Source organism: Vibrio sp. 10N.261.55.C5 (assembly GCF_041470505.1).
Taxonomy (GTDB): Bacteria; Pseudomonadota; Gammaproteobacteria; order Enterobacterales; family Vibrionaceae; genus Vibrio; species Vibrio crassostreae_C.
Genome location: NZ_JBFRMS010000012.1, coordinates 186,700 through 302,042, shown reverse-complemented (window position 1 = coordinate 302,042; position 115,343 = coordinate 186,700). Strand labels below are relative to the sequence as shown.

Sequence of the window (115,343 nt, the reverse complement as noted above, 5' to 3'; positions counted from 1 at the left end):
CCAGTTAACTTTAACTCTCCTGGCCAAGTTGTTATCGCGGGTAACAAAGCGGCAGTAGAGCGTGCTGGTGCACTTTGTAAAGAAGCGGGCGCTAAGCGTGCACTTCCGCTACCTGTTTCTGTGCCGTCTCACTGTGCACTGATGAAGCCAGCAGCAGACAAGCTAGCGGTGGCTCTAGAAGCTCTAGAGTTCAACACGCCAGCATTGCCTGTTATCAATAACGTTGATGTTATCGCTGAAACAGATCCTGCAAAAATTAAAGACGCACTTGTTCGTCAGCTGTACAGCCCAGTTCGTTGGACTGAAGGCGTACAAGCGATGAATGAGCAAGGCGTTGAGAAGCTACTTGAATTAGGCCCTGGTAAAGTTCTTACTGGTCTAACAAAACGAATCGTAAAAACTATGACAGCTGCTGCAGTTAATGATACTGCATCACTAGAAGCTGCTAAGTAAATAACCACTTAATAGAGAAGTTATGATGAATTTAGAAGGCAAAGTTGCACTAGTTACAGGCGCAAGCCGTGGCATCGGTCGTGCAATCGCTGAACTTTTAGTTGAGCGTGGTGCTAAAGTTATCGGTACTGCGACATCTGAAGGCGGCGCAGCTGCAATCAGCGAGTACCTTGGTGAGAACGGTAAAGGTCTTGCTCTTAATGTAACGGATACTGACTCAATTGCTGCTACACTGAAAACCATCAACGATGAATTCGGTGCGATTGACATTCTAGTTAACAACGCAGGTATCACTCGTGATAACCTACTGATGCGTATGAAAGACGACGAATGGAATGACATCATCGATACTAACCTAACTCCTATCTTCCGCATGTCTAAAGCTGTATTGCGTGGCATGATGAAGAAGCGTCAAGGTCGTATAGTAAACGTTGGTTCTGTAGTAGGTACAATGGGTAACGCTGGTCAAGCTAACTACGCAGCTGCAAAAGCAGGCGTAATTGGTTTTACTAAATCAATGGCTCGTGAAGTTGCGTCTCGTGGCGTTACAGTGAACACTGTAGCTCCTGGTTTCATCGAAACTGACATGACTAAAGCGCTAAATGATGACCAACGTGCAGCAACTTTGGCGAATGTACCAGCAGGTCGACTAGGTGACCCTCGCGAAATCGCTGAAGCTGTGGTATTTTTGGCGTCGCCTGCGGCAGCTTATATCACAGGTGAAACACTTCACGTCAATGGCGGTATGTACATGGTGTAAATTATGTGCAACATTTGTGCATGATTTAAGTCAAGATCATACGTAATTTCGGTTAAAATCGTGAAAATTGTGGTTTGACCAGAAAAGTTGACCTTGCAACTTTCAATAGATTGAATAAACTACGGAAAACATCGCATAAAGCGAACTCTGTAAAGGAAAAGAAAAAATGAGCAACCTCGAAGAACGCGTAAAGAAAATCATTGTTGAACAGCTAGGTGTAGACGAAGCTGAAGTTAAAAACGAAGCTTCTTTCGTTGATGACCTAGGTGCAGATTCTCTAGACACAGTAGAGCTAGTAATGGCTCTAGAAGAAGAATTTGACACTGAAATCCCAGATGAAGAAGCTGAGAAAATTACTACTGTTCAAGCAGCTATCGATTACGTAACTAGCGCTCAGTAATAATCTCTCCCAGGCGGTCACCTCGACCGCCTGTGTTTTATCTAACTCATCTATCCTCATCTTAAATCACCTCAATCCCCGGAGTGTAAAATCGTGTCCAAGCGTCGTGTAGTTGTCACTGGCATGGGTATGTTGTCACCGGTAGGCAACACTGTAGAATCTTCTTGGAAAGCCCTGCTAGCTGGTCAAAGTGGTATCGTTAATATCGATCATTTTGATGCAACCAATTTCTCAACTCGTTTTGCAGGTCTAGTTAAAGACTTTAACTGCGAAGAGTATATGACTAAAAAAGATGCTCGTAAGATGGACTTGTTCATCCAGTACGGCGTCGCAGCAGGTATTCAAGCTTTAGATGATTCAGCCCTAACTATTACTGAAGAAAACGCTCCACGTGTGGGTGTTGCTATCGGTTCTGGTATTGGTGGTCTTGGTTTGATCGAAGCCGGTCACCAAGCTCTAACTGAAAAAGGCCCTCGTAAGATCAGCCCGTTCTTCGTACCGTCGACGATCGTGAATATGATTGCTGGTCACATGTCTATCATGCGTGGCCTACGCGGTCCAAACATCGCGATTTCTACTGCATGTACGACTGGCCTACATAACATTGGTCACGCGGCTCGTATGATTGCATACGGCGATGCAGACGCAATGCTAGCGGGTGGTGCTGAAAAAGCATCAACTCCACTAGGTATGGGCGGTTTTGGTGCGGCTAAAGCACTTTCTACTCGTAATGATGAGCCTCAAAAAGCTTCTCGTCCATGGGACAAAGGCCGTGATGGCTTCGTTCTTGGCGACGGTGCAGGCATGATGGTTCTTGAAGAGTACGAACATGCGAAAGCTCGTGGCGCTAAGATTTACTGTGAGCTAGTTGGCTTCGGTATGTCGGGTGACGCTTACCACATGACATCTCCAAGTGAAGATGGCTCAGGTGGCGCACTAGCAATGGAAGCGGCTATGCGTGATGCTGGCATTACTGGTGAACAAATCGGTTATGTAAACGCACACGGTACTTCGACTCCTGCTGGTGACGTAGCGGAAGTTAAGGGCATCAAGCGTGCTCTTGGCGAAGCAGGCAGCAAGCAAGTATTGGTTTCTTCTACGAAATCAATGACAGGCCACCTTCTAGGTGCTGCTGGTTCTGCTGAAGCTATCATCACGGCTATGTCTCTGGTTGACCAAATTGTTCCACCAACAATCAACCTAGATGATCCTGAAGAAGGCTTAGATATTGACTTAGTACCTCACACTGCGCGTGAAGTTAGCAACATGGAATATGCTGCATGTAACTCATTCGGTTTCGGTGGTACAAACGGCTGTTTGATCTTCAAAAAGATTTAATCATCTTATTAAAGACGTAAACACTCGTAGATAGTCACAATTAGACTTGTTTTTAAACGGCTTGATGCTTTAGCATTGAGCCGTTTCTTTTTATGGGGAAAAACATGTTTTGGGTTGATGGAGAAAGCCAGCAAACTATCGATATTTTGGATCGCTCGTTTCAGTACGGAGACGGCTGTTTTACGACAATGCTCGTGAGTGATGGTGAGATACAACATCTTCACGAGCATCAGCACCGTGTCGACGAGTGCCTTAAAGCGCTACGCATTTCTGCTCTTGATTGGGATGTTGTTAGTCTTTGGCTCGATACTGCGCTTCAACACATCCAACATAACGCTCTTCATGGCACAAAGAGCCTTGATGGTTCAAAGAAGCTCCATAACGCCAACAAGCCTCATAATCAAAAAGCAGTGATCAAGCTGCACGTTAGTCGTGGAGCGGGTGGGCGTGGCTACAGTACCAAGAATATCGCCAAGCCGACAATCACCATCAGTACCTTTGATTACCCAAGCCATTATTCAGCGTGGCAAGACTCCGGTGTTGAACTCGGTATCTGCCATCAAGCGCTAGGTTTGAGCCCACTACTGGCTGGCCATAAGCACAATAATCGCCTTGAGCAGATTTTGATGAAAGATGAAATGGATCAAGCTAATGAAGTGGATGGCGTGGTTCTTGATATATCGGGCAATGTGATTGAAACCACCATGGCCAATCTGTTCTGGCGCAAAGGTCAGTCGATATACACACCTCAACTCACTCAAAGTGGTGTCGCGGGGGTTATGCGTAAGCAAGTGTTAACCGCGCTGAATCAGGCTGAACTTTCCGTTACAATTAGTGACTACTGCTTATCTCAACTCATGCAAGCTGATGAGGTTTTCATGACAAACTCCATTTTAGGGGTTGCCCCAGTTACCCGTATTAGTGATACCCAATTTAACATTGGAACCATTACTCGTAGCCTTCAAGGACAACTAAACTCGTGATCAAAAAGTTATTTATTTTTATTATCTTGTGCTTAATTGCAGCCGGTGCTGCTGGTTTTTATGTTTACAACCAAGCGCAAGATAACCTGAAACAAGTTATTCAATTAGAAAAACCACAAGTCGTGACTGTTGCTTCAGGTAGCAGCTTTAACCGCGTTCTAGCCCAGTTGATTAACGAGGGGCTGTTTGAGGCATCTCCTTACGAGAAATTAATCCGTAAGTTGCATCCTGAGCTGGTTGACGTAAAAGCGGGTACATTTTTGCTAGAGCCGGGTTTGACTCTAGAGCAGGCACTACAAGTACTTGTTGAGGGCAAAGAACACCAATTCACGATTACCTTCGTTGAAGGTAGTCGCTTTGATGAATGGCTTGTGCAGCTAAAAGACAACGAATTCATTCAACAGACGTTGGATGGTGTTTCTGAAAAAGAGATCGCTGAAAAGCTGGGCATCGAAAATGAGAAGCTAGAAGGTCTTTTCTTAGCGGAAACCTATCACTACACCTACGGCACAACCGATTTAGATTTGTTGAAACGCGCCCATCGTGACCTAATGAACGTTGTGAACGATGAATGGGAAAACAGAGCGGATAAACTGCCTCTTAAGTCACCTTATGAAGCTCTGATTCTTGCGTCTATCATTGAGAAAGAAACCGCCGTTGCTTCAGAGCGCGAGCGTGTGTCTTCTGTATTCGTTAACCGTTTGAACAAGCGTATGCGTTTGCAAACTGACCCAACGGTTATCTATGGCATGGGTGACAGCTACAAAGGCAATATCCGTAAGAAAGATCTGCGCACACCAACGCCGTACAACACATACACAATGAGCGGTTTGCCACCTACGCCGATCGCTATGGCGGGTCGAGCGTCAATTAATGCAGCTCTGAACCCAGAGAACAGCAACTACCTGTATTTCGTTGCGAGCGGAACAGGCGGTCACGTATTTTCAAAGAGTTTGGCTGAGCACAACCGTGCAGTACGAGCTTACTTAAAGCAATTAAGAAAAAACAAATAAAGAAAGAATTATGAATCAGTCGAAATTTATCGTGGTTGAAGGCCTTGAAGGCGCAGGTAAAAGCACTGCAATCAATGCCATCGTAGAAACATTGAAAGCATCTGGTGTAGAAGAACTCGTCAACACTCGTGAACCGGGCGGTACCGTGTTGGCAGAAAAGATGCGTTCACTGGTTAAAGAAGAACACGAAGGCGAAAAGCTTCAAGACATGACTGAGTTACTGCTGATGTACGCTGCACGCGTTCAATTAGTAGAAAACGTGATTAAGCCTGCACTAGACAGTGGTAAGTGGGTATTGGGTGATCGCCATGATATGTCTTCTCAGGCTTATCAAGGGGGCGGTCGTCAAATCGCACGCACTACGATGGAATCATTGAAAGCAACCACGCTAGGCGATTTTAAGCCAGATCTAACCCTATACTTGGACTTAGACCCTAGAGTAGGGCTTGAGCGCGCACGTGGTCGTGGTGAGCTAGATAGAATCGAAAAGATGGATATCTCATTCTTCGACCGTACACGTGAGCGTTACCTTGAAATTGCTGCACAAGACGACACGGTTCTTGTGATTAACGCGCAACAAGAGATCGATCAAGTGGCTGCTGATATTAAGCAAGCGCTTGGTGCTTGGCTCGACAAACAGTAGGTAGTCATGGCTGAAGTGTATTCTTGGCTCACACCGGTATGGAGTGAGTGGAAAAAAAGTCTCGATGCGGAGCGTTTTCCTAACTCTGTGATTGTTAATGCACCGGAAGGGCTCGGCGTTGATGCTTTGATTAGCCAACTTACCGACGCATTGATGTGCACGAACTATGAAAGCGAGTCGTGCGGGTTTTGCCACAGCTGTGAGTTAATGAAGTCGGGCAGTCATCCTGATTTTCATGTGATCTCACCCGAGAAAGAAGGTAAGTCGATCACGGTTGATCAAGTGCGTGCCAGTAACCGCTGGGCTCAAGAGTCTTCTCAGTTAGGTGGTTTGCGCGTTATTTTGCTTAACCCTGCTGAAGCAATGAACGAATCGGCTTCCAACGCACTATTGAAAACTCTGGAAGAGCCATCAAGCAAGTGCATCTTCATTCTGTCTACTCGTAACAGTAATCGCTTAATGCCGACTATTATTAGCCGTTGTCAGCAATTCAATGTGGTTAGTCCGCAGTTAGAGACAGCATCAGCGTGGTTAGATGGTGAAGTGGGCAAAGCGGTACCGCAGTATATTTTAGCACTCAATGACAACGCGCCTTTAAAAGCAAAAGCGATGTTTGAGCAAGGTGGCGTTGAAGCTTCAACAAAAGCGCTCGATGGCTTTGTGAATGTGATAAAAGGCACTCAACCTGACATGCTAAAGTTCTCTACAGAGCTTAGCAAAGACCCTTTGATTCAACTTGGCTGGCTTTGGCATCTATTGTCAGATGTACAGAAGCTGCATTTTGGTTTGGCGAATCAGGCTTTCACTCCGAGTGCGAAAGCACTGTGTGAGGCGATGTCTTATCAAAGTGCTTATGCAGCATCGAATAAACTGCTGACATTGATTGAGCAGTTAAAGCAACACCCTGGGCTCAATACGGAGCTACTCATAATGAATTGGCTGATAGCCACTTGCGAGGAAACATGTTCGTAGATTCCCACTGTCATTTAGACAAACTGGATTACCAAGATTTACACACCAGCGTAGAAGATGTGGTTAACAAGGCGAAGGCTGCTAATGTAGACCAATTGCTTTCTGTCGGTGTGACACTCGATTCGTTTGAAAATATGCTCGAGATGATCTCGCCGTTTGATAACGTTAAAGCCTCTTGTGGCGTTCACCCTCTCGATGTTGAAAGTGATTTCAGCCTAGAGACAATGCGTGAATACGCGAGCAACCCTAAGGTTGTGGCGATTGGAGAGACAGGTTTAGATTATCACTACCAACCAGAGACGGCGGAGCTGCAACAGCTACGATTTAAGCAGCATGTTGAGTTAGCCGTTGAGCTGAATAAACCTTTGATCATTCACACTCGTAACGCACGTGAAGACACATTAGCTATTTTACGTGATGGCGGAGCTGAGAAGTGTGGCGGTGTGATTCACTGCTTTACCGAAGATCAAGCATTCGCAGAAGCAGCAATGGAACTAGGTTTCTATATCTCAATTTCAGGCATTGTGACCTTTAAGCAGGCTACAGAACTTAAAGAAGTTGTTAAAAACCTACCGCTAAACAGGTTGCTGATCGAGACGGATTCTCCATACTTGGCGCCCATTCCATATCGTGGAAAGCAGAATCAGCCTGCATATGTCGTCGAAGTGGCGGCCTACATTGCGCAATTAAAAGGTGTGTCGATGAAAGAGGTTGCCGAACAAACGACCAAAAATTACCAAAAACTTTTTTTGCGATAAAAATCTAAGTAAACAAATAAAAGGGAGCAAAAGCTCCCTTTTTGTGTTTTTGAACACCAAAAATACGTTTTTTTTTAATGTTTACGAATTATGTTGAACTTGAGAGCGCTAATTATAACATTTGTAATTTTGTTACTAAAAATAACATTCGCTCCTATTTTATTTACCCAGTAAAATAATAGGGCTCTTGAAAAATACTTATATATTTCAATGCATTAAACACTTGTAAAGCATTGCATTTCTAGATTTGACATGTGATCCAAGACGTGTTTTGGAACTAAATTTCGTAAGTGACTAGAAAGTTAGTTCCCCATCAATATATATTTAGCGGCAGAAAATATAATGCAATACATGGTTACATTTTCGCAGGGTGCTAACATATAGGCTACGGGGGTGTGCCGTTAGAACCCAATATAATTATTTTATCTTTATCAGGAGCATAAACATGTTTAAGAACCTTTTTGCTAGCCTGCAGAAAGTTGGTAAGTCTCTGATGCTTCCAGTATCAGTTTTACCAGTTGCGGGTATTTTGCTAGGTGTCGGTGCAGCAGATCTTCCTTTCATTCCAGAAATCGTTTCAAACTTAATGGAACAAGCTGGTGGTTCAGTATTCGGTCAAATGGCACTACTGTTCGCAGTAGGTGTTGCACTTGGCTTTACTAACAACGATGGTGTAGCGGGTCTAGCTGCTATCGTTGGTTACGGCATCATGACTGCTACACTTGGCGTAATGGCTGGTGTAATGGGCGTTGATAAAATCGATACTGGTGTACTAGGTGGTATCCTAGTCGGTGGTGTTGCTGCTTGGGCATTCAACCGTTTCTTCCGTATTCAACTACCAGAGTACCTTGGCTTCTTCGCTGGTAAGCGTGCTGTGCCAATCATCACAGGTTTCTCTGCGATTGGTCTAGCAATCCTACTATCTGTAGTATGGCCACCAGTTGGCGGCGCTATCTCTGCGTTCTCTGATTGGGCTGCTCACCAAAACCCACAAGTGGCGTTTGGTATCTACGGTATCGTTGAGCGTTCTCTAATTCCATTTGGTCTTCACCACGTTTGGAACGTACCTTTCTTCTTTGAAGCTGGTACTTGTGTAAACGCTGCTGGCGAAACTCAAAACGGTGTTCTTACTTGTTACTTAGTTGCTGATGACGCATCTCGTGCAGCGGGCAATGGCTTCGGTCAGCTAGCTGGTGGTTACATGTTCAAGATGTTCGGTCTACCTGCTGCTGCAATCGCGATTGCACACTCAGCTAAGCCTGAAAACCGCGCTAAAGTAATGGGCATCATGGCTTCTGCTGCGTTGACTTCATTCCTAACGGGTATCACTGAACCAATCGAATTCTCTTTCCTATTCGTTGCTCCAGTACTGTACGCAATCCACGCTCTACTAGCTGGTTCTGCATACGTTCTTGCGAACACTCTAGGTTTTGTACACGGTACATCTTTCTCACACGGTCTAATCGACTTCCTAGTTCTATCTGGCAACGCGTCTAAGATGGGCCTAATGGTTGTATGTGGTATTGCTTACGCTGCAATTTACTACATCGTATTCCGCACTGTGATTAAAGCTCTAGACCTTAAAACTCCAGGCCGTGAAGACGAGACTGAAGAAGAGTCAGTTGCGACTGGTTCTGAACTTGCTGGTGAGCTAGTTGCTGCATTCGGTGGTAAAGCGAACATCACTGGTCTTGACGCTTGTATTACTCGTCTACGTGTTGCAGTAGCTGATACAGCTCTTGTTGACCAAGACAAGCTGAAGAAACTAGGCGCTGCAGGTGTTGTAGTAGTAGCGGGTGGCGTACAAGCTATCTTCGGTACTAAGTCTGACAACCTTAAGACAGACATGGATGAGTGGATCCGTAACAACGGTTAATTCTCTGATTTAATAAATTGAAAGGAGGCCGAAAGGCCTCCTTTTTTGTTTTCTGCTCTATGAAAGATCTATTGTGCTTAATCTCCATTAACTCAGATACTTATCATTCAACTCGATCAGTTGATGGTTGCTCTTAAATTTTTCGTGTCTTTTATCTTTTACCCAGCGATGACACCTTTTGCTGAGATTCCAGTAGACTTCCGTTTTTTAAATACAGTCTGAGAATATTATGAAACATCGTTACTTGATCGGCCTTATGTGCTGCAGCGGAGCCTCGTTTGCTCACGCTTCTGAAGCTCCAGCTTTGGAAGTTGGACTTGCCATTGACCAAGACCTGAGTGTCGTTGTGGAATTTGATCAGAAATACCGTGCTACGATTGGCAATGACGGCGCTGCCTTTGATTACATTTTGAAGCGTGGTCAGTTCGAGACTGAAGCTCCGTTGAGCTGGTACGTCGGTGCTGGTGCTTGGGCTGAATGGAATGACGACTTTGGCTTACGCTTGCCGTTAGGCGTGAAAGTGAATTTCTACGAAGGTTGGAATGCTTACGCTCAAGTTCACCCTGAACTCGATATGTATAAAGGTGTTGAGTTGCAAGTGGGCGGCGCTTTAGGTGTTACCTATAAGTTCTAACCTGAACTAAAACCGTTTTAATAATGAAAAAACCAGCATTTAGCTGGTTTTTTAGTTTGGGCCGATCTTATATTTTTGCTTCATTGAGCCGCTTAGAAAGTAAAACTCAGTCCGACATTGGCTTGGAATTGGTTCATCCAGTCGGTATCAAAGCGAATGATGCACTCTTGCCCGTTATTTGGGATATTACAAACACCGGAGGTATCGTTGTCGACAACCGTGCCTAACCAACGTACTTGTGTGTTCAACGCTAGTCGGTCACTAAATTTGTACTCTAAGCCACCAAAGATAGAAGTTGAGAATCCATACTTATCTTTTGCCCAGTCTACATCGACGTAAGAAGCCCCCAGGCCTAGCCCTAGATAACCCGACAACACAGGCGAAGCAGGGTAGTAGATGCTGCTTTGAAGGTGCAGGTATTGGATGGAGGAGCTTAGGTTAAGCGTTTCTAATTCCGAGCTCTGATTGGAGTAGAAGAAGCCGATGCGTCCTTTTTCAAGTGGCGTTTCAATGGCAAAGGTGTAATTTTCAGAGCCTTTCATGTCATAGGTTTTACCGTCCTGGTCTTCGACACTGCCACCGCCGGTATAACCTACCATAGGTGTAATGATGATCTCCGGCGAAGCATACGCGCTTGAAACGGAGAGAAGCGTAATCAGTGCCATCATATTTGCTTTGTTATTCATGAGTATATCCTTATCCATACACTTACTAATTGTGATGGTTACATCAATATTGTGCGACTAATTTCGACGATTCTTGAAGATACTTCACACACCTGATAGTACTTAAATAGAGACTCGACAAATTAATAATAAACCAGAGGTGTCTATGGACCATAATCTGAAAAATGCCCTACAAATTACCGTGTTTATCTACATGATCATTCTTTCATTTGGCTTTATTGCGATTGGTAGTTAATACCATCTATTGCGAGGCTGAGTTTTGATACTCAGGGAATAATGAATAGTGGGATTATAACCAATATTGATACAGCAATAGACTTGGATTATTACGCTAAGTTTATTGCTGGAAAAACAGCACTGGTCGCTCAAGGTGGCGGACAGAGAAGTATTTTTACTTCTGGAGTGCTGGATGCCTTTCTTCTCTCAAATTTTGACCCCTTCGACGAATTTTTTGGTACCTCAGCAGGTGCTCTCAACTTATGTGCTTATCTGTGCCGTGATAAAGGCCTTGGACGTTCTTTTGTTCTCGACCTCACAACCTCACCAGAGTTCTTCAATCTCTTTTCCTATATACGACATAGAAAGAACCTAGGATTAGAATGGGCGCTAGAACAAATTATGGCTTACCCATATAAGCTCGATCTGGATTTAGGGCGACAAACGCTAGGCGATCGCCACTTCTATGCGGCTGTAACGGATTCCAAAGACTTACGAGACCACTACTTCCCATTATTGGGCGAAGATTGGTACAAGGTGATGATTGCGACCTGTGCTATTCCTCGCTTGTACAATGACGAAGTCTTTATTGGTGACAGTGCTTATGTGGACGGTGGTGTATCGGCGTGTATCCCAGTTCAGGAAGCCTGGCGAAGACAAGCTCGTTCTATTGTGGTGATTCGTACTGAGCCAGTGGTGGAGGAAGGCAATAACCATTTGGTTGAAGCTCCAGTCAAGGGATCTTCAGTCAAAGCGCCTAAACCAATCTCTGCCGAAGAACTGGAATGGTTCCGCGAATCTTTTGACAGTGTTCAAGGCCATTGGCAACAGAAAGTGGAACAGTGGAAAACCGACTGGACCTCTTTCTTCCAACAACAAATTATGCGCTCAAAAGAGCAGAAGCGTGACCGTGGGCATTTAGACCTGCTGAACGGTGGTCGCTGGCTATTTGGTGCAGATGATATTTATCGCTTAAGTCATTTAATCGGAGATAAGTTTGATTCAGGGTTGGCTGACATGCTGATGGTGCATTATCAGACCTACTCATTGACTCAGGATTTTTTGAATTCGCCACCAGACGACGCGTTTGTGGTTCAGATAGCACCTAGTCAAACGCTTAAATCGAGCTCATTAATGAGTCATAAAGATGATTTACTGCATGATTACGAATTGGGTTTAGAAGCCGGTTACCGATTTGTGGAGACCTATACCTCAACGGAAAACGCTCGCAACTCGCATATGCCACAGTTAGCCACCATTGCTGCGGGTAACTAATTCCCGAAGTTGATGAGCTAGCATGCTGTGAGCTCGTTATGCTGTTTAAGCAGATTGTAGTGAGTCGTGTTCTGAAATGAAAAAGGGTTATTGAACTTGGTTCGATAACCCTTTTAAGTTTTTGAGATTAGGCGAATCGTTTCGCCTTAAGGTCAAATATTAGGTGACAGGCAAGATTCTCATACAGTTGGTTGACCCTGCTACATCCATAATGTCGCCTTGAGTGACGATCACTAGGTCACCAAACTTAAGGTGTCCTTTCTCTTTCAAGCAAGTGAGTGTAGATAGTGCAATGTCAAAGCTGTCTTCGGCTTCTGTCTCGAAGTAGATTGGTGTCACACCTCGGTATAAGGTACAGCGATTAAGCGTTCCTTCGTTACGAGACAGCGCGTAGATCGGCATGTCGGCACTCAGGCGAGACATCATCAGTGCGGTGCGGCCTGACTCGGTGAGAGTGACAACGCCTTTAATGCCTTCCATATGGTTTGCAGAGTAGATGGTCGCCATCGAAACGGTTTCTTCGGCAGTAACAAAGGTGCGGTCAATACGGTAATTGGATTGGTTATTAATGCCTGCCATTTTTTCCGCACCAATACAGACTTCAGCCATCGATTTTACGGTCTCGACTGGGTAGTCACCAGCTGCAGTTTCACCAGACAGCATCACAGCATCGGTGCCATCGAGTACGGCGTTGGCAACATCCATAACTTCGGCACGGGTTGGCATTGGCGCAGAAATCATTGATTCCATCATCTGAGTTGCGGTGATGACAGTTCGGTTAAGCGCTCTGGCACGGCGTATAAGCTGTTTTTGTACTCCGACTAACTCAGGGTCGCCAATTTCCACTCCGAGGTCACCACGAGCCACCATGACCACATCTGAGGCCATTATGATGTCATCCATGTTCTCAACTGTAGCTACTGTCTCTGCTCGCTCCACTTTTGCGACGAGGTGAGCTTCTAAGCCGGCTTCTCGTGCAAGCTGACGAGCATAATGCATGTCTTCACCATTACGAGGGAAAGACACCGCGAGGTAATCCACTTTGATTTGTGCGGCGGTGACGATGTCGCGCTTGTCTTTTTCTGTTAGCGCTTCTGCGGAAAGGCCACCCCCTTTTTTGTTGATGCCTTTGTTATTTGAGAGTGGGCCGCCAATGATGACTTCGGTATGAACGCGACAGCCTTCCACTTTGGTTACTTTGAGTTGAACACGACCATCGTCAAGCAACAGTATATCGCCGGCGGATACGTCGTTAGGCAGTTCTTTGTAATCAAGGCCAACGGCTTTTTGATTGCCTTCACCTAAACCTAGGCTGCTGTCGAGAGTAAATAGGTCACCTACGGCAAGTTGAATTTTGCCATCTTTGAATGTCGACACACGAATCTTGGGACCTTGTAAGTCTCCGAGAATGGCGATTTGAGTACCGTGTCTTTTTGCTATTGCTCTGACTTTTTCTGCGCGTTGTATATGGTCGTCGCTGGTGCCGTGAGAGAAGTTCATACGGACTATATTGGCACCGGCTTTGATGATCTCTTCAAGCACGTTACCTTTATCAGTAGAAGGGCCTAGCGTTGTGACGATTTTCGTTTTTCTTAATTCGGCTGTCATGAATACTCCTAGAGTGAGGCCAAGTAATCTTTTAAAAGACTGAATTAAGTATATGCATTAATTGATAATTTATTGGGAGCTAGGAGGATATTTCTTGATTTGCCTTTAATTATTGAATTCAGGGCTCAAACGCGATGTTTTATTCTGAAAATTAAGTCGCAAATTATCGATGTGGGTGTTAATTTTCCTCGAACTATTTGACTCGATACACAAAGATTTATGTATATACGTGATACTGGTCACGGCGATATACCAAGTGACTTCACAATTACTTCGCAAAGTAAAAAAATTACCTCGTTGATGATTTCTGGAGCGTAAAATGTACATGGCTCAACCGGGCCATATTGATCATATCAAACAGGTCAATGCTGGTCGTGTATATAAACTAATTGACCTTAAAGGTCCTATTTCTCGTATCGATCTGTCCAAGCAAAGTGAGTTGGCTCCGGCGAGTATTACTAAAATTACCCGTGAACTCATTGAAGCTCACCTTATTCACGAAACGACGGTTCAAGAAGCCACGACTCGTGGGCGTCCTGCTGTCGGTCTGCAAACCAATAACGAAGGTTGGCAATTTTTGTCGATGCGTCTTGGTCGCGGATACTTGACGATCGCGCTCCATGAATTGGGCGGCGACGTGCTTATCGATACCAAGATTGATATCCATGAACGTGATCAAGACGATGTGCTTGCGCGTCTTCTCCATGAAATCGATGAGTTCTTCCAAACCTATGCCGAGCAACTCGACAGGGTGACGGGTATCGCTATCACACTGCCAGGTCTGGTGAATTCAGAGCAAGGTATTGTGTTGCAGATGCCGCACTATAACGTTGAAAACTTAGCGTTGGGGCCGGAGATCTACAAAGAAACCGGTTTGCCAGTTTTTATTGCCAATGATACCCGAGCGTGGGCATTAGCAGAAAAGCTGTTTGGTAACTCACAAGACAACGACAACTCTGTTCTTATCTCGATTCACCACGGTTTAGGTGCCGGGATCATTCTTGATGGTCGCGTTCTGCAAGGACGTCACGGTAACATCGGTGAGTTGGGGCATATCCAGATCGATAAAGAAGGCAAGCTTTGCCACTGTGGTAATCGAGGCTGTTTAGAAACGGTGGCGAGTTCTCAGGCAATCCGTGAGCAAGTCAAAGAGCGATTGGTAAATGGTGAAGAATCAACGCTAACGGTGTTTGAAGACGTCACTATTGAACAGATCTGTGCTGCCGCTGCTAATGGGGATCCGCTGGCTGTCGAAGTGATTGAACAGTTAGGCCGTTATCTAGGTTCTGCGATTGCGATTGTGATTAACCTGTTCAACCCAGAGAAAATCTTGGTGGGTGGTGTTATCAATCAGGCGAAGAGCGTGTTATACCCGGCGATTCAAAAGTGTATCGAAGAGCAGAGTCTATCGGTTTACCATAAAGACTTAGAGCTGGTGGAATCTCGTTTTTATAAGCAGGCAACCATGCCAGGTGCCGCGCTCATCAAGCAGGCCTTATACGATGGCCAACTGTTAATGAAAGTTATTGAAGGTTAACCCCTTTTTCTCGTCTTGTAGCCTTACCTTGAACCTTTCCATGTACTTAAGCTTTGTATAACATCATTTGTTGTACTTAGTTTAAGCATTCTGTGCATTGGCGCTTTGCTTTAACCTATTGAAGTAGGCTATTGTAGCCACAGTTATTATTTGTCACTAAGGTGTTGTATGTCTGGCGTTTTAAATTCGGTTGATCAGAGAACCAAACTGGTCGGTGAAAACCGTCTGGAACTCTTGTTATTCAGCTTAAATAGTCGTCAACTATTTGCGATTAACGTATTTAAAGTGAAAGAAGTCCTCAAAGTGCCAGTACTCACTCGCTTACCGGGCTCTCATCATCATATTACGGGTGTTGCGTCTTTACGTGGTGAATCGGTGCCTGTTATCGATTTACGCAGTGCCATTGGCTTTCCGCCATCTCGTGCGGAGTCTCAAGAGAGCAACCTGATTATTACGGAATACAACCGAACCGTACAAGGTTTCTTGGTTGGGCAAGTTCGTAATATCGTGAACACGACATGGACAGAAATCCAGCCGCCGCCAAAGACAACAGGCCGTGCAAACTACCTAACCGCTATTACGCATATTCAAGAAGAAGAGCAGCACAAGATCGTCGAGATCATCGATGTTGAGAAAGTGTTGGCTGAGATCATTGATTACGATGTCTCGATCTCTGAAGGCGTTTTAGATGAACAATTAGCTCAGGAGATGATAGGACGCAATGTGCTTATCGTTGATGACTCTTCAACAGCGCGTAACCAGATCAAAGGCACCTTGTCGCAGTTGGGTTTGAACATTATTGAGTGTTGTGATGGCTTAGAAGCACTGACCTTACTTAAGGGCTGGTGTGATGAAGGCAAAGACATCAATCAAGAAATATTGTTGATGATCACCGATGCTGAAATGCCTGAAATGGACGGCTACAAGCTGACACACGAAGTACGTACTGACCCAAGAATGCATGACCTATTCATCACGCTAAATACTTCATTAAGTGGAAGTTTTAATGAAGCTATGGTTGAGAAAGTAGGGTGTAACCGCTTTATTTCTAAGTTCCAGCCAGACCTCTTGGTTGAAGTGACTCAAGAGCGAATGCGTCAGATTTTATAATTAACGCTGCTGTACGGTTTGTTTTGAGTGACCCTATAGAAAACGCTTGCTAATATTCACGCAGCATATTTTTCTTAACGAAATATGCTCAACTACTAGCGTAATTTTTCACACACAATCTAAGGTAGTTCCTCTTAATGATATGGTTAACGTCTAAAGTCGTCATGACTTTGAGCTTATTACTGTATAGGGAATTTAAGAAAAGACGTACGGAAGCTGACGTTGAGTCATAACTCAACAACTGGAATTGAAGGGAAGCGGATGCTTCCCTTTTTCGTTTTTCTTTCTCTCTTTTCTTTAGCCAATGATCGATTGAGAACAGTTGGTACTTCGCTAATGAAAATCCCGAGATTTGGTTTTCAAACCAACAATTTCATCGGTAATATCGATAAGTTTCCCCGCGATAACATGCACAACTTCTCCTTCTTTTTCTAATATCCCTTGTACTTTTAACGCCTTGGCTGTGAGATAAGCTTGTTGTTGAGCGCGCGCGGTTGCTCCCCATACCACGACATTAATATTGCCAGTGCTATCTTCTAGCGTGACAAAGGTGACACCTGTCGCGGTTCCGGGAGATTGTTTGCCTGTGACTAATCCGACAACGGTGACCATAGATTTGTGTCTTTGTTGTATTAAATCTTTCATGTGTGTGAATCGACCTAATCGTCCTGCTTCTTCGAGCAAAGTGATGGGGTGCTTGTTCAATGAAATTCCGACACTGGTGAAGTCTTCGAGTAGATCTTGCATCTCATTGGGCTTGTGCAGTACATGTTCGTCATGTCCTGCCTCAGCATCGTCATAGACTTGGCTAAACAGAGGTAAATCCGACGCCGAGTCCATGATCGCCCAGCGAGTCTGGAAGCGGTCTCCAGAAACGTTATGTAGCGCATTGGCCGATGCCAGTAGCTCGATATCTTTCTTATTCATCGATAACTGTTTCACCTGACTAGGGTGGCGATAACCGGATGGTGGACGATTGGCGAGCACGCTTTGAATTCCATGCTCGCTGAATCCTTTGATTTGTCGCAGCCCTAAGCGAATCGCTAGACCGTTCTGATGAGGGGCAACCGTGTGGTCGTTTTGAGAAGCGTTCACACATACCGGAAGTATCACCACATTGTGTCGTTGTGCGTCTTGTACCAACTGTGAAGGGCTATAAAACCCCATCGGTTGGCTATTCAACAGAGAAGCGTAGAAGCACTCTGGGTAGTAGCATTTCAACCAAGCGGAGCAATACGCTAACACCGCAAACGAAGCGGAGTGGCTTTCAGGAAAACCGTACTCGCCAAAGCCGCATATCTGTTTAAAGATCTGCTCAGCAAACTCTGTCTCATAGCCGCGCTTTTGCATTCCTTCGATGAGTTTGTTTTTAAACTTAAAGACGTTGCCATTTTTCTTCCAAGCGGCCATTGCCCGTCTGAGTTGATCTGCTTCTCCGCCTGTGAACCCTGCAGCGACCATCGCGAGTTTGATCACTTGCTCTTGGAATATCGGTACACCTAAGGTGCGCGACAGTACTGATTCCACGTCTTTAGATGGATAACTGATTGGCTCAATGCCATCTCGACGCTTGAGAAACGGATGCACCATATCACCCTGAATAGGGCCTGGGCGTACGATAGCGATTTGAATCACCAAGTCGTAATAAGTCTTCGGTTTAAGCCTTGGCAGCATGCTCATTTGTGCGCGTGACTCAATTTGGAATATCCCGACTGTGTCTGCTCGCTGAATCATGCCGTAAACCTGAGGATCGTCCTTAAGGCGAGTGATCTCAGCAATGGTCAGTGATCGCCCGTGAATACGTTTGATCAGGTCGAAACATTTACGAATCGCAGAGAGCATACCCAACGCGAGCACATCAACTTTCAGCAAGCCTAAGGTTTCTAGATCATCCTTATCCCATTGGATAATGGTTCGATCGTGCATCGCTGCATTTTCGACGGGAACCAGCTCATACAAAGGCCCTGAGGATATGACAAAGCCACCGACATGTTGAGATAAGTGACGTGGGAAGCCGATAATCTCATTCACCAAGTGGATAAACTGCTGCCCCTTCAAAGAATCAGGTTGTAGCCCTAATTGAGTGAGCTGAGCCTGCCAACCTAAGCTTTTGTCCCTGCGATTGGTGTTCTTGATGAAGTAGTCGAGCTGAGTTTCTTGTAGCCCTAATGCTTTCCCCACATCTCTCACCGCACTTTTGAAGCGATAAGAGATGACTGTTGCAGCAAGTGCAGCCCTTTCTCTACCGTATTTTTTATAGATGTATTGGATGACTTCTTCACGACGTTCGTGTTCAAAATCGACATCAATATCAGGCGGCTCATCGCGCTCTTTACTGATGAAACGCTCAAACAGCACCGAGATCTGTCTTGGGTCGACAGAGGTGATTTCTAAGCAATAACACACCACGGAATTGGCCGCTGAACCTCGACCTTGGTAAAGAATGCCTTGGCTTTTGGCAAACATCACGATGTCGTGAATGGTGAGAAAAAAGAAAGGGTAGTCAAGCTCGTCAATTAATCCCAATTCTTTATCTATGATTTGTTGGATGTCGTCAGGTACACCTTGTGGGAAGCGAGCTCGTTTTCCTTTTTCGACCAACATGCGCAGATAACTCATGGGCGTCTCCCCTTGAGGAATCAGCTCACTGGGATATTCGTATCGCAAGCTATTTAAATCAAATTCACACAGCTCAGCGATACGGTTGCTCTCTTCTAGCCACTCCGCTTTGAAGATATGAGAGAGCTTATTGATACTCCGTAAACAGCGCTCGGCATTAGCGAGTAAGTGACTGCCCACTTCGGTAATGGGCTTTTGGTACTTTATCGCAGTGAGTGAGTGCTGTAAGGGTAAGCGGTTAGCATTGTGCATTAGCACGCCACCACAAGCTGTTATCGGCAGTTGATGATGTTGTGACAGCTCAACGCAGTAATCTGTGTATTGCTGGTCGGTTTGCTTTAGGTGTCTTTGTAAGCCAATCCACAACCGACCTGAATGATGCTGGGAGAGCCATTGCCCCCAGTGTGCGTCTTCATTTTTCTGTTGAGGAAGCCAAAGAATAAAGCAGTGCTTAGCTGACATGATGTCCCACTCAGAGAGCTGATAATGTCCCTTGCTGCTACGACGTCTCGCGTTGGTAATTATACGGCACAGCTCGGCGTAGGCTTGTCTGTTTGGGCATATCAAGACCACTTGGCACTCTTCATTTAGCCAAAACATGCTCCCGACAATTTGCTTGAGCGACAGTTTATGTTGCTTGATCGCAGAGTGAACCTTAACGATGCCCGCGACTGAGCACTCATCAGTAACCGCGAGTGCTTTGTAACGCAAGAAATCGGCCTGTAAAACAAGCTCCTCTGCGTGTGAGGCTCCCTTAAGGAAGGAGTAATTGCTTTGGCAAAATAGCTCTGAGTATTGCTGAGACATAACGTAATCTCACTTAACCATTGCGAGTGAACATGATTGAAAAGGGACGCTGAAATTGAATAAGTAGAACGGAGGAGCTAACAAAGTTTCTTGCTGACTTACGTTCTTACCGACTAGCTAAATAAGCCGTGCAAAAACCACTGCTTATCTGGCGTTCTAAAGACCCATAACCACCGACCGTTTTCACTGTGAGCAATAAAGTAGTCACGAATGATCTTCTCTCCGTCCCACCAGCCAGACACAATACGTTCAGGGCCTTGAGACAAGGTGACGCTTTCGGTTAAGGCTTCGGGCTCTGGCAGTAAAATACTGGGCCGGAGTCGTTGTTGATCGACGCTAAGAGCTATGGTTTGTTGCTCGCTCTCTGGGGGCGTTTGCCTTTTTGCCACAGATTTACTCAGTGTTGGGAGCGAATACTGATTGGCCTTTTCTGGCCTTGGGTCGTGCTGTATTTTCGGTGTTTTAATACAGGCCTGCCCAAGCTTTGCTTGCAGTAATGAGAGCAAATCTAACGCGGCAAGTGTTCCGGTATTACCATCAAAAAGATCATGGTAGGCCATTTGGGGTTCTCCATGACGAACCAAGCTGAGGGTCAGCCCTTGAACCGGTGCTGTGAGCTTGAGTGACTCTAAGGTGAGATGAGTAAGGTTCGCCCATTTTTCTGCAAGGTAATCACCTTGTGCTGAATAAAAAGAGACCGGGTGATCGTCTTTATCTCTAAGGTGCAGAGTCAGTGTTAGCTCAAACGCGACTCTGTCACGTAGCTTCAAAAAACACTCGAGTTGATTCAGTAATTTCAGCAACGGCTTTTCGATAAATAGGATGTTTTCAATATCAAACAACAGCTCCAAATATTGCTGGAAATTCTCTGGTGGGTGATAGAAATCAATTGGGTGCTTGAACTGGCCGTTTAGGCGACCGACATAATTGACCAAGTCGATATCAAAGCGGCGTGCGACCTCTTGCAAAGGCAGCTTTAATAGATCTTCAACGATGTTGATACCGACACGGTTCAGGCGTTCAACTTGCTTGGTCGGTAGCTCACTGGAATTCAATGCTTGTTGATTGACCCAAGTTTTCATCTGCTCAATATTGTTTGTTGCTTGGTTGATCGCTTGCTTACCCAAAAGGATCGCAGAAAGCGGCGAATAACCCGTAGCGAAGCTGAACTGGATATTGAGCGTTTCTAAGTGGCTTTTGAGCTCATGCCAGTAGTTATCTAGCCCGTCGTAAAGTGACAGCATGTTAGAGGCTTTAATCAACAAACCATTAGGTGGCAATAACGCCATGTCGGAAGTGACCAAATACGCCCATTGAGCGATCTCTTTAAGCTTACTTTTCTCCAGTTCAATACTGTAAGGGTGGACGTGTAAGTTGTGGCACAAAGCTGCTGCAGACCCTAAGCCCATACCAAGCGAAATTCCCGATTGCAGCGCAGCTGGGTTTGCTTGCAGTACATGGTGATCTTTTTCATCCACGATGATAATAGGTTGTTCGCGTGAGTCTTCGCTCGAACCCAATTCATTAGAGTTAAACAAGGTATCCAACTGCAGAGATGGAAAGTGCAGATAAAGCCACAACATACGTTAGCCTTGCTTCGCAATAGGAAAAGCCAGCACAGTGTTACCAGACAAAGCGCGGTCTGAATTGTCTTCATAAACGACTTTCTCTGTGAGTAACGGCCAGTAGTGTGTCATGTCTAGAATAAAGCTGCCATACGACCAGCTGCCTTTTCTCTTAGTCACTTCAACCTTTAATCCCTGCGCGTGAGAAGAGAGTTTCATGCTTAAGGAAACGGGCAGGGATAATTGATTATGGCTGGTGGCTTTAAAGTGAAACTGCAGGCACTTACCGGTTTCACTGGCTGCTTGTAGGCGCTTTGTTTGGTGTATTTCTAGATCGGCTCCCCATAGCAATACAGAGTGACAAGCGCCGCTTTTGAGGCACTGCTCAGCTGCCCACAACGCATCGAGATCGCGTTGAGGCTGGATAACGAGAATGTTTTCTAATTCAATGCCTTGGCTGTTAAAAAACTCAGCACAGATCTTCCCTGGCGGGTTAATGAATATGGCCAGTTTTTGCGAGTTTTGTTGAGATAAATAGGGCGTCAGTAGGCGAAGCTCGCCGATCCCTTGTTGTGATTCAACTTCAATAACGCCGTGCGTCGGGAAGCCGCCATCAAGCTGTTTATCCAGTTGAGGATAGCCTGTTGAAGTGGTGCTTCCTTGCGTTGTTGATTGTAACCCTTTCCAGATTAGCTGGCGGTCTTGTAAGTTTTTTATTAGTTCATGCATAATTAAATACCTGTATATTTATACAGTATATTTAACAATGAAAAAGATGCAAAGAGAAATGATGAAAATTAGCGGCAGTAAGTATTAGATGGTTGATTTAGATACAAAAAAAGTCGCTATGGAAGCGACTTTTTACTGTTGGTTAATGATATCAGTTACTTAGGTTGAGCATCGATACATTGGCCATTAATATCTGTCACGCTTGGGTTCATTAAATGTAGGTACAGTGGGATGATGTCGAGTGGCGTTTTTAGCTTATTCGCATCTTCTCCTGGGTACGCTTTTGCACGCATGCGTGTTTGAGTGCCGCCCGGGTTGATTGCGTTAACACGGATGTTCGTGTCTTCAAGCTCGTCCGCTAAGATTTGCATCATACCTTCGGTAGCAAACTTAGAAATCGCGTAAGTGCCCCAGAATGCGCGGCCAGAGTGACCAACCGTTGAAGAGGTAAATACGATGCGACCCGCTTCTGCTTTTTTAAGTGCAGGTAGCAGAGCTTGAGTCATCAAGAACTCAGATTTCACATTGATCTGCATAACATCATCAAAGGTTTCTTCATCAATCTGCTCAAACGGGCTTAGAGTGCCAAGAACGCCAGCATTATGCAGTAGACCGTCTAAACGACCGAACTGTGATTCAATGGTTTCAGCCATATCAACGTAGTTCTGCTTTGTCGCACCTTTTAAATCCAATGGGATAATCGCAGGTTGTGGGTAACCAGCGCTTTCGATTTCATCGTAAATGAATTCAAGGTTTTTAACATTGCGGCCTAACAGAATGACAGTTGCACCATGTTGAGCGAAGCTTAGTGCTGCTTGGCGACCAATGCCAGCACCGGCACCTGTAACCAAAATTACTTTATCTTTGAGGGCATCTGTAGAGATTGGGTAATCCACTGTGCTTATCCTTCTTTCTTTTATTATGTTCGTCATTCCATTGATGTTTAATCACACAGATAACCGCAGGAATGATGAGAAATTCTTGGTAATCGTGACAAGATGGTTACAATACACTAATTCATACAATAGGGGATATGACATTGGAATTTTTGTTGGACTACGGCTTGTTTTTAGCCAAGATTGCGACCGTTGTAATCGCCATCATTGCAATTTTAGTCATTGCTAAATCTGTGGGTGGAAAATCAAGCGCGATTAAAGGTGAGCTGGAAATCACGAACCTATCTGAACACCATAAACAGACGATTGAACAACTAGAGCACCATCTACACGATGATGCTTTCATCAAAGCCCGTGATAAAGCAGAAAAGAAAGCGGAAAAAGAGAAAGTAAAATCACGCGGTAAAGAAGTGAAGAAAGCAGCGAAAGAGGGTGAGCTTGATAGCAAGCGTGAACCACATCTATTCGTTCTTGATTTTAACGGCAGCATTGATGCGAAAGAAGTGGCTTCATTACGTGAAGAGGTAACGGCGGTTCTGGCTGTGGCTCGTGAAGGTGATGAAGTATTGCTGAAACTTGAGTCTGGCGGTGGCATGGTTCATGGCTATGGTCTGGCGTCTTCTCAACTTGATCGTATCAAAGCGGCTGGCCTGCCTTTGATTATCTCGGTAGACAAAGTAGCAGCAAGCGGTGGTTACATGATGGCATGTATCGCAGACAAAATCGTATCAGCACCTTTTGCTATCGTTGGTTCTATTGGCGTGATTGCTCAACTACCAAACTTCAATAAACTGCTTAAAAAGCACGACATTGAGTTTGAACAGCTAACTGCGGGTGAGTACAAGCGCACACTGACTATGTTTGGTGAGAACAGCGATAAAGCACGTGAGAAGTTCAAAGAAGAGCTAGAAGAGACACACGGCTTATTCAAAGACTTCATTCGTGACCATCGTCCAGCGCTAGACCTTGATAAGGTTGCAACGGGTGAGCACTGGTTTGGTACACAAGCACATGAACTTGGGCTGGTGGATGAGATCCGTACTTCTGATGACTTAGTTGTTGAAGCATGCAAAGACAAGACGGTTCTAGCGATTCACTATGTACAGAAGAAAAAGCTGTCAGACAAGCTAGCTGGCGTGGCAGGTAAATCTGCAGACAGCGTGCTGATGAAGCTGATTGAACGCGGTCAAAAGCCGATTGTTTAAGCTTATTTAGTTCGAGCCTTAAAAAGAAAGCGCATAAGTCATCAGACTTATGCGCTTTTTTATTGCTCCACTTCCGAGCGGGTGACCACTATGTTGTAGGGGGAGCGGAGTTTTATACCAAACACTGACTTACTGTGATTGATATTAAATCTTGGCTCCATAATCATTACGTTTTGGACAAGTAGTCAGAATCTCTCTATGACCCGTATCTTTGAGCTCTTCCAAAATCACATCAAAGCCCCACAAGCGATAGAGATGCTTCATCACTTCGTCGTAGCCTTTATCAAGCGGGATGCGGTCGTGAGGCACATATTGCAGTGTCATTGAGCGGTCACCACGAACATCGACATTAAACACCTGAATGTTTGGTTCAAGGTTACTTAGGTTGTATTGCGCCGCAAGCTTCTCACGAATCAGGCGATAGCCCGGATCATCATGAATAGCACTCACCTCAATGGTATTTTTACGGTCGTCGTCGAGTACAGAGAACAGCTTAAAGTCTCGAATGATTTTTGGAGAAAGGTATTGGCTGATGAAACTTTCATCTTTGAAGTTGTGCATCGCAAAGTGCACCGCTTCTAACCAATCACTTCCGGCTAACTCAGGGAACCACTCTCTATCTTCATCGGTTGGCTCTTCACAGATGCGTCGGATGTCTCTAAACATCGCAAAGCCAAGCGCATAAGGGTTTATCCCGCTGAAATAAGGACTGTTGTAGGCAGGTTGTGCGACGACACTGGTATGGCTGTGTAGGAATTCTAAGATGAACTTATCACTCACCAAGCCTTCGTCGTAAAGGTGGTTAAGAATGGTGTAATGCCAGAAGGTTGCCCAGCCTTCGTTCATCACTTGAGTTTGTTTTTGAGGGTAGAAGTATTGGCTCACTTTGCGAACGATGCGAACACACTCTCGTTGCCAAGGTTCAAGCAGTGGTGCGTTCTTCTCGATAAAGTAGAGAATGTTTTCTTGAGGCTCGCTAGGAAAGCGGATCTTGGTCTCTTCTTCCTTACTTTTATTTTGAGGAACGGTTCGCCATAGCTCATTCACTTGAGATTGCAGATAAGCTTCGCGTTCTTCTTGTCTTGCTGTCTCTTCTGCAATGGAAATCTTCTCAGGGCGTTTGTATCGGTCTACGCCGTAATTCATCAGTGCGTGACAAGAATCAAGGAGCTGCTCGACTTCAGCAACACCATATTTCTCTTCACAACCACTGATGTACTTCTTAGCAAACAACAAGTAATCGATGATGGAACTGGCATCGGTCCATGTTTGGAACAGGTAGTTGCCTTTAAAGAAAGAGTTGTGGCCATAACAAGCGTGAGCCATTACCAGCGCCTGCATTGTGACCGTGTTCTCTTCCATCAGGTAAGCGATACAAGGATCGGAGTTGATTACGATTTCGTATGCCAAGCCCATTTGGCCATGCTTGTAGTTTTGCTCGGTTTGAATGAATTTCTTACCAAAAGACCAGTGGTTGTAATTGATAGGCATACCAATGCTCGAGTAGGCATCCATCATCTGTTCTGAAGTAATCACTTCAATCTGGTTTGGGTAAGTATCTAAACGGTAATGCTGCGCAACACGTTTGATTTCTACGTGGTATTTCTCCAAGAGGTTGAACGTCCAATCTGGACCATCAGGCAGCATCTTGTCGTTTTTCTTTTTTGCAGCTTTGTTTTTCTCTGCAACGTTTGATTTCGCTGTCATGGCAAACTCCCTTACGCTGTCTCTTTCTGGAACAGTTCTCTAAACACAGGAAAAATATCATCCACCGTTTTAATGTTTTTCATGGCGAAGTTGTCAAAGCTACTCTCGAGTTTTTCGTATTCGTGCCAAAGTGTTTGATGAGAGCGGCGTGTTATTTCGATGTAAGAGTAATATTGGCAAGTTGGCAGGAGCGTATTGACCAGTAACTCTTTACAGCGAGGAGAGTCATCAGCCCAGTTATCGCCATCAGAGGCTTGTGCTGCATAGATGTTCCACTCATTAGCAGGGTAGCGGTCTGCGACAATTTCCTTCATCAGTTTCAGTGCGCTTGAAACAATGGTGCCACCCGTTTCTTGTGAGTAGAAAAACTCATGTTCGTCGACCTCTTTAGCCTGAGTATGGTGACGAATAAACACCACATCGACGTTTTCGTAGGTACGATTGAGGAACAAATAAAGCAGTACGTAGAAACGTTTTGCGATGTCTTTAGTCGCTTGGTCCATTGAGCCGGACACATCCATCAAGCAGAACATGACCGCTTGGCTAGATGGAATAGGGCGCTTCTCATAGTTTTTAAAACGTAAGTCGAAGGTGTCAATGAACGGCACGTTTTCAATTTTTTTGCGTAGCTCGGCAATCTCTTCTTTTAAGCGACTCTCTTCAAAGGGTTGTGCCGGTTCCGTCATTTTAACTTGGTCAAGTTGTTCCATCAGTAGGTTAAGCTCGCGCTTTTTACCTGCTGTCATCGCGGTTCTACGAGCTAGAGATTGCTGTAGTGAACGAACGATAGCGATGTTGGATGGAATCCCCGCGCTTTGGTAACCAGAGCGGTGAGTTTTCCATTCGGTGATTTTGTTGACCTGATTTTTCTCTAGATTAGGTAGAGCTAAATCTTCAAAGAGAATATCAAGATACTCATCTTTTGAAATTTGGAAGGTAAATTCATCTTGGCCTTCGCCATCAGGGCTTGCGTCGCCTTGGCCTGAGCCACCACCTTGACCACCACCTTTAGGGCGTTCGATTTTATCGCCAGTGATGAACTGATCATTACCTGGGTGAACGCGCTCTCTTACGCCGCCTTGACCTTGGTGAAAGTTCGGCTCTTTGATGTCTTTATGGGGAATAGTGACGTCTTCACCTGTTTCTGTATTGGTGATTGAGCGTCGGTTAACTGCATCGGCCACAGATTCTTTGATTTGCTCTTTATGGCGTCGTAAGAAACGCTGTCTATTCACAGCACTCTTATTTTTGCCATTGAGCCTCCGATCGATAAATTGTGCCATAAGAACTCCCTCTCAGCTGATGTCGCGATCCTACTTTTTATTCGGGTATAAGAGTTATTGGTTTACTAGAGCTATTCGTTTATTAGGGTATAAAGTTATTGGTTTGTACGAGCTGCTCACTTGAGCAGCTCAGTACGGTTTGGTTATGAGGATTTACGAACTCTTAGGTACCACTCGGATAGCAGTCTCACTTGCTTCTCGGTGTAGCCTTTTTCCATCATACGAGCAACGAAGTCGTCATGTTTTTTCTGATCATCCGTTGAGGTCTTAGCATTGAACGAAATAACAGGAAGTAGCTCTTCTGTGTTAGAGAACATTTTCTTCTCAATCACAGTGCGCAGTTTCTCGTAGCTCGTCCACACTGGGTTTTGACCGTTATTGTTGGCTTTGGCACGAAGCACAAAGTTCACAATCTCATTTCGGAAGTCTTTAGGGTTACTGATACCGGCTGTCTTCTCGATTTTCTCTAGTTCACCATTCAGAGAAGCACGGTCAAATAGTTGGCCTGTTTCTGGGTCGCGGTACTCTTGGTCTTGAATCCAGAAATCTGCGTAGGTGACATAGCGGTCGAAGATATTCTGACCGTACTCAGAGTAAGACTCTAGATAAGCGGTTTGAATTTCTTTACCGATGAACTCTACGTAGCGTGGCACTAGGTATCCTTTCAAGAACTCTAGGTACTTCTCGGCGGTCTCTTGAGGGAACTGCTCCCGTTCGATTTGCTGCTCAATAACGTAGAACAGGTGCACTGGGTTCGCGGCCACTTCGGCTTGGTCGAAGTTAAACACACGAGACAGGATCTTAAAGGCGAAACGCGTTGATAGCCCAGACATGCCTTCGTCAACGCCAGCATAATCTCGGTACTCTTGGTAGCTCTTCGCTTTTGGATCGGTGTCTTTTAGAGTTTCGCCATCGTAAACGCGCATTTTTGAGAACAGAGAAGAGTTTTCAGGCTCTTTTAGTCTCGAAAGAATGCTGAATTGCGATAGCAGATCGAGTGTGCTTGGTGAGCAAGGCGCTTGGGATAGCTCACTGTGCTCAAGCAGTTTCTTGTAGATCTTAACTTCTTCAGACACACGCAGACAGTAAGGGACTTTTACAATGTACACACGGTCGAGGAATGCTTCGTTGTTTTTGTTGTTACGGAAGGTCTGCCACTCAGATTCGTTCGAGTGAGCGAGAATCATACCGTCAAATGGCAGTGCAGAAAGCCCTTCGGTACCGTTGAAGTTACCTTCTTGTGTTGCCGTAAGTAGAGGGTGTAATACTTTGATTGGCGCTTTGAACATCTCCACGAATTCCATCACACCTTGGTTGGCTTTACAAAGCGCACCAGAGTAGCTGTAGGCATCAGGATCATCTTGAGAGAAGTGTTCAAGTTTACGAATATCAACTTTACCAACCAGAGACGAGATATCTTGGTTGTTTTCATCACCTGGCTCCGTTTTCGCGATCGCAACTTGATCGAGAATAGAAGGGCGCAGTTTGATGACTTTGAATTTGGAAATATCACCGCCAAAATCGTGCAGACGTTTCGCTGCCCACGGAGACATAATTGAGCGAAGATAGCGTTTCTCAATGCCATATTCATTCTTCAATAAGTCGCCGTCTTCGTTAACGTCGAATAGACAGAATGGGTGATCGTTTACTGGGCTTCGTTCACCGTCAGCAGACAATACATAGATTGGTAGTTTCTGCATCAGGGCTTTGAGTTTTTCAGCGAGAGAAGATTTACCACCGCCCACAGGGCCAAGTAGGTAAAGGATTTGTTTACGTTCTTCTAAACCTTGCGCAGCATGTTTTAAGTAAGAAACAATCTGTTCAATCGCATCTTCCATACCGTAGAAATCTTTAAATTCGCTGTAGCGTGAGATGACACGGTTCGAGAAAATACGACTCAGTTGAGGGTCTTGAGCAGTGTCAATAACCTCTGGTTCGCCAATGGCTAGTAATAAGCGCTCGGCAGCATTAGCGTAAGCACTTTTATCGTCTTTACACAGCCCTAAGAACTCCTGCAATGTCAGCTCTTCTTCCTTGGCTGCTTCATAACGTGATTGATAGTGGTCAAAGATACTCATAGTCACATTCCCCTTGTTAACCAGTCAAAACTGACGAGCGATTGAAAAATAGGCTCTCCCTACATTTTAAGGTTAGACCCGCTTCCACAATTTTGCTTAACAATTATGTATTTATTTACAATTTTGCGTGTGAAAAACGTGGCGAGCGCAATAGGCAACTTGAGGCGCGTAGAATCAAATTATTTTACATTCGAGGGGATCTGGCCGTTTGTTTTGAGATTTTAGGTCGCTTAACAATACTCACAATGGATTTATGTGCATTAGATGTATAACTGGGCTCTATTGATTTTTGGAATGGAGTACCATATAATGCGCGAAGTTATCAAAAATTGCTCAATAAATAGGTAGATGTAGTGAAGAATAATGGGTTCAAAATAGTGGCTATCTGCATGTTACGCCAAATGTTCGAGTAACTGGTGGCGTTCGTTATACCAACCTTGAAGGTGATATAGAGAATAGCCCAATACTTGAAAGTGGTATCAACATGGCCGCGAACGTTGGTGTTGCTTACGTTTTCTAGTTGCTTTGGTTTTTCTCTTTGTGTGCGAACATTAAAAAAGGGTTACTCACGATGAGTAACCCTTTTTCTTGAAACTTTTTAAAAAGTTATCGCTGATCTATTAACGTATTAAGCGCTAAAGATTTGAGATAGCTCTGTCGCACATAGGTGGTACTGACGAGGACAGTTGCGCCATGTTGTTAGCATGCGACGGTACTTCTCTAGCATTGGCATTTGGCTATTGAAGTGGTGATCGGCTTTGTCGAATTGAGGGTAAAGACCTTCAGAATCAACAAGGAAACGCACGTAGTGTACGATCTGCGCTTCAGAAGCGATATCAAAACCTAAGAACTGCAGGCGACGTTGGTCTACTTCAGCACGCTCTTGTTCTGCAAGCATTTTGTTCGACTCTTGCATTGCATGGTACATCTCCATGATGTCGATAATTTCGCGACATTCTGCTTCAGTCAAACAACCAAACTCTTTGTTAAGCTCACGCATTTGGAGTTCGTAACCACGTTCTACAATCGTTTGTAGACGTTGGTATTTAGCTGAGTTCTCAGGATCCATTTGAGACATTAGGTAGTATTGATTTGATAGAATTAGACGCTGAGCATTGGTCATTTCCATGGGAGGAGCCTCACTAAAAAACTAAATGTTGTATTCTTTTGTTGCAGTAAGAGTAACAGCATTCCTACGAGTGGAAACATGATCTCAACACGGATTTAATATGATTTTTTGAATTGATAAACAAAAGTTGTAAAGAAAAGTGAAAGGATTGTTTTGATACCAATCACAGTAAGTAAGTGCTCATAAATAGCGCAGGAAAAAGGTTTAAGAACAAGGCAGACATTTTCGATAAGTAGTTATTCTACAATCAAAATTTCTAACGCAGTTATTGAGCGTTTTAACCAGCTAGGATGACCAGTTATTTACTACGGTTGGTATAATCATAAAAGAAAACGCCCCAATCGAAATTGAGGCGTTTGAAATCACTATGAACGTAAGTCTAGATTAGTATTTTACGTTTGAATGGTACTGGCTAAGAACCGCAACAATCTCGTCCATTTTCTCTTTGCTTGGCGGGTTTGTACCTTCAAGAGGGTAGTCAAAACCAAGTGCTTCCCACTTATGTGCACCAAGCTTATGGTATGGAAGCAGTTCTACTTTCTCGATGTTATCCATGTCTTTGATGAATTCACCTAGCAGATGAGCATCTTCAGGCGTGTCCGTGTAGCCAGGGACAATCACATAACGAATCCACGTCTTCTTACCGATTTTGTGTAGGTAGCGCGCAAAATCCAGAGTACGTCTGTTTGATACACCAATGAAATCGTGGTGAATCTCATCTCGCATGTGCTTAAGATCCAACATAACTAGATCAGAGGCTTCTAGGACTTCATCAACCACTTCAGTGTGCTTACGAATGTAGCCATTAGTATCAAGACAAGTGTGGATGCCTTCAGCTTGAGCTGCGCGGAAAAAGTCACGAACAAACTCAGGTTGTAGCATCGCTTCACCACCAGAACAGGTGATACCACCGCCCGATGCTTTCATGAAATGACGGTATGATTTTGCTTCGTTGATGATCTCTTCGACCGTTACTTCCTTTCCGTCATGAAGATCCCATGTATCACGGTTATGACAGTACATACAACGCATTAAGCAGCCTTGAAGAAACACAATAAAGCGGATACCAGGGCCATCGACAGTACCACAAGATTCGAATGAGTGAATGCGACCAGTTGTAGACATGAGCTATTCTCGTAGAGGAATTTATACCGTTTATTTTATTACAAAAACGGTACATAAAATAGGGTCAAATGGTAACGAGACCTTTAAAAATAAAGGCAACCACCTGTGAAGATGATTGCCTTTATTAAACTTGAAAAGTAAAGGACGAAAGCCCTTACTGGTGGCTAGAAGAAAGCAAACATTGTGATACCGCCAGTGGTGTACACTGACTCTTTCGCTTCTTCGTAATCCGGTGTTTTTGCGGTTAGCGCTAAAGAGGCACCAACGTATCGGTTATACCAAGCGACACCCAATACAGCAGTTGCTTGAATGTTCTCTAAAGTCACATCGTAGATCGCTGGATCTTCGTTGTTTTTATTAGCGTACTCATCAACACCTGAGCGATCGCCTTCGATAGTCAGGTCGTTGAATCGGTAGCGACCTTCGAGGCCTGCATAGGTAAACCAACCAGCGTTTGATGCGCCGATCATGCCCGGTTTGAATGGGTTTTCTGTGGTGATGTTAGCTGCACCAAAGTTACCGCCTAAGTCTGTACCCCAACGAAACATGAAGCCCGTTGAAATGTCACTTCTAAAGTTACCGACGTTGATTTCAGAAACGTTAGAGATTTCGTAGTCAGTATTCGCAAGAGCTTGATTACGCATTAGGTTGAAATGGCTTAGGTAACCAACGCTTCCCGCCCATTCATCATCGACTTGGTATTCCCAACCCATCGGCTCATCCGACTTAGTGATTGAGTGAACCAGCTTTTGAGCATTTTCAGACAGTGCACGTTCGCCCGTAGTACCAAACGTGATATTAAAACGCTGGGCTTGCTGTGGGTTTAAGCTGATGTAATTGAATTCAGTGTGAAGGTAACCTGCGTATGGGCGATCATTAGGCGATGGCGTTTCTAACTCAATGTCAGAAGGCGTATACATCTTGTGGCCAATGGTGATTTCCCACTTGTCTAGAGAGCTTGCGCCCCGGTAGGAAAGACTCAATGGTTTTACCCAGTTATATGGCGTAATACTTGATGATGTGTAACCCAGAAATAAGCCGTTGGTATAGTCTTGGTCGACACCAAAAATACCATCATTATCTAAAGCAAAAGTTAACGTAGAACGCTCAGAGGCTAAAGATGAGAAAGAGAGAAGAATCAGGGGTAAACAACGCAGGTATTTCATGGAGCAGTTACTCTTAAATTATGAACCGCGATATTACCGTAATTTGACAGAATTTGTGGAAAAAAAGTGAATGGCAGGGTGCTTTTTTGCTCAACCTAACATTTCGCGGGATAGGTGAGTGTAGTGCGATTTATTTCAGATATAAAAAAGCCCCGCACATTGGCGAGGCTAATATTATTTACTGTCTATTGAGCGTGAGCTTATAGAGACTCAGTAAATGTACGTGCGATTACGTCAGCTTGTTGCTCTGCAGTTAGAGAGTTAAAGCGAACAGCGTAACCAGATACACGGATTGTTAGCTGAGGGTATTTCTCAGGGTGCTTAACTGCGTCTTCAAGAGTTTCGCGGTTAAGAACGTTAACGTTAAGGTGTTGACCACCTTCAATGCCAGCTTCGTGGTGGAAGTAACCATCCATTAGGCCTGCAAGGTTAGCACGTTGGCTGTCTTGTTCTTTACCTAGTGCGTTTGGCACGATAGAGAACGTGTAAGAGATACCATCTTGTGCGTCAGCAAACGGTAGTTTACCTACAGACGTTAGTGAAGCTACAGCGCCTTTCTCATCACGACCGTGCATTGGGTTTGCACCAGGAGCGAAAGGAGCGCCAGCACGACGACCGTCTGGAGTGTTACCTGTTTTCTTACCGTATACAACGTTAGACGTGATAGTAAGAACTGACTGTGTAGGGATAGAGTTACGGTAAGTCTTAAGCTTACGGATCTTGTTCATGAACGTAGAAACTAGTTCACAAGCAATATCATCTACACGAGAGTCGTTGTTACCGTATTTAGGGTAATCGCCTTCGATTTCGAAGTCAGTTGCGATACCGTCTTCGTCACGGATTGGCTTCACTTTAGCAAACTTAATTGCAGACAGTGAGTCAGCTGCAACAGATAGACCAGCGATACCACAAGCCATAGTACGACGAACATCACGGTCATGAAGAGCCATTAGAGACGCTTCGTAGCTGTACTTGTCGTGCATGTAGTGAATGCTGTTTAGTGCAGTCACGTATTGCTTAGCTAACCAGTCCATGAATGTGTCTAGGCGACCCATTACGTCATCGTAGTTAAGAACTTCGTCAGTGATCTTGTCTGAAACAGGACCAACTTGCATCTTAAGTTTCTCGTCCACACCGCCGTTGATTGCGTAAAGCATTGTTTTCGCAAGGTTAGCACGAGCACCGAAGAACTGCATTTGCTTACCAACGATCATTGGAGATACACAACAAGCGATAGCGTAATCATCAGACTCTAGGTCAGGACGCATTAGGTCATCATTTTCGTACTGGATAGAAGAAGTATCGATAGATACCTTCGCACAGAAACGCTTGAAGCCGTCAGGTAGTTGCTCAGACCAAAGAACAGTGATGTTTGGCTCTGGAGAAGGACCCATAGTGTATAGAGAGTTTAGGAAACGGAAGTTCGAACGCGTTACTAGCGTACGACCGTCGATACCCATACCACCCATAGACTCTGTTGCCCAGATTGGGTCGCCAGAGAACAGCTCATCGTACTCAGGAGTACGTAGGAAACGAACCATACGCAGTTTCATTACGAAGTGGTCGATCATTTCTTGTGCTTGTTCTTCAGTGATCTTGCCAGCAGCGATATCACGCTCGATGTAGATGTCTAGGAAAGTCGAAGTACGACCTAGAGACATTGCAGCACCGTTTTGAGATTTAACAGCAGCTAGGTAGCCGAAGTAAGTCCACTGGATAGCTTCTTGAGCTGTTTGAGCTGGCTCAGAGATATCGAAACCGTACTTCTCAGCCATTTGCTTGATTTGACCTAGAGCACGATGTTGCTCAGAGATCTCTTCACGCAGTTGCATTGTTTCTGCTAGGTTTTCACCGTTTTCGAATTGCTCTTGAAGAGAAGCAAATTGAGCTTGCTTGTCTTTCATTAGGAAATCAATACCGTAAAGTGCAACACGACGGTAGTCACCAATGATACGACCACGGCCGTAAGCATCAGGAAGACCAGTCAGAACACCAGACTTACGACATTTTAGGATATCAGGAGTGTAGATATCGAAAACGCCAGCATTGTGTGTTTTGCGGTATTCTGAGTAGATTTTTGAAACCATTGGGTCAAGAGTTTCACCGTATGCTTTACAAGAACCTTCAACCATACGTACACCACCGTTAGGGATGATTGCACGTTTTAGTGGCTTCTCAGTTTGTAGACCAACGATAGTCTCAAGATCTTTCTCAATGTAACCTGCATCGTGAGCAGTAATGGTAGAGATAACAGAAGTATCGAAATCTACAGGTGCTTTAGTTGCGTTTTCCTGTTTGATACCTTCCATTACCGAAGACCAAAGCTTGTTAGTTGCTTCAGTACCCTCAGAAACTAGGAAAGACTCGTCGCCTTCATACGGCGTGTAGTTCTTTTGAATGAAATCACGAACGTTTACTTCGCTTTGCCACTCACCTGCAGCAAAATCTTCCCAAGCTTTAGCAAATTGCTCTGCCATGACATACCTACCTTTTTAGTAGAAAAAATACGTACATTAACACTGTTGAGCCAGCGCCCCTCGTAAGGGTAGTACACTCTTATTAATAACAATATATATGAGCATATAAGCATCATATGGTTATATATATTGTCACTACCTTTTATATGTTGTCTTTACTCTATGTATTCAAGACTACGCTAAAAAATTTCTGCAAACCTTAAACTAAATCAATAAATGCCAAAAAAAGTTGAAAAAATTTGAGTGGCAGGGGTTGCCACCCAAACTTTTTTTTAATCCTAATACTACTTTTGTGTAGTAAGGACTATTATAGCCAAGCTTTTAGACCATACTGACCTTCTAGCATACCAACTGCAAGCATTGCCACTAGACAGATAACTAAAACGCCAACAGGGATAACAATCTTATCTACAAATGATAGACGCTTTGCACGCTCTTTATCACCAATTAGACCATTATTATCAAGAAGCATAGTTAGTGCCCATGCTAATACTGGGTTAACAACCGCTGAACCAAAGATACAGATACCAGCCGCTTGAGAATCTTTTGAATCCTTAACCATTTGCATACCTGCTTCAAGTAGAGGTAGAGATACACCTACAAGTAGCGCAACACGCATCACTGGTGGCCATACTGCTACGTCCATCGGGAAACCAAGAATCGCAACAATAATACATAGAGAACCAAGCAAGATTGCGCCGCCAGGAATTGGACGTTTCGCGATTGCTGCTGGGATCATGTAAGTACCCCAAGAAGATGTGATGTTACCACCACCAACTGCAGTACCTACCATTTGACGAACAGAACACATAGTCATTGTGTCATCAACATCCATCAGAACTTTTTCAGAGCGTTTAGGGTAGTTCAGTTCTTGGAAGATACGGTGACCTAGGAAGTCAGGAGACCACATTGCTACAGCAAGGATTGCAAATGGTAGAGATGCGATGAAGTGTTCAACGTTTGGCAAGCCAAGCATCCAACCTTCAGAAGTAGAACCCCACCAGTAAACTGGGTTTAGGTTTGGAATACCCATTTCAGTTTCGAATACGATGTCGAAACCAGCACCTAGAACTAATGCAATAGCAAGGCCTGTGAATGCACAAACAGGGATAGCTAACCAACGCTTGTTCACTTTTGCTAAGAAAGCGTAGATAGCAATAGTAATAGCAAGAACGATTAAACCAACGTAACCCATGCTGCCCGCTTCAACGGTAGAAGATTGAAGACCAACCGCCCACTCTTGAATTGAGTTGATTTGGCTCATGGTACCGGTTAAGCCTAAGAATATGAGCAAGCCACCTGCTGTACCTTCAGAAGTTAGGTTAACAAGTTTAGATCCGCCTTTTAGGAAACTTAGGATGAGACCGAACACACCGATCAGGATGGCCAATGCAAGAGGGTGAGCACCAGCGAGAGCGATGGTACCGATAAGAGGGATCATTGGGCCGTGGTTACCGGCAAGGTTTGCTTTAGGGTTAAAGAAACCAGAAGCAAGGATACAAAACAGTAGTGCAGGAATAAGCATTTCTACACGAGCGACTTCAATTGCGAAGTCTTTACCTAGGTTTACGTGATCCCAAGCTTGAGTTAGGCCATCAGCCCACGACATCATTACTGCAGAGTACATCGCAATGATACCAATAGTACCAGCAAGTGCAGGAACAAGATCTTCAAGTTCAAAGCGGAAGTCACGACCTGGAAGGTTTAAACCGAAGCGGCGAGGCTTCATGATTTGAAGTTCGTGATCTAGATAATCTGAGCGGCTCTCAAATTCAGAAGCAGGACGGTGTAGCTCTTTATAGCTTTTCTCTTCTACTTCAGAGTTCGCATTATTGACAACGTCTGACATAGATTCCTCATATTTTTTGTTAGTAATTCTAAAATTGAATTCTATAAGTTCGCGTAATTGCGTTATTTCTTAGTTATAACTCATTAACATTATGTTGCACGGTTTTACTGTGCTTTATGCAGCTAAGTTAAAAGAAATGTTTGGCATTTTTAATGCCTTATTCTTTGCTGAGGAGTCTAACAAGCTTACCCTTTAGGGTGATTGATCTTGATCACTTTATGAGTATATGTGAAAGAAAGCTACAAAACGCAGCGATTCATTAACTTCCCATTGATGAATCGTGTAATTAGTTTTCACAAATTGACGTTTACCTATCTTCTTCGAGCCTTTGTCGTCATGGCTCGAGTTCAATACTCAATTCTTACTGAGTTATTTCACTATTACTTGCTTCCCAACTGTTCCGAGTGAAATGCTTACAATGTAATAACCTTAAAATAATTGTGCTTTATGGTGAGGGCAGTGTGCTGAATGTGTGCGCTATATTTTGTCGACAGTAATGTTTATAAGTTCACAAAACGTGTTTTTCTTGTGAGACATCCAACTACGAGAATCTCATTTTGATTAACTTTATTTAAACAATGTAAGGGGTGTAATTGCAGCTTATTGATAGAACTCATTCATTAAATTGAGGCGAAAACGCTACCTTTTGCATAATAAGTCAGAGTGAATCGCTATTTATTCCAATTTATCAGGTTAATAATTTGTTGCATGTTGTTTCGTGTGGTGCTAGTTTGTATCGCATGAAAAGGTCGGAGTACCTTGCATTTTCACAAACTTGGGAGAGAAAGCGCATGAAAGATGTACCAGCGCTGGACATAAAGGATCTACACAAAACGTTTGGCCAAAATGAAGTTTTAAAGGGAATTTCACTTTCTGCGCATAAAGGCGATGTTGTATCGATTATCGGATCTTCAGGGTCGGGTAAAAGTACTTTCCTTAGATGTATCAACCTTTTAGAGACACCAACTGCAGGCGAGATTTGGGTTAATGGCGAATTAATTCAAATGAAAAACAACCGCCAAGGCGTATCTGTTCCTGCCAACGAAAAACAAGTACAGCGTATCCGTTCACGCTTAGCGATGGTTTTTCAAGGCTTCAATCTTTGGTCTCACCTGACCGTTCTCGAAAATGTTATCGAAGCACCCGTTCACGTATTAGGTGTACCTAAAGCTCAAGCGATTGAAAATGCAGAACTACTACTTAAAAAAGTAGGCTTGTATGAGCGCAAAGATTACTACCCAGGTCATTTATCCGGTGGACAACAACAACGAGCGGCAATTGCTCGAGCGTTAGCGGTTGATCCGGAAGTGATGCTGTTTGATGAGCCAACATCAGCACTTGACCCTGAGTTAGTAGGCGAAGTACTCGGTGTAATGCGAGATCTAGCAGAAGAAGGAAGAACCATGCTTGTGGTAACACATGAAATGGCTTTTGCTCGTGACGTATCAAACCATGTGATGTTCCTGCACCAAGGTCTAGTGGAAGAACAGGGCGATCCAGCTAAACTGTTTACGGAACCTGAATCTGAACGTTTACAACAATTTATCTCATCGATTTACTAATCAGAATTGAAACGCCGTTGCCAACGGTAAACAGCGACGGTGTGAACAATAAAACACAACAAGTAAGTTAATAAGCAACAACAAACACAATATTAAAACTAGCAAAACATAGAAACCTAAATCACAGGAGTAGGGATATGAAAAAGTGGTTATTAGTCGCGGCACTTGCTGCAACTGCTGCAACGGGCGTAGCTCAAGCAAAAGAATGGAAAACAGTACGCTTTGGTATTGAAGGTGCTTACCCTCCATTTAGCTGGACAGAAGCTGACGGGTCACTGAAAGGCTTCGATGTCGATATGGCTAACGCACTTTGTACTGAAATGCAGGTGCAGTGTAAGATCGTTGCACAAGACTGGGATGGTATCATTCCTTCTCTACTTGCTCGTAAATATGATGCGATCATTGCGGCAATGTCTATCACGGAAGAGCGTAAGAAAAAAATCGACTTCACTGGTAAATACGCACTTATCCCAAACAAGTTCATCGCTAAGAAAGGTGCAGGCCTTAACTTTGATGATCTAAGCGGTCAAAAGATTGCAGTTCAACGTGCAACAACTCACGATAAATACCTAACAGACAACTACGGCGATACAGTAGAGATCGTTCGTTACGGTTCATTCGACGAAGCTTACCTTGATCTAGCAAACGGTCGTGTTGCTGCTGTACTAGGTGATGCATCTGCTCTAGAAGAAGGCGTGCTGAACAAAGCTGGTGGTGAAGACTACGAGTTTGTTGGCCCCTCTCTAACGGATCCTAAGTGGTTCGGTGAAGGTATGGGTATTGCTGTTCGTAAGCAAGACAAAGATCTGACTAAGCAATTAGATGCGGCAATCCTTTCACTACGTGAAAAAGGCATCTACCAAGATATCGCGGCTAAATACTTCAACTACGACGTATACGGTCAGTAATCTTTAGCGTCAATTCTTAAGGGAGAGGTTCTCCTCTCCCTGTCTTACCAACTTTTTCGCAGTTCTGTTGGAATCCATTATGTTTGATTTACAAGGATATGAAGCGTCGATCCTGAAAGGGGCGGTGCTCACAATCGAAGTTGCCTTACTGTCGCTAATTTTAGCTATGGTTCTTGGTATGCTAGGTGCCTTAGCAAAACTCGCGCCTTATCGCTGGGCTCGTGCTATTGCAACCCTCTACACAACCGTCATTCGAGGCATTCCAGATCTCGTACTGATGATGCTGATTTTCTTTGGTGGACAAATCCTTTTAAACAACAGTTTGTATTCCATCAACGAGTGGCTCAACGAGTGGTTTGCATCCAGTGATCCTAACCACGAATGGACCGCTTACTTACCTGATTATATTGATGTCAGCCCATTTGTTGCTGGTGTATTAACCATAGGCTTTATTTTCGGTGCCTATATGGCAGAAACGTTCCGTGGTGCCATCATGGCTGTCGACAGCGGTGAAATGGAAGCGGCAAAAGCTTATGGTATGAGCCCTGTAAAGGCATTTCACCGCATACTGCTACCGCAGATGATTCGTCACGCATTACCGGGTTTTGGGAATAACTGGCTGGTATTACTTAAAACCACTGCGCTGGTTTCGATTATTGGCCTAGAAGACATGGTACGTGTTAGTGCACTGGCGGCGGGTTCAACCAAAATGCCATTCACTTTCTACATGACTGTGGCGATTATCTTCTTATTCTTCACCAGTGTTTCAACGGGCTTACTTAAGCTGGTTGAACGTAAATTCAGTATCCACGCGAGGTAGTTATGGACTTTTCATTGATAATTGAAAGCCTGCCGATTTACCTTGGTGGTTTATGGACAACGACTTGGATGGTTTGCGTTGCTTTGATCATTGGCTTATTCGTCGCCATACCACTAGCTATCGCTCGTAACAGTCCAAATATGCTGATTAATGCTCCGGCTTGGTCATTCATCTATTTCTTCCGTGGTACGCCATTACTGGTTCAGCTGTACCTGATTTACTACGGTATGGACCAATTCTTCCCAGTGAAAGACACATTATGGGAAAACGCATGGTTCTGTGCTTTAGTGGCATTCGTTCTTAACACGTCAGCTTATACTGCTGAGATCATTCGCGGTGCGATTAATGGCTTACCGAAAGGTGAAGTGGAAGCAGCAAAAGCTTACGGCATGAGCACACCTAAGACTTACCGTCGTATCATCTTACCAAGTGCTCTACGTCGTGCATTACCGGCTTACAGTAACGAAGTCATCTTCATGCTTCACGGCTCTGCGGTAGCGGGTATCGTAACCATTATGGACTTAACCGGTGCAGCACGTTTGGTTAACTCACGTTACTACGCTCCATTCGAGTCTTTCCTAACGGCAGGTCTGTTCTACATGGCGTTAACGTTCATCATCATCGCGATTTTCAAATTCGCAGAGAAACGTTTCCTTGCTTACCTAAGACCACTTAGCTAATTACACATCATAATTAACAAAACGGCGCTTCTATAGCGCCGTTTTTTATGAGCAGATTCTGTTGCTGTTGATTACTTAAACGTCGACCAAATTGGCGCGTGATCAGACGGTTTTTCGATACCACGTAGCTCGTAATCGATGCCAGCTTCAGTACACTTATCAGCAAGCTTTTGAGTCGCTAGGACTACATCAATACGCAGGCCGCGGTTGTCTACGAAGCCTTTTGAGCGGTAATCAAACCACGAGTATTGATCATTCACTTCAGGGTGCAGCAAGCGGAAGCTGTCTACAAAGCCCCAATCCATCAATGTTTTCAACCATTCGCGCTCTTCTGGTTGGAAAGAACATTTACCAGTTTTTAACCAACGTTTCGCATTAGGTTCACCAATGCCGATGTCTGCGTCGATAGGGCTGATATTAATGTCGCCCATCACAATCACTTGCTCATCTTTGTTGTGATAATCGTTTAAGTAAGTCATTAAGTCTTTATAGAACTGGCGTTTGTACGGGTATTTTGTTTCATGCTTGATGTTATCCCCTTGAGGGAAGTAGCCATTTAGCACGGTAACCTTTTCACCATTTTCATCTTCAAACGTCGCCATGATCATGCGTTTTTGATGGTCTTCATTATCTGTTGGGAAACCCTTCTGCACAGAGATAGGCTCTTGCTTACACAACATTGCCACACCGTAGTGGGCTTTTTGACCGTGGAAGTAAACCTTATAGCCCATTGCTTCAACATCAGCAATTGGGAAGGCTTCATCGTGCACTTTTATCTCTTGCAGACCAATCACGTCGGGTTGGTGTTTGTCGATAATAGCTTGCAGTTGGTGAAGGCGGGCTCTAAGACCGTTGATGTTGAAGCTAATTACTTTCATTTGTTTTTATACCTCTCGTAAACCTTTGTCACTGCTTGTTTTTAAAGGTTTTTGATTTGGTGGATTTCATGGTTCATCGTATTTAACCATGCTTAATAATTTCTGTCGCCACTTTGTAGAGACAAAATGGCGACATTAAATGATGTGAATACTTACAGTTACGTAGAATCTATTGAGTCTTAAGTAAATCCAAAAAGAACGCGTATTCAAGTGCGTCTTCTTTTAATCGTTTAAATCGGCCAGAAGCGCCACCGTGACCGGCTTCCATATCGGTTTTGAACAGCAATACGTTGTTGTCTGTTTTCATTTCTCGCAGCTTCGCAACCCATTTCATTGGCTCAAAGTACTGCACCTGTGAGTCATGCAGGCCTGTCGTTACCAACATGTTCGGGTAGTTTTGTACCTTAATGTTGTCGTACGGTGAGTACCCCAGCATGTAATCGTAGTAGGCTTTATCGTTCGGGTTACCCCATTCGTCATACTCATTGGTGGTTAGAGGGATCGATTCATCGAGCATGGTTGTCACAATGTCTACAAACGGAACATGTGCACCAATACCACGGTACAGTTCTGGTGCTTGGTTGATGATTGCTCCCATCAATAGACCGCCAGCAGACCCCCCAACGGCGAACACTTTATCTTTCGCGCCGTAGCCTTCTTCAACAAGCTCTTTGGTTACATCAATAAAGTCGTTGAACGTGTTTTGTTTGGTCAGTTTTTTGCCATCTTCATACCAAGGGCGACCAAGCATTTCTGAACCGCGGACATGTGCGATGGCATAAACAAAACCTCTATCCAGTAGGCTTAGGCGAGTTGAGCTGAAGGTAGGTTCAATCGTAGAGCCGTAAGACCCATAGCCGTATTGGTAGATTGGGTTAGTGCCGTCTTTCTTAAATAAGTCTTTACGATAAACCAAAGAGACAGGAACTTGCTTACCATCGCGAGCCGTAATCATGATTCGCTCTGATTGGTAGTTATCCGCTTCGAAATCACCTAATACGGGTGTTTGCTTCATGAGTTCGGATTCACCTGTACTTAGGTCGAAATCATAGTAAGTACCTGGCGTGGTTAAGCTGCTGTAATAGATACGAACTTTTGCGTTATCTAATTCATAGTTACGCGTTAGGTAAGCGGCAAATGCGGTGTCGCTAAATTCAAGTGGGAACTCGTTGCCTGTTGAGAGTTGGCGAACTTTCACTGTAGACAAGCCATCCGCGCGTTGTTCGTAAACAAGATGGTCATCAAACAACTCGAAATCTACAAGCTGAGTATTATCGTCTGCTGGGATGACATCGACCCATTTTGAGCGATCATGCATCTCTTCAGCTGTGACTTTCATTAAACGGAAATTGACCGCTTGGTAGTTGGTGTAGATGTAATACCAATCACCTAGCTTAGCGATGCTGTACTCTATGCCGGTCTCTTTTGGGTAGAAAGCCTCAGCTGTAGCCTTTGGGTTGTTGGCATCGATGACTGAAACACCGCTGGTTTCTGTGCTCGAGTGCCAAATGTAGACCTGTTCACCATCTTTGCTTTTGCTCAAAGAGGTGTAGTAAGCGCTATCGGTCTCTTCGTAGATTAACTCATCGCTTGCTTGATCTGTGCCTAATACGTGGCGGTAAACTTGATAACCCAGCAATGTTTGTGGATCTTTTTTGATGTAGTAGAAGGCTTGGTTGTCGTTTTGCCATGCGATTGCACTCGAAGCGCCTTCAATTTCATCTTTTAGGTATTCACCTGTTGTGAGGTCTTTGATCTTGATGGTGTAAATGCGGCGGCTTAGCGTATCTTCGCCATAGGCCAACAAGTTTTCGTCTGGGCTGATCGTTAAGCCACCAATACTGAAGAATTCATGTTCTTTTGCTAGCTCGTTAACATCTAAGATGACTTGCTTGTCTGTGCCTAAAAAGTTTTTTTCACGCAGGTGAACTGGGTATTCGTTGTCACCTGTGACCTTATTCGAGTAGTAGTAACTGCCTTTGCGAACCGGTACCGAATTGTCGTCTTTTGCGATTCGGCCTTTGATCTCTTGAAATAATTGTTTTTGTGCTGCTTCTGTATGTTTTAACACTGTATCTGCGTACTGATTCTCTTGCTCAAGCTGTTGCAAAATCTCTGGATCTTGGCGTGCATCATCGCGCATCCAGTAGTAATCATCGATTCGGGAGTCACCATGAATCGTCATTGCGTGAGGGACTTTCTTAGCAACGGGTGCTTGGGTTTGCTGAGCGACGAGCTGTGATTGAGAGTAGTGGTTCATGGTTGATATTCCTTGATTGCTGCATCCGGCGACAAGCGCTATTGATACGACTAATGTGGTTAAAGCGATACGCATCTATATATCCCTAGTGTGCACCTTACTCTTTTTGATGCCAGCATCCTTTGTTGGTTGGGTATCTTCCAGTGATATTATTTATAATTGGATTCTGGATATGCACCTTCATCGTAAGTGTCTGTTATTGTTTTCAAAAAATCAAAGTAATGTTAAATGAAATTACTGATACGTGAGAGTGGAAGGAATAAATGTGCAACAAAAAGGGACACACTTTTCAGTACGTCCCTTTCCTTTGTTTGGGCAGGATTCGCGCTTTACGTTAAATAGCCAATGACATTTCATTTGAGTGGTCAGGTTTACGATTAACCCAACGTAAACCAAGCATAGCGATGAATGACATTGCAATCATCAAGCAACCGAGTGGCAGTTGGTCTTGAGCTGGGAAGAACGATGCCAATAGTGTTGCGATGCCAGCACCTAGATTTTGCATACCACCTAAAATCGCACCTCCAGTACCAGCGTGGTACGGGAATGGCGAAAGTGCCCCTGTTGTTGCTGCTGGGAATAATATGCCAGCGCCCAAGAAGTAAATTGTGGCACCGCCAATCAAAGTTAATGCTGTTGTTTGACCAAACAGACCCGGTATCAATACCACTGTTGAGCCTACCAATATCGCAACCAGACCAACATTCAATGCACGGCGCTCAGAGCGACGTTGTGCGATGTAACTAGATAAGCCTGCACCGACTAAGTAACCTGGAATAGGCAAGACAAACAGCAAGCTTACTGTGGTTGCCGGTAAGCCAAGTACGCCACCAAGCAACACACCTGCCGCTGCTTCAAATACGGCTACACCAGCAAAGGTTGCGACTAATACCAATAAGAAACCTTGGAAACGTTTATCAGACAGAACGAACTTGTAGCTGTTGGCAACCGATTCATGCTTGCGTCGTTCTTTCGGCAGTGTTTCCATCATGCTCGTCATCATAGTGATCACAACAGCAATACCAAACAGCGCAAGGAATAAGTAGCTAGAACGCCAGCCGAAAACTTCTGTTAGGTAACCACCCAGTACAGGAGCCATCAATGGTGAGAAAATCACACACATGCTAATCAAGCTGTTTGCACGGTGCAGCTCTGCGCCTTCAAAACAGTCGCGAGTCAATGTACGAGACATCGCACCACCACAACCGATGCCCAAACCTTGGATAAAGCTGCCCGCTAAGAACCATTCATATTCGTGAGCGAACAATGCTACCAAAGTACCGATGATGTAGATGATCAAACCAATCACGATGATCGGTTTACGACCTAGGCGATCTGAAAGTGGGCCGTAAACAAATTGCGACAGACCATAAGGGATCAAGTAACACGCCATCACTGCCTGCAGTGAAGATGCCGAAACTAAGAACTCACCTGCCATATGACCGATAGAAGGCACGTACATCGTTTGAGTCATTTGACCTACGGCAGTCAGAATAGCGATTAAAAAGGTAAGTTTCGCTAATGGAAACGAGGCGGACATTTGCGTATCTCTCCAAAAATTAAGACGTAAAAAGCCTTAGCGCTCCATTAAAGGAGAGCCAAATGAATAAAGTGTTCAGGGAATCTAGGCGTGAGATATTAGAGCTTGATTGCGGGCTTAGCAATCAAAAAGTGTGAAGTTGATCAAGATAAAAATCTATAACTTGGATTATAAAAACTAATCCGAAGTTACTGCATTTTAAAGAGGGAGAGGGTGGAGTGGGCTTCCTTTAAATATCGATGTTCTGGCTATGTCCAAAGCGCTAAAACCTAAGCAACACAGCTAATGATTATATGAGTACATCATTTGAAATCACAGAAAAAAGGAAGAAAACACGCTCTATTAACATTTGTATAAACTTTCGTTTTATATGTAAGCAATTTGTGCTGTAATTATCCGCTAAGCTATTCGTCTAACTCATTTACATTGTGTACAGCAATTCGTTGTCGATGTGATAGTTATGGTTATGGAAGTCTTTTGGCTTAAATAAGGATATTAAATGCGCTCTCTATCGGTACAGTGGAAAATAACCCTCTTAGCAGGTTGTTGTTTAATCATTACGTCACTGTCTCTTATTGGTTTCTCGATCTACAACGCGACGAGCAATCAACAAGTCATCAAATCTCAAAGTTCAGAATCAGTTATCAATAAAACTCAGCAGTTGCTGGCGTCTGTTTCTCAGCTAAACGCTCAAGAAACTCAACGTTATGTAGACGAAGCTATTTACCGCGCAGAGATGCTTGCGGCCAGTGCTCAGTTTCTAAAAAACAATGCAGACGAAAACTTTACACCAAGTGAAGAGCTTCGTACCGCCTTGGATGAAATGGTTCGTCGCTCGGTTTTAAACTTCGACTCTATTCAAGGAGCGTATCTAGTTTTCAAGCCTGACTTGCTCGATAGTGAAGATGCGAATTATGTCGATGCTGATTATGTTGGTTCTAACGAAAAAGGTCGTTTTGCTCCTTACTGGAAGGTGGCAGATAACGGTGAAAATGTTCTAGCGAACGTTCTTTCAGAATCTATCTTGAATGATGACAGCAATAGCGAACGTTTTTACTGTCCTTTGTCTTCAGGGCAAACGTGTATTAGTACGCCGAGAGTCGTGAACAGTGGTGGTGTAGCACTACTTACGTCCTCTATTTCAGTCCCTATTTTGGTTGACGACGTTGCTATTGGTTTTCTTGGTATTGATCTAAGACTTGATGGTTTAACCAGTGTGATTACTCAATCTGACCAGAGCTTGTTTAACGGTGCGGGTAAAGCTTACGTGGTTAGTCTAGATGGTTCGGTCATCGCTTCTGATGATTCAAGCATTGCAGTCGGTTCAACTTTCCAAAGTGGCAATACAAACAGTGATTTAATGACCGACTTTATCTTTGGTGGTGAAGTGACAACGCAATGGAGCGAGAACGGTGAGTGGTTACTTGCCTTTGCACCTGTTGTTGCAGCTAACCAAACTTGGGGGGTGTTGTTTGAGATCCCAAGAGACAGTGTCGTCGCTGACGCAAATAAATTGGATTCCATCATTAGCACTAAGCTAAGTGAAGGCATCAAAACAGAAGTGATCGCCGGTACAGTGTTTATTATCTTTGGCTTAGCCATTATCGCGTTTGCCTCGTTGTCTATTGTGAAGCCGATTCGTCAGGTTGTGGAAAGGTTGAATGACATCGCTTCAGGTGAAGGTGATTTGACGCAGCGCTTGGAAGTGAAGTCTCAAGATGAAATCGGTCAGTTGTCAAAAGGATTTAACCTGTTCCTAGATAAGCTGCAACACACAATCAAAGAAGTCATTCACACCACAGAACAAGTGGCAAATACTACCAGCCAAGCGAAAGCATCAGCATCAAGTACTCGTGAAAGCAGCGAGTCTCAATTTAAAGAAGTGGATCTAGTCGCGACAGCGGCCGAAGAGATGACTCAAACTGCGGGCTTAGTGGTACAAAATGCAGAAGTGGCCGTTGATGCAGCGTGCGAAGCGAATCGTTCTGCTCAACAAGGGCAACAAGTCATCGAACTTTCAGCAGGTGAAATGAGAAAGCTGGTGGAGCGTATGTCGAGTGCTGTTCCTATTGTTGAAGAATTGGCAAAAAATAACGGAAACATCACCGAGATCTTAAGTGTGATTGAAGGGATCTCTGAGCAAACTAACTTACTGGCATTGAACGCGGCGATTGAAGCGGCTCGTGCTGGCGAACAAGGTCGAGGTTTTGCTGTTGTTGCGGATGAGGTAAGAAACCTCGCAAGTCGCACCCAGTCATCGGTTGGTGAGATCAGAGCGGTGATCGACAAGGTTCATGCTGGAACTCAAGATGTCGTTGAAGCAATACAAGAAGGCAATATCCTAGCTAACGATACAGCACTACACGTTCAGAAAGCAGTTGAAGATCTGGGGTCGATCTTTACTTCTATTGAGGCGATCAGTGATATGAACAGTCAGATCGTTCGAGCAGCCGAAGAGCAACAATCGGTTTCCGGTGAAGTAAATCAAAGCGTGGTTAATATTCGCGATTTGAGTGCGAAGATCTTGGAGCAAGCCGCGGCTTCTGAGCAAGTCGGCAATGAAATTGACCAACTGTCTCAACAACAACAGAAGTTGGTCAATCAGTTCAAGGTATAAGCATTAAGCCTTAACCAGTTCTTGAATAGAAAAAGGGACAAATGAAGATTTCATTTGTCCCTTTTTTAATTGTTTATTTAGAGGCTAGGCAATAACCAGCGGTTGACGCTGCTTACTCTTCGATAAACCAGTAGCCTTTGTTGACCAATTCAGTCACGACAGTTATGCCCGAAGGAGATAGGGCAGTAGCCGAGGTAATCATGGTCTCATCGCAAAGTATGTTGAGTAACGAAGAATCCGCTTCATCCACCTTAACCACTTCGCCATTGATGTAAGCAGTGTTGCTTTCATTTTCGTGGTAGAGCGCCTTTAAGCCTGATACTCGGTGAATCTCACCTTCAGACTCTAAGTGTTGAGCGATCTCTTCTTGAGTCCATAGTGGCTCTGGAGCAACGATATCAAGCTGGTGGCGTGATTGGCTTAGCAGACAACCCATGAATTCACTGATGGTTTCAGGTTGCTCTAGTGCAGATTTCAACATGTCTGTGAGATTGCTTAAATCCGATGAACGAATTTTTCCGTAGCCATCTTGCGTTTTGAATTCTGGATCGTGAAGATGAACGTCACCCATATCATGTGCAAGTACAAAATCGGCAAAGTTGCTGATCAGTTCTTGTTCTTTAGGCGAGCGGTAGCCAATAGAGTAGCTCATTGACGGCTCTAACGTGTTCCCTTCATGTGGGAAACCTGGTGGGATATAAAGGATATCGCCCGGCTCTAAAGTTTCATCGATGATTGGGTCAAAACCTTCAATTTGACGAAGTGCAGAAGCTTGGACAGTCTCTTTATATTGGCCAACATCTTTAGCGCCAACCTTCCATTGACGTTTGCCTTGACCTTGAATGATGAAGACATCGTATTGATCAATATGTGGGCCTACGCCGCCTTCAGGTGCTGAGTAGCAGATCATGAGATCGTCGAATAACCAGTTTGGTAACGCTTGGAACGCCTCAGTCAGTTGATTTGCGCCTTGGTGCCAGTGGTTCGCTGCTTGAACGATCAGCTGCCAATGAGTTTCGGTTAACTCGCCAAATTTTTCTTCAGAGAATGGACCGTGTTCTGCAGTCCACTGATTGTCGAGGTTAGAGACAAAGCGAGAATCCACTTCTTCTTCCATCGATAAACCAGCAAGTTCTTCCGGCGAAATTGGGTCGACGAAGTTTTGGAAGCCACCCTTTAAGATGGTTGGTTTTTTATGCCAGTAGTTTTCAAGAAACTCGGGCATAGAAAAGCTAAGTTGGTACATGTGAATCCTGTATATTTTTATGCTAGATGCTAGATGCTAGATGCTAGATGCTAGTTTGGCTTGTAAATCTTGCTGGACAATTTTGATTGCTTCTAACGCGACTTTTGGATCGATTTCGTTGCTTTCGAGCAGATAGATCAGGTCGACAGCTAATTTAACTTCTTCTGGTGCGTTATCCAGTGGTGATGGTGTGTTATCAGTGTTCATTTCGCTTAGGGTTCTCTAAGTTAATCAGTCTCTCAATATTTTTCATTGAGTCTTCACAGCGTTCTAATCGCTCTTTTGCTAACTGCCAAGCCTCTTCCGCTTTTTTCTTACTGTGGCGAGGCGCAGAATCAAACGCTAACTTTCTTACTCGGACTAAATCGATCAATCGCTTTTGCCAGTCTTGGTGCTGAGCGAGTTCGTTGTATAGGTCGTTAAGGGTTTTCCCTGACTTACTTTTTCGGTCCAAGCGTAAATCGTGGTTGGCTAACTCTCTTTGGATTGCTGCAATCTGATTTGTCAGCTTTTCTGTCAGGTAGTTGGCTCTGGATGCGGTCAGTTGATTTGTGGTTTGTTCACGTACAATGGTGCGGTACGTTGCCTGAGTTTCAAGTGCATAGGGAAGCAAAACAGAGGCGCCACATTTAAATAAGGCTCGGTCAAACAAGGCTTGATGATAAGCTCCTCGAGATTTATCAACCTGCGAGCAATGGCCAATCAAGGTATCAATGACACTTTTTAGCTTTGAAAATTGATTCATCTCACTCCCCGTTGGCTATTGCCTATAAGTTCACAAACCAAGCTTCATATGCCAGTTTAATTGCAAGTACGCTTACTACGGTAACAAACACAGGTCGTATAAATGTAGCACCGAAACGAATAGCAGAGTGAGCGCCAACAAATGCACCGGCCATCAAACAAAGGCCCATGGTTAAACCTAGAACCCAATCAATATGACCAAGAATCGCGAAGGTCACCAAAGAGGTAAAGTTACTGGTAAAGTTCATGGCTTTGGATAGACCAGAGGCAAGTAAGATGTTTAAGCGATAAAGCGCCATAGAGCTTACCGTCCAAAACGCGCCAGTTCCTGGGCCAGCAACCCCATCATAAAAGCCAAGAATGAATCCTTGGTACTTTTGTTTTCTCTTAAGCACAGGGCATGGCTTAGGAGACACATTATGGCTCACATCTGGAGTCTTATGAAAAATGGTATAGACCGCTGCGGCAAGAATGACTAACGGCAATACCTTCTCTAACCACTCGGTGCTAATGGCATCAACAGTGAGTGTGCCGATGGTCGCACCTATTAAAGTAGATATGAATGCATTGACCCAACACTCAGGCTTGAACAGCTTTTTACGGTAGTAAGTGAATGCAGCTGTAGATGAAGCGAAAGTCGCTGCAAGCTTGTTAGTACCCAATGCGATGTGTGGCGGTAAACCAAGCGATAGCAAAGCTGGAACGGTTAACATCCCTCCGCCACCTGCGACAGCATCAATAAAGCCTGCTGCAAATGCAACCAGAGCAAGTATGACCAACATGGTTGGCTCAATCATTTCCATAAATAGCTAGTGTTCTCGTCATCGGCTGATAGGGCAGCCACATGAAAAATCTATGGATTAGTCATGTTGGGTTGTGAATGCAAGGGCCTAGCGATGAAGGCCCATAACTACCTCAAGGGCAGGGGATATTAGTATTTTATTGTTCTTTTAAAAGGCGGTAGTGAATCGAGTAGGGACTTTCCGTATCGCTTCGTTACTATGCGTCTATCAAGGATCGTGACTTTACCAGAATCTCTTTCCTTACGCAGTAGTCTACCCACAGATTGAATAAGCTTTTTACTCGCATCTGGAACAGTAATCTGCATAAAAGGGTTACCACCGCGTGATTCAATATATTCTGAATGTGCTTGCTCTACGGGAGAGGTAGGAACACCAAAAGGAATCTTGGTAATAACGAGGTTTTCAAGAAGCTCACCCGGTAGATCAAGACCTTCAGAAAAGCTGCCAGTTCCAAAAAGAACGCTGGTTTTACCTTGGTCTATTAGCTTTTTATGTTTTTTTAGAATTTCAGTTCGTGAAGTATCGCCTTGAACCTGCAATGCCCACGACTTTTTAACGAAATCTGTTGTTAAAGCCTCTGCAACTTTGTTCATTTGCCAGTAAGAAGAGAATAGAACGAGATTGGCTTTTTTGTCTTCTATTACCTTAGGCAAAATTTCAATAAGATATTCGGTAAACTGAGGTGCTTGTGGTTCGTACTTCATTGCCGGAACGATCAGCTCAGCTTGATTCTGGTAATCAAACGGTGATGCCAAAGCCAAAAACTGTACGCCATCTTCTGCTTTTTGGCTGATACCGGCTTGATGACAGAAAAAACTGAAAGAGTTGAGCGCCCTCATGGTCGCAGATACTAATACGGCACCCACACAGCGGCTCCAGATTTGTTGATCCAGTTGCCAACCTACCTCTAGTGGCGAAACATTCACAACGAAATCGCCTTCGCTTTCTTTATTCAGTTCGAGCCAACGAGCCAAAGGAGCGCCTTTTTCTCTCTTCGGTTCAGCCATTAAGCGCCAAACTTGAGCAAGGTTCTCTGTTCTTTGTATATAGAAGCCAATTTCTGCCAGTGCCGGCTCTGCAAGCTTTGCTGAAAGCTCGCCGTCTTTAACTCGTTCCGCAATCAGGTCTGCAATCTTCGCAACTGCTTGGCTCGCCTTTTGTGTGAGTTGCTTGAGGTCTTTTGATTCATTCTCAAGCCACTCAGGTAAGTCGCCATGTTCGAAGCGATACAAGCCGTCTTCAAAGTGGTTAGCGTCAAACTGTTTACTCATTTGAGTCAGGGTAGGGATCAGCTGTTGCACTGAGTCTTGCAGCTCATTTCGAAATCGATGGACACGTTTCTCGTCAGCGAGGCCTGAAAGCTTAGTGATTGATTGATTCAAACGCTCCAACCACGATGCTGCGCCTTTTAAGCTCGCAGCCGCAGAAGAGTGATCTCTGGCTACATGCGGTAAATGGTGAGCTTCATCGAATATATAGATGCTATTTTCTGGTTCAGGCAGTATCACGCCGCCGCCTAAGTCTGCATCAGCCATCACTAAACTGTGATTGGCGATAATCACGTCTGCTTTATCTAGCTCTGAGCGAGCTTTCTGGAAAGGGCAGTCTCTATGCGTAGGCATACTGTTGTTACAGCTGTGCTTATCGCTGACAATCATCTGCCAAATCATGTTGTCGATGGGTTTTGGCCACGAATCACGGTCACCATCCCATTTACCTTGGGTTAGGCTACGATACATGGTTTGAAGTTGGTCGATATCCTTCTTCTTTGGCTTAGATTCGAACATGGCCATTTGTCCGCCATCAACCCCGCAGGCAGCGGCTAGCTTTTCGGAACAACAATAACGCTGTCTGCCCTTCGCTAATATGAAAGAAAACTCTCGATCAGTCAGTCTTCTATATAGAGGGAGATCTTTATTGACGAGCTGTTCTTGTAGCGCAACCGTCGCCGTTGATATGACTATTTTTCGGTTATTGAGCACAGCGACAGGAATAGTTGCCATTAAATAAGCCAGTGATTTCCCGATCCCGGTTCCCGCTTCTGCAACAATCATGCGATTACTTTTGTGGTATTGACCACAAAGTGTCTTCGCTATTTCTGCAACAAGGTAATTTTGAGCACGTCGAGGTACAAAGTTGTCCAACTGATCTTGGAGGTTTTGATAACTGGTGCGAATAGATTTTTGAATTTTAGTAGTTAGCATACTGTGACCTACGTAACGGAGCGAGGATAGTAGCACATATCACTAGTCGGTACATTTACGGTGAAATAGCTTGCTTTTGAATCAAAGGTAGATCTTGTTCACAAAAAAAAACTGAACCATCAGGAACTTAACTATTTTATTTATGTTGCGAAATATAAATATTAAAAAAGACTTGCTTGTAGGTGTTAAATCCTGAGATGTGGCGTTTTTACAAGTTGTTTGTGGTGTTAAATGCTGTTCTGTTCTTTTTTTGGATTATTATATTTCCTGATAAAACTAAGGATAAGCTGCTCGTAAAACAATGAAAAAAAATGTAAGTGGTTGATTTTGATTGCTTTGTGTTTTTTTTAGGTTTGTTTTTAGTTTATTTGACACGCAGGATAATCTTTTGCAATCTAGACCTCGAAATTTAGTGACGGTGATTAACCAACAAAGAGTGGTAATGACCAGTCATAAAAATAAAAGGGAACCGGGCAAGGATCTCCCATTCTTAGAAAAGGCAGTGGATTTATTATGAAAAAAACTCTATTAGCGCTAGCTATCGCAGCTACAGCAACTTCTGTAAACGCAGCAGAAATTTACTCTAACGACGATACTAAAGTTGGCCTAAAAGGCGAGGTAGATATCTACCTACAACAATCTGAAGTAGACGAGACTCTAACTGAAACAGTTAAAAACGAAGCTGACATTTCTACTTGGGCTAAAATTCAACTAGACGCTGAGCAGAAGCTTAACGACCAGTTCACAGCATTCGCATCTTTCGAAATCGAAACTGACGGCAGCAACGCTAAGTTCGATGACGTTCTAGCTGGTTTTAAAACTGACACTTGGGGTATGGCTTTCGGTGAAACTGGCGACCTAGCAGAATCTGCTGACGCTATCCAGAAAGATGATATCACAAACGAAGGTAACTACATGGGCTCTACTGGTGGTCACCACAAAGAGTCTTCTGGTCACGGTGCTGTATTTAAAGGCCAATTCATTGAAGGCTTCACTATTGTAGCTGACGTAAATACTGATTCTGAAGAAGACGTAGATAATACTTACGGTATCTCTGCAGATTACGCATTCAGCAACTTCTCTATCGGTGCTTCTTACATCACTGGTGACGCTGCTAAAGACGTAGATTACTCTCTTGCTGGTGCTTCTGCTTCTGCTGAGTTTGGTGGCCTATACCTAGCTGTTACATACGCACAATTTGAAGGCAACCAAGGTTACGGTTACTGGGATCTAGCTGACATCGCTGCTGGTTCTTACGGCAACGGTGAAACTATGGGTATCGCAGCTGCTTACCAAATCGACGCTGTTCGTCTATACACTACATACTCTGTAGCAACAACTGACGAAATCGCTACAGCAGCGGGTACTTCTAAGATCTCTGATATCGACTCTACTAACCTAGTTGTTGGTGTTGATTACGCATTCCGTGACAACATCCTATTCCTAGCTGAATACCAAACTGCTGATTTCGAATACGCATCACAAACTCTAGATGCTGATGGCGTTATTGCTGGTGTTTACTACACATTCTAATCTGTAGTTAACTATGCTATACAAAAGCCAGCTATTAGCTGGCTTTTTTACATTTATTGATTAAGGAATCGTACATGAACAAGTGGTATTTGAGTTTTGTCTGTCTATTCTCTGCACCATACGCAACGGCTGCTCTTGATTTGGCTTCTGGTATTTCGCTAAATACTTTGAACGGTGAGGTTGTTGAAAGTGTGGAAGACGCTGTATTCACCTCAGGTGAAAACCAACTCGTTTTAGATTACACAGGGTATTTGAGCGATAAAGGCAAACGCGAGTTTATCAGTACAGTTCCTTACATTATGGTAGTTAATGTTCCCGAAAATGCTGATGTTGATATTGATCTTCTAAGTAGAAAGTACGCTAAAATCGAAAAAAATGTAGACAGAGAACTTCCTATATTCAGTATCTCTGTAAACGGTGATGATGCAGAAGTCGTGCAAGAAGTTTTGCCTCCATCTCAAGGTGCACTGCCTTACAGCGATATCCCTCAGTTGGTTAAAGACTACAACCAAGAAAGAGGCTTAGTTTTTGATTCAGGCAAGATTCGTTCGTTGAAAGAAGAGCTAGCGGCGGTACAAACTGGTGCAGTAGTTGGAGCAACGGTAGCTGGCGACAGTACTGTGCAAGAGTCTGAAAATACGCTTCAACTTAAGCTATGGTATTCAAGAGCAAATGAAGAAGAGCGTAAAGCATTCCAAAAATGGTTAATTGACCAAAAGTAATCAATCTTCACGTACAAAAAAGCGAGACGTAAATCTCGCTTTAATATATTGCTATGAGTTAAATCTCTTTCCACTCACCAGGCTGCAGCTGCCCCACATTCATATTACCCATTGAGTAACGGATAAGACGCAGGGTAGGGAAGCCGATATTGGCTGTCATTCGTCTTACCTGACGGTTACGTCCTTCAATGATTGTAATAGCCAACCATGTTGTCGGTATCGCGGCTCTGAAGCGTACTGGAGGATTTCTATCCCACACAACAGGTTCAGACATCACCTCAACCTGAGCGGGCAGTGTCATGCCGTCTTTTAGTTCGACACCTTTTCTCAATTTATCTAAATCTTCCTCAGAAGGTGCGCCTTCAACCTGTACCCAGTAAGTCTTTGGGGATTTTGAGTTTGGTTGAGTTAGCTTAGCTTGAAAAATACCATCGTTGGTCAAGACCATTAACCCTTCGCTGTCGCGGTCAAGGCGACCTGCAGCATAAACGTCTTTCACTGGAATAAAGTCCGCTAGCGTTTTTCTCCCTTCGCCATCTGTAAATTGGCTTAGAGTATCGAAAGGCTTGTTGAACAGAATTACTTTGCGATCTTCGAGCGCAACCTTAGGTTTTGCATTGGTAGGCTTGCCTTTATATCGGTGCTTGCTTGAGTGAGATTTGTTGTGCGAATTGCCAGTGTTATTCTTATCACTGCTTCGGCTTTGTCTATTACCGCTTTGTTTTAATGTTGCACCAGAACGAGCCGGTTTGTCTGAACGAGATGCGCTGCGTGAGCGAGTAGACATGTTAACTACCTTGCAAAAATGTAAACGAAGTGTGCTGAAAAGTTTTCACTGAAACGGAATTGAGCTATCATTTGCGCGCCTAAAAGACACAAAATAGAACAAGTTGATGGACTCTTAAGCCTGATTTGTTTAATTATACCTTCGTGTTTTATTATAACAACGCACTCACGGATTTGGTTCATGCTGTCATCAAGATTGTATGAAAAATAAGATAGAGTACGACTATCGAGTAAGCAGTTTTCACTCTTAGAGTGGCTTACTGGTCAATTTATAACACGCTCACTACTTTAAATGAGCTTGTAAGAACTATAGGGAAATTTCATGCCTACTGAAAAACCAACGATCATCTATACCATTACAGACGAAGCTCCGGCGCTAGCAACATACTCTCTGCTGCCTATCATTCAATCTTTTACAGCTTCTTCTGGTATTAACGTTGATACTCGCGACATTTCACTTGCAGGGCGTATTATTGCCAACTTCCCTGACTATTTGAACGAAGAGCAACGTATTGGTGATGCATTAGCAGAACTAGGTGAATTGGCTAAGACACCAGAAGCAAACATTATCAAGCTTCCAAACATCTCTGCATCTGTACCTCAGCTTCAAGCAACAATCAAAGAGCTACAGTCAAAAGGTTACGCACTTCCTAATTACCCAGAAGAAGCAAACACTGACGAAGAGAAAGCAGTAAAAGCGACTTACGACAAAATCAAAGGCAGTGCAGTAAATCCAGTATTGCGTGAAGGTAACTCGGATCGCCGCGCTCCACTTTCTGTTAAAAACTACGCGAAGAAGAACCCACACTCAATGGGTGCTTGGTCTGCAGATTCTAAGTCGCACGTTTCAAGTATGGACGACAAAGACTTCTTCGGTAGCGAAAAGTCAGTAACCATTGAAGGTGCTACAGAAGTTAGCATTGAATTCGTTGGCAAAGATGGTGCGAAGAAAACATTGAAGCCAGCTTTTGCACTGCAAGATAAAGAGATCATTGATGCGTCAGTGATGAATAAGGCCGCTTTGGTTGCATTCTTCGAAAAAGAAATCGCATCGGCTAAAGAGCAAGGTGTACTGCTTTCTCTTCACTTGAAAGCGACGATGATGAAAGTATCTGACCCAGTGATCTTTGGTCACGCGGTTAAGGTTTACTACAAAGACGTATTTGCTAAACACGGTCAGCTGTTTGAAGAGCTAGGCGTTGATGTAAATAACGGCATCGGTGATGTCTACGCGAAGATTGATGCGCTTCCTCAAGAGCAGAAAGAAGCAATCGAAGCTGACCTGCAAGCGGTATACGAGACTCAGCCACCACTAGCGATGGTTGATTCGGACCGTGGCATTACTAACCTACACGTACCAAGCGATATCATTGTGGATGCATCTATGCCTGCAATGCTGCGTTCTTCTGGTCAAATGTGGGATCCAGAAGGTAAGCAAAAAGATACCAAAGCAATGATCCCAGATCGTAGCTACGCGAGCATTTACCAAGCGGTTATTGATTTCTGTAAAGAGAACGGCGCGTTCGATCCAACAACGATGGGTAGCGTACCAAACGTTGGCTTGATGGCTCAAAAAGCGGAAGAGTACGGTTCTCATGATAAGACTTTCATCCTTGAAGCTGCTGGTCAGGTTCAAGTTGTTGACGCTTCAGGCGCTGTGCTTCTTGAGCAAGACGTAGAGGAAGGCGATATCTTCCGTATGTGTCAGGTTAAAGATGCACCAATCCAAGACTGGGTTAAGCTTGCGGTAACGCGTGCTCGTGCATCGGGTGTTCCAGCGGTATTTTGGCTAGATGGGTCACGCGCACATGATGCTCAGCTTATCAAGAAAGTTGAAGCATACCTTCCTGAATACGATACCGATGGTCTTGAAATTAAGATCCTTGCTCCACTTGAAGCGACTCAATACTCACTGGTTCGTATCAAAGAAGGCCTAGATACTATTTCGGTTACTGGTAACGTATTACGTGATTACCTAACTGACTTGTTCCCGATTTTAGAGCTTGGTACATCAGCTAAGATGCTATCGATTGTTCCACTAATGAACGGTGGTGGTCTGTTTGAAACAGGTGCTGGCGGCTCTGCTCCTAAACATGTTCAACAAGTAGAGAAAGAAAACCACCTGCGTTGGGATTCTCTAGGTGAATTCTTGGCACTAGCGGCATCTCTAGAGCACCTGAGCGTAGTAACAGGTAACGCTAAAGCACAAGTTCTAGCTGATGCGCTTGATAAAGCGACGGGTGAGTTCCTTGATAACAACAAGTCTCCTTCACGTCGAGTAGGTGAGCTTGATAACCGTGGTAGCCACTACTATCTAGCGGCATACTGGGCTAAGGCGCTTGCTGAGCAAACGGCTGACGCTGATCTTGCTGCTGAGTTTGCAGGTGTGGCAAGTCAACTGGCTGAAAGTGAAGAAGCGATCGTTGCAGAGCTGAACAACGCTCAAGGTGTGGCTGGCGACTTAGGTGGTTACTACCTACTTGACGATGCATTGGTTTCAACACTAATGCGCCCAAGCTCAACGCTAAACGCGTTTATTGATGCATAGTGATTGGACTCATCGTTAGTCACTCATGAACGTGATTTGCTAACGAGTTGCTTAGGCTGATAGCTAAGTTATAGATAAAGTCAAAACGAAAGACGCTTTAACGATAATGTTAAAGCGTCTTTTTTCTGTCTAATACTTCTTAAGACCTAGCTTAAGGGGAGTAGCTCTTCGAGCTCATTGTCCAGTGAGCAACTTTAGAGCCCCCAAAACGAAAAAAACCGCTCACGTAATCCTGTGTTACAGGTATTAAATGAGCGGTTTCAATATTCTGTTTACCTATCAGCCGTTAATGACGACTGCTGGAGGTTAACATGAGTTGGCAATCGCCTATTTTGCGGCGCTGCCTTCTACAGGAACAACTGAGCTAGCATGCGAGCCTTTAGGTCCACTTTCTACTTCATAGTCGACCTGCTGACCAGCCTTTAAGGTTCGATAACCTTCCATTTGTATTGTGGAGTAGTGCGCGAAAATATCGCCGTCTTCACCTTCTGGACAAATAAAGCCAAACCCTTTGGCATTGTTAAACCATTTTACTGTACCTGTAGCCATGCTATACATCCCTCATGCATTTTGTTACTAACGTTGTTATATCAATTGTTGTAAGTGCGATTGATATCATTCCTACCAGCTAAAGAATTTCAGCTAATAGCTTGAATCTCGTACATTGCTTACGGAAATTAACGCTACCCTGCGTAATTATTCCTTATTGTTAATTTTTGAAGCGTGTTACTGATTTTAATTCATGTTGCAAAAATGTATTAAAAAAACCTTTTAGCTCCAATGTAGCTAATGATTGAGCACAGTCAATAGCAAATTGGTATAAAATTGATCAATTTTAATAACAAATCACATTCGAGATTAACTGCAAACTATTAACTAAATAGTAACTTAGCGGTGATCTTATCGTTAGCATCAATAGTTGTGGTGTCTTTTTAATCAATCACATATGTTAATCCTGTTAATCGAGATCTTTTATTTGCAGCGATGGAAATGGTGGATTAGGCTCAGTATAGAGGAATATTTTTTGGTACTGTTTCTCGGTGCAGTTTCTTAGTACACCGTAAAGCGTGAATGTGGTAAATTTGAGTTAGGTAAACACTCACGACTTCCGAAAAATAACCCTTAGCAAAGCGATATGAGCAGAAACTTTGAATGGGCATCTCCAGGCTCAGATTTACTGGAGAAAGAAGCAACAAAAGTAAAGCCACCGGCGATGTATAACGTTGTGTTGAATAACGATGACTACACGCCCATGGACTTTGTAATCGAGATCCTAGAGCGATTCTTCTCACTAGATATCGAAAAAGCAACGGAAGTGATGCTCAAGGTTCATTATGAAGGTAAAGCTATATGCGGCACATACAGTGCTGAAATAGCGGAAACAAAGGTAGCGCAGGTCACGATGTACTCAAAGGAAAATGAGCATCCGCTACTATGTACAATGGAGCAAGTATAAATTGCTCGAACAACACTGTTGTTCCCTTAGGAGGTACTTATGCTAAATAAAGAATTAGAGACGAGTTTAAATGGCGCATTTGCTCGTGCGCGAGACAAGCGACATGAATTCATGACTGTCGAACACCTCCTACTAGCATTATTAGAAAATGATGCGGCCAAGGAAGCGCTCCAAGCTTGTCAGGCTGATCTCGATGCTCTTCGCAATGAGCTCGATATTTTTATCGATCAAACGACCCCACTTATCCCTGAAAGCGACGAAACTCGCGAAACTCAGCCAACGTTGAGCTTCCAACGAGTACTTCAACGCGCTGTTTTTCATGTTCAATCTTCAGGTCGCAGCGAAGTAACAGGTGCTAACGTACTTGTGGCTATTTTTAGTGAGCAAGAATCTCACGCGGCATATCTTCTTAAGAAAAACGACATTAGTCGCTTAGATATTGTTAACTTCATCTCACACGGTATTACCAAAGCGAGCAACGAAGGCGACAGTCCTTCATCATCCGATTCATTTGGTGGTGCAGAAAATGTTGAAGAAGCTAACTCTGAAGACCGTTTAGAAAATTTTGCTACTAACCTTAACGAAGTCGCAAAGCAGGGCAATATTGACCCACTAATCGGTCGTGATAAAGAGCTAGAACGCACTATCCAAGTTCTGTGTCGTCGTCGTAAGAACAACCCTCTGTTAGTGGGTGAAGCGGGTGTAGGTAAAACTGCCATCGCGGAAGGTCTTGCATGGCGCATCGTTGAAGGACAAGTGCCTGAAATCATTCAGAGCAGCGTAATTTATTCTCTAGATATCGGTTCACTGTTAGCCGGAACCAAATATCGTGGTGACTTTGAGAAACGTTTTAAAGCGATTCTTAAGCAACTGGAGAAAGAAGAAGACGCGATTCTGTTCATCGATGAGATCCACACCATTATCGGTGCCGGGGCTGCATCGGGTGGTCAGGTTGATGCGGCAAACTTAATTAAACCACTACTAAGCAGTGGCAAATTACGTTGCATCGGTTCAACAACGTACCAAGAGTACAGCAGTATTTTTGAGAAGGAGCGTGCTTTAGCTCGTCGCTTCCAGAAAATAGATATTATTGAACCATCGCTAGACGATACGACCAAGATCCTGATTGGCTTGAAGCCAAAATACGAAGCTCACCACGAAGTGCGCTACACCAACAAAGCGTTGCGTGCCGCTGTGGAACTGTCAGCTAAATACATTAATGAACGCCACCTTCCTGATAAGGCCATTGACGTAATCGATGAAGCGGGCGCTCGTAGTCGTTTGGCACCTGCAAGCCGTCGTAAGAAAACGGTAAGCGTGGCTGATATTGAGTCAATGGTTGCGAAAATGGCGCGTATTCCTGAAAAGTCAGTATCGTCTTCAGACAAAGATACACTCCAGAAACTGGATGAGCGCATGAAAATGTTGGTATTCGGACAAGACCCTGCAATCGATGTATTGAGTGAAGCGATTAAGCTGACCCGTGCTGGATTGGGTGCAGACAATAAACCTGTTGGTTCATTCTTGTTTGCTGGTCCTACTGGTGTCGGTAAAACAGAGGTGACTGTTCAGCTGTCTAAGTTGATGGGTATTGAGCTTCTGCGCTTTGATATGTCTGAGTACGGTGAGCGACACTCAGTGAGCCGCTTGATTGGTGCGCCTCCTGGTTATGTCGGTTACGACCAAGGTGGTTTGCTAACGGATGCCGTAATCAAGAACCCGCACTCTGTTGTGTTACTGGATGAAATCGAGAAAGCTCACCCAGATATCTTTAACTTGCTACTGCAGGTAATGGATAACGGCACGCTAACTGACAACAATGGTCGCAAAGCGGACTTCCGCAATGTGATTCTAGTGATGACGACCAACGCAGGTGTGGCTGAAACCGAGAAGAAATCGATCGGCCTGATCCAACAAGATCATGCGCCAGATGCGATGGGTGAAATCAAGAAGGTATTTACTCCTGAGTTCCGTAACCGTCTTGATAATATCATTTGGTTCAACAGCCTTGATCCAAGTGTGATTAGCCAAGTAGTTGATAAATTCATTGTTGAGCTTCAGGTTCAACTGGACGCTCGTGGCGTGTCTTTAGAGGTTTCTGAGGATGCTCGTCACTGGTTGGCTGATAAAGGCTATGACAAGACCATGGGTGCTCGTCCAATGGGACGTGTGATTCAAGAGAAGCTTAAGAAGCCACTTGCTAACGAGTTACTGTTTGGTAGCTTGGTTGATGGCGGTACGGTTAAAGTATCCCTGAAAAAAGACGAATTGGATTTCATCTATGTTGGTGCTAAAGAAGAGGTTATGCACTAACGAAGTGAACGATAATTCAAGGGCTTAAACATAAAACGCATGACTTCGGTTGTGCGTTTTTTATGCTTGCGAGATGCGAGATGCGAGATGCGAGATGCGAGATGCGAGATTGATGTGCTTGTGTAGTAAAAAGCTCAGGCAATAAAAAACGGAGCCTTAAGCTCCGCTTCTTATTGTATTCGCTAATTAAAAATTAACGAGCACGGAAGACGATGCGGCCTTTAGAAAGGTCGTATGGAGTCATCTCAACAGTTACTTTATCACCAGTAAGAATACGGATGTAGTTCTTACGCATTTTACCAGAGATGTGTGCTGTCACTACGTGACCGTTTTCAAGCTCAACACGGAACATTGTGTTTGGTAGAGTATCAAGGACAGTGCCTTGCATCTCGATTACGTCTTCTTTAGCCATCTAATCCTCTTTCGAAATTTGGCGGTTTTCAACGGCTTGATTGTGCCGTTAAAATCAAAATATGTAAAGTTGTCGCGTATTCTACCCTTGCCACCGCTGATTTACTAGCCTTTGATGACGTTGAAATCGTACTTTATAGTTCATCGCAGGGCATTCATCGATTTGATAACCCAAATATAACCATTGTTTTTGTTCTTTCTGGGCATGTTGGATCTGAAATAGAACGCCAAGTGTTCCCATCGAAATGTCTATATCAGGAGCGAAGAAGGTATAAAACGCGCTCGTACAGTGAGCCATGATGTCGGTTACGGCGATACCAACCAACTTGTTCTCATCATAGATGTGCATGAACTTTGTAGTAAGCCACTCATTTTTAGAGAATTGTAGAAACTCTTCTTTCTTGGGTGGGTACATGGTTCCCGAACGGTGACGAGCGGTGATATAGCGACTGTATAAGTCAAACCAGTTGTCATCCATCTCATCTTTCAGTTCCCAACGTAGTGATTTTCCTTTGTTAAGGATCCGTCGTTGGCTTTTGGAAAGCTTAACCTCAGGAATTGAAAGCCGAATCGCTTGGCATGCTGAGCAATTATCGCAATGTGGCTTATAAATGGTTGAACCACTGCGGCGAAATCCATTCGCAAGCAGAACTTCATAGTTATCTGAGGTGTGCATGTGTTCGTCAAGCGTGACCGCCACTCTCTCTTCGAAGTGAGGTAAGTAGCTGCAAGCGTGATTGTCTGTTAATCCAATTCTGATTTGTTGTAAATCTGGATTCATTAAGGCATTTCCTTTAGCCATTGGGTTTTAAAGCATGCATCGTCAACGGAGAACTCTTTGAGTAATTGCAGAGAGCCTAGGAATTCATCCCTATCAACCTCGATAGCGCCCAAGGATTCCAAGTGAGGGTTCATGACTTGGCAATCAATCAGTTGTCCGCCGAATCGGGTAAAGTGTTTACAAAAGTACCACAGCGCAATTTTAGAGGCATTGGTCTTTAGGCTGAACATCGATTCACCGCAAAAGACTTGGCCTCTTTGTAAGCCGTAAAGTCCACCGATCAGTTCATCATCTTGCCAAACCTCAAACGAGTGGCAGAAACCTAATGAAGCGAGTTTGCGGTAGGCTGACTGCATGTCGCTGTTTAGCCAGGTTTCTTCTTCGGGTCTTAGTGAAGAGCAATAACCAATTACTCTGTCCGTCGCTTGGTTGATGCTGACTCGGTAATTGTGCTTTCTTTGAAACTTTTTAAGACTTTTTGACGGTTCGAATGTCTTAGGATTAAATACCGCTCGCGGTGCAGGGCTCCACCAAAGTATAGGCTCACCTGGGCCATACCATGGAAATATACCTTGGCTATAAGCGTTTAAAATTCGCATTGGTGATAAATCACCACCGAAGGCGAGCAGACCGTTGGGGTCATCAAGCGCGTCGAAAGGCGAAGGAAACTCTATACTAGTAGTATCAAGTTCGGTTAGGTATATAGTCATAAGTACCGCATTACAGATTAATCACTGACCAAGAGGTCTTTAGGAGTTTTACCATGAAGAAGTTGCTTTGGATTTTACTTGTTTTGCCCATGTTGGCAAATGCAGCTTACAACAGAAACCAAGCTCGACCAGTAAACGAGGTGGTTTATGGTGAGATTGATACGGTCAGATACATCACTCAGCAAGAGATCGTTGAGTCGAAAGCGAATGGTTGGGAAACCTTGTTAGGTGCGGCGATTGGTGGCTTGATTGGTAACCAGTTTGGCGGCGGCACTGGTAAAGAAGTGGCGACAGCTGTAGGTGCAGTAGCAGGTGCGGGTATTGCTCGTAACCGAGGTAACACACAATATAAAGTAGAGTACAAACTGGTCGAGTTATTGGTCAAAACCAAAGACGACAAGTTAGTCAACATTATCCAAGATGTCGATAACTCGATGCTGTTCAACCGAGGCGATGATGTACGAATTCTCTATTTTTCAGATGGTGTTCGAGTTGATCTCGTGTACTAGTATATAAATACGATTGATTGGCTAATTAATCACCGGTTTGGGCCGGATTAGCTCTGGAGTTCGTTGGAAAAGTTCGTTAGTCTGCAAGTACGAAGAATTATTCATCACCCGAAAATAAATACGCACCAGTGACTTCGGGTGGTACAAGGACTATAAGATTTAATGGAAAGCCTTACGTTACAACCAATTCAAAAAGTGAACGGGGAAGTTAACCTACCTGGTTCAAAAAGCGTTTCCAACCGTGCACTTCTTTTGGCTGCACTTTCTACGGGAACCACTCGCCTAACAAACTTGCTAGACAGTGATGATATTCGTCATATGTTGAATGCATTGACTCAGTTAGGTGTTGATTATCAGTTGTCTGCAGACAAAACCGTTTGTGAAGTGACAGGTGTTGGTGGTGCATTTTCAAGTGACAAAGCCCTAGAGCTTTTCTTAGGTAATGCGGGTACGGCGATGCGTCCGTTGGCGGCTGCACTATGTTTAGGTCGCGGTGAATACGTTCTTACTGGTGAGCCTCGCATGAAAGAGCGCCCAATTGGCCACTTAGTAACAGCACTACGAGAAGCCGGTGCCGACGTTGAATATTTAGAGAACGAAAACTACCCGCCATTGAAGATCACAGGTACCGGTTTGAAGAGCGGTACGGTTTCTATCGACGGTTCGATCTCTAGTCAATTTTTGACGGCATTTTTGATGGCTGCGCCTTTAGCTGAAGGTGAAGTGACCATTAAAATTGACGGTGAATTGGTTTCTAAACCTTACATCGATATTACGCTGCACATCATGAAGCAATTTGGTGTGGACGTGATCAATAATGATTACCAAGAGTTTGTGATTCCTACCGGGCAATCTTACTCGGCACCGGGTGATTTCTTGGTTGAAGGTGATGCATCATCTGCGTCATATTTCCTTGCAGCCGCTGCTATCAAAGGTGGTGAGATTAAGGTCACTGGTATTGGTAAAAACAGTATCCAAGGTGATATCCAATTCGCTGATGCGCTTGAGAAAATGGGTGCGGAAATCGAATGGGGTGACGACTACGTTATTTCTCGTTGTGGCGAGCTGAAAGGCATTGATATGGACTATAACCATATCCCAGATGCTGCGATGACTATCGCGACAACCGCATTGTTTGCGAAAGGCACAACGGCAATCCGTAATGTCTACAACTGGCGTGTGAAAGAGACAGATCGCTTGGCTGCAATGGCAACAGAGCTACGCAAAGTCGGCGCTGAAGTGGAAGAGGGTGAAGATTACATTATTGTTAACCCTGTGGCTGAACTGACTCATGCGGCGATTGATACTTACGATGATCACCGTATGGCGATGTGTTTCTCGCTGGTTGCCTTGAGCGATACGCCTGTGACGATTAATGATCCAGGTTGTACGTCAAAGACATTCCCTGATTACTTCGACAAGCTGAAAATGCTAAGTCTATAAAAATGCTTAGTATGTAAAGGTTTAGGAACAAAAAAGCTTGCCTAAGTGGCAAGCTTTTTAATTATTGCTGAATTGTAAATTCTTTCGAAAGGTGGTGCGCTAAGTATTTAAACATGTTAAATACCGCGGTTGTATTCTCGGTCGGCATTCCATTGCTGTCTAAGAAGTATTCACCTTTGAAGACGAGTACATCGTCTTTTTCTACTACGCTGTTTGCGCGCATGCCTTCAATGTAGTCATCATGTGATTGGATAATTTGGTTTGCGATAAGCAGTAAATCAAATTCTGCTATTACTTTCTTTGTCATGAGTTTATCTCTGATAACTGAATATAACGTTGAGTTTATGGTGTCGAACTAGAAATTCAATGATTTCACAACCGATTAAGAGAGTCTTTTCAAACATCCACAATTTATTTTGTGATTTACGGCAAAAATAATTGAATGGGGCTCGCGTTAGATTCGCGGACAAGCTTAGTATGAGCCCGTTTAGACGTAATGCCTGATGAATAGGCTCTTGCAAGTATTCTTAGTGAGTACTTTATAGCTTCTTATATTGTGACCCTTTTATCTATGAGTCGTCGAATTGTCGAGCGATCAGATCCAATTTTGAAAAAAGCGGTTGATCTTCTAGTAATCTCGCACAATAGTAAAAAAAGAAGCAATGAATTTAGAATATCATGCGTAAAAGCCCACAAGCTAAATTGTTGGTGCTGAAGCATCGTGATTAAGGACGTTAGAGTCAATATGGGTAAATCGCTCGTTATAGTGGAGTCGCCAGCCAAGGCTAAAACTATCAATAAATATCTTGGCAAAGACTTTGTCGTTAAGTCGAGTGTAGGTCACGTACGTGATTTACCAACGGCAGGTCAAAGTACTGGTCAAAAGGCTGCTGCAGTTTCAACCAAGGGTATGAGCCCAGAAGACAAAGCTCGTATCAAGAAAGAAAAAGATCGCAAAGCTCTTATCAAAAAGATGGGTATCAACCCGTATAAAGAGTGGGAAGCGAACTACCAAATCCTACCTGGTAAAGAGAAAGTCGTCGCTGAATTGCAAAAACTGGCTGAGAACGCAGACCATGTTTATCTCGCAACCGATTTGGACCGCGAAGGAGAAGCTATCGCATGGCACCTTCGTGAGATCATCGGTGGCGATGAAACGCGATACAAGCGAGTGGTTTTTAACGAAATCACCAAGAATGCTATTCAACAAGCTTTCGAAACTCCAGGTGAGCTAAATATTGATGGCGTAAACGCACAACAAGCACGACGTTTTATGGACCGTGTTGTTGGCTTTATGGTGTCACCTCTGCTTTGGAAAAAAGTAGCACGAGGCCTGTCCGCTGGCCGTGTTCAATCAGTAGCGGTAAAACTACTGGTAGAGCGTGAGCGCGAGATCAACGCCTTTATCCCTGAAGAGTTCTGGGATGTGCATGCTGATACTAAAACAGCAGAGAAAACCGACTTTAGACTGCAAGTTGCACAGAAAGACGGTGTTGCGTTTAAACCTGAAAATGAAGCGCAAACACAAGCTGCTGTTAGCGTTTTAGAAAAAGCGCAATACGAAGTATGTAAACGTGAAGACCGCCCAACAAAGAGTAAGCCGTCTGCACCTTACATCACGTCGACGCTGCAACAAGCGGCGAGTACGCGTCTTGGTTATGGCGTAAAGAAAACCATGATGCTGGCTCAACGCCTGTATGAAGCGGGTTACATCACTTATATGCGTACTGATTCAACCAACTTGAGTTCAGAAGCTGTAGAAGCCGCTCGTGAATACATTGGTTCTGAGTACGGCGCGCAATACCTTCCACCTAAAGCTCTTGCATACGGCAGCAAAGAGGGCGCTCAAGAGGCCCACGAAGCGATTCGTCCTTCAAGTGTAGATGTTAAGTCGGAAGATCTAAACGGCGTAGACGCAGACGCACACAAGCTTTACTCGCTAATTTGGAATCAATTCGTAGCGTGTCAAATGACGCCAGCTCAATACGATTCAACGACAGTAAGCGTTAAAGCAGATGAGTACACGTTGAAAGCGAAAGGTCGTATCCTTAAATTTGATGGTTGGACTCGTGTTCAGCGTCCAATGGGCAAGAACGAAGATACGATCCTTCCAGCAGTACAGATCGGCGATAAGCTTGATCTGATTGCGCTAGACCCTAAACAGCACTTCACTAAGCCACCGGCTCGTTTCACTGAAGCGGCGCTAGTTAAAGAGCTTGAGAAGCGTGGTATTGGTCGTCCTTCAACATACGCATCAATCATCTCAACGATTCAAGATCGCGGTTATGTAAAAGTTGAACAGCGTCGTTTCTATGCTGAGAAGATGGGTGAAATTGTTACTGACCGTCTAGACGGCAGCTTCAATGACCTAATGAACTACGACTTCACTGCTCGTATGGAGCAGAAGTTGGACCAAATCGCAGAAGGCGAAGCAAGCTGGAAAGGCGTGCTAGATAACTTCTTCGAAGACTTTACTGGCGATTTGGAAAAAGCAGATTTAGACGAAGACGCTGGTGGCATGAAGCCAAATCATATCGTGGAAACCGATATTGAGTGTCCGACTTGTAGCCGTAAAATGGGTATTCGTACTGCTTCGACAGGCGTATTCCTTGGTTGTTCTGGCTATGCACTTCCACCAAAAGAGCGTTGTAAGACAACAATCAACCTTGGTGATGAAGAAGGCATTATCAACGTGCTTGAAGAAGACGTTGAAACAGCAGCACTTCGAGCTAAAAAGCGTTGTCCTATTTGTGAAACGGCAATGGATGCCTATCTAATCGATGATAAGCGTAAGATGCACGTATGTGGTAACAACCCGAACTGTGAAGGTTATGTGGTTGAGCACGGCGAATTTAAAGTGAAAGGCTACGATGGTCCACTTGTTGAGTGTGACAAGTGTGGTTCTGACATGGTTCTGAAGAACGGTCGTTTTGGTAAATACATGGACTGTACGAGTGAAGATTGTAAGAACACTCGTAAGATTCTGAAAAATGGCGAAGTTGCGCCACCAAAAGAAGACCCGGTGCATTTCCCTGAACTTCCGTGTGAAAATTCAGACGCGTACTTTGTTCTTCGTGATGGTGCTTCTGGTCTATTTATGGCTGCGAGCAACTTCCCTAAATCACGTGAAACACGTGCACCATTAGTGGAAGAGCTGGTTCGTTTTAAAGACCGTATCTCACCTAAGTTCCAATACCTAGCATCAGCGCCAGTTGCTGACCCTGATGGTAAGCCGACAGTGGTTCGTTTTAGTCGTAAGACCAAAGAAAACTACGTGCGTACTGAAGTAGATGGAAAACCGTCCGGTTGGACTGCGTTGTACATCGACGGTAAGTGGGAAGTTACGGATAAGCGTAAAAAGCCTAAAGAGAAATAACTGAACGTTATTGATGAAAAAGCAGCCTAATGGCTGCTTTTTTTGATCTCAATATGACTAAATATGCAACTTGTTGACCTGGTGTTTCGTCGGTGGGGATTTATTAAATTCACACCGCAAAATTAATGGCGGCAATTAATCATATCTTCTTATGCAACTTTAACGAAAATGTAACTTAATTAAAATATTGTAACTCACAGATCAGCGTTTAGTTGTATACCTGATGTGTGTCGGGTGTTAATGTAATGTTTCGTCTGGACGGTGTAGTGTGAGCTGCTTTAAGTCTTAGGAAAGCAATCAGCTTACGTACCACAGAATGGCGTATTAAAAATTGAATTCGGCCGAAAAGTCGATAACGTATATAAAACCAAGTGCAAAGAATAGTGCACACATAACAACGTTTGGCTTAGGATATTGTCACTGTATGTGAATGGATATTCGCTAAATACCGAAATAAGTGTTGGTGCTCATCCCCCAGAGGAAGATACCTCTACGAGTACTAACATCGACAAGCTATAGATATATGGAGAATAAAATGGCTGGTGTATTGGGAATGATTCTTGCTGGTGGTGAAGGCTCTCGCTTAAGACCTTTAACTGAATCTCGCAGCAAACCCTCGGTTCCTTTCGGTGGTAGTTACCGCTTAATTGATTTCGCTTTGAACAACTTCGTTAATGCTGATCTAATGAAGATCTACGTATTAACACAATTTAAGTCACAGTCACTGTTCCACCATATGAAAAAAGGCTGGAATATCAGTGGTATAACAGACCGTTTTATCGACCCAATTCCTGCGCAAATGCGTAAAGGAAAGCGTTGGTATGAAGGCACAGCAGATGCTATCTACCAAAACATGGGCTTTATGGAGTTGGAAGAACCTGATCAAGTATGTATTTTTGGTTCAGACCATATTTATAAGATGGACATCAAACAGATGCTTGATTTCCATAAAGAGAAGAAAGCGGCTCTAACAGTATCAGCATTGCGCATGCCGCTTGCTGAAGCATCAGAATTCGGTGTTATTGAGGTTGATGCTGACGGCCGTATGATTGGCTTTGAAGAGAAACCTGCAAATCCGAAGTCGATCCCGGGCGATCCAGAATCAGCGCTCGTTTCAATGGGCAACTACGTGTTCGAAGCGAAAGAGCTTTTTGCTGAACTAACGGAAGATGCTGATAGAGAAGGTTCGACACACGATTTCGGCAAAGACATTATTCCAAACATGTTCCCACGTGGTGACGTGTTTGTTTATGATTTCAGCACCAACCGTATTACTGGTGAGAAAGAAGAAGTTTACTGGCGCGATGTAGGTACGATTGACGCGTACTGGCAAGCGCACATGGACCTTCTTAAGAAAGATGCGCCATTCTCGCTATACAACCGTAAATGGCCTCTACACACTTATTACCCGCCACTACCACCAGCTACGTTTACTGATTCGGCAAATGGTCGAATTCAGATCATTGATAGCCTTGTGTGTAGCGGTAGTTATGTACGTGGTTCGCGTATTGAAAAGAGTGTATTGGGCTTCCGCAGCAATATCGCATCAGCGTGTGATATCAGCGAAAGCATCTTACTCGGTGATGTAAAAGTGGGTGAGGGTTGTATCTTGCGCCGCGTTATCATTGATAAAGACGCAGATATCGCACCGGGTACACAGATTGGTGTAAATCTGACAGAAGACAAAAAGCATTACCACGTATCTGACGATGGTGTCGTAGTGATTTCTAAAGGAGCACGAGTTGGTTACTAAGACTCTCTCGGTACTTTTTGTAGCGTCTGAAGTTGAAGGCTTGATTAAAAGTGGTGGCTTGGCTGATGTAGCCAAGGCACTGCCGAAAGCGTTGCAAACACTCGAACAGGACGTTCGAGTGACTATCCCCGCATATAGAAACATTCCAAGCATTGATTCAGCAGAAGTTATTTTATCGACTGAACTCGATCATTGGCCTCATACGGCTTATCAAGTTAAAAAACTGAGCGTAGAAGGCGTTCCAGTTTTTGGTATTGAATGTGCCAAGTATTTCGACCGCCCGGAAATGTACGCAGAAAACAATCAAGCTTATGCTGATAACGGAGAGCGCTTCTCGTTCTTTAGTGCAGCCTGTCTTGATATGCTTCCTAAGCTTGGTTTTCAACCGGATATCATTCATGCAAATGACTGGCATACTGGTTTCGTTCCTTTCTTGCTTAAATCGCGTTATCAACAACACGATTTCTTTGAAAATACGCGCAGTGTTATCTCGATCCACAATGCGGTTTTCAAAGGTGTGTTCGCCTACGATGAACTTCAATTCCTGCCAGAGATGCACAGTTACCATGCGCCTGAAGCTTCAGTGAGTGACACTCATGTCACTATGCTAAGAGCTGGAGTGATGTGTGCGGATAAAGTGAACGCAGTAAGTCCTACCTATGCAGAAGAGTTGAAAACGGAATTAGGTAGCCACGGTATGGCTGCAGAATTCCAACACAGATCTGCTGATCTGTTCGGCATTTTGAATGGGTGTGATTATGGGGCTTGGAATCCGGAAACTGATGCTTTCCTTCCTCGTAAATACAAAGCGACCAAGCACAGCATGGCTCGCGGAAAATCAGCTTGTAAGCAAAAACTGCAACAAGATGTAGGTTTACCCGTTGCCGATTGCGCGGTTTATGGCATGGTTTGTCGCTTGACGAATCAAAAAGGTGTTCATTACTTACTGCCTATCATCGAACAGTTTTTGAAAAATGATCTTCAGATCGTGATTGTCGGTACTGGCGATCCGGTTTTGGCGAGTCAATTGAAAGAGCTATCAGCGCTTCACTCAGATAAGTTCTCGTTCGTAGAAGCGTACAATAATGAACTTGCGCACTTGGTTGAAGCAGGCTCTGATTTCTTCTTGATGCCTTCGGAATTTGAACCGTGTGGCTTAAACCAAATCTACAGCATGGCTTACGGTACTTTGCCGATTGTTCGTTCTGTGGGAGGTTTAAAAGACAGCGTGAATGATTACGATGAAGATCCTGAAGTCGCGACTGGGTTTGCTTTTGAAGAGCCAACACCGCAAGCGTTATTGGCTGTGTTACATCGTTCATTACTGCTTTACGCACAAAACCCATCTGAAATTAAGCGTGTTCAGCTTTATGCGATGCAGCAAGATTTTAGTTGGGAAGATGCGGCTAAAGAATACCTAGCTATGTATCATTCAGCATTTTAACTTGTTGACTTAGCTTTAAAGTTAGCTGGCGAGCAACTGCCGCTCGTACTAAATGAAGGCGCTCTAATTGTAGAGTGCCTTTTGGTTTCCTGGTCAGAGCACATCACGTTTACGAAGACAAAGCTTGCAAACTCATTTTAGTCAGGTAGAAAAGGTGAGGTAGGTATTCACATGACTAATGATAGGTTTGACACTATTATCACTTAAAGTTCTTAATAGCGTGGTATCCTTAGTCATCGCCTCGTGATGAGGCATAGCTCCATTCCAATAATTAAAGCGATAGGTATGTCTGAGAGTTTACTATTTCATAAAACATTTACTCACCCTACGAGCGATGAGTGGGTTGTATTTGTGCATGGCGCAGGAGGCAGTTCCTCCATCTGGTTCAAGCAGATCAAAGCGTATAAACAGCATTTCAACTTACTTCTCATTGATCTGAGAGGGCACGGTAAATCAGACAATATACTTAAAGGGCTGATTTCGAATCGTTATACGTTCAAATCGGTGACGCTTGATATTCTTAAAGTGTTAGACCATCTTAAGATCCGTTCTGCACATTTCGTTGGCATGTCTTTGGGCACGATTATTGTGCGTAACGTTGCCGAACTGGCGGCTGGCCGTGTACGTTCAATGGTACTGGGTGGCGCTGTCACCAAGCTAAACACTCGCTCTCAAGTGTTAATCAAGTTGGGTAACCTCAGCAAGCACATCATTCCTTACATGTGGTTATACAGCCTTTTTGCTTATGTTGTGATGCCACAAAAAAGCCAAAAAGAGTCTCGTCACCTTTTTATCCGCGAAGCCAAAAAACTGTGCCAGAAAGAATTTAAACGCTGGTTTATCTTAACGGCTGATGTAAACCCCTTGATGAAATATTTTAAAGATAGAGAGCTACCAATACCGACTCTTTATTTGATGGGTGAACGTGACTACATGTTTATTAAGCCTGTAAAAGAAATGGTTGCAGCGCATGAATCGAGTGAGCTAGTAGAAATCCCGAATTGTGGACACGTGTGTAACGTGGAAAACCCTGAAGAGTTTAATCAGCGTTCGATTGCGTTTATTCAAAAACAAATTCAGTGATATTCTAGGCGTGAAATCAAAGATGATGAGTTAATCGAATTGAAATAAAAACGGGAAGCTAACTTTAGCTTCCCGTTTTTAATTGGAGGAGGTATCTGACCGAATCGTTCTATCAGGTCACTGAAACCCTGCTATTCAGGTGAGGCAGCACCGCACTGCCAGCAAGAGCCGAATTGCGCTTCGTTGACTTCATGACACTCACCACAACGCCACTCTTCATAGATGATCGAATCTTGCTGCTTTTGGTAGTCATTGACGAGCATGCGAGCTTTACTGGCCAATTCTGGCTCATATAACCATACGTAAGGGTCAGTTTCTTCAGTGAATGGGATTTCCCCCTTTAATCCGAACAACCCCTCACCACGGACTTCACAGGCAATATTCTCGCTTTCTAACAATCCACAGATGATATGAGCTTCTGTCGGATTCGATGCACTGAAGATTTTCATTGAAATAGAACCTTATTCGGCTATCTGTGTTGTTTAGATATTATAAACTATTCTGCTATATACATTATTCAGCTACGGGTGCTGAGCGAAACTTACCCATCAACCATTTAGCCACTATTGGGAATATCCCCAATAATGCAAATGACAATAGTACTGAAGGGGAGACGATGCCCGAAAGTGAATCAATTTCTGCGAGCTGAGTACCAGCATTCAAGAAAACCGCCGTCCCCGGTAACATCCCGATTTGACTCGTAATGTAGTAACGACTCACTGACATCGGTGTTAGACCCATCAATAGGTTGATAAGGAAAAATGGGAATACAGGAATCAGACGCAGAGAAAACAGGTAAAATGCGCCGTCTTTTTCAACCCCCTTGTTAATCGTCGCCAATTTGTCACCAAACTTGGTTTGAATCCAGTCACGCAACAGGTAACGGCTACTTAAGAAAGCTAAGGTCGCACCGATCACACTTGCGAAAGATACCAGTAGCAAGCTGTTCCAGAAGCCAAATAGCGCGGCCCCTAATAAGGTTACAACAGCGGCACCAGGAATGGAGAAAGCCGTAATCATGACATACGCGACAAAATAGATAGCGGCAGCCGCAATAAAGTTGCTGTCAATGTAGTCATTTAACACAGCTTGTTGGGCCTTAGCATTTTCAAGCGTTAAGTACTGGCCGAAATTGATGCCTAACAAGACGATGGTTACGACCAACACAATACCCAATATCATTTTCTTACTCATTGATACTTCCTCTAAATTTTCAATGCATACCGATAGTATAGATAGACAGGCAAAGCATAGATTAACTTTCACCAGTTAATAAAAAACTATTTATTCTAGACGATGGATCGGGGGCAAAAAGCTAGCCTAATTGCTTAGTCTTATGTTAGCGACAAGTATTGGCGGAATAGAGGTGGAAAAAGATTCGTTGATTAGAAGGTTGTGACTCTCTGCTAGGGACTTGTTTTGTATGCATTATTTTATTAGCGATAATTTGTACCACGTAAAAAGTAACAAAAATTTGAAAGAGTTTTGGTCTTGGCTCGTTCTATATACGTAACAATCGTGGCATGAAGATTGTTTTAGATAATTATTCAGGCAGACAACTAAGGAGCTAGCTATGAAATTATTATCAATGATTACGGTTATTGCTACAACGGGCCTATTCTCTTTCCAAGCCATGGGATCGGGCGTCTATCACCGTGCGGCTGTTGAGTCTAAAGTATTTAAAGGCGATGTAGTGGCGAGCCAATCACAGGCTTACGAATCTGGAAAAAAAATCTGGATGGATATAAACAGTAAGCGCTCATATGAATTGAGCAAAATCTTACCGCAAGCCTCTGAAAAAGTAGATGTACGCTCGTTTGAAATCAAAAACGGTACCATCAAAGTAAAAGAAATAATGGATTCCTCTGGAGAAATTAACTTCATTCCGATGGTTAAAGTGGATTACAAATACTATTACCGTCCATCTTTTTGAACTCAGTGGTTCAGCTATACATAAGACTAGTTTTGTCGACATAAAAAAAGCCGCAGTAAATGCGGCTTAGTTATGTATATAGATTGCACTGACAATGTTAATTGACGCGATTGATAAGCTCTTCGCGACGTTGCTGCGGTATAACAGACCAATGTGTACCATTGATCGCGCCTTCTAGCGCCCAAAGTAGTTCAATACTGACGGAAGACGCATGCGATTCTTTGATGGCGTTAAATGCGTTTACAGAGCCAGATTCATATAAACGTTCTACAGAATCGATCCCTGCCTTTTTCAACATACGCTCGGTAGCGAGTCGAAGATTAGGCAGATCTTTGAGTCGGGTCGGCTTAGCAGAAGACTGCTCAGCTTTTTCTTCTTTAGCAAAACCTAGAGACGTGGTTGCAAGCTGCAAGATTTTCTCTTGGTCTTGCCAGAGGCCTTCAGGTAAAGCGAAATATTTAGTAACGACAGGGAAACCACGTTTTTTGTAGACGTACGGTTGAAACCCTTGTTGTTCGAATTGTTTAGTTGTGCCTTTGTCTGCGCGTATGTGCAACTGGTCATTTACAACCAGAGCAAACATAGTGTCATCAGCAAAAAGACCGAAGCCACCAAACATTGAGCGTGATTTTATTTTTCCTAGGGACTCAAATAACTTCATCGAGTCCTTTAGTATCGGTTTATCCATGTTATTTATCTCGGTGTATTTGAACTACGCCACCAAATAAGCAGGTCCGAGAGATTAGCAAAATGTTGCAATTAAATTGTCAATAAGCCGTAAATTACTAAATTATTAGTAGTTACTGCATTTTGCCATCGGTAACCCCGCTACCATACCAACGAGTGGTTTAGGCCGGAAGCTTTGCGTCTCACTCTTTCGAGTGGTTTGCCCTGTGCGTGACTGATTGAATAGAATAAAGTTTTTGTTGAATGAAGCTCACACTTGATATTTCAAAATGTGATACCGCTTCAATTAATGATCTTTCATTTATGCATAAGGGTTCATTATAGTTGCTGATAAAAAAAGCGCACCTAAAGGTGCGCTTGATGAAATTAAACTCGAATTATCAATTAATTTAACGTCTTAACTGTACTTCGTTCAACAATTTCAGGGTGCATTTCGAAGACGCGTTTTTCGTGGTCTTTGTCTTTGATGCGCTCCAATAGAATTTCGAATGCATTCTTACCAACACGACGTTTTGGTTGGTGAACTGTCGTTAACGGCGGAGAGAAGTATTCAGCGAGTTCGATGTTGTCGTAACCGATCACTGAGATATCTTCAGGAATGCGGATGCCTTTTTCTTGCAGTCGGCTCATTAAGCCGAGTGCCATTGTGTCGTTAAAGCAGAATACCGCCGTTGGACGATCTTCCATCTCAACGATTTGTTCTGCAGCAAGAACAGCCGTATCACACTCGAAGTTGCCTTCGATGATCATATTGTCATCGGCAGAAATTTTAGCTTCGTTAAGTGCGCGCTTGTAACCGGCAATACGTTCAACACATGCTGCTTTGTCTAAGTGGCCACTTAAACATGCAATCTTAGAGTGACCGCGTTCAATAAGGTATTTGGTCGCTAGGTAGCCACCTTCTTCAGAGTTATCGATGATCTTATCAGCTTGAGAACTCTCTGGGCCCCAGTCCATAATAACTTTAGGGATGTCAGCGTGACGGTCTAACATCTCTCTTAGTTCTTCAGTTAGGTCAGAACACATAACTAAGATGCCATCTACACGTTTCTCTGCAAGCATTCGAATGTAGTCACGTTGCTTCTCATAGATACCGCCCGTATTACACAGGATCAAAGTGTAACCTTGACGGTAGCAGTAGCTCTCAACACCATCGATAACTTCAGAGAAGAATAGATTAGTTGATTGAGTCACTAGCATGCCGATGGTGCGTGTTGTATTACACTTCAAGCTACGAGCAACAGCACTTGGTGCATAGTTCAGTTCATCTACGGCTTTGTTTACTTTTTCTTGCGTTGCTTCTGCAACAAAGCGAGTTTTATTGATTACGTGAGAAACGGTTGTTGTTGATACGCCGGCTAAGCGAGCGACATCTTTTATAGTGGCCATGGTTTTATCCTATTAGAAGCTACTTTCCCAAAGTACGGAATAAAGTAGCCGTTAAGCTACCTAACTAAGAGCTTAAATTTGTAGGGCTCTTTGGGTACTAAAAGTGCTAAAAAACAAAAAACCGCTATTGAGCGGCTTGTCTTAACACCGAAATGCTCAAAACTATAATAAGCATAGCATTTCGTGAATGTTTCATATTTTATCGTTTGCGGTCACAATTTTAGACTGACTAGAAATTACTCGCAATAAAATTCACCCGGAAATCCGGGTGAATTGTCACATTCTTCTGAATTTATTTAACGAGTCATCCAATAAGCTATTCACCAGCTAAATATTGAGTGTCTAATTGACAGAATGCGAGTAGCAACGATGAGACGGAGGCGTAGAAACCGAATTCATCAACGTCATGACATTTCACGTTGAACTTTGGTAACCAAGTCAGCAGTTGTTGTTCGATAAACTGCTGTTGAGCGGCAAATGAATTCTCTAGTTCTTCTTCAATATTCGTTTCGTTTGAACGAATGATCAAGTTACCAAGGAAATCGAGTTCGATAGCAATGTGGTCTGCTGGCTCTTTTAGATCTTGGTTCACAACTAAGTTGTGCTTAGCCATGATCTCTTCCATATCTTTTGCTGGCTTATCATTCAAAAGGCCAGTTTCGCCGATATACATTGAAGCGTAAGGAAGAGCGCCGTGCTTATCTGTCTTTAAGAAAAGATCGCAAAAGTCTGCAGACAGTTCTAGCTGAGCATCTTCACGAGTTTGTAGGCGGTTCAGCGCATCCACTAACTTATCAATCGCTGGCTTTAGTGTCTCATTTTCGCCTAAACCAGTTAGGAAAGAACGAATTTCAACAGAGTGGTAGTGATCGAGTTCTTCTTGAGTGAGCTCTTTGGCAAATAAGCTTGATAGCCACCAGTATATTTCTGCTCTTTGCTCGTTGAACGCTTTCGTATCTTTCATTTGTTAGATCCTGACTTAGTCTTGTGATGTTGCTTATATGCATCTTGAAGTCACTTGGGCATAAGCACACCAAGGCTGAATAACAAGGTTATTTGCGAAACGCAAAGTTACTCGTTAGTAGTAATGCCTATATTGAATTGCGATGGACGATAAATAGCAAGGTTTAAGATTGTCTTGTATCAAAAAAAATCCATGTTTCTGGCTTTTATCTTCTGTACCACTAGAATTGTTACTAGTTATGAATAGAATAGTCACTGAAACTATTAAATAAGAAAAGTGGTGTAGATGAGCTATCACGTATTAGTCGTAGAAGATGATGTGGTAACCCGCAGTAAACTGGTTGGATACTTCCAGAACGAGGGTTACACAGTGAGCGAAGCAGAAAGCGGCGCTCAAATGAGAAACGTGTTAGAAGAAAACAACGTTGACCTCATTATGCTGGACATCAACTTACCAGGCGAAGATGGATTGATGCTAACTCGCGAATTACGCAGTCAATCAGACATTGGAATTATTTTAGTTACTGGACGCACGGATAGCATCGACAAAATCGTTGGCCTTGAAATGGGCGCTGACGATTACGTTACTAAACCCTTCGAACTTCGCGAGTTATTAGTTCGAGTTAAAAACCTACTTTGGCGTATTTCTGCTGCTCGTAAAACAGCAGCGGGCGCAGTCGAAGAAATATCAGATGAGTCTGTGGTTCGTTTTGGTGAGTGGACATTTGATATCCCTCGTCGTGCGTTAAGCAAAAACGGCGAACCGGTGAAATTGACCAAAGCAGAATACGAACTGCTAGTGGCATTGTCTTCTTACCCTAACCAAGTCTTAAGCCGCGAACGTATTTTGAATATGATTAGCCACCGAGTGGACGCGCCTAATGACCGTACTATCGACGTATTGATTCGTCGTATGCGTGCAAAAATGGAGTTTGATCCTAAGAACCCACAAATTTTTGTGACGGTTCACGGTGAAGGTTACATGTTCGCTGGTGATTGATTTCCTTCGGAAGTGATTAATCAACAACGACATTTAAACGTAAAAAGCCGAGACACCATTGATGTCTCGGCTTTTTTATTGCTTAGCTTTCATTGTTAACGAACAGAGAACCTAAAAATACTTGCCGACTCAGTCTGCTCAGTATGAGTTTAAAGATTCAATTGGCTTACTGAGGCTGAGCCGCAGAAACTTCACCGTCATCTTCAACTAAGCTGGAAGCTTCTGGAATCACCGGCTCTTCAACAATGTCATTGCTTGTATCAAGCCAATCACGTAAATCTTGCCAAACTAATCCCATGGTTTCGTGCCAGTAACGCTCAGTCTGCTCAAGGTAGAGAGCTTTTGGCATGTACTTATTCCAAGGCTCAACAACGCCTTCTTGTGCAAGGTAGTTGGTTGGTGCAGGCAGTGGTTTCATACCAGCTGCATGGAATTCATTGAGTGCACGAGTCATATGGCTCGCTGAAGTCACCAGAACCATTTTTTTATTCTTAACGAACGCAGCGGCTTGGCGAGCTTCTTCCCAGGTGTCTTTTGCGGTTTCAAGCAGAATGATGTCGGGCTTTGCTACGCCAAGTGCTAATGCAACTTTAGCCATCATTCTTGCGTTACTGACTTCAGTGCCTGCGCCATAGCCAGACAAAATGAGTTTTGCACCAGGGTAAAGGCGTAGAATACGAATCCCTTCACTTAAACGCATCAGGCCGGTGCGGCTAAGTTCTGATGTCGGTGGAATTTGGTCGTCTACGACGTGACCACTTCCGAGAACCATTACGTAATCGACGGTTTCATCGACAGGTAAAAAAGCGGTGTGTTGCCTTTCCATTGGCATTAAAAGTTGACTAGAAACTGGTTGGAAAGCGATTAGGAAAATACCACATAGGGCTGAAAGGGTGATTAAGCAACCCGTCTTCCTTTTGGTAGTAAACATCACTAGGGCTAAACCCAGAAAAGCGAGAATTAACATTGCTGGCAGTGGCATCAATAGCGAAGACACTACTTTTTTCAGCTCAAACATATCCGAATAGTCCGAAAAAACATCACTTAGTAGTAAAAAGAGACATCGCCTCTTTATTCCTGAAATTCCTGTGACAGAATAGCAGGCACGATAGGACATAATAACTCAAGTAGCCGTGACTGAAGACCGTAATTTCGACGATATTGCCCACAAATTTGCAAAAAATATTTACGGCTCTGACAAAGGAGAGATCCGTCAGATCATCGTATGGGAAGATTTAGAACAAGCTTTGAGCAAGTTTGAGCAATCAGCTTCTCCGCTGCATGTGCTTGATGCTGGAGGCGGCCTTGCACAGATGTCGCAAAAAATTGCGTCGCTTGGGCATAACGTTTCTCTGTGTGATCTCTCTTCTGAAATGCTGAAGCTCGCAGAAGAAAGTATCAGCGAAGCGGGTTTGCTAGAGCAATATCGATTTATTCATTCACCAGTACAAAAAGTCGCAGAACATCTAGATGAGAAAGTCGATTTTGTGATGTTTCATGCCGTAATGGAATGGTTAGCCGATCCTAAAGAGGCGCTTGATTTATTGCTTGAACAAGTTAAACCGGGTGGCGTTGCCTCGATAATGTTTTACAACCACCACGGATTAGTCCTGAAAAATGTGATTTGTGGCAACATTCCTCATGTATTGAATGGGATGCCACATCGAAAACGGTTTAAGCTGCAACCACAAAAAGGCTTGAAGCCGGAAGAGGTTTATCAATGGATAGAAGACGCTGGTCTAGAAATCTGTGGTAAATCAGGCATTCGCTCTTTCAGTGACTACATAGGTAATATGGAGTACATGGGCGATTACCAATTTGAAGATGTATTGGAACTGGAAAAACAGCTATGTCGCCAAGAGCCATATCTGTCACTAGGCCGTTATATTCACGTTTGGGCTCAAAAACCTGCGCAATAACAGCGGTGAATGTGGTAAAAGAAGCCACAACATGCGCTATGCAATCGTAAGAAGCCCGCGTCATAAAGAAATAGGCGTCATATCTAATACATTCGATATGACGAAGAACAGTAACAGGAACCACAATGAGTGAAATGACTCAAACTGCCGAAGAGCAGCCAATTGATGAGTTGGTGGGCTGGGTCAAGCAGCATGATTTTTCATTAAACTTGCCACCAGAGCGCTTAGCATTTTTGATTGCTATCGCAGTACTAAGCAATGAAAGGTTCGATGAAGAGTTGGGCGAGGGTGAACTGCACGATGCATTTACCATCGTCACTCGACTGTTTGAAGATACTGGCGAAGCGTCCGCGTTTCGTGCCAACAATGCCATCAACGAGTTAGTTAAACAGAAGTTGATTAGCCGCTTTACCAGCGAAATCACCGATGGTGCGAGTATTTATCGCTTATCACCATTGGCGATTGGTATTTCAGATTATTACTTACGCCACCGTCAGTTCTCTAAGTTAAAACTGTCTATCCAGCTTTCTATGGTTGCGGACGAGATGGCAAAAGCCATTGAAGCAGCACAAAAAGGCGGAACTCCAGGACATTGGAGAAAGAATGTTTACGGCGTGCTCAAGTATTCTGTTGGTGAAATTTTCGATCAGATTGATCTTAACCAACGTGTTATGGATGAGCAGCAGCAAACCGTTAAACAGCAAATTGCCGACCTTTTAAACAAGGATTGGCGAGAGGCGATTAACAACTGTGAAACCTTGCTTTCAGAAACCTCGTCCACACTAAAAGAATTGCAAGACACCTTGCAAGCGGCGGGGGATGAACTGCAAACACAGATCCTCGATATTCAAGAAATTGTTTACGGTGACGATGAACTCGAGTTCGTTGGCGAAACCCTGTTCGGCTTGCAGATGAAGCTAGACCGAATCACCAGTTGGGGCCAACAAGCCATCGATTTATGGATCGGCTACGACCGCCATGTTCACAAGTTCATCCGTACCGCGATTGATATGGATAAAAACCGCGCCTTTAGCCAGCGCTTGCGTCAGTCAGTCACTGACTACTTTGATGCGCCTTGGTTATTGACCTACGCCGATGCTGAGAAGCTGACGGATCTTCGTGATGAAGCGCTCGTGCTTCGTGATGACGAAGTGATGGGACAAGCACCAATCGACGTAGAGTACGAAGAATTTGAGCAAGTAAATGACCTGCTTTCAGATCGAATTGCAGAGATGTTAAAAGCTCACAAACAGCAAGGCGCGCCAATTGATCTTGGCCTTGTGTTACGCGATTACCTCGCTGCACACCCTCGCACACACCATTTTGATTTAGCCAGAATTGTTGTCGACCAAGCCGTACGCTTAGGTTACTCAGAGTCTGACTATCAGGCTATTCAGCCAGATTGGCAGGCAATTAACGATTTCGGTGCAAAGGTACAAGCAAATGTCATTAACAAGTACTGATGATTACATGCCAGAGAAACTGGTAAAAGCGATAGCGAACCCACTGTTCCCTGCGTTAGATAGCATGCTGCGTTCAGGTAAGCATGTTTCAACAGAAGACCTAGATAACCACGCGTTGCTGTCTGATTTTGAAGTTGAGCTTCAGCATTTCTATCAACGCTACAATACGGAACTGGTAAAAGCGCCGGAAGGTTTCTATTACCTGCGTCCGCGTTCTACGTCTCTGATTGGTCGTAGTGTGTTGTCTGAGCTCGACATGTTGGTTGGCAAGGTGTTGTGTTTCTTATACCTAAGCCCAGAACGTCTTGCTCATGAAGGTATCTTCACCAATCAAGAACTGTTTGATGAATTGATGTCGTTAGCGGATGAGAAAAAACTCATGAAGCTAGCAACCAACCGTGCATCTGGTTCTGACTTAGATAAAGAAAAGCTGTTCGAAAAAGTTCGTACTTCTCTGCGTCGTTTACGCCGTATCGGCATGCTGATTGCGATTGGTGAAACGGGCAAGTTCCGTATCAGCGAAGCGGTATTCCGCTTTGGCGCTGACGTTCGTGTTGGTGACGATATGAAAGAAGCGCAATTACGTCTTATCCGTGATGGTGAAGCTGTGGTGCATACCCAAGAGCCTAACCAAGGTAGCTTGTTGAATGAAGAACAAGCGGAAGCTGTATCAGAAGTAGTTGCAGACGTAAACGAAAACGGTCAACAAGACATTTTTAACGATCAAGCTGACTTTGACCTTGAGTCAAACGATGGCGAACAAACAAAAGTAGAAGGTGAAGCATGATTGAAAGAGGTAAGTATCAATCATTAACCATGGTCAACTGGAACGGCTTCTTTGCGCGTACTTTTGATATTGATGGATTGGTTACAACGCTTTCTGGCGGTAACGGTGCAGGTAAGTCGACCACTATGGCGGCATTCATCACAGCGCTGATTCCTGACCAAAGCCTTCTGCATTTCCGTAACACAACGGAAGCGGGTAGCTCACAGTCATCTCGTGATAAAGGCCTTTACGGTAAGCTTCAACCTGGCGCATGTTATGCTGCACTAGATGTTGTGAACTCTCGTAATCAACGCCTATTGTTTGCAGTAAAACTGCAGCAAGTTGCCGGTCGTGACAAGAAAGTAGACATCAAACCGTTCGTAATCCAAGGCCTTCCAAGCCATGTGAAACCAACGGATGTGTTGATTCAGAATGTTTCAGACAGCCACGCTCGCGTATGTCAGTTGAACGACGTGAAAGCGGCGGTTGCACAATACGAAGGCACGCATTTTAAGGCCTTCTCTTCGATTGTTGATTACCACTCGCAAATGTTTGAATACGGTGTGGTACCGAAGAAACTACGTAACAGCAGCGACCGTTCTAAGTTCTACCGCCTAATTGAAGCATCACTTTACGGTGGTATCTCAAGTGCGATTACGCGTTCTCTGCGTGATTACCTGTTACCGCAAAATGGTGGTGTGAAGAAAGCGTTCCAAGACATGGAATCAGCACTACGCGAAAACCGTATGACGCTAGAAGCGATCAAAACGACTCAGTCGGATCGTGATTTGTTTAAGCACTTGATCACTGAATCTACGAACTACGTGGCAGCAGATTACATGCGCCATGCCAACGACCGTCGTAACAAGCTTGATCAAACCATGAAGTTCCGTGGTGAACTGTTTGGTTCGCGTGAAACCTTGCATGATCAAAACAACTTGTTGAACCGTGTTCAAGAAGAATTAGAGCTGTTGGTCGATCAAGAGTCGGCACTAGAGCAAGATTATCAAGCGGCTTCGGATCATCTTCAATTGGTTCAAACTGCACTTCGCCAGCAAGAGAAGATTGCTCGCTATAGCGAAGATCTAGAAGAGCTTAATGAGCGTCTAGAAGAGCAGATGATGGTAGTGGAAGAAGCTCAAGAGCGAGTACTTCTTGCTGAAGAGCAGGCAACCATCACTGAAGAAGAAGTGGATAGCCTGAAAACTCAGCTTGCTGATTACCAACAAGCGTTGGATGTTCAGCAGACTCGTGCACTTCAGTACCAGCAAGCGGTTCAAGCATTAGAGAAAACTAAGCAGTTGCTTGGTGATGAATCGATTACGGCAGAAAGTGCATTAACTCTTGTTTCTGAGCTAAAAGCACAAGAAGAATCAAGCACTCAAGCGCTACTGGCTACTAAGCACAAGCTAGATATGTCTTCTGCAGCTTCAGCACAGTTCGACAAAGCACTGTCTTTAGTTAAGAGCATCGTTGGTGACGTGGAGCGCAAAGAAGCGTCTAGCAGCGCTAAGCAAGCTTTAGAAAAAGGTCGTAACGCAAAACACGTTGTTGAGAACGAACAGCAGTGGCGCGCTCAGCACCGCGACATGGCTCGTGATGTGGCTCAGCAGCGTCAAGCAAAAGAGCTTGCGACTGAATACCAAAAACAGCACAACATCTCACTGACTGATGAAGCGGTTTTCGATGAAGAACGTGAACGTCATGCTATGCAGATCGAGTCCCTTGAGTACGCTCAAGAAGAGCTGCGTGAAGCGAAGAGCGAGCAACGTCGTATACAACAAAACCACGACCAAGAGATTCAAAAACTTGAGTCAATTGCTCCAGCGTGGATCACAGCGAACGACGCACTTGAAGTCCTAAGAGATCAAACAGATGCTGAGCTAGAAGATAGCCAAGCAGTAATGACTCAAATGCAGCAAGTGCTTGAAGACGAAAAGTCTCAAGCGGTAGCGAAAGATCAATTGGCGACGCGTCGTTCTGAACTTGAGCAAGAGATTGAACGCTTAGCTTCTCCGGGTGGCTCTAACGATCCTCGTTTGAAAGGTTTAGCGGATACGCTTGGTGGCGTTCTGCTTTCTGAAATCTACGATGACATCACGATTGGTGATGCGCCGTACTTCAGTGCGATGTACGGCCCAGCTCGTCACGCAATTGTGGTTTCTGATCTTGATGGTATTAAAGAGAAGCTGGTGGATCTTGATGATTGTCCAGAAGACCTTTACATCCTAGAAGGCGATGTCGATGCGTTTGATGACAGTTCATTTAATGCCGATGAGCTTGAAGGCGCAGTATGTGTTCAGCTGAACGATCGCCAAATGCGTTACTCACGTTTCCCTGAGATCCCACTGTTTGGCCGTGCGGCTCGTGAACAACGTCTAGAGAAATTGCGCGAAGAGCGTGATGTTGTTGTTGAGAACCACGCGAAAGCCGCGTTTGACTCTCAAAAGCTGAATCGCCTATATCAAGCATTCAACAGCTTTGTTGCGAAGCACCTGCACGTTGCGTTTAACGCAGACCCAGAACAAGCACTTGCTGCGATTCGTGATAAGCGTAATCAAATTGTTCGTTCTCTGGCTGAGCTTAACTCTAAAGAGCAGCAGCAACGTAGCCAGCTTCTACAAAGCAAGCAGGCACTCGGTGCGCTAGATAAATTAGCACCTATGGTTCGTATTTTAGAAGACGAAACATTGGCTGAGCGCTTAGCTGAATTAGAAGCGCAACTAGAGCGTTTAAGTGAAGCTAAGTCTTACTTGAATAAGCACGGCAAATCGCTTACTTCTCTAGAGCAAATCGTATCTGCACTAGACGCTGACCCAGAGCAATTCGAAGCTTTGGAAGCAGAGTATCGTCAAGCAGACAACGCGCTACAAACGCTAAAAGGCAAAGTGTTCGCACTGTCTGATCTGATTGAGCGTCGTCATTACTTTGCTTACGCGGATTCTGTTGATTTGCTTAATAAGAGCAGTGAACTGAGCGAGCAACTGAAAGCGAAGTTGGTTCAAGCTGAACAAGCAAGAACCAAAGGCCGCGATGGCTTGAAGCAAGCTCGCGAACAGATGAACCAATACAACCAAGTATTGGCGGCACTGAAGAGCTCACATCAAACGAAGCAAGAAACGGTTCAAGAGTTCAAACAAGAGCTACAAGAGTTCGGCGTAAACGCTGACGAAGGCGCTGAAGAGCGTGCTGTACGTCGTCGTGACGAGCTTCAAGAGCGTCTGCACACATCTCGCAGCCGTAAGAGTGAATACGAGCGTACGATTACGTCAACTGAACTTGAGATGAAAGCACTGGCTAAGCGTCTTAAGAAAGTTCAAAAAGAGTACACCGAGCTTCGTACTTTCGTTGTTGCAGCGAAAGCGGGTTGGTGTTCAGTACTTCGCTTAGCTCGTGAAAATGATGTTGAACGTCGTCTTCATAAGCGTGAACTGGCTTACCTAACGGCGGGCGAGCTTCGTTCTATGTCGGATAAATCACTGGGTGCTTTACGTCTAGCTGTAGCTGACAATGACGACCTACGTGATTCGCTGCGTCTATCTGAAGACAACGCACATCCAGAGCGTAAGGTTCTGTTCTACATTGCGGTTTATCAACACCTTCGCGAGCGTATTCGCCAAGACATCATTCATACGGATGATCCGGTTGAAGCAATCGAAGAGATGGAAGTTGAGCTCGCTCGATTAACAGAAGAACTGACGCAGCGTGAAAACCGCTTGGCGATCAGCTCTGAGTCGGTAGCAAGTATCATCAAGAAAACGATTCAGCGCGAGCAGAACCGTATTCGAATGCTGAACCAAGGGCTGTCGAACATCTACTTTGGTCAGGTTAAGGGCGTACGTCTGAACGTTAAGATTCGTGAAAGCCACGAGATCTTGCTATCAGGGCTAGCGACTCAGCAAGAGGAACACAAAGACTTGTTTGAATCAACACGCTTTACCTTCTCAGAAGCGATGGCGAAGTTGTTCCAACGTGTTAACCCACATATCGATATGGGTCAACGTTCTCCACAAGTTCTAGGTGAAGAGTTACTGGATTACCGCAACTACCTAGAATTAAGTGTTGAAGTTAACCGTGGTTCAGACGGTTGGTTACAAGCGGAATCGGGCGCACTGTCTACGGGTGAAGCGATCGGTACTGGTCAGTCTATCCTACTGATGGTTGTTCAGAGCTGGGAAGAAGAGTCTCGTCGACTTCGTAGCAAAGACATCGTTCCATGTCGTTTGTTGTTCCTTGATGAAGCAGCTCGTCTGGATGCGAAATCTATCTCTACCTTGTTCGAACTGTGTGACCGTTTAGGTATGCAACTTTTGATTGCAGCACCAGAGAACATTAGCCCTGAGAAAGGCACAACCTACAAACTGGTTCGTAAGGTCTTTAAAGATCACGAGCACGTACATGTTGTTGGCCTGCGCGGTTTTGCTCAAAACAAACCGGCATCCCCAGTTCAAGAGCTTATTGAAGAAGCTGAGCAATAACCTTGATAGCCGAGTCATAGCCTTGATAGCCGAGCAATAAGCTTGATAACTGAGTTATAAGCTCGAAAGCGACTCAATGATATTTGTACAAAGCCCCTAATCAATAGGGGCTTTTTTGTATCTTGAATCTAATTTCTTACTTCTACAGCAGAACCCCTCCCGCTTAATCCTTTCGTCGACACTGATAAGACCACTAATACATTATGGTTATTATCAATGGAACTTGTTTGAGGTCACACGCACAAAACCACAAATAATGTATGGTAATGACATAGATTTAATAATATTAATAATATTGTATTACTTAAATTTTAATTATTGATAACTCGCGTGTGCGAAAGGTAAAGGTAGGACTTAGGTATGATTCAAATCGTGATTGATGGGAAATATCGAATCGTCGAGCAAGGACAAACCGTTCTTGAAGCGGCAAAAACATGTGGTTTGGAAATCCCATCTTTATGTGGTTTGAACAAAACAGCGGATAAAGTGCCGTGTGATTTGTGTGTCGTTGAAGTTGATGGCGTTGGTGTTACTCGCTCTTGTGAGCTTGAAGTGTCTAATGGGTTGAATATTACCACTCAGTCAAAACAGTTAACGAATCATCGACAAGAAGCGTTGAATCGCATTATGACCGATCACTATGCTGACTGTGAGGCGCCATGCCAAACAGCCTGTCCTGCTGGGGTCGACATCCAATCTTACCTGCACCATATTGCTCAAAATGATCACATCAAAGCGATTGAAGTGATCAAAAAGACATTACCAATGCCGCTTTCAATTGGTCGTGTGTGTCCTGCTTTCTGTGAAACCGAATGTCGTCGTAACTTGGTTGATGAATCCATTGCGATTCGCCAACTCAAACGACACGCTGCCGACGCGGATTTAGCGACTCAAGAGAGCTACATGCCAGCTAAGAAACCAATCAAAGGCAAGAGTATTGCGATTGTTGGTAGTGGCCCCGGTGGGCTTACGGCAGGTTATTACCTATCTAACGAAGGCTATGATGTCAGTGTCTATGAGTCGATGCCGCAAGCGGGTGGTTGGCTGCGTTACGGTATCCCTGAATATCGCTTACCTAAGTCGATTCTAGATAAAGAAATCGAGTTGATGTGTCGCAACGGAATGGTGGTTGAGTGCGGTAAAAAACTCGGTGTTGATTTTACACTATCTGATTTAAGTAACGATTTTGATGCGGTTTGTTTAGCCGTTGGTGCATCGCAAGCGGTCGAGATGAATTACCCGGGTAGCGAACTCGGAGGTTGTTATTTGGGTGTCGATTATCTGAAAGATTACGTGACCGACCAGCAGTACGTCACTGGTAAAAAGGTTGCCGTGATCGGTGGCGGTAATACAGCGATTGACTGTGCTCGAACCGCAGTTCGTGATGGCGCGGATACTACGCTGATTTATCGTCGTACTCGAGATGAGATGCCAGCAGAAGATTACGAAATCGAAGAAGCTGAACATGAGGGTGTGAAGTTCCACTTCTTAACCAACCCTGCAGAAAACATAGCCGATGAAAATGGTCATGTATCAGAAATACGATTAGAACGAATGGCTTTGGGTCCTGCTGATGCTTCAGGCCGCCGCAGCCCTAAACCAACTGGCGAGTTCTTTGTTGAAGCGTTTGATACGGTTATTGCTGCCGTGTCGCAAAAGCCTGATCTGAGCTTTATGGACAATGAAGCGATTGATATTCCTCTTACTCGTTGGAATACCGCAGATGCTGATCCACAAACCATGCATACCGGAACCGGAAATATTTTCAGTATTGGTGATTTCCGACGCGGCCCTGCAACCGCAGTCGAAGCTGTGGGGGATGGGCGTATTGCTGCACAAGCGATCGATCGCTTCTTCCATGGTGATATGGACAATATTCCAGCCAAACCGTTTAACTCAAGAAAGCACAAACAGCTCAAAGCGGTGGATCCTGAGCAATACCAGTCGATACAACGCATGGCTCGTAAGATCATGCCAGAACTAACGCCCGAGCAGCGTGAACAAAGCTTTGATGAAGTAGAAACAGGGTTTGAGAATGCTGATGCAATAGCGGAAGCTGCAAGATGTCTAGAGTGTGGCTGCCAAGCCAATACCGATTGCGACCTACGAGACTACTCGACCGAATACAAAGCAACGCAAACGCATCCAGAGTACAAAATCGATGTGGCTTCGAATGAGAGTTGGCAGGCGATTCGTGCTGAAGAAGCGAAGGTCGGGTTAACAAGGCAAAAATTTTCGGTCGATGACAGTTCTGAGTTCATTATCTTTGACGCCAACCGCTGTATTAGTTGTGGCCAGTGTATTCAAGCATGTCGAGAACAGAATGTTCATGGCGTTCTAAGCTTCATGAATCAATCGGATGGCAAACCTGCATCAAGACCTGAATGTCGCCCTAACTTTGGGGCAGATAAGACCTTAATGGGCGACTCAAACTGCGTTCAATGTGGATCGTGTATTCAGGTGTGTCCAACCGGTGCAATGGTGGATGCTCGCGACAGAAAGCAGGGAGACACAGACGTACTCAAGAAAGTCGATACCATCTGCACCTATTGCGGTGTCGGCTGCAAGCTAACCATGCATATCGATGAGCAGAAAAACAAAATCCGCTATATCGAGGGCGGTGATTCTCCGGTCAACGAGGGCATGCTGTGTGTTAAGGGACGTTTCGGTTTCGACTTCGTCGGCAGTGATGCCCGCCTTACAACACCGTTAATTCGTAAAGATGGCTGGTTACAACCTGCAAGTTGGGATGAGGCAGTTAAGCTTATTGCCGAGAAGTTTACTGCGATTAAGCAAGGCTTTGGCAGTAACGCTTTAGCGGGGTTCTCGTCGGCGAAAACCACCAATGAAGATAACTATGCCTTCCAAAAATTCATACGTCGTGAACTCGGTACCAATAACGTCGATCACTGTGCGCGCCTTTGTCACGCATCTACTGTTACTGGTTTAGAGGCTTCGCTGGGCAGCGGGGCGATGACCAATGATATTCCAAGTATCAAGCACTCAGATGTGATCTTTATTATCGGTTCAGACACGACTTCAGCACACCCAATTATTGGCTCGCACATCAAGCAAGCGGTGAGGCATGGTGGAGCACGATTGATCGTTGCTGATCCAAAACGAATCGATATTGCTGACCATGCTGAGCTTTACTTAGCGCACCGACCGGGTACTGATGTAATGTTGATCAATGGTGTGATGCAGCAAATCATCAAACACGGTTGGTACGACCAAGAGTATATCGAAGACCGTGTGGATGGCTTTGATACCTTGCTTCAAGAGGTAATGTCACCAAGTTATTCACTAGACAAAGTGGAGCTGGTAACTGGCGTTAAAGCGGAAGACATCTTCGCAATGGCGCGATTGATTGGTACTGCAGAGCGTACAGCGGTGTACTACTCGATGGGCATTACGCAACATACCACTGGTCACGATAACGTTCGATCAATCGCTAACCTACAGCTCTTGTGTGGCAATATCGGAATTGAAGGCGGCGGTATCAACCCATTACGTGGTCAATCCAATGTTCAGGGTGCGTGTGACATGGGCGCATTGCCAAATAACCTTCCGGGTTATCAGAAAGTGTACAACCCAATGGTTCGTCAAAAATTCGCGATGGAGTGGGGTGTTTCTGACCTACCGGCTGAAACAGGCTTAACGTTGACCGAAATTATTGATGGAGCGTGTCATCGAGATGTTCGTGGTCTGTACGTAATGGGCGAGAACCCAGTGCTGAGTGACCCGAACCAAGCGCATGTGATTGAAGGTCTTGAAGCGTTAGATTTCCTCGTGGTTCAAGATATTTTCTTAACCGAAACCGCTCAATATGCCGATGTGGTGCTACCGTCTTGCTCGTTTGCTGAGAAGTCTGGTCATTTTACTAATACCGAGCGTCGTGTTCAGCGTATTAACCCGGCGGTATTGCCTCCAGGTGAAGCGAAAGAAGATTGGGTGATTATCCAAATGTTGGCTAATGCGATGGGCGGCAATTGGGAATATGACTCGGTTGCGGACATTACCAATGAGATTGCTCGCGTCACGCCACAATATGGTGGTTTACGTTGGGAAAACATCACGGTTAATGGCGTGCAATGGCCAAGCAATAAAAACAATCCTGATGGCACTCGTATTATGCACCAGACTCAGTTCACTCGTGGACGTGGTCAGATGGAAGCGATTCCGTTTCGATATGCAGCAGAGCTTCCGGATGAAGAGTATCCGTTAGTATTAACGACTGGGCGTATTCTAGAGCAGTTTCATACCGGAACCATGACGCGTAAAACTAAAGGGCTGGATAACTTAGCTGGGCCACGTGCCATGGTGAGTGTTCATGATGCTGAAGCGTTAGGGATCTCGAATGGTCAGATGCTTAAAGTCTCAACACGTCGTGGTGAAATTGAAATCGCGGCTTTTGTAACCAAGCGAATGCAGAAAGGTGTGGTGTTTATTCCCTTCCATTTCGTGGAGTCTCCTGTGAACCGTTTGACGACAACGGCGACCGATCCGCATGCCAAGATCCCTGAGTTTAAGGTTGCGGCAGTGCGCATTGATCCGATTCGTGAGCCTGAAATTGAAGCGACAGAGGCTTAGCCCAATTCGTTAACAAATGGCAGATACTAAAAAGCCGCGTAACTCTCAGAGTTATGCGGCTTATTTATTGAGCTCTATTAGGTATCAAGTGACCTAGTTAGCAAATAGCTCAGTTCGGAACAATCTCGTTACCGTGAACACCGAATTGCTTAGCTGCGTATGCCACGCGCTCTGCAGGTTTCGGGTATTCAGCCGGCGTACCAAGGTTCTCAATATGGTGCAATCGAGGAAGCAGACCAGCACCGTTCGCGATTTGGATAGCCAAACCTGGACGTGCGTTAAGCTCAAGTACCATTGGGCCTTCTTCTTGGTCTAGAACCATGTCAGTACCCATGTAGCCAAGCCCCGTCATTTCCCAAGCGCTTGATGCCAGTGTTAGCAGTTTTTCCCAATGCGGCACTTGAAGTAGCGCCAACTCTTTACCCGTATCTGGGTGGTGAGTGACTGGGTGGTCAAACTGAACCGCACGAACGGCTTTACCCGTCGCAATACAAATACCTACACCTACAGCCCCTTGGTGCAAGTTAGCCTTGCCGTCTGAAGCTGAAGTAGATAAGCGCATCATCGCCATAACAGGGTAGCCCTTGAATACGATGATTCGTACATCTGGCACACCTTCGTAACTGAAGCCATCGAAACACTCATCAAACTTAATGAGGTTTTCAACTACCGCTACATCGTTCTTACCACCAAGTGAGAAAAGGCCTGCAAGAGCGTTACTGATGTGACGCTCTACGTCTTCTTCATTGATAGTCGAACCTGATGGCTTGGTATAAACCCCATCCTTGTGAGATGTCACAACAAGGATGCCTTTACCACCACTACCTTGAGCTGGCTTGATTACGAAACCCGGCCACTCTTTTACCATCTTGTGGATTGTTTTTACTTCAGCTTGGTGACCGATAACGCCAATCAGCTTTGGCACCGTAGCGCCAGCCTGTTCAGCGATGATCTTAGTCTTAAGCTTGTCATCAACGAGTGGATACTTGGAACGATCATTGTAGCGACCAATGTAACTATGGTTACGCTTGTTCATTCCCATTATGCCTTTGTCTTTCAACCTAAACGGTGAAGTAAACTGATCAAACATAACTTAGTCCTCTGCTAGCGGTTTAAAGCGACGAAGCTCAGTTAGACGGTAGCCTGTGTAGTTACCTAGTAGCAAGATGGTCGCTAGAATAACAAGCTGTAAACCAATAAAGTTAAACGTTAAGTGCTGAATGAACGGGTTAGTCATGCCTAAGTAAACAAGAACCGCAGTGAATAGAGAACCACCACCTTGTAGCATTACTTCTTTCGCGCCTTCTTCTTCCCATAGGATAGACATACGTTCGATAGTCCAAGATAGGATGATCATTGGGAAGAACGTAATCGATAGACCTTCAGTCAGACCGACTTTAAACGCGACCACGGTAAACACGGAGATAATCATGATTACCGTAATGATTACGGCGGATATCCTGGCTACCAGTAGCAAGTTGAGTTTGGATAAGTAACTTCGAATAATAAGACCCGTACCGACGATCAGTAGGAAGCCAACAATACCCGTTACCAGTTGTGTTTGAACAAAGGCCACCGCAATCAGAACTGGCATGAACGTACCAGACGTTTTCAAACCGATGATGACACGCAAGAACACAACAATAAGTGCACCGATAGGAATCAGCATGATGGTTTTGAACATCGCTTGCTCTTCTAGCGGTAGGCTGTGAATTGAAAGGTTTAACAGTTGATCAGCAGAGACTTTGCTATTAGTTGCTTCAGTAGGAGTAACCTCCTGCGCAATCATAGAGAAGTGAACTTTACTGTTCTGACCGCCAACCACATCCAGTAGAGAAACGTTTGATTCATCCCAAATAAGCAGATTTGGCTGAACTTGTTGTTCACTTGATTCTGGAGAGAATAGAACCCATTGGTCGTGATCCCAGATCTGGTTCATTTGCTGAATAGATTGACGACGACGTCCATCTTCTAGCTCGATAACGCCAACGACTTTATTGTGGATGTTTGCTGCTGAAAGTAGCTTATGTGTCGCTTCAACTTTGCTCATGTTATTCAGAATCAGCGCTGAGTTTTGGCTGTCTGGGTCATTAAGCGTTTTGATAAGTTCGCGAGTGAAAGTGATGTTGTCTGCTGAGCGTTTAGTTGCTCTGTCAATCAATGCCAACGCAGCAGCTTCTTCAGGACCATCAAAGCTTGGTTGTGTGATTTCGCCTTCTGGTGGTATAGCATCAACTTTCGCTTGGTTATCGACTAGGAATTGAGTCTTATAGTAGATAGTTTGAGGGCCATCAGCATGGCGAATAGACCACTCTGCACGGCGACCTGATTCTGTGTTCAAGTAAGAGATACCGTAACCTGGTGACGAAGCTGATTCACCAATAAGTGTGTAATTAGACTGAGTGTGAGGAGCTGCTAGTGAAACTTTTGCTTCTTTGCCTACTGCGTTGAACTCGATGCGAGCTTCAACGTCCCAAACCTGTCTGGTTTCCCCTGGAGTCCAAGGTACACCGTAGGTCGTATGTCTGAACATACTCAGTGTTATACCTGCCACAATAAGCAGGAATATAGAGATATAAAATGGAATTCTTGACGTCATAGCTTACCCTACTATTGTTATTTAACTTCCGTTTGTACGTACTTTTTACTTACATCTACTAGCGCTATGTCTTTGATAAATTCGCGCCCTAGTAACACAGGGTGACTCATTTGAGAGCGATCCGCCAATGTAAATTGCGCTTTTTCATGGATTTTTCCAACTTTCACCCATAATTCGATCACAGCTCGACGTTCTGCTTGATCATTGGTTGATTGACGGATTTTTACATAACGTACAACAGGCGCTTCAATCCATTTCTGGTCTTCTTTAGCTTGGGCTTTGTCGTCTAGGTGAAATTTAACCCAGTTCTTGCCGTTACGTTCGAATTCTTTGATATCGACAGCGTTTAAAGAAGAGGTGGTTGCACCTGTATCAACACGAGCATCAAAGCTTTGCTTGATAGAGTCGATAAACACTTTTTCGATGCCGCCAAGGATAGTCGGTTGTGATATAGGAGCGATAGGAGCAACGGCAATAGCGACCGGTTCCTCTTCCTCTAGCTCTTCAATAACCTTGTGTTCCATGCTCGTTAGATGGGTATCTAATTGACTAGAAAGGGTAGTAATTTCGTCTTCTAAGCTTTCAATATAGTCACTTTGATTGCTTAGTTGCAGTTCAAGATTTTGAACCTTATTTGCGATGTTTGTCTCTGAGCGGGAAATAGCGTCGAGAGTTTCTTGGTGGTAGGTAGCACCATTTGTAAGAGTACAACCAGAGAGCAAACCAACCGCCACAATAGGCGATAATCGCTTAAACATAAAAAAACCTTTGAGAATTAGAGAATAGTTCAGACCATTTAGAAGTTTAGCCCACAAAAAAGGATGCGTGAAGCATCCTATTGTAAGAGTCTGGTCATATTGAATCGCAATGTGAGCGCTACGCCAATTATTGCTATTTGGAATAGCTCACTTATTAAACATAAGTCAATTTTTGTTCAATTCTTAAGCTAAGGAAGCAAGGTTCACCGCGAAATTAACAGTGGCTTTTTGACCATGCAAGCAATTGTTTTGCTGCCTTAATAGGCTTGTGCTTTATTTACTCAATATGCCACTGCTTTGTGGGCAGTAAATCTATGGCTTTGTTGCTACCAGAATCGCACGTCTCGGTGCAGGGTGACCTTCAACCGTTTTACTTGGATCGTTCGGATCGAGGTAATCTGGAAGAGAGTTGTGTGTCATCCATTCTGTGGTGCGTTGTTCACCAATTGTCGTGACATTTTCGTCAACGATTCGTACGTCTTCAAAACCAACTTGTTCTAGCCAGCGTTTCAGTGCGCGAGCTGAAGGGAAGAAGTAGACGTTTCTCATTTGCGCGTAACGGTCAACCGGAACTAATACTGCGTTCTCATCGCCTTCAATCACCAAGGTTTCAAGAACCAGTTCACCGCCAGACACCAATTGGTCTTTCAGTTGAATCAAGTGGTCCAGTGGTGAACGACGATGGTAAAGCACGCCCATGCTGAATACCGTGTCGTAGGCTTCTAGCTTTGGGAGCTGCTCAATACCTAGAGGTAATAGGTGAGCTCGTTGGTCATCGCCCATCAACTTACGAATTGCTTCAAACTGAACCAAGAATAGGTGGGAAGGATCGATACCAACCGTTAAGCGAGCACCTTCACCCAGCATGCGCCACATGTGGTAACCATTGCCACAACCTACATCGAGAACCGAACGGTTTTTTAATGGAGATATATGTGGAAGCACACGATCCCATTTCCAGTCACTGCGCCACTCTGTATCGATATGGATGTCGTGAACCGTATAAGGACCTTTTCTCCACGGGTGGAAAGTCTTCAATAAGCTTTCTAGCTTTTTCAGTTCGCCTGTGTGGTAGGGCGTAGAACTACCAATCGTCACTGAATTTTTCAGGTCAACTTGATCTGGCACGTCTTGTGGAATCTTGTTTAGTGCACGTAGCCAGCGGTCAAAGTCACCGTGCTCTGCATTTTGCCAATCGGTCAGTTGCTGTGGCAGGACATTTAGCCACGGCTGAAGGCGAGTATCTTGGGCAATAAGTTGATAAAAATTGGCAAAATTAAACATAGGTTTTCACTGAGTTGGTGGTGTAGAAATTAAATTTGTCACTCCATTAAGAGTGTGGACAAACATGCTAGGGAATCTCGTTTATCGTGTTTGATAAGAGATCCCCAATTCGTTTGTTCCTCGCTCTTGAGGATGACATTTTAGTACGTGCTAACGGTGTCGCGACGGTTACGTAATCTAAAATGTTTACTTTATCGCGAACATTGAACCAAAGTTGAAACATTGGAACCAGACTTCGCTGCTTGAGAAGCCAATCTTATCAAATCGCTCTCTGTGAACAGGGATCGAATCCGGGCGCATCACGTTTTCAATTGCGCTACGTTTCTGACTTACTTCTAGCTCGCTGTACCCGTTAGCACGTTTGAAATCATGGTGCAGGTCGATAAGCAGTTCATTTGAGCTTTCATCTTCGAATACGTATTTTTCTGACAGGATTAAGATCCCGCCTGGGCGCAAGCCAGCATGAATTTTCTCAAGCAGAGCGTATCGATCGTCTGGAGAAAGAAATTGCAGCGTAAAGTTAAGCACCACAACAGAAGCGTCTTTGATTTCCACTTCACGGATGTCGGCTTCAATCACTTCTACCGGTGTGTCACTGCGGTAAGCATTAACGTGCAATTTGCAGCGCTCAACCATGGCTTCTGAATTATCGATCGCGAAAATCGTGCAGCCTTCTTGCTGAATGTGACGACGCATAGAAAGTGTCGCAGCACCAAGCGAGCAGCCAAGGTCGTAAATATTTGAGTGTGGCTTTACAAAGCGCTCAGCCAGCATGCCGATTGCAGAGATGATATTGCTATAGCCAGGCACCGAACGTTGAATCATATCCGGAAATACTTCAGCAACCCTTGCATCAAAGGTGAAGTCTCCAATTTTATCAATAGGAGCGGAAAAGATATTGTCTGTGTTGCTCATAGCATTTTCTCTCGACAGTCAGCGTAATTGGCACAAAATTCGTACCAAATAAAAGGGGGCGTATTTTACGTAAAAAAAACGCCACTGTCACGAAAACTGAGATTTAGCTCAAGGTTCGAAGCTACTTACAAGTGAGAGGTTAAAACATCGAGATTTGGTGATTGCCTTTTTGAGCTGGAAACTGAGCCAGTTCGGGCAGTAATAATGATGTATTTTCAGAGACTTGCTTTTGTAGCCTCTTATAAATAGCAATCGCAAGTTCAGGTGCGTGGTTATTGTCTGGGGTGTGGATCATTAAATAGGGCTGCTTGCCTTCATTAAGCCAGTTTGGGATTTTGGCAAACCAAGGCTTAAAAAACTCAATATTAGGTTCTTGGTCTGGGTGACCAATAAATCGAATCATCGGGTTATTGGCGGTAGCAATTGCATGAACAGGAACACGCGGTTTTTTCTGATGCGCATCGATCACCGCTTCTGTGGTGGGTGGCGCAGAGAAAACGGGGCGGCTGTCCATAATGATGCGATTGATGCCTTCCTCAACCAGCCATTGGTTGAAGCGTTTTTCCGCATCGCCCTTATCAAAGAAACCTAAGTGTCGAACTTCGACGCCAAGCTGCATATCTTTTGGGAATAAGGTGCAAAACTTTTGTAGGGCAGGCAGCATGCTGGGCTCAAAACTGTGCGGCAGCTGAATCGTCCATTGACCAATACGGTCATGCAGTGGCGACATCGTCATCAAGAACTCTTTGAGTTCGGCTTGGCAGTGTCTCAGTTGTTGCTGGTGGGTGATGAATTTGGGCAATTTGAAGGTGAACTTGAAATCATCGTGACTGGCGGCTTTCCAATTGTGAACGGTAGACATACTTGGCGTAGCGTAAAAGGTGGTGTTGCCCTCAACGGTATGGAAAACTTGGGTGTATTTTTCCAAGCGTTCGGCAGGCTTGGTGCCTTTACCGTAGAACTGACTTTGCCACTCAGAATGAGACCACATAGTTAATCCAAGTCTTAGAGGTAAAGTTTCTGTTGTTATTACACGATTATCCATCTATTACACCGTTATCCATCACGCCATCAGTCATTACAAAAAGTTTTTGGGTTGAAACGAAAATCTACTTTACGAGAGTTTTGCTGATTAAGGTACTTTCGAGATATAATTATCGCAATTTTTTCGGTTTTGATGAATCTTTGCGCACTTGATGGGCTAAAAAGCAGCAAAGCCAGATAAAACACAATAAATTCGAATGTGGAAGGTCGATTTTAAGCGAGTTTCCGCGTATAAATGTTCCTTTGCTCTGTTGTGTGGAATGACCACTGACAGCTTGGAAATTAGTAAATAATTAAGAGATTGGGAAATTCATTATGCGTACCCATTACTGTGGTAACCTGAACAAGTCCCTGGCGGGACAAACTGTAGAATTGTGCGGCTGGGTAAACCGTCGCCGTGATTTAGGCGGTCTTATCTTTATTGATATGCGTGATCGTGAAGGCATCGTTCAGGTTGTTGTCGATCCAGATATGAAAGATATCTTCCCGATCGCTAACCAACTGCGTAATGAATTCTGTATCAAGTTTACTGGTGAAGTACGTGTTCGCCCGGACAGCCAAGTAAATAAAGACATGGCTACTGGTGAAGTAGAACTTTACGCGACCGGTCTAGAGATCATCAACCGTTCAGAAGCGCTTCCACTAGACTTCAACCAAACGAACTCTGAAGAGCAGCGTCTTAAGTACCGTTACATCGATCTTCGTCGTCCAGAAATGAGCGACCGTATCAAGCTTCGTGCACGTGCTTCTAGCTTCGTTCGTCGTTTCCTTGATGAGAACCTGTTCCTAGACATCGAAACGCCAGTACTAACGAAAGCGACACCAGAAGGTGCTCGTGACTACCTAGTACCAAGCCGTGTTCACAAAGGTAGCTTCTACGCACTTCCTCAATCTCCTCAGCTGTTCAAGCAACTGCTGATGATGTCTGGTTTTGACCGTTACTACCAAATCGTTAAATGTTTCCGTGATGAAGATTTACGTGCTGACCGTCAGCCTGAATTTACTCAAATCGATATCGAAACATCTTTCATGACTTCTCAAGAAGTACGTAACGTGACTGAGAAGCTTGTTCACGATATGTGGAAAGAACTTCTAGATGTTGAACTAGGTCAATTCCCAGTAATGCCTTTCTCTGAAGCGATTCGTCGTTTCGGTTCTGATAAGCCAGATCTACGTAACCCACTAGAGCTAGTTGACGTTGCTGACTTGGTTAAAGATGTTGAATTCAAGGTATTCTCTGGCCCAGCTAACGACGAAAAAGGTCGCGTAGCAGTTATCCGTGTTCCAGGTGGTGCTAAGCTAACTCGTAAGCAAATCGACGGCTACGCTGAACACGTAAACATCTACGGCGCGAAAGGCCTAGCTTGGATGAAGGTTAACGACCGTGCTGCAGGCATGGAAGGTATTCAATCTCCAGTTGCTAAATTCCTAAGCGAAGACGTAATCAACGGTATTCTAGATCGTACTCAAGCTGAATCTGGCGATATCATTCTGTTCGGCGCAGACAAAGCGGGCATCGTTGCTGAAGCAATGGGCGCACTTCGTCTTAAACTAGGTACGGATCTAGAGCTAACAGACACATCTGCATGGGCTCCACTGTGGGTTGTTGACTTCCCAATGTTCGAAGAAGACGGCGAAGGTAACCTACACGCAATGCACCACCCATTCACATCACCACTAGGTGTGAACGCGGAAGAGCTAAAAGCGAACCCAGCAGCAGCAAATTCTGATGCATACGACATGGTAATCAACGGCTACGAAGTAGGCGGCGGTTCTGTACGTATCCACAACGCAGAAATGCAAACAGCGGTATTTGGTATCCTAGGTATCGAAGCACAAGAGCAACAAGAGAAGTTCGGCTTCCTACTTGAAGCGCTTAAGTACGGCACGCCACCGCACGCTGGTCTAGCATTCGGTCTTGACCGTCTAGCAATGCTGCTTTGTGGTACTGAGAACATCCGTGACGTTATCGCATTTCCGAAAACAACAGCTGCAGCATGTCTGTTAACAGACGCGCCAAGCCTAGCAAACCCAGCATCACTGGAAGAGCTAGCAATCGCTGTTAACTTAGCTAAGAAAGAAGACTAATCAAACGATTAAGCTCAGCTTTCTAATCAAGCAGTGAGTTTTCGATAGAGCTTAAGTCTTAGATAGCACTTTAGCTTTCAACAAAACTTAGTTTTTGATAGAACTTTTTCTTTCGCAGAACAACGAAATGCCCGTTAATTTGACGGGCATTTTTTTTTGCGTCCGATATACTAAGCTCATAAAGCATGTATAAATAATCAGTATTTGAAGTTATGTCTATTATCTTAGGGATTGACCCTGGCTCTCGCATTACCGGCTATGGCGTGATTCGTCAAAATGGTCGCCATCTATATTACTTAGGTAGCGGTTGTATTCGCACGTCAGAAAAAGAATTGCCGGGTCGCTTAAAGCAGATCTATGCCGGTGTGAGCGAAATCATCACCCAGTTCCAGCCTGACGTATTCGCGATCGAACAAGTGTTCATGGCGAAGAATGCTGATTCAGCACTTAAACTTGGTCAAGCGCGTGGTAGTGCGATAGTGGCTGCGGTGAATGCAGACTTGCCTGTACATGAATACGCGGCTCGTTTAATTAAGCAAGCGGTGACGGGTAATGGTGGTGCGGACAAGTCTATGGTTCAGAACATGGTGATGAGCATGCTTAAGTTACCCGCTAAACCACAGGCCGATGCTGCCGATGCTCTAGGCGTAGCGATCACTCACGCTAACACCAATAAAACTTTGATAGCGCTTGCGGGTAAAGCAACAGGTGCAAGAAAAGGGCGTTACCGATAACCTAGGCTATGGCGTTTCTGAAGCCAGAATCATTCGGTTTCTCAAGCTAAGCAAGCTTAAATAAATCATCCCAATAAACACAAAGAACTGGATAAGCATCCAGTTCTTTTATATTCTGTCCCTCAAATTATATTCCATCAAGAGAGTGAATTGTGATCGGACGTCTACGCGGTACATTAATAGAAAAACAGCCACCAGAATTACTAATCGAAGTGAGTGGTGTTGGTTATGAAGTTCAAATGCCAATGAGCTGTTTTTACGAATTACCAAACGTGGGCGAAGAGGCAATCATCTACACGCACTTTGTTGTACGTGAAGATGCGCAGCTACTTTATGGTTTTAACACGGTTAAAGAGCGTGCGCTGTTCCGTGAAGTGATCAAAGCGAACGGTGTGGGCCCTAAGCTAGGCCTTGGCATTCTTTCAGGCATGACGGCTAGCCAGTTTGTTCAAAGTGTTGAACGTGAAGATATCTCGACGCTGGTTAAACTTCCGGGTGTGGGTAAGAAAACCGCTGAACGTCTGGTTGTTGAAATGAAAGACCGCCTGAAAGGGTGGGGCGCGGGTGACTTGTTTACTCCAGCGACAGATGCAGCTCCGATTGATTCTATGCCAACCGTTCACGACGCGGAAGAAGAAGCGGTAAGTGCGCTACTTGCATTAGGCTACAAGCCGACTCAAGCTTCCAAGGTGGTTTCTCAAGTGGCTAAAGATGGCATGACCAGCGAACAGTTGATTCGCGAAGCTCTGAAATCGATGGTTTAATACCCAATATACTTGTTCGACAAAATAGACTCATTCACTTTGCCTTTACACAGAGTCAAGAAGCGCAGAGTCAACAAGAGCATAGTTAGGAATAGCAGAATTTATGATTGAAGCCGATCGCCTTATTGCACCGGATAACCCAGTATTCAAAGATGAAGATGTCATTGATCGTGCAATACGCCCTAAAGCACTGGCTGACTATCAAGGTCAGGATCACGTTCGTGGCCAGATGGAGATTTTCATCAAAGCGGCACAACTGCGTAACGAGGCGCTCGACCATCTGTTGATATTTGGCCCTCCAGGCTTGGGTAAAACCACGTTGGCGAACATTGTTGCCAATGAGATGGATGTCAACATTCGTACGACTTCAGGCCCTGTTCTAGAAAAAGCAGGCGACCTAGCGGCGTTACTGACCAATCTCGAAGAAAATGATGTCCTGTTCATTGATGAGATTCACCGTTTAAGCCCTGTGGTTGAAGAGGTGTTGTACCCTGCAATGGAAGACTACCAATTAGATATCATGATTGGTGAAGGCCCAGCGGCACGCTCTATCAAGATTGACCTTCCTCCTTTTACTTTGATTGGCGCAACCACTCGTGCTGGCTCACTGACATCGCCGTTACGTGACCGTTTTGGTATTACTCAGCGTCTTGAGTACTACAAGGTTGAAGACCTACAAAACATCGTTCAGCGCAGTGCAGATTGCCTTGGTCTTTCTATGGAGTCCGAAGGGGCGCTAGAAGTTGCTCGCCGAGCTCGTGGTACGCCACGTATTGCTAACCGTCTACTGCGCCGTGTTCGTGATTATGCGGAAGTAAAAGGCGACGGGCATATTTGTCCGGAGGTTGCTGACAAAGCGCTAAACATGTTGGATGTCGATGCTAAAGGTTTCGACTACATGGATAGAAAGCTTCTGCTGGCGATTATGGAGAAGTTTGGTGGTGGTCCGGTAGGTATCGACAACATGGCTGCCGCGATTGGTGAAGAGAGAGACACTATTGAAGATGTGTTAGAACCTTACTTGATTCAACAAGGTTACCTACAAAGGACGCCAAGAGGTCGAATCGCGACCGACAGAGCGTATTTACACTTTGGAATAGATAAACCCTCCAATCGTTAAATTATTCATTTTTAAAGATCCCAGTTGCATAAGCGCTGGTTTTTTTTTGCTTTTTACTGAATAACAACTCTTTGAGCGAGTCGATAAAAAGATCGAAAAGGGAGCTTCAAAAATGGAAACTTTGATTTCAGGTTTGATTTAGATAACAGGAAATGAAATAAGTTGTCATATTTTTTGTTAATACTTTATAGGTAGTTGTAATTCGGATGTTGAGGTGGTGCTGAGCATTTGTCACAGATATCATGCGCTGTTATTAAGACAAGCATAATTGGTGTGATTTTAATCATAATTGTACAAAAATAACTCTAATTTGCTCAAATAAATTTGATACAAATCAACGCAGGGTTCTCCCATAAACCTTTTGAAACATACTGATTTTACCAGTAATATTAGCGCCAGCTATATTAGCTCATGCTTAACAATAATCTAACTATAACGGTACGTTTTTGCTACAAATTTCAATTTGTAATAACAATTACATAAATTGTTTTAACATGGATTTTTGCGGTGAATAATCACACAAGTGTCATTCAGCCGACACAAAGGAGTTACCATGATTGATGTTGTTGATCTGTCGCGATTGCAGTTTGCATTTACAGCGATGTATCACTTCCTATTTGTTCCACTGACTTTAGGTATGGCATTTCTACTTGCCATTATGGAGTCAGTTTATGTAATGACTGGCAAGCAAATTTACAAGGACATGACCAAGTTCTGGGGTAAATTGTTTGGTATTAACTTTGCTCTTGGTGTAGCGACAGGCTTAACCATGGAGTTCCAGTTTGGTACTAACTGGTCTTACTATTCTCACTATGTTGGCGACATTTTTGGTGCTCCGCTAGCTATCGAAGCGCTTGTTGCATTCTTCCTAGAGTCTACTTTTGTTGGCCTATTCTTCTTCGGTTGGGACAGACTGTCAAAGCGTCAGCACTTAGCGGTAACTTGGTTAGTAGCACTTGGCTCTAACTTCTCTGCGCTTTGGATCTTGGTAGCAAACGGCTGGATGCAAAACCCAGTGGGTGCGGAATTTAACTTTGAAACTATGCGTATGGAAATGGTGAGCTTCGCTGAAGTTGTACTAAACCCAGTAGCACAAGTTAAATTCGTACACACAGTAGCGTCTGGTTACACAACGGGTGCAATGTTCATCCTTGGTATCAGCTCATACTACATTCTTAAAGGTCGTGACCTTGCCTTTGCTCGTCGTTCTTTCGCGATTGCAGCGTCTTTCGGTATGGCGGCGATCTTGTCAGTAATCGTACTAGGTGATGAATCTGGTTACGAGCTTGGTGAAGTTCAAAAAGTGAAGCTCGCTGCTGTAGAAGCGGAATGGCACACTGAAGAAGCACCAGCAGCATTTACTGTTTTTGGTATTCCGAACCAAGAGACAATGAATACTGACTACGCAATTAAAATTCCTTACGTAATGGGTATCATCGCAACGCGTTCGCTTGATACTGAAGTAACGGGCCTACGTGACCTACGTGATGACCACGTTGATCGTATCCGTACTGGTATGTACGCGTACGAGCTGCTTGAAAAGCTACGTGCAGGCGATAAGTCTGAAGAAAACATGGCTGCGTTCGACGAAGTGAAAGGTGACCTAGGTTACGGCTTGCTTCTTAAGCGCTACACAGACGACGTTGTTGATGCAACTGAAGACCAAATCCAAATGGCTGCGGATGATTCTATCCCAACAGTTTGGCCTCTATTCTGGTCATTCCGTCTGATGGTTGCTTGTGGCTTCATCATGCTGTTTGTATTCGGTGCTGCGTTTGTTCAAACGTGTCGTCAGAAAATCGAACAGAAACCATGGGTACTTAAAGCTGCGCTATTCTCAATCCCACTTCCTTGGATTGCGATTGAAGCAGGTTGGTTCGTTGCTGAGTTTGGTCGTCAACCATGGGCGGTTGGTGAAATCCTACCGGTTAACGTTGCTGCATCAGCACTGACTATTGAACAGCTTTGGACTTCTCTATTCGCTATCCTGGCACTTTACACAGTGTTCTTGATTGCTGAAGTTTACCTAATGCTGAAATTCGCACGTAAAGGTCCAAGTAGCTTGAAGACAGGCCGTTACCACTTCGAACAAAACGATAACTCTGTTGAAGACAAAGTTAGCCGTTCAGTTGAAGTATAAGTGAGGGAATATTATGTTTGATTACGAAAGCTTACGACTTATTTGGTGGGTATTGATCGGTGTTCTACTGGTTGGTTTCGCCGTAACTGATGGCTTTGATATGGGTGTTGCCGCTCTGTCACCTGTTATCGGTAAGAGCGACACTGAACGTCGTATTATGCTAAACACGATTGCCCCTCACTGGGATGGTAACCAAGTTTGGCTTATCACTGCGGGTGGTGCATTGTTTGCTGCATGGCCACTGGTTTACGCGACGTCTTTCTCTGGTTTTTACTTCGCAATGTACGTAACGCTAGCTGCACTTTGGTTACGTCCACTTGCTCTTGACTACCGTTCAAAGATCGAAGATCCAAAATGGCGCAAAACTTGGGACTACGCACTTTGCTTTAGTGGCGCAGTACCACCAATCATTTTCGGTGTGGCATTTGGTAACCTACTACAAGGTGTTCCATTTGAACTGAACGAATTTATGATGTCTAAGTACCATGGTACGTTCTTCGCTCTGCTTAACCCATTTGCATTGCTTTGTGGTGTGTTGGCTCTGATGTTGTTCGTGATGCAAGGTGCAACATGGCTTCAAATGAAGACAACAGAAGCGCTGCACGCTCGTGCTCGTAACGTTGCTCAGATCACTGGCCTAATTGCTATTGCTCTATTCGTTATTGGTGGTTTCTGGGTTCAATCTATCGAAGGCTATGTAATTACGAGCACTATCGATACGTTTGCTGACTCAAACCCACTAAACAAAGAAGTATCACTTCAAATGGGTGCTTGGATGACAAACTTCGAAACTTATCCAGCAATGTGGGCTGCGCCGATCCTTGGTGTAGCAATGCCACTGCTTGCTGTGATTGCATCTCGCTTTGAGCGTGGTGGTTTCGCATTCTTGTTCTCAAGCCTATCGAACGCTGGTGTTATTCTAACGGCTGGTTTTGCAATGTTCCCATTCGTAATGCCATCAAGCCTGAACCCTAACCAAAGCTTGACTATGTGGGATTCAACAGCGAGTGAGCTAACGCTTGGTCTTATGACTGTCGTTGCGGCGGTAATGGTTCCTGTGATTCTTGGCTACACAACTTGGACATACTACAAAATGTTCGGTCGTCTAGATAAGAAACACATCGAAGATAACGACGTTTCAGCTTACTAAGCTAGAAGTTAAATAACTTAGGAGAAATTTTATGTGGTATTTCGCATGGATTTTGGGTGTACTTCTAGCATGTGCATTCGGCATCATCAATGCTCTATGGCTAGAGCATTCAGAAATGATGGACAAAGACAGTGAGTAATCTCGCAGAGCAAATCGCTAAGCTGCATCAACCAATGGATAAGACTCTGCTTAGAGCCTTAGCCCTAGTATTGGGTTTCATGCATGTGGGTTTAGTGATGTGGGATCCTGAAGCGTATGCGACAAGCATCGGTGGCTTTAACGCAATCATCGGGCCAATGTTCATTTGGGCAGTATGCTCAAGCATGGTTTACGGTATCGGATTTAAGCCAAGAGCTTGGATGTGGCAGCTACTGTTTAGCCCATATGTTTCACTCACAATTTTGCTCTACCTAACGACGCTGCGCCTTCTATAAAAGGCAAAGGATTTAGGTTCATAACAACGTGAGCCTTTATACTTGTTGGGTTTTTAGCCAAAAAGAGGTCATCTTATACAGATGGCCTTTTTTTTCGTCTCTCAAATCAAAAAATTCACAGCGATATACTATTAATGATAAGGAGTTAGGTTATAGTGAGATCTTTATCGTTTTGGATTGTGGTAGCAAATTGCAGGGATTATCTAAGCTATTTACGTGGCCAGTGACTGTGTATTACGAAGACACCGATGCGGGTGGCGTTGTATACCATTCAAACTATCTTAAGTTTTTCGAACGCGCTCGAACTGAGATGTTGCGCTCAATTGGCGTTTCTCAGCAAGTATTGTTAGAACAAAACATCGGTTTTGTAGTCCGACATATGGACATTGATTTTATTCAAGGCGCGCGTCTTGATGATTCTTTACAAGTCATTACAAATATTTACGAGTTGAAGCGAGCTACCTTGGTCTTCTGTCAAGAGATCGTAAATCCTGATGGCAAGGCATTGTGTAAAGCAATGGTTAAGGTAGCATGTATCGATAATCAAAAAATGAAACCCAAAGCAATGCCAACATTTATTCTCACGGAGCTAACGAATAGTGACTGCTGAAATCTCAATCTTAGGCCTAATTTTAGAAGCTAGTTTACTAGTTAAGATGGTCATGCTGACTCTTATGGGCATGTCTGTTGTTTCTTGGGCGATGATCATAAAAAGAAGTAAAGTGTTATCTCAAGCTTCTAAACAAACAGAAGTGTTTGAAGACAAATTTTGGTCAGGCGTTGATCTTGCAAAACTGTACCAAGAGAGCAACAAACGCAAAGACGAGCTTTCTGGTACTGAAGAAATTTTCTACGCAGGCTTTACTGAGTTCGCTCGCCTTCGTAAATCGAATGCAACATCACCTGACTTCATTATGGAAGGCACTGGCCGTGCGATGCGCGTTGCCGTTGCTCGTGAGGTTGATGAACTAGAAACTAACTTACCTTTCTTGGCGACCGTTGGCTCTATCAGCCCATACATCGGCCTATTTGGTACGGTTTGGGGCATCATGCACTCATTCATCGCATTAGGTGAAGTGAAGCAAGCGACGCTCGCAATGGTTGCTCCTGGTATTGCAGAAGCACTGATCGCAACAGCAATGGGTCTATTCGCTGCGATTCCAGCGGTAATGGCGTACAACCGCTTCAGCAGCCGAGTAGGCAAGCTAGAACACAACTACGCGACTTTCTCTGAAGAGTTTCACAGTATTCTTCACCGTCAAGCGATGGCTGGCAGGGAATAATAGATGGCTGGATACCAACCTAAAAAACGCAAAATGACAGCAGAGATTAACGTTGTACCTTACATCGACGTTATGCTTGTTTTGCTGATCATTTTTATGGTGACTTCGCCGTTTGTTACTCAAGGCGTTGACGTTGAATTGCCTCAGGCTTCAACGGCTAAATCGGCACAAGACCTACTGGGTGACGACAATGCAAGTTTCATCATCGTTGAAGTGAACAAAGACGGTGAACTTGGCTTGAGCGTTAATGACGAAGAAGTACAGCGTGGCTTATCAATGGAAGATATTATCGTCCGTGTGAAAGCCGAGTTGTCTCTGAAGCCAAACTCTCCAGTGGCGGTTGGTGGTGATGCCGCAACGCCATACGCTGAAGTGGTTTTATTACTTGATGAATTAAGCCGTGCAGGTGTGCCAAAGGTTGGCCTTTTAACGGATATAAGGGAATAGCTCCGTAGCATTCATGAAAGCGAATAATAAAAAATCCAATAATTTCAGATCACCGCTTCTTATTTCTCTTGGGCTGCACGTCATTTTATTCGTTGCGCTCATTTGGGGGGCGGATTTCACGATGTCAGAGCCAAAGCCTACAGGGCAGATGGTTCAAGCAGTGGTGATTGATCCTCAGTTGATTCGCCAGCAAGCTCAACAGATTCGTCAACAAAGAGAAGCGGCAAGCAAGAAAGAGCAAGAGCGTCTTGACAAACTAAGACGTGAAAGCGAACGACTTGAAAAGAATCGTAAAGCTGAAGAAGAAAATATTCGCAAGCTAAAAGAACAGCAAGCGAAAGAAGCTAAAGCAACTCGTGAAGCTGAAAAGCGTCGAGTTGAGAAAGAGAAACAACGCAAAGCTGAAGAAGCGCGTTTACAGCAAGAGCAAAAGAAAGCCGCTAAAGCCGAAGCTGACCGTAAGCTAAAAGAAGCTGCGTTAGTGAAAGCCGAGAACGAGCGTAAAGCCAAAGAAGCGGCAATCGCAAAAGCTGAACAAGAACGCGTGGCAAAAGAAAAAGCAGCGAAAGAGGCAGCAGACAAAGCTCGTAAAGAGAAAGAAGCCGCTGAACTCGCGGAAAAGCAACGCATAGCGAAAGAGAAAGAAGCGGCAGCCACAGCAGAGAAAGCCCGTAAGGCAAAAGAAGCTGCAGCAAAAGCAGAAAAAGAGCGTAAACAACAAGAAGCCGCATTGAACGATATCTTTGCTGGGCTTGAAACGGAAGCGACTCAAAACTCTTCAGCAAGACAACAATTTATCACTGATGAAGCGCAACGTTACGGGGCTATCTATACCCAACTGATTCAACAGAACCTGTTGTTAGAAGACAGCTATCGAGGACGCTCATGTCGAGTGAACCTTAAGCTGATTCCAACGGGCTCTAACGCGATATTGGGTAGTTTGAGTATCTTAGATGGCGATAGCCGTTTATGTGCAGCAACCAAGCGTGCGGTGGCACAAGTACAATCTTACCCGTTGCCTAAAGACCCAGACATTGTGAACTCACTGAAAGACATTAACTTAACTGTATCACCAGAGTAAAAGGACGAACTTGTGTTAAAGAAACTATTACTGAGTTTTGTTTTCTTAATAGCTACAAGCAGCCAGTTTGCACATGCAGCGCTGGAGCTGGTTATTACAGACGGTATTAACTCTGCAAGACCTATAGCTATTGTACCTTTCGGTTGGGAAGGCTCAGAGCCATTGCCACACGATGTATCAGCGGTTATCGCTTCTGACTTACAGCGCAGTGGTAAATTCAGCCCAGTTGCGACAAGCAAAATGCCTCAAACGCCTTACAGCGAAACTGAGGTTAACTTTGATGCTTGGACTAACCTAGGTGTTGACTCATTGCTTACCGGCAGTATCACTAAAAATGCCGAAGGGCAGTATGTGGTGAATTACCAATTGATCGACATTGTTCGTGGTCAACTGACCAAAGGACAAAGTCGTGCGCTGAGTGATGAAGGCCAATTAGTGCTTTCTAAAGATCACGTTCTATTCAATAAGAAGGCTACGGTTCCTGGTAATCGCTTGAGAGAGTACGCACACCGTATCTCAGACCTAGTGTATGAAGAGCTAACTGGTGAGAAAGGCGCGTTCTTAACTCGTATCTCTTACGTGGTAGTGAACGATAAAGACAAGTACCCGTATCAACTTCGTGTTGCTGACTACGATGGCTTTAACGAGCGTTTAGTACTTCGTTCTAAGCAGCCTCTCATGTCTCCAGCATGGTCACCAGACGGCAAAAAGCTAGCTTATGTGAGCTTCCAGAATGGCCAAGCTGAAATATTCATCATGAATATTTACACGGGTGAACGTGAGAAAGTGACGTCATACCCTCGTCACAATGGTGCGCCAAGATTCTCGCCAGATGGTAAAACATTGGCATTGGTATTGTCGAAAACGGGCAGCCTTCAGGTGTACACACTTGACCTTGCTAGCCGTAAGCTGACTCAAATTACCCGCGGCCGTTCGAATAATACTGAACCATTCTGGCACCCAGATGGCAAGTCTCTTATTTTCACATCGGATCGTGGTGGTAAACCACAGATTTATAATGTAAATTTGTCCAATAATTCGACTTCTCGTATTACTTGGCAAGGTAGCCAAAACTTAGGTGGCCAGATCACTCCTGATGGTCGATTCATGATCATGGTGAATCGCAGCAACTCAGGTTTTAACTTGGCTAAGCAAGATTTGGAAACCGGTGCGGTTCAGGTACTAACAAAAACATTGTTAGATGAGTCTCCAAGTATTGCACCGAATGGAGGTATGGTTATCTATAGCTCTATTTACAACAAAACAAATGTACTATCGATGGTTTCTATCGATGGACGTTTTAAAGCTAGATTACCGGCAACTAACGGACGCGTAAGAGCGCCTGCATGGTCACCGTTCCTCTAGGGAAAATTACATATTCTTTTAGCTATTGATAGTGTTAACTATTGTGGCATTTAACTATCTATAGCACTCTTAGTCGCTGTAGAAACTAAGTTTGATAACGTAAGGAAAAAAAGATGCAACTTAACAAAGTTCTTAAAGGCTTGATGATTGCACTACCAGTGATGGCAGTAACGGCATGTAGCTCAACTGATGAAGCAACATCTGCAACATCTGGTACTGAAAGCAACCAAACAACTTCAGGTTCAGAAGGCAATGTAGACACAACTGTTGTAACGCCAATTGACGCTAACGGTCAACTGTCTGAGCAAGAGCTTAAAGAGCAAGCGCTACGTGAAACTCAAACAATCTACTTCGCATTCGATAACTCTACTATCGCTGGCGATTACGAAGAAATGCTAGCAGCTCACGCAGCATACCTAGTTAAGAACGTTGACATGAACGTTACTATCGAAGGTCACGCTGATGAGCGCGGTACTCCTGAGTACAACATCGCACTTGGCGAGCGTCGTGCACAAGCTGTAGCGAAATACCTACAAGCTCTAGGTGTTCAAGCTGACCAAATCTCTATCGTAAGCTACGGTGAAGAGAAGCCACTTCTTCTAGGTCAATCTGAAGATGTGTACGCTAAAAACCGTCGCGCAGTACTAGTTTACTAATTTTAGTAGACTATATAATTGAGGAATTGCCTCATGTTCAGTAACACAAAGCGAGTCATTTTGCTTTCGTTACTGGCAAGTGCAGCGAACACCGCGTTCGCTGCACCAGCTCCAGTATCCGATCTCAATAGCACCGCAACCAATTCATCATCTTCCTCTCGATCAGCATCTAACGAATCAGATATTGAGCGTTTTGAGCGCCTGCTTCAAAATCGCAATCTCGTTCAGCTTCAAATGCAACAGCAAATCGACGACATGGCACTGGAGATCAGTGAACTTCGTGGTGATCTGGAACGAAACAGCTACGATATGAAGCAAATGCTAGAGCGTCAGCGTGAACTGTTCATTGAACTGGATCGCGTAAGAGGCGAGGTGAAAGCAGCAGGAACAGCAACGGTAGCAGTGGCGGCGAGCGAAGGCTCTAAAGACGCTTCTGGTACGTTCAGTACTGATGTGGATGAGCAAACTGCTTATCAAAATGCTGTAGATATGATTCTAAAGCAACGAGACTACACGGGTGCTATCGCTGCATTCCAAAAGTTTCAAAAAGACTTCCCAGATTCTACCTTCACACCTAACTCACATTACTGGTTAGGTCAGCTTTATTTCGCTAAGAAGCAAGATAAAGAAGCCGTGAAGAGCTTCGCTGCTGTTGTGTCGTACAAAGACTCAAACAAGCGAGCAGATGCACTGGTTAAGCTTGGTGACATAGCAGCGCGCAACAACAACGCGACGCAAGCTAAGAAATATTACCAACAAGTCGTAACCGAGCACCCAAACAGTGCTTCGGCTAAAGTGGCCAAAACCCACTTATAACCAAAATAGGGGTGCTTAGGCGCCTCTTTTTTATACCTGTTCACTTCCGTTTAGTGTTTACTTCTCTTGCTAGTGATGACAACACATCGCCTTGTTTATGCGTTTTAAGCATTAGCTAGTCACCGCTTGCAACCAATCCTTTTTGATCCCAATCGCTGTCCTGTGTAGAATACTCGGATTCTCGGAAGAAGTTGCGTAGAGCAAGAGCAATGAGTCATATACTAGATAAAATCGATACAGTTTACCCGTTTCCGCCTAAGCCAGTTCCATTGAGCGACGCTCAGAAACAGGCCCACATCGCAAACATAAAAAAACTACTTCAAGAAAAAGATGCAGTTCTAATTGCACACTACTACACCGATCCTGAAATTCAGGCTCTGGCAGAAGAAACTGGGGGTTTCGTTGGCGATTCATTAGAGATGGCTAAGTTCGGTAACCGTCACTCAGCAAGCACTTTGATCATCGCTGGTGTTCGTTTCATGGGTGAGTCTGCAAAGATTCTTACTCCTGAAAAACGCATTTTAATGCCAACACTTGAAGCTGAATGTTCGCTTGATCTTGGCTGCCCAGCTGACAAATTTACAGAATTTTGTGATGCTCACCCTGACCACACTGTGGTTGTATACGCGAACACCTCTGCAGCTGTTAAAGCTCGTGCAGACTGGGTAGTTACGTCGAGCATCGCTTTAGAAATCGTTGAAAGCCTAGACGCTGAAGGCAAACCCATTATTTGGGGGCCAGACCGTCACCTAGGTTCTTACATCGCAAATCAAACTGGCGCTGACATGTTGCTTTGGCAAGGTGAGTGTATCGTTCATGATGAGTTCTCAGCTGATGCTTTGAAGAAAATGAAATCGGTATACCCAGAAGCGGCTATCTTGGTTCACCCAGAATCACCAGCAAGCGTGGTTGAACTGGCTGACGCTGTAGGCTCAACAAGCCAACTGATCAAGAAAGCAAAAGAGCTGCCTCATCCACAGATGATTGTTGCGACAGACAAAGGCATCTTCTTCAAGATGCAGCAATTGGTTCCTGAAAAAGAGCTGATTGAAGCGCCGACAGCGGGTGTTGGTGCAACGTGTCGTAGCTGCGCACACTGTCCTTGGATGGCAATGAACGGCCTTGAAGCGATTGAAAACGCGCTTGAGAATGGTGGTGAGCAACACGAAATCTTCGTTTCTGACGAATTACGCGTGAAGTCTCTTATTCCATTGAACCGCATGCTAGATTTTGCAGAGCAGTTAAATGTGCAGGTAAAAGGTAACGCGTAAGTCGTTCTTTTATCTAACCAATAAAAAAACCAGCCAATAGTGCTGGTTTTTTTGTATCTGCGTATAGGCCGCCAATATCAATCTTGTGGTCATGTATCTTTTTCTGATGATACATCTTGTTGATATCGCGTATTTTTTCTAGCATGTAAGTAAGAGGAAAAGATTAGAGGCTCGAATGA

Annotated in this window: 96 protein-coding genes, 1 pseudogene and 1 riboswitch (2 of these 98 only partly in view); of the genes and pseudogenes, 57 read left to right on the top strand and 40 right to left on the bottom strand. The window is 44.3% G+C overall.

Going from position 1 to position 115,343, the window contains the following annotated elements; all coding sequences use genetic code 11:
• The 11 genes from fabD to AB4263_RS05940 form a co-directional block, all read left to right on the top strand.
• Positions 1–453, top strand: the 3' end of a protein-coding gene (fabD, locus tag AB4263_RS05990) for an ACP S-malonyltransferase (protein WP_017063479.1). Its footprint begins 471 nt before the window's first position; only the last 453 of its 924 coding nucleotides appear in the window; its start codon lies beyond the left edge, outside the window; its stop codon occupies positions 451–453.
• Between the two features lie 25 nt (positions 454–478).
• On the top strand, positions 479–1,213 hold the full coding sequence (gene fabG / locus AB4263_RS05985) for a 3-oxoacyl-ACP reductase FabG (RefSeq protein WP_029235138.1): 735 nt from the start codon (positions 479–481) through the stop codon (positions 1,211–1,213).
• A gap of 166 nt (positions 1,214–1,379) precedes the next feature.
• Complete coding sequence (acpP, locus tag AB4263_RS05980; protein WP_004737381.1) at positions 1,380–1,613, top strand: acyl carrier protein; 234 nt, start codon at positions 1,380–1,382, stop codon at positions 1,611–1,613.
• A gap of 93 nt (positions 1,614–1,706) precedes the next feature.
• Positions 1,707–2,951, top strand: coding sequence for a beta-ketoacyl-ACP synthase II (fabF, locus tag AB4263_RS05975; RefSeq protein WP_010437291.1), 1,245 nt, complete (start codon positions 1,707–1,709; stop codon positions 2,949–2,951).
• A 104-nt stretch (positions 2,952–3,055) separates the two neighbouring features.
• A complete protein-coding gene (gene pabC, locus AB4263_RS05970) occupies positions 3,056–3,934 on the top strand; it encodes an aminodeoxychorismate lyase (RefSeq protein WP_372097869.1) in 879 nt (292 codons plus the stop codon).
• Positions 3,931–4,947 (top strand): endolytic transglycosylase MltG, encoded by a 1,017-nt coding sequence (gene mltG, locus AB4263_RS05965; RefSeq protein ID WP_372097867.1) that lies wholly within the window; start codon positions 3,931–3,933, stop codon positions 4,945–4,947. The genes pabC and mltG overlap by 4 nt, the downstream gene beginning before the upstream one ends.
• A 10-nt stretch (positions 4,948–4,957) precedes the next feature.
• A complete protein-coding gene (gene tmk, locus AB4263_RS05960; RefSeq protein WP_239830243.1) occupies positions 4,958–5,590 on the top strand; it encodes a dTMP kinase in 633 nt (210 codons plus the stop codon).
• Between the two features lie 6 nt (positions 5,591–5,596).
• A complete protein-coding gene (locus AB4263_RS05955; RefSeq protein WP_017062147.1) occupies positions 5,597–6,562 on the top strand; it encodes a DNA polymerase III subunit delta' in 966 nt (321 codons plus the stop codon).
• On the top strand, positions 6,553–7,320 hold the full coding sequence (locus AB4263_RS05950) for a TatD family hydrolase (RefSeq protein ID WP_017063483.1): 768 nt from the start codon (positions 6,553–6,555) through the stop codon (positions 7,318–7,320). The genes AB4263_RS05955 and AB4263_RS05950 overlap by 10 nt, the downstream gene beginning before the upstream one ends.
• Before the next feature lie 445 nt (positions 7,321–7,765).
• Positions 7,766–9,196 (top strand): PTS glucose transporter subunit IIBC, encoded by a 1,431-nt coding sequence (gene ptsG, locus AB4263_RS05945; RefSeq protein WP_017062145.1) that lies wholly within the window; start codon positions 7,766–7,768, stop codon positions 9,194–9,196.
• A gap of 229 nt (positions 9,197–9,425) precedes the next feature.
• Complete coding sequence (locus AB4263_RS05940; RefSeq protein WP_017070535.1) at positions 9,426–9,830, top strand: hypothetical protein; 405 nt, start codon at positions 9,426–9,428, stop codon at positions 9,828–9,830.
• A 92-nt stretch (positions 9,831–9,922) separates the two neighbouring features.
• Here the strand turns inward: AB4263_RS05940 and AB4263_RS05935 are convergent, their stop codons facing one another.
• Positions 9,923–10,516 (bottom strand): outer membrane beta-barrel protein, encoded by a 594-nt coding sequence (locus AB4263_RS05935; protein WP_017067207.1) that lies wholly within the window; start codon positions 10,514–10,516, stop codon positions 9,923–9,925.
• 145 nt (positions 10,517–10,661) lie between these two features.
• Between AB4263_RS05935 and AB4263_RS05930 the strand changes: the two genes are divergently transcribed.
• The gene (locus AB4263_RS05930) at positions 10,662–10,751 is read left to right on the top strand and encodes a YnhF family membrane protein (RefSeq protein WP_100214626.1); all 90 of its coding nucleotides are present in this window, start codon (positions 10,662–10,664) and stop codon (positions 10,749–10,751) included.
• Positions 10,752–10,792: 41 nt separating this feature from the next.
• A complete protein-coding gene (locus AB4263_RS05925; RefSeq protein ID WP_372097865.1) occupies positions 10,793–12,007 on the top strand; it encodes a patatin family protein in 1,215 nt (404 codons plus the stop codon).
• A 159-nt stretch (positions 12,008–12,166) separates the two neighbouring features.
• On the opposite strand, the gene pyk is transcribed toward AB4263_RS05925, so the two are convergent.
• On the bottom strand, positions 12,167–13,615 hold the full coding sequence (gene pyk / locus AB4263_RS05920; RefSeq protein ID WP_017067208.1) for a pyruvate kinase: 1,449 nt from the start codon (positions 13,613–13,615) through the stop codon (positions 12,167–12,169).
• 319 nt (positions 13,616–13,934) lie between these two features.
• Here pyk and AB4263_RS05915 point away from each other — a divergent pair, with 319 nt between their 5' ends.
• Together AB4263_RS05915 and AB4263_RS05910 are read left to right on the top strand one after the other, a co-directional pair.
• Entirely contained in the window at positions 13,935–15,152 is a 1,218-nt protein-coding gene (locus tag AB4263_RS05915; protein WP_372097863.1) for an ROK family protein, read from the top strand.
• Between the two features lie 168 nt (positions 15,153–15,320).
• Entirely contained in the window at positions 15,321–16,262 is a 942-nt protein-coding gene (locus AB4263_RS05910) for a chemotaxis protein CheV (protein WP_017062139.1), read from the top strand.
• Between the two features lie 333 nt (positions 16,263–16,595).
• Here the strand turns inward: AB4263_RS05910 and AB4263_RS05905 are convergent, their stop codons facing one another.
• The 4 genes from AB4263_RS05905 to AB4263_RS05890 form a co-directional block, all read right to left on the bottom strand.
• Entirely contained in the window at positions 16,596–19,688 is a 3,093-nt protein-coding gene (locus AB4263_RS05905; RefSeq protein ID WP_372097861.1) for an error-prone DNA polymerase, read from the bottom strand.
• 113 nt (positions 19,689–19,801) lie between these two features.
• Positions 19,802–21,271 carry a DNA polymerase Y family protein gene (locus AB4263_RS05900; RefSeq protein WP_372097859.1) on the bottom strand — a complete coding sequence of 490 codons (1,470 nt, stop codon included), beginning with the start codon at positions 21,269–21,271 and terminating at the stop codon, positions 19,802–19,804.
• Between the two features lie 3 nt (positions 21,272–21,274).
• Positions 21,275–21,982, bottom strand: coding sequence for a translesion DNA synthesis-associated protein ImuA (gene imuA, locus AB4263_RS05895; RefSeq protein WP_017063488.1), 708 nt, complete (start codon positions 21,980–21,982; stop codon positions 21,275–21,277).
• Positions 21,983–22,137: 155 nt separating this feature from the next.
• Complete coding sequence (locus tag AB4263_RS05890) at positions 22,138–22,878, bottom strand: YciK family oxidoreductase (RefSeq protein ID WP_050621848.1); 741 nt, start codon at positions 22,876–22,878, stop codon at positions 22,138–22,140.
• A gap of 137 nt (positions 22,879–23,015) precedes the next feature.
• Here AB4263_RS05890 and sohB point away from each other — a divergent pair, with 137 nt between their 5' ends.
• Positions 23,016–24,083 carry a protease SohB gene (gene sohB / locus AB4263_RS05885; RefSeq protein ID WP_065583981.1) on the top strand — a complete coding sequence of 356 codons (1,068 nt, stop codon included), beginning with the start codon at positions 23,016–23,018 and terminating at the stop codon, positions 24,081–24,083.
• A 144-nt stretch (positions 24,084–24,227) separates the two neighbouring features.
• Here the strand turns inward: sohB and AB4263_RS05880 are convergent, their stop codons facing one another.
• The 3 genes from AB4263_RS05880 to AB4263_RS05870 form a co-directional block, all read right to left on the bottom strand.
• Positions 24,228–25,790 carry a SpoVR family protein gene (locus tag AB4263_RS05880; protein ID WP_017062134.1) on the bottom strand — a complete coding sequence of 521 codons (1,563 nt, stop codon included), beginning with the start codon at positions 25,788–25,790 and terminating at the stop codon, positions 24,228–24,230.
• Positions 25,791–25,801: 11 nt separating this feature from the next.
• Complete coding sequence (locus AB4263_RS05875) at positions 25,802–27,073, bottom strand: YeaH/YhbH family protein (RefSeq protein ID WP_065585115.1); 1,272 nt, start codon at positions 27,071–27,073, stop codon at positions 25,802–25,804.
• Between the two features lie 143 nt (positions 27,074–27,216).
• Positions 27,217–29,151, bottom strand: coding sequence for a PrkA family serine protein kinase (locus AB4263_RS05870; RefSeq protein ID WP_017062132.1), 1,935 nt, complete (start codon positions 29,149–29,151; stop codon positions 27,217–27,219).
• 379 nt (positions 29,152–29,530) lie between these two features.
• On the opposite strand from AB4263_RS05870, the pseudogene AB4263_RS05865 reads away from it, so the two are divergent.
• Positions 29,531–29,671: pseudogene (locus tag AB4263_RS05865) on the top strand (MipA/OmpV family protein); the annotation flags it as partial.
• A gap of 108 nt (positions 29,672–29,779) precedes the next feature.
• Here AB4263_RS05865 and AB4263_RS05860 read toward each other — a convergent pair.
• The 5 genes from AB4263_RS05860 to AB4263_RS05840 all read right to left on the bottom strand — a co-directional run bounded on the left by AB4263_RS05860 (position 29,780) and on the right by AB4263_RS05840 (position 36,897).
• Positions 29,780–30,280, bottom strand: a complete 501-nt coding sequence (locus AB4263_RS05860; protein ID WP_017066932.1) for a YfbU family protein — start codon at positions 30,278–30,280, stop codon at positions 29,780–29,782.
• 384 nt (positions 30,281–30,664) lie between these two features.
• On the bottom strand, positions 30,665–31,405 hold the full coding sequence (pflA, locus tag AB4263_RS05855; protein WP_010437353.1) for a pyruvate formate lyase 1-activating protein: 741 nt from the start codon (positions 31,403–31,405) through the stop codon (positions 30,665–30,667).
• Positions 31,406–31,569: 164 nt separating this feature from the next.
• Positions 31,570–32,571: a lipid A deacylase LpxR family protein gene (locus AB4263_RS05850; protein WP_372097857.1), complete on the bottom strand. Its 1,002-nt coding sequence runs from the start codon at positions 32,569–32,571 to the stop codon at positions 31,570–31,572.
• A 200-nt stretch (positions 32,572–32,771) separates the two neighbouring features.
• A complete protein-coding gene (gene pflB, locus AB4263_RS05845; protein ID WP_017063492.1) occupies positions 32,772–35,048 on the bottom strand; it encodes a formate C-acetyltransferase in 2,277 nt (758 codons plus the stop codon).
• A gap of 307 nt (positions 35,049–35,355) precedes the next feature.
• Positions 35,356–36,897, bottom strand: coding sequence for a DUF3360 family protein (locus AB4263_RS05840; protein ID WP_372051810.1), 1,542 nt, complete (start codon positions 36,895–36,897; stop codon positions 35,356–35,358).
• Positions 36,898–37,688: 791 nt separating this feature from the next.
• Between AB4263_RS05840 and AB4263_RS05835 the strand changes: the two genes are divergently transcribed.
• The 4 genes from AB4263_RS05835 (at position 37,689) to AB4263_RS05820 (ending at position 40,867) form a co-directional block, all read left to right on the top strand.
• Positions 37,689–38,459, top strand: a complete 771-nt coding sequence (locus AB4263_RS05835; RefSeq protein WP_004736532.1) for an ABC transporter ATP-binding protein — start codon at positions 37,689–37,691, stop codon at positions 38,457–38,459.
• Between the two features lie 137 nt (positions 38,460–38,596).
• Complete coding sequence (locus AB4263_RS05830; RefSeq protein WP_017062125.1) at positions 38,597–39,367, top strand: ABC transporter substrate-binding protein; 771 nt, start codon at positions 38,597–38,599, stop codon at positions 39,365–39,367.
• A gap of 79 nt (positions 39,368–39,446) precedes the next feature.
• Entirely contained in the window at positions 39,447–40,187 is a 741-nt protein-coding gene (locus AB4263_RS05825) for an ABC transporter permease (RefSeq protein ID WP_017062124.1), read from the top strand.
• Positions 40,188–40,189: 2 nt separating this feature from the next.
• Positions 40,190–40,867: an ABC transporter permease gene (locus AB4263_RS05820; protein ID WP_372097855.1), complete on the top strand. Its 678-nt coding sequence runs from the start codon at positions 40,190–40,192 to the stop codon at positions 40,865–40,867.
• Positions 40,868–40,938: 71 nt separating this feature from the next.
• On the opposite strand, the gene xthA is transcribed toward AB4263_RS05820, so the two are convergent.
• The 3 genes from xthA to emrD form a co-directional block, all read right to left on the bottom strand.
• The gene (gene xthA, locus AB4263_RS05815) at positions 40,939–41,745 is read right to left on the bottom strand and encodes an exodeoxyribonuclease III (protein ID WP_010437369.1); all 807 of its coding nucleotides are present in this window, start codon (positions 41,743–41,745) and stop codon (positions 40,939–40,941) included.
• A gap of 169 nt (positions 41,746–41,914) precedes the next feature.
• Positions 41,915–44,005 carry a S9 family peptidase gene (locus AB4263_RS05810; protein WP_372097893.1) on the bottom strand — a complete coding sequence of 697 codons (2,091 nt, stop codon included), beginning with the start codon at positions 44,003–44,005 and terminating at the stop codon, positions 41,915–41,917.
• A gap of 334 nt (positions 44,006–44,339) precedes the next feature.
• The gene (gene emrD / locus AB4263_RS05805; RefSeq protein WP_372097853.1) at positions 44,340–45,545 is read right to left on the bottom strand and encodes a multidrug efflux MFS transporter EmrD; all 1,206 of its coding nucleotides are present in this window, start codon (positions 45,543–45,545) and stop codon (positions 44,340–44,342) included.
• A gap of 499 nt (positions 45,546–46,044) precedes the next feature.
• On the opposite strand from emrD, the gene AB4263_RS05800 reads away from it, so the two are divergent.
• On the top strand, positions 46,045–48,162 hold the full coding sequence (locus AB4263_RS05800; RefSeq protein WP_017070026.1) for a methyl-accepting chemotaxis protein: 2,118 nt from the start codon (positions 46,045–46,047) through the stop codon (positions 48,160–48,162).
• A 112-nt stretch (positions 48,163–48,274) separates the two neighbouring features.
• Here the strand turns inward: AB4263_RS05800 and AB4263_RS05795 are convergent, their stop codons facing one another.
• The 5 genes from AB4263_RS05795 to dinG all read right to left on the bottom strand — a co-directional run bounded on the left by AB4263_RS05795 (position 48,275) and on the right by dinG (position 53,159).
• A complete protein-coding gene (locus AB4263_RS05795; protein ID WP_102319680.1) occupies positions 48,275–49,408 on the bottom strand; it encodes a cupin domain-containing protein in 1,134 nt (377 codons plus the stop codon).
• Between the two features lie 36 nt (positions 49,409–49,444).
• Positions 49,445–49,615 carry a pleiotropic regulatory protein RsmS gene (gene rsmS / locus AB4263_RS05790; RefSeq protein WP_017055021.1) on the bottom strand — a complete coding sequence of 57 codons (171 nt, stop codon included), beginning with the start codon at positions 49,613–49,615 and terminating at the stop codon, positions 49,445–49,447.
• Positions 49,605–50,153 (bottom strand): primosomal replication protein, encoded by a 549-nt coding sequence (locus AB4263_RS05785; protein ID WP_372097852.1) that lies wholly within the window; start codon positions 50,151–50,153, stop codon positions 49,605–49,607. Before AB4263_RS05785 ends, rsmS begins: the two co-directional genes overlap by 11 nt.
• A 22-nt stretch (positions 50,154–50,175) precedes the next feature.
• Entirely contained in the window at positions 50,176–50,955 is a 780-nt protein-coding gene (locus AB4263_RS05780; RefSeq protein ID WP_017062114.1) for a TSUP family transporter, read from the bottom strand.
• Positions 50,956–51,083: 128 nt separating this feature from the next.
• Positions 51,084–53,159 carry an ATP-dependent DNA helicase DinG gene (gene dinG / locus AB4263_RS05775; protein WP_136978344.1) on the bottom strand — a complete coding sequence of 692 codons (2,076 nt, stop codon included), beginning with the start codon at positions 53,157–53,159 and terminating at the stop codon, positions 51,084–51,086.
• A gap of 513 nt (positions 53,160–53,672) precedes the next feature.
• On the opposite strand from dinG, the gene AB4263_RS05770 reads away from it, so the two are divergent.
• Positions 53,673–54,692, top strand: a complete 1,020-nt coding sequence (locus AB4263_RS05770) for a porin (protein ID WP_372097850.1) — start codon at positions 53,673–53,675, stop codon at positions 54,690–54,692.
• A gap of 74 nt (positions 54,693–54,766) precedes the next feature.
• Positions 54,767–55,414 (top strand): DUF2057 family protein, encoded by a 648-nt coding sequence (locus AB4263_RS05765; RefSeq protein ID WP_102398103.1) that lies wholly within the window; start codon positions 54,767–54,769, stop codon positions 55,412–55,414.
• A 58-nt stretch (positions 55,415–55,472) separates the two neighbouring features.
• On the opposite strand, the gene AB4263_RS05760 is transcribed toward AB4263_RS05765, so the two are convergent.
• Positions 55,473–56,201, bottom strand: a complete 729-nt coding sequence (locus tag AB4263_RS05760; RefSeq protein ID WP_136973574.1) for a pseudouridine synthase — start codon at positions 56,199–56,201, stop codon at positions 55,473–55,475.
• A gap of 321 nt (positions 56,202–56,522) precedes the next feature.
• Here AB4263_RS05760 and AB4263_RS05755 point away from each other — a divergent pair, with 321 nt between their 5' ends.
• A complete protein-coding gene (locus AB4263_RS05755; RefSeq protein ID WP_372097848.1) occupies positions 56,523–58,748 on the top strand; it encodes an NADP-dependent isocitrate dehydrogenase in 2,226 nt (741 codons plus the stop codon).
• Positions 58,749–59,075: 327 nt separating this feature from the next.
• Here AB4263_RS05755 and cspD read toward each other — a convergent pair whose 3' ends face one another.
• The gene (cspD, locus tag AB4263_RS05750) at positions 59,076–59,297 is read right to left on the bottom strand and encodes a cold shock domain-containing protein CspD (RefSeq protein WP_004736548.1); all 222 of its coding nucleotides are present in this window, start codon (positions 59,295–59,297) and stop codon (positions 59,076–59,078) included.
• Between the two features lie 586 nt (positions 59,298–59,883).
• Between cspD and clpS the strand changes: the two genes are divergently transcribed.
• Together clpS and clpA are read left to right on the top strand one after the other, a co-directional pair.
• A complete protein-coding gene (clpS, locus tag AB4263_RS05745) occupies positions 59,884–60,204 on the top strand; it encodes an ATP-dependent Clp protease adapter ClpS (RefSeq protein ID WP_004737430.1) in 321 nt (106 codons plus the stop codon).
• Positions 60,205–60,243: 39 nt separating this feature from the next.
• Positions 60,244–62,517 carry an ATP-dependent Clp protease ATP-binding subunit ClpA gene (gene clpA, locus AB4263_RS05740; RefSeq protein WP_372097846.1) on the top strand — a complete coding sequence of 758 codons (2,274 nt, stop codon included), beginning with the start codon at positions 60,244–60,246 and terminating at the stop codon, positions 62,515–62,517.
• Positions 62,518–62,710: 193 nt separating this feature from the next.
• On the opposite strand, the gene infA is transcribed toward clpA, so the two are convergent.
• The 3 genes from infA to aat form a co-directional block, all read right to left on the bottom strand.
• Positions 62,711–62,929, bottom strand: coding sequence for a translation initiation factor IF-1 (gene infA / locus AB4263_RS05735; RefSeq protein WP_001040192.1), 219 nt, complete (start codon positions 62,927–62,929; stop codon positions 62,711–62,713).
• 81 nt (positions 62,930–63,010) lie between these two features.
• A complete protein-coding gene (locus AB4263_RS05730; protein ID WP_017062107.1) occupies positions 63,011–63,709 on the bottom strand; it encodes an arginyltransferase in 699 nt (232 codons plus the stop codon).
• A complete protein-coding gene (gene aat / locus AB4263_RS05725; protein WP_372097844.1) occupies positions 63,709–64,419 on the bottom strand; it encodes a leucyl/phenylalanyl-tRNA--protein transferase in 711 nt (236 codons plus the stop codon). Before aat ends, AB4263_RS05730 begins: the two co-directional genes overlap by 1 nt.
• Before the next feature lie 53 nt (positions 64,420–64,472).
• Between aat and AB4263_RS05720 the strand changes: the two genes are divergently transcribed.
• A complete protein-coding gene (locus AB4263_RS05720; protein WP_004736438.1) occupies positions 64,473–64,928 on the top strand; it encodes a glycine zipper 2TM domain-containing protein in 456 nt (151 codons plus the stop codon).
• 162 nt (positions 64,929–65,090) lie between these two features.
• Positions 65,091–66,371: a 3-phosphoshikimate 1-carboxyvinyltransferase gene (gene aroA, locus AB4263_RS05715; protein ID WP_017062105.1), complete on the top strand. Its 1,281-nt coding sequence runs from the start codon at positions 65,091–65,093 to the stop codon at positions 66,369–66,371.
• A gap of 61 nt (positions 66,372–66,432) precedes the next feature.
• Here the strand turns inward: aroA and AB4263_RS05710 are convergent, their stop codons facing one another.
• Entirely contained in the window at positions 66,433–66,678 is a 246-nt protein-coding gene (locus AB4263_RS05710; RefSeq protein WP_017062104.1) for a YciN family protein, read from the bottom strand.
• 438 nt (positions 66,679–67,116) lie between these two features.
• Between AB4263_RS05710 and topA the strand changes: the two genes are divergently transcribed.
• From topA to AB4263_RS05690, 4 genes are all read left to right on the top strand, one after another.
• On the top strand, positions 67,117–69,747 hold the full coding sequence (topA, locus tag AB4263_RS05705; RefSeq protein ID WP_017067846.1) for a type I DNA topoisomerase: 2,631 nt from the start codon (positions 67,117–67,119) through the stop codon (positions 69,745–69,747).
• A gap of 523 nt (positions 69,748–70,270) precedes the next feature.
• Entirely contained in the window at positions 70,271–71,500 is a 1,230-nt protein-coding gene (gene glgC / locus AB4263_RS05700) for a glucose-1-phosphate adenylyltransferase (RefSeq protein WP_080582251.1), read from the top strand.
• The gene (gene glgA / locus AB4263_RS05695) at positions 71,490–72,944 is read left to right on the top strand and encodes a glycogen synthase GlgA (RefSeq protein ID WP_372097842.1); all 1,455 of its coding nucleotides are present in this window, start codon (positions 71,490–71,492) and stop codon (positions 72,942–72,944) included. Before glgC ends, glgA begins: the two co-directional genes overlap by 11 nt.
• Before the next feature lie 285 nt (positions 72,945–73,229).
• The gene (locus AB4263_RS05690) at positions 73,230–74,027 is read left to right on the top strand and encodes an alpha/beta fold hydrolase (protein ID WP_017062100.1); all 798 of its coding nucleotides are present in this window, start codon (positions 73,230–73,232) and stop codon (positions 74,025–74,027) included.
• A gap of 131 nt (positions 74,028–74,158) precedes the next feature.
• Here AB4263_RS05690 and AB4263_RS05685 read toward each other — a convergent pair whose 3' ends face one another.
• Both AB4263_RS05685 and AB4263_RS05680 read right to left on the bottom strand, forming a co-directional pair.
• Positions 74,159–74,476, bottom strand: coding sequence for a DUF2007 domain-containing protein (locus AB4263_RS05685; RefSeq protein WP_017062099.1), 318 nt, complete (start codon positions 74,474–74,476; stop codon positions 74,159–74,161).
• 64 nt (positions 74,477–74,540) lie between these two features.
• Positions 74,541–75,221: a TVP38/TMEM64 family protein gene (locus AB4263_RS05680; RefSeq protein WP_372097840.1), complete on the bottom strand. Its 681-nt coding sequence runs from the start codon at positions 75,219–75,221 to the stop codon at positions 74,541–74,543.
• 379 nt (positions 75,222–75,600) lie between these two features.
• On the opposite strand from AB4263_RS05680, the gene AB4263_RS05675 reads away from it, so the two are divergent.
• The gene (locus AB4263_RS05675) at positions 75,601–75,960 is read left to right on the top strand and encodes a DUF3316 domain-containing protein (protein ID WP_017067843.1); all 360 of its coding nucleotides are present in this window, start codon (positions 75,601–75,603) and stop codon (positions 75,958–75,960) included.
• Between the two features lie 97 nt (positions 75,961–76,057).
• Here AB4263_RS05675 and AB4263_RS05670 read toward each other — a convergent pair whose 3' ends face one another.
• The 3 genes from AB4263_RS05670 to torD all read right to left on the bottom strand — a co-directional run bounded on the left by AB4263_RS05670 (position 76,058) and on the right by torD (position 79,000).
• The gene (locus tag AB4263_RS05670) at positions 76,058–76,648 is read right to left on the bottom strand and encodes a TfoX/Sxy family DNA transformation protein (protein ID WP_019820997.1); all 591 of its coding nucleotides are present in this window, start codon (positions 76,646–76,648) and stop codon (positions 76,058–76,060) included.
• A 127-nt stretch (positions 76,649–76,775) separates the two neighbouring features.
• Positions 76,776–76,861: riboswitch (cyclic di-GMP riboswitch) on the bottom strand.
• A gap of 170 nt (positions 76,862–77,031) precedes the next feature.
• On the bottom strand, positions 77,032–78,036 hold the full coding sequence (gene purR / locus AB4263_RS05665; protein WP_017063507.1) for an HTH-type transcriptional repressor PurR: 1,005 nt from the start codon (positions 78,034–78,036) through the stop codon (positions 77,032–77,034).
• Positions 78,037–78,352: 316 nt separating this feature from the next.
• A complete protein-coding gene (torD, locus tag AB4263_RS05660) occupies positions 78,353–79,000 on the bottom strand; it encodes a molecular chaperone TorD (RefSeq protein WP_017062095.1) in 648 nt (215 codons plus the stop codon).
• Between the two features lie 285 nt (positions 79,001–79,285).
• On the opposite strand from torD, the gene torR reads away from it, so the two are divergent.
• A complete protein-coding gene (torR, locus tag AB4263_RS05655; protein WP_017062094.1) occupies positions 79,286–79,999 on the top strand; it encodes a two-component system response regulator TorR in 714 nt (237 codons plus the stop codon).
• Between the two features lie 166 nt (positions 80,000–80,165).
• Here the strand turns inward: torR and elyC are convergent, their stop codons facing one another.
• Positions 80,166–81,017 (bottom strand): envelope biogenesis factor ElyC, encoded by an 852-nt coding sequence (elyC, locus tag AB4263_RS05650; protein WP_017062093.1) that lies wholly within the window; start codon positions 81,015–81,017, stop codon positions 80,166–80,168.
• A 115-nt stretch (positions 81,018–81,132) separates the two neighbouring features.
• On the opposite strand from elyC, the gene cmoM reads away from it, so the two are divergent.
• The 5 genes from cmoM to fdhF all read left to right on the top strand — a co-directional run bounded on the left by cmoM (position 81,133) and on the right by fdhF (position 93,215).
• Entirely contained in the window at positions 81,133–81,918 is a 786-nt protein-coding gene (cmoM, locus tag AB4263_RS05645) for a tRNA uridine 5-oxyacetic acid(34) methyltransferase CmoM (protein WP_017063509.1), read from the top strand.
• 125 nt (positions 81,919–82,043) lie between these two features.
• Entirely contained in the window at positions 82,044–83,381 is a 1,338-nt protein-coding gene (gene mukF / locus AB4263_RS05640) for a chromosome partition protein MukF (protein ID WP_017055049.1), read from the top strand.
• A complete protein-coding gene (gene mukE, locus AB4263_RS05635; RefSeq protein WP_102427849.1) occupies positions 83,362–84,168 on the top strand; it encodes a chromosome partition protein MukE in 807 nt (268 codons plus the stop codon). Before mukF ends, mukE begins: the two co-directional genes overlap by 20 nt.
• Complete coding sequence (mukB, locus tag AB4263_RS05630) at positions 84,165–88,625, top strand: chromosome partition protein MukB (RefSeq protein WP_372097838.1); 4,461 nt, start codon at positions 84,165–84,167, stop codon at positions 88,623–88,625. Before mukE ends, mukB begins: the two co-directional genes overlap by 4 nt.
• A gap of 360 nt (positions 88,626–88,985) precedes the next feature.
• Positions 88,986–93,215 carry a formate dehydrogenase subunit alpha gene (gene fdhF / locus AB4263_RS05625; protein WP_372097836.1) on the top strand — a complete coding sequence of 1,410 codons (4,230 nt, stop codon included), beginning with the start codon at positions 88,986–88,988 and terminating at the stop codon, positions 93,213–93,215.
• A gap of 109 nt (positions 93,216–93,324) precedes the next feature.
• Here fdhF and AB4263_RS05620 read toward each other — a convergent pair whose 3' ends face one another.
• The 6 genes from AB4263_RS05620 to AB4263_RS05595 all read right to left on the bottom strand — a co-directional run bounded on the left by AB4263_RS05620 (position 93,325) and on the right by AB4263_RS05595 (position 99,816).
• The gene (locus AB4263_RS05620; protein ID WP_026084277.1) at positions 93,325–94,305 is read right to left on the bottom strand and encodes an alpha-L-glutamate ligase-like protein; all 981 of its coding nucleotides are present in this window, start codon (positions 94,303–94,305) and stop codon (positions 93,325–93,327) included.
• Between the two features lie 3 nt (positions 94,306–94,308).
• Positions 94,309–95,814: an inactive transglutaminase family protein gene (locus tag AB4263_RS05615; RefSeq protein ID WP_372054614.1), complete on the bottom strand. Its 1,506-nt coding sequence runs from the start codon at positions 95,812–95,814 to the stop codon at positions 94,309–94,311.
• Between the two features lie 17 nt (positions 95,815–95,831).
• On the bottom strand, positions 95,832–96,572 hold the full coding sequence (locus AB4263_RS05610) for an ATP-dependent zinc protease (protein ID WP_017062085.1): 741 nt from the start codon (positions 96,570–96,572) through the stop codon (positions 95,832–95,834).
• A 312-nt stretch (positions 96,573–96,884) separates the two neighbouring features.
• Entirely contained in the window at positions 96,885–97,856 is a 972-nt protein-coding gene (gene cmoB / locus AB4263_RS05605) for a tRNA 5-methoxyuridine(34)/uridine 5-oxyacetic acid(34) synthase CmoB (protein ID WP_017062084.1), read from the bottom strand.
• Positions 97,857–98,042: 186 nt separating this feature from the next.
• On the bottom strand, positions 98,043–98,771 hold the full coding sequence (cmoA, locus tag AB4263_RS05600; RefSeq protein WP_017062083.1) for a carboxy-S-adenosyl-L-methionine synthase CmoA: 729 nt from the start codon (positions 98,769–98,771) through the stop codon (positions 98,043–98,045).
• A gap of 139 nt (positions 98,772–98,910) precedes the next feature.
• The gene (locus AB4263_RS05595) at positions 98,911–99,816 is read right to left on the bottom strand and encodes a DUF72 domain-containing protein (RefSeq protein ID WP_029235140.1); all 906 of its coding nucleotides are present in this window, start codon (positions 99,814–99,816) and stop codon (positions 98,911–98,913) included.
• 314 nt (positions 99,817–100,130) lie between these two features.
• Here AB4263_RS05595 and aspS point away from each other — a divergent pair, with 314 nt between their 5' ends.
• The 17 genes from aspS to AB4263_RS05510 form a co-directional block, all read left to right on the top strand.
• Complete coding sequence (gene aspS, locus AB4263_RS05590) at positions 100,131–101,903, top strand: aspartate--tRNA ligase (RefSeq protein ID WP_017072253.1); 1,773 nt, start codon at positions 100,131–100,133, stop codon at positions 101,901–101,903.
• 212 nt (positions 101,904–102,115) lie between these two features.
• Positions 102,116–102,637, top strand: a complete 522-nt coding sequence (ruvC, locus tag AB4263_RS05585; RefSeq protein ID WP_008219936.1) for a crossover junction endodeoxyribonuclease RuvC — start codon at positions 102,116–102,118, stop codon at positions 102,635–102,637.
• Between the two features lie 152 nt (positions 102,638–102,789).
• Entirely contained in the window at positions 102,790–103,401 is a 612-nt protein-coding gene (ruvA, locus tag AB4263_RS05580; RefSeq protein WP_017062079.1) for a Holliday junction branch migration protein RuvA, read from the top strand.
• 103 nt (positions 103,402–103,504) lie between these two features.
• Positions 103,505–104,521, top strand: coding sequence for a Holliday junction branch migration DNA helicase RuvB (ruvB, locus tag AB4263_RS05575; protein WP_017062078.1), 1,017 nt, complete (start codon positions 103,505–103,507; stop codon positions 104,519–104,521).
• Between the two features lie 553 nt (positions 104,522–105,074).
• Positions 105,075–106,661 carry a cytochrome ubiquinol oxidase subunit I gene (cydA, locus tag AB4263_RS05570; protein ID WP_017062077.1) on the top strand — a complete coding sequence of 529 codons (1,587 nt, stop codon included), beginning with the start codon at positions 105,075–105,077 and terminating at the stop codon, positions 106,659–106,661.
• 13 nt (positions 106,662–106,674) lie between these two features.
• Positions 106,675–107,811 carry a cytochrome d ubiquinol oxidase subunit II gene (gene cydB, locus AB4263_RS05565; protein WP_372097834.1) on the top strand — a complete coding sequence of 379 codons (1,137 nt, stop codon included), beginning with the start codon at positions 106,675–106,677 and terminating at the stop codon, positions 107,809–107,811.
• Positions 107,812–107,842: 31 nt separating this feature from the next.
• Positions 107,843–107,950 (top strand): cytochrome bd-I oxidase subunit CydX, encoded by a 108-nt coding sequence (cydX, locus tag AB4263_RS05560; RefSeq protein WP_000270284.1) that lies wholly within the window; start codon positions 107,843–107,845, stop codon positions 107,948–107,950.
• Positions 107,943–108,245: a cyd operon protein YbgE gene (gene ybgE, locus AB4263_RS05555; RefSeq protein ID WP_017070009.1), complete on the top strand. Its 303-nt coding sequence runs from the start codon at positions 107,943–107,945 to the stop codon at positions 108,243–108,245. Before cydX ends, ybgE begins: the two co-directional genes overlap by 8 nt.
• 172 nt (positions 108,246–108,417) lie before the next feature.
• Positions 108,418–108,855: a tol-pal system-associated acyl-CoA thioesterase gene (gene ybgC, locus AB4263_RS05550; RefSeq protein WP_017062074.1), complete on the top strand. Its 438-nt coding sequence runs from the start codon at positions 108,418–108,420 to the stop codon at positions 108,853–108,855.
• Positions 108,845–109,528 carry a protein TolQ gene (gene tolQ / locus AB4263_RS05545; protein ID WP_017062073.1) on the top strand — a complete coding sequence of 228 codons (684 nt, stop codon included), beginning with the start codon at positions 108,845–108,847 and terminating at the stop codon, positions 109,526–109,528. Before ybgC ends, tolQ begins: the two co-directional genes overlap by 11 nt.
• Before the next feature lie 3 nt (positions 109,529–109,531).
• Positions 109,532–109,975, top strand: coding sequence for a protein TolR (gene tolR / locus AB4263_RS05540; RefSeq protein WP_017062072.1), 444 nt, complete (start codon positions 109,532–109,534; stop codon positions 109,973–109,975).
• Between the two features lie 13 nt (positions 109,976–109,988).
• Entirely contained in the window at positions 109,989–111,056 is a 1,068-nt protein-coding gene (gene tolA / locus AB4263_RS05535; RefSeq protein ID WP_372097832.1) for a cell envelope integrity protein TolA, read from the top strand.
• A 12-nt stretch (positions 111,057–111,068) separates the two neighbouring features.
• Entirely contained in the window at positions 111,069–112,421 is a 1,353-nt protein-coding gene (tolB, locus tag AB4263_RS05530; protein ID WP_372097830.1) for a Tol-Pal system beta propeller repeat protein TolB, read from the top strand.
• Between the two features lie 113 nt (positions 112,422–112,534).
• Positions 112,535–113,077 (top strand): peptidoglycan-associated lipoprotein Pal, encoded by a 543-nt coding sequence (gene pal / locus AB4263_RS05525; RefSeq protein ID WP_017062069.1) that lies wholly within the window; start codon positions 112,535–112,537, stop codon positions 113,075–113,077.
• A gap of 33 nt (positions 113,078–113,110) precedes the next feature.
• Positions 113,111–113,893, top strand: a complete 783-nt coding sequence (gene ybgF, locus AB4263_RS05520; protein ID WP_372097828.1) for a tol-pal system protein YbgF — start codon at positions 113,111–113,113, stop codon at positions 113,891–113,893.
• Positions 113,894–114,102: 209 nt separating this feature from the next.
• Entirely contained in the window at positions 114,103–115,164 is a 1,062-nt protein-coding gene (nadA, locus tag AB4263_RS05515; protein ID WP_136973580.1) for a quinolinate synthase NadA, read from the top strand.
• Positions 115,165–115,339: 175 nt separating this feature from the next.
• Positions 115,340–115,343, top strand: the start of a protein-coding gene (locus AB4263_RS05510) for a potassium channel family protein (protein WP_017063519.1). It continues 1,028 nt past the right edge of the window; only the first 4 of its 1,032 coding nucleotides appear in the window; its start codon is at positions 115,340–115,342; its stop codon lies beyond the right edge, outside the window.

Excerpts from the sequence above, each read along its gene's own strand:
- fabG (WP_029235138.1), top strand. The coding sequence starts at position 479 with ATGAATTTAGAAGGCAAAGTTGCACTAGTTACAGGCGCAAGCCGTGGC.
- acpP (WP_004737381.1), top strand. The coding sequence starts at position 1,380 with ATGAGCAACCTCGAAGAACGCGTAAAGAAAATCATTGTTGAACAGCTA.
- pabC (WP_372097869.1), top strand. The coding sequence starts at position 3,056 with ATGTTTTGGGTTGATGGAGAAAGCCAGCAAACTATCGATATTTTGGAT.
- tmk (WP_239830243.1), top strand. The coding sequence starts at position 4,958 with ATGAATCAGTCGAAATTTATCGTGGTTGAAGGCCTTGAAGGCGCAGGT.
- AB4263_RS05955 (WP_017062147.1), top strand. The coding sequence starts at position 5,597 with ATGGCTGAAGTGTATTCTTGGCTCACACCGGTATGGAGTGAGTGGAAA.
- AB4263_RS05950 (WP_017063483.1), top strand. The coding sequence starts at position 6,553 with ATGTTCGTAGATTCCCACTGTCATTTAGACAAACTGGATTACCAAGAT.
- ptsG (WP_017062145.1), top strand. The coding sequence starts at position 7,766 with ATGTTTAAGAACCTTTTTGCTAGCCTGCAGAAAGTTGGTAAGTCTCTG.
- AB4263_RS05940 (WP_017070535.1), top strand. The coding sequence starts at position 9,426 with ATGAAACATCGTTACTTGATCGGCCTTATGTGCTGCAGCGGAGCCTCG.
- AB4263_RS05935 (WP_017067207.1), bottom strand. The coding sequence starts at position 10,516 with ATGAATAACAAAGCAAATATGATGGCACTGATTACGCTTCTCTCCGTT.
- AB4263_RS05930 (WP_100214626.1), top strand. The coding sequence starts at position 10,662 with ATGGACCATAATCTGAAAAATGCCCTACAAATTACCGTGTTTATCTAC.
- AB4263_RS05925 (WP_372097865.1), top strand. The coding sequence starts at position 10,793 with ATGAATAGTGGGATTATAACCAATATTGATACAGCAATAGACTTGGAT.
- pyk (WP_017067208.1), bottom strand. The coding sequence starts at position 13,615 with ATGACAGCCGAATTAAGAAAAACGAAAATCGTCACAACGCTAGGCCCT.
- AB4263_RS05915 (WP_372097863.1), top strand. The coding sequence starts at position 13,935 with ATGTACATGGCTCAACCGGGCCATATTGATCATATCAAACAGGTCAAT.
- AB4263_RS05910 (WP_017062139.1), top strand. The coding sequence starts at position 15,321 with ATGTCTGGCGTTTTAAATTCGGTTGATCAGAGAACCAAACTGGTCGGT.
- AB4263_RS05905 (WP_372097861.1), bottom strand. The coding sequence starts at position 19,688 with ATGTCTCAGCAATACTCAGAGCTATTTTGCCAAAGCAATTACTCCTTC.
- AB4263_RS05900 (WP_372097859.1), bottom strand. The coding sequence starts at position 21,271 with ATGTTGTGGCTTTATCTGCACTTTCCATCTCTGCAGTTGGATACCTTG.
- imuA (WP_017063488.1), bottom strand. The coding sequence starts at position 21,982 with ATGCATGAACTAATAAAAAACTTACAAGACCGCCAGCTAATCTGGAAA.
- sohB (WP_065583981.1), top strand. The coding sequence starts at position 23,016 with ATGACATTGGAATTTTTGTTGGACTACGGCTTGTTTTTAGCCAAGATT.
- AB4263_RS05880 (WP_017062134.1), bottom strand. The coding sequence starts at position 25,790 with ATGACAGCGAAATCAAACGTTGCAGAGAAAAACAAAGCTGCAAAAAAG.
- AB4263_RS05875 (WP_065585115.1), bottom strand. The coding sequence starts at position 27,073 with ATGGCACAATTTATCGATCGGAGGCTCAATGGCAAAAATAAGAGTGCT.
- AB4263_RS05870 (WP_017062132.1), bottom strand. The coding sequence starts at position 29,151 with ATGAGTATCTTTGACCACTATCAATCACGTTATGAAGCAGCCAAGGAA.
- AB4263_RS05860 (WP_017066932.1), bottom strand. The coding sequence starts at position 30,280 with ATGGAAATGACCAATGCTCAGCGTCTAATTCTATCAAATCAATACTAC.
- pflA (WP_010437353.1), bottom strand. The coding sequence starts at position 31,405 with ATGTCTACAACTGGTCGCATTCACTCATTCGAATCTTGTGGTACTGTC.
- AB4263_RS05850 (WP_372097857.1), bottom strand. The coding sequence starts at position 32,571 with ATGAAATACCTGCGTTGTTTACCCCTGATTCTTCTCTCTTTCTCATCT.
- pflB (WP_017063492.1), bottom strand. The coding sequence starts at position 35,048 with ATGGCAGAGCAATTTGCTAAAGCTTGGGAAGATTTTGCTGCAGGTGAG.
- AB4263_RS05840 (WP_372051810.1), bottom strand. The coding sequence starts at position 36,897 with ATGTCAGACGTTGTCAATAATGCGAACTCTGAAGTAGAAGAGAAAAGC.
- AB4263_RS05835 (WP_004736532.1), top strand. The coding sequence starts at position 37,689 with ATGAAAGATGTACCAGCGCTGGACATAAAGGATCTACACAAAACGTTT.
- AB4263_RS05830 (WP_017062125.1), top strand. The coding sequence starts at position 38,597 with ATGAAAAAGTGGTTATTAGTCGCGGCACTTGCTGCAACTGCTGCAACG.
- AB4263_RS05825 (WP_017062124.1), top strand. The coding sequence starts at position 39,447 with ATGTTTGATTTACAAGGATATGAAGCGTCGATCCTGAAAGGGGCGGTG.
- AB4263_RS05820 (WP_372097855.1), top strand. The coding sequence starts at position 40,190 with ATGGACTTTTCATTGATAATTGAAAGCCTGCCGATTTACCTTGGTGGT.
- xthA (WP_010437369.1), bottom strand. The coding sequence starts at position 41,745 with ATGAAAGTAATTAGCTTCAACATCAACGGTCTTAGAGCCCGCCTTCAC.
- AB4263_RS05810 (WP_372097893.1), bottom strand. The coding sequence starts at position 44,005 with ATGAACCACTACTCTCAATCACAGCTCGTCGCTCAGCAAACCCAAGCA.
- emrD (WP_372097853.1), bottom strand. The coding sequence starts at position 45,545 with ATGTCCGCCTCGTTTCCATTAGCGAAACTTACCTTTTTAATCGCTATT.
- AB4263_RS05800 (WP_017070026.1), top strand. The coding sequence starts at position 46,045 with ATGCGCTCTCTATCGGTACAGTGGAAAATAACCCTCTTAGCAGGTTGT.
- AB4263_RS05795 (WP_102319680.1), bottom strand. The coding sequence starts at position 49,408 with ATGTACCAACTTAGCTTTTCTATGCCCGAGTTTCTTGAAAACTACTGG.
- rsmS (WP_017055021.1), bottom strand. The coding sequence starts at position 49,615 with ATGAACACTGATAACACACCATCACCACTGGATAACGCACCAGAAGAA.
- AB4263_RS05785 (WP_372097852.1), bottom strand. The coding sequence starts at position 50,153 with ATGAATCAATTTTCAAAGCTAAAAAGTGTCATTGATACCTTGATTGGC.
- AB4263_RS05780 (WP_017062114.1), bottom strand. The coding sequence starts at position 50,955 with ATGGAAATGATTGAGCCAACCATGTTGGTCATACTTGCTCTGGTTGCA.
- dinG (WP_136978344.1), bottom strand. The coding sequence starts at position 53,159 with ATGCTAACTACTAAAATTCAAAAATCTATTCGCACCAGTTATCAAAAC.
- AB4263_RS05770 (WP_372097850.1), top strand. The coding sequence starts at position 53,673 with ATGAAAAAAACTCTATTAGCGCTAGCTATCGCAGCTACAGCAACTTCT.
- AB4263_RS05765 (WP_102398103.1), top strand. The coding sequence starts at position 54,767 with ATGAACAAGTGGTATTTGAGTTTTGTCTGTCTATTCTCTGCACCATAC.
- AB4263_RS05760 (WP_136973574.1), bottom strand. The coding sequence starts at position 56,201 with ATGTCTACTCGCTCACGCAGCGCATCTCGTTCAGACAAACCGGCTCGT.
- AB4263_RS05755 (WP_372097848.1), top strand. The coding sequence starts at position 56,523 with ATGCCTACTGAAAAACCAACGATCATCTATACCATTACAGACGAAGCT.
- cspD (WP_004736548.1), bottom strand. The coding sequence starts at position 59,297 with ATGGCTACAGGTACAGTAAAATGGTTTAACAATGCCAAAGGGTTTGGC.
- clpS (WP_004737430.1), top strand. The coding sequence starts at position 59,884 with ATGAGCAGAAACTTTGAATGGGCATCTCCAGGCTCAGATTTACTGGAG.
- clpA (WP_372097846.1), top strand. The coding sequence starts at position 60,244 with ATGCTAAATAAAGAATTAGAGACGAGTTTAAATGGCGCATTTGCTCGT.
- infA (WP_001040192.1), bottom strand. The coding sequence starts at position 62,929 with ATGGCTAAAGAAGACGTAATCGAGATGCAAGGCACTGTCCTTGATACT.
- AB4263_RS05730 (WP_017062107.1), bottom strand. The coding sequence starts at position 63,709 with ATGAATCCAGATTTACAACAAATCAGAATTGGATTAACAGACAATCAC.
- aat (WP_372097844.1), bottom strand. The coding sequence starts at position 64,419 with ATGACTATATACCTAACCGAACTTGATACTACTAGTATAGAGTTTCCT.
- AB4263_RS05720 (WP_004736438.1), top strand. The coding sequence starts at position 64,473 with ATGAAGAAGTTGCTTTGGATTTTACTTGTTTTGCCCATGTTGGCAAAT.
- aroA (WP_017062105.1), top strand. The coding sequence starts at position 65,091 with ATGGAAAGCCTTACGTTACAACCAATTCAAAAAGTGAACGGGGAAGTT.
- AB4263_RS05710 (WP_017062104.1), bottom strand. The coding sequence starts at position 66,678 with ATGACAAAGAAAGTAATAGCAGAATTTGATTTACTGCTTATCGCAAAC.
- topA (WP_017067846.1), top strand. The coding sequence starts at position 67,117 with ATGGGTAAATCGCTCGTTATAGTGGAGTCGCCAGCCAAGGCTAAAACT.
- glgC (WP_080582251.1), top strand. The coding sequence starts at position 70,271 with ATGGAGAATAAAATGGCTGGTGTATTGGGAATGATTCTTGCTGGTGGT.
- AB4263_RS05690 (WP_017062100.1), top strand. The coding sequence starts at position 73,230 with ATGTCTGAGAGTTTACTATTTCATAAAACATTTACTCACCCTACGAGC.
- AB4263_RS05685 (WP_017062099.1), bottom strand. The coding sequence starts at position 74,476 with ATGAAAATCTTCAGTGCATCGAATCCGACAGAAGCTCATATCATCTGT.
- AB4263_RS05680 (WP_372097840.1), bottom strand. The coding sequence starts at position 75,221 with ATGAGTAAGAAAATGATATTGGGTATTGTGTTGGTCGTAACCATCGTC.
- AB4263_RS05675 (WP_017067843.1), top strand. The coding sequence starts at position 75,601 with ATGAAATTATTATCAATGATTACGGTTATTGCTACAACGGGCCTATTC.
- AB4263_RS05670 (WP_019820997.1), bottom strand. The coding sequence starts at position 76,648 with ATGGATAAACCGATACTAAAGGACTCGATGAAGTTATTTGAGTCCCTA.
- purR (WP_017063507.1), bottom strand. The coding sequence starts at position 78,036 with ATGGCCACTATAAAAGATGTCGCTCGCTTAGCCGGCGTATCAACAACA.
- torD (WP_017062095.1), bottom strand. The coding sequence starts at position 79,000 with ATGAAAGATACGAAAGCGTTCAACGAGCAAAGAGCAGAAATATACTGG.
- torR (WP_017062094.1), top strand. The coding sequence starts at position 79,286 with ATGAGCTATCACGTATTAGTCGTAGAAGATGATGTGGTAACCCGCAGT.
- elyC (WP_017062093.1), bottom strand. The coding sequence starts at position 81,017 with ATGTTTGAGCTGAAAAAAGTAGTGTCTTCGCTATTGATGCCACTGCCA.
- mukF (WP_017055049.1), top strand. The coding sequence starts at position 82,044 with ATGAGTGAAATGACTCAAACTGCCGAAGAGCAGCCAATTGATGAGTTG.
- mukE (WP_102427849.1), top strand. The coding sequence starts at position 83,362 with ATGTCATTAACAAGTACTGATGATTACATGCCAGAGAAACTGGTAAAA.
- mukB (WP_372097838.1), top strand. The coding sequence starts at position 84,165 with ATGATTGAAAGAGGTAAGTATCAATCATTAACCATGGTCAACTGGAAC.
- fdhF (WP_372097836.1), top strand. The coding sequence starts at position 88,986 with ATGATTCAAATCGTGATTGATGGGAAATATCGAATCGTCGAGCAAGGA.
- AB4263_RS05620 (WP_026084277.1), bottom strand. The coding sequence starts at position 94,305 with ATGTTTGATCAGTTTACTTCACCGTTTAGGTTGAAAGACAAAGGCATA.
- AB4263_RS05615 (WP_372054614.1), bottom strand. The coding sequence starts at position 95,814 with ATGACGTCAAGAATTCCATTTTATATCTCTATATTCCTGCTTATTGTG.
- AB4263_RS05610 (WP_017062085.1), bottom strand. The coding sequence starts at position 96,572 with ATGTTTAAGCGATTATCGCCTATTGTGGCGGTTGGTTTGCTCTCTGGT.
- cmoB (WP_017062084.1), bottom strand. The coding sequence starts at position 97,856 with ATGTTTAATTTTGCCAATTTTTATCAACTTATTGCCCAAGATACTCGC.
- cmoA (WP_017062083.1), bottom strand. The coding sequence starts at position 98,771 with ATGAGCAACACAGACAATATCTTTTCCGCTCCTATTGATAAAATTGGA.
- AB4263_RS05595 (WP_029235140.1), bottom strand. The coding sequence starts at position 99,816 with ATGGATAATCGTGTAATAACAACAGAAACTTTACCTCTAAGACTTGGA.
- aspS (WP_017072253.1), top strand. The coding sequence starts at position 100,131 with ATGCGTACCCATTACTGTGGTAACCTGAACAAGTCCCTGGCGGGACAA.
- ruvC (WP_008219936.1), top strand. The coding sequence starts at position 102,116 with ATGTCTATTATCTTAGGGATTGACCCTGGCTCTCGCATTACCGGCTAT.
- ruvB (WP_017062078.1), top strand. The coding sequence starts at position 103,505 with ATGATTGAAGCCGATCGCCTTATTGCACCGGATAACCCAGTATTCAAA.
- cydA (WP_017062077.1), top strand. The coding sequence starts at position 105,075 with ATGATTGATGTTGTTGATCTGTCGCGATTGCAGTTTGCATTTACAGCG.
- cydB (WP_372097834.1), top strand. The coding sequence starts at position 106,675 with ATGTTTGATTACGAAAGCTTACGACTTATTTGGTGGGTATTGATCGGT.
- cydX (WP_000270284.1), top strand. The coding sequence starts at position 107,843 with ATGTGGTATTTCGCATGGATTTTGGGTGTACTTCTAGCATGTGCATTC.
- tolR (WP_017062072.1), top strand. The coding sequence starts at position 109,532 with ATGGCTGGATACCAACCTAAAAAACGCAAAATGACAGCAGAGATTAAC.
- tolA (WP_372097832.1), top strand. The coding sequence starts at position 109,989 with ATGAAAGCGAATAATAAAAAATCCAATAATTTCAGATCACCGCTTCTT.
- pal (WP_017062069.1), top strand. The coding sequence starts at position 112,535 with ATGCAACTTAACAAAGTTCTTAAAGGCTTGATGATTGCACTACCAGTG.
- ybgF (WP_372097828.1), top strand. The coding sequence starts at position 113,111 with ATGTTCAGTAACACAAAGCGAGTCATTTTGCTTTCGTTACTGGCAAGT.
- nadA (WP_136973580.1), top strand. The coding sequence starts at position 114,103 with ATGAGTCATATACTAGATAAAATCGATACAGTTTACCCGTTTCCGCCT.